Source organism: Granulicella sp. S156, assembly GCF_009766105.1.
Classification (GTDB): domain Bacteria; phylum Acidobacteriota; class Terriglobia; order Terriglobales; family Acidobacteriaceae; genus Granulicella.
Map to the genome: position 1 here is coordinate 376,132 of NZ_LMUH01000009.1, position 114,483 is coordinate 490,614.

106 protein-coding genes and 1 other RNA gene (2 of these 107 cut by a window edge) are annotated in these 114,483 nt (G+C 58.8%); 52 read left to right on the top strand and 55 right to left on the bottom strand.

Annotated elements, in window-relative coordinates; all coding sequences use genetic code 11:
* Positions 1–196, bottom strand: partial view of a radical SAM protein gene (locus GSQ91_RS09130; protein ID WP_254064450.1) — the start only. It extends 884 nt beyond the left edge of the window; the window shows 196 of its 1,080 coding nt (coding positions 1–196); its start codon is at positions 194–196; the stop codon falls past the left edge of the window.
* A gap of 110 nt (positions 197–306) precedes the next feature.
* On the opposite strand from GSQ91_RS09130, the gene iscX reads away from it, so the two are divergent.
* Entirely contained in the window at positions 307–528 is a 222-nt protein-coding gene (gene iscX / locus GSQ91_RS09135) for a Fe-S cluster assembly protein IscX (protein ID WP_158821224.1), read from the top strand.
* A gap of 5 nt (positions 529–533) precedes the next feature.
* Positions 534–941, top strand: a complete 408-nt coding sequence (locus GSQ91_RS09140) for a hypothetical protein (protein ID WP_158821225.1) — start codon at positions 534–536, stop codon at positions 939–941.
* Here the strand turns inward: GSQ91_RS09140 and GSQ91_RS09145 are convergent.
* The 6 genes from GSQ91_RS09145 to tyrS form a co-directional block, all read right to left on the bottom strand.
* Entirely contained in the window at positions 892–2,412 is a 1,521-nt protein-coding gene (locus GSQ91_RS09145; protein ID WP_254064451.1) for a lipid II flippase MurJ, read from the bottom strand. The two genes, GSQ91_RS09140 and GSQ91_RS09145, sit on opposite strands and share 50 nt — an antisense overlap.
* Before the next feature lie 71 nt (positions 2,413–2,483).
* Positions 2,484–3,236, bottom strand: coding sequence for a MerR family transcriptional regulator (locus GSQ91_RS25860; protein WP_254064452.1), 753 nt, complete (start codon positions 3,234–3,236; stop codon positions 2,484–2,486).
* A 124-nt stretch (positions 3,237–3,360) separates the two neighbouring features.
* Positions 3,361–4,692, bottom strand: coding sequence for a hypothetical protein (locus GSQ91_RS09155; RefSeq protein WP_158821227.1), 1,332 nt, complete (start codon positions 4,690–4,692; stop codon positions 3,361–3,363).
* A gap of 144 nt (positions 4,693–4,836) precedes the next feature.
* Positions 4,837–6,252, bottom strand: a complete 1,416-nt coding sequence (locus GSQ91_RS09160) for an NAD(P)/FAD-dependent oxidoreductase (RefSeq protein WP_158821228.1) — start codon at positions 6,250–6,252, stop codon at positions 4,837–4,839.
* A gap of 27 nt (positions 6,253–6,279) precedes the next feature.
* Positions 6,280–6,996, bottom strand: coding sequence for a YoaK family protein (locus GSQ91_RS09165; protein ID WP_158821229.1), 717 nt, complete (start codon positions 6,994–6,996; stop codon positions 6,280–6,282).
* 4 nt (positions 6,997–7,000) lie between these two features.
* On the bottom strand, positions 7,001–8,299 hold the full coding sequence (tyrS, locus tag GSQ91_RS09170; RefSeq protein ID WP_158821230.1) for a tyrosine--tRNA ligase: 1,299 nt from the start codon (positions 8,297–8,299) through the stop codon (positions 7,001–7,003).
* 291 nt (positions 8,300–8,590) lie between these two features.
* Here tyrS and GSQ91_RS09175 point away from each other — a divergent pair, with 291 nt between their 5' ends.
* Entirely contained in the window at positions 8,591–9,043 is a 453-nt protein-coding gene (locus GSQ91_RS09175) for an MmcQ/YjbR family DNA-binding protein (RefSeq protein WP_158821231.1), read from the top strand.
* A gap of 193 nt (positions 9,044–9,236) precedes the next feature.
* Here GSQ91_RS09175 and GSQ91_RS09180 read toward each other — a convergent pair whose 3' ends face one another.
* Positions 9,237–9,635, bottom strand: coding sequence for a DoxX family protein (locus tag GSQ91_RS09180; RefSeq protein WP_158821232.1), 399 nt, complete (start codon positions 9,633–9,635; stop codon positions 9,237–9,239).
* Positions 9,636–9,738: 103 nt separating this feature from the next.
* Here GSQ91_RS09180 and GSQ91_RS09185 point away from each other — a divergent pair, with 103 nt between their 5' ends.
* From GSQ91_RS09185 to GSQ91_RS09220, 8 genes are all read left to right on the top strand, one after another.
* Positions 9,739–10,590 carry an SDR family NAD(P)-dependent oxidoreductase gene (locus GSQ91_RS09185; RefSeq protein ID WP_158821351.1) on the top strand — a complete coding sequence of 284 codons (852 nt, stop codon included), beginning with the start codon at positions 9,739–9,741 and terminating at the stop codon, positions 10,588–10,590.
* A 204-nt stretch (positions 10,591–10,794) separates the two neighbouring features.
* Positions 10,795–11,643, top strand: a complete 849-nt coding sequence (locus tag GSQ91_RS09190; protein ID WP_158821233.1) for a hypothetical protein — start codon at positions 10,795–10,797, stop codon at positions 11,641–11,643.
* A gap of 99 nt (positions 11,644–11,742) precedes the next feature.
* Entirely contained in the window at positions 11,743–12,273 is a 531-nt protein-coding gene (fabZ, locus tag GSQ91_RS09195) for a 3-hydroxyacyl-ACP dehydratase FabZ (RefSeq protein ID WP_158821234.1), read from the top strand.
* Positions 12,270–13,055 (top strand): acyl-ACP--UDP-N-acetylglucosamine O-acyltransferase, encoded by a 786-nt coding sequence (gene lpxA / locus GSQ91_RS09200; protein ID WP_158821235.1) that lies wholly within the window; start codon positions 12,270–12,272, stop codon positions 13,053–13,055. Before fabZ ends, lpxA begins: the two co-directional genes overlap by 4 nt.
* A gap of 28 nt (positions 13,056–13,083) precedes the next feature.
* Positions 13,084–13,410: a type II toxin-antitoxin system RelE/ParE family toxin gene (locus GSQ91_RS09205; RefSeq protein ID WP_158821236.1), complete on the top strand. Its 327-nt coding sequence runs from the start codon at positions 13,084–13,086 to the stop codon at positions 13,408–13,410.
* Between the two features lie 14 nt (positions 13,411–13,424).
* On the top strand, positions 13,425–13,700 hold the full coding sequence (locus tag GSQ91_RS09210; RefSeq protein ID WP_158821237.1) for a helix-turn-helix domain-containing protein: 276 nt from the start codon (positions 13,425–13,427) through the stop codon (positions 13,698–13,700).
* Positions 13,697–14,584 carry an LpxI family protein gene (locus tag GSQ91_RS09215; RefSeq protein ID WP_158821238.1) on the top strand — a complete coding sequence of 296 codons (888 nt, stop codon included), beginning with the start codon at positions 13,697–13,699 and terminating at the stop codon, positions 14,582–14,584. The genes GSQ91_RS09210 and GSQ91_RS09215 overlap by 4 nt, the downstream gene beginning before the upstream one ends.
* 92 nt (positions 14,585–14,676) lie before the next feature.
* On the top strand, positions 14,677–15,222 hold the full coding sequence (locus tag GSQ91_RS09220) for a peroxiredoxin (protein ID WP_158821239.1): 546 nt from the start codon (positions 14,677–14,679) through the stop codon (positions 15,220–15,222).
* Between the two features lie 90 nt (positions 15,223–15,312).
* On the opposite strand, the gene GSQ91_RS09225 is transcribed toward GSQ91_RS09220, so the two are convergent.
* Together GSQ91_RS09225 and GSQ91_RS09230 are read right to left on the bottom strand one after the other, a co-directional pair.
* Positions 15,313–16,095, bottom strand: coding sequence for a hypothetical protein (locus GSQ91_RS09225; RefSeq protein ID WP_216845156.1), 783 nt, complete (start codon positions 16,093–16,095; stop codon positions 15,313–15,315).
* 249 nt (positions 16,096–16,344) lie between these two features.
* Entirely contained in the window at positions 16,345–18,177 is a 1,833-nt protein-coding gene (locus GSQ91_RS09230) for a LysM peptidoglycan-binding domain-containing protein (protein WP_254064454.1), read from the bottom strand.
* Positions 18,178–18,253: 76 nt separating this feature from the next.
* Between GSQ91_RS09230 and GSQ91_RS09235 the strand changes: the two genes are divergently transcribed.
* Both GSQ91_RS09235 and lepA read left to right on the top strand, forming a co-directional pair.
* Positions 18,254–18,640 (top strand): hypothetical protein, encoded by a 387-nt coding sequence (locus GSQ91_RS09235; protein ID WP_158821241.1) that lies wholly within the window; start codon positions 18,254–18,256, stop codon positions 18,638–18,640.
* A gap of 56 nt (positions 18,641–18,696) precedes the next feature.
* Positions 18,697–20,499: a translation elongation factor 4 gene (gene lepA, locus GSQ91_RS09240; protein ID WP_158821242.1), complete on the top strand. Its 1,803-nt coding sequence runs from the start codon at positions 18,697–18,699 to the stop codon at positions 20,497–20,499.
* A 79-nt stretch (positions 20,500–20,578) separates the two neighbouring features.
* Here lepA and GSQ91_RS09245 read toward each other — a convergent pair whose 3' ends face one another.
* Both GSQ91_RS09245 and GSQ91_RS09250 read right to left on the bottom strand, forming a co-directional pair.
* Positions 20,579–21,847, bottom strand: a complete 1,269-nt coding sequence (locus GSQ91_RS09245; protein WP_158821243.1) for an isoaspartyl peptidase/L-asparaginase — start codon at positions 21,845–21,847, stop codon at positions 20,579–20,581.
* 108 nt (positions 21,848–21,955) lie between these two features.
* Positions 21,956–22,615, bottom strand: a complete 660-nt coding sequence (locus tag GSQ91_RS09250; RefSeq protein WP_158821244.1) for an OmpH family outer membrane protein — start codon at positions 22,613–22,615, stop codon at positions 21,956–21,958.
* A gap of 1,328 nt (positions 22,616–23,943) precedes the next feature.
* Here GSQ91_RS09250 and GSQ91_RS09255 point away from each other — a divergent pair.
* Entirely contained in the window at positions 23,944–25,095 is a 1,152-nt protein-coding gene (locus GSQ91_RS09255) for a response regulator (protein ID WP_158821245.1), read from the top strand.
* 224 nt (positions 25,096–25,319) lie between these two features.
* The gene (locus tag GSQ91_RS09260; RefSeq protein WP_158821246.1) at positions 25,320–25,517 is read left to right on the top strand and encodes a hypothetical protein; all 198 of its coding nucleotides are present in this window, start codon (positions 25,320–25,322) and stop codon (positions 25,515–25,517) included.
* 83 nt (positions 25,518–25,600) lie between these two features.
* On the opposite strand, the gene GSQ91_RS09265 is transcribed toward GSQ91_RS09260, so the two are convergent.
* The 4 genes from GSQ91_RS09265 to GSQ91_RS09280 form a co-directional block, all read right to left on the bottom strand.
* Complete coding sequence (locus GSQ91_RS09265; protein WP_158821247.1) at positions 25,601–26,602, bottom strand: SPFH domain-containing protein; 1,002 nt, start codon at positions 26,600–26,602, stop codon at positions 25,601–25,603.
* 172 nt (positions 26,603–26,774) lie between these two features.
* Complete coding sequence (locus GSQ91_RS09270) at positions 26,775–27,734, bottom strand: VWA domain-containing protein (RefSeq protein ID WP_158821248.1); 960 nt, start codon at positions 27,732–27,734, stop codon at positions 26,775–26,777.
* Between the two features lie 327 nt (positions 27,735–28,061).
* On the bottom strand, positions 28,062–30,134 hold the full coding sequence (mnmG, locus tag GSQ91_RS09275; protein ID WP_158821249.1) for a tRNA uridine-5-carboxymethylaminomethyl(34) synthesis enzyme MnmG: 2,073 nt from the start codon (positions 30,132–30,134) through the stop codon (positions 28,062–28,064).
* 77 nt (positions 30,135–30,211) lie between these two features.
* Complete coding sequence (locus GSQ91_RS09280) at positions 30,212–32,209, bottom strand: WG repeat-containing protein (RefSeq protein ID WP_158821250.1); 1,998 nt, start codon at positions 32,207–32,209, stop codon at positions 30,212–30,214.
* A 128-nt stretch (positions 32,210–32,337) separates the two neighbouring features.
* Between GSQ91_RS09280 and GSQ91_RS09285 the strand changes: the two genes are divergently transcribed.
* Together GSQ91_RS09285 and GSQ91_RS09290 are read left to right on the top strand one after the other, a co-directional pair.
* The gene (locus tag GSQ91_RS09285) at positions 32,338–32,970 is read left to right on the top strand and encodes a YceH family protein (RefSeq protein WP_158821251.1); all 633 of its coding nucleotides are present in this window, start codon (positions 32,338–32,340) and stop codon (positions 32,968–32,970) included.
* A gap of 138 nt (positions 32,971–33,108) precedes the next feature.
* Positions 33,109–35,931, top strand: coding sequence for a pitrilysin family protein (locus GSQ91_RS09290; protein WP_254064456.1), 2,823 nt, complete (start codon positions 33,109–33,111; stop codon positions 35,929–35,931).
* 82 nt (positions 35,932–36,013) lie between these two features.
* Here GSQ91_RS09290 and GSQ91_RS09295 read toward each other — a convergent pair whose 3' ends face one another.
* Positions 36,014–37,090 (bottom strand): ACP S-malonyltransferase, encoded by a 1,077-nt coding sequence (locus GSQ91_RS09295; protein WP_174240663.1) that lies wholly within the window; start codon positions 37,088–37,090, stop codon positions 36,014–36,016.
* The gene (locus GSQ91_RS09300; protein ID WP_158821254.1) at positions 37,087–37,560 is read right to left on the bottom strand and encodes a DUF1772 domain-containing protein; all 474 of its coding nucleotides are present in this window, start codon (positions 37,558–37,560) and stop codon (positions 37,087–37,089) included. The genes GSQ91_RS09295 and GSQ91_RS09300 overlap by 4 nt, the downstream gene beginning before the upstream one ends.
* Positions 37,561–37,662: 102 nt before the next feature.
* Here GSQ91_RS09300 and GSQ91_RS09305 point away from each other — a divergent pair, with 102 nt between their 5' ends.
* Positions 37,663–38,001 carry a helix-turn-helix domain-containing protein gene (locus GSQ91_RS09305; protein ID WP_158821255.1) on the top strand — a complete coding sequence of 113 codons (339 nt, stop codon included), beginning with the start codon at positions 37,663–37,665 and terminating at the stop codon, positions 37,999–38,001.
* Here the strand turns inward: GSQ91_RS09305 and GSQ91_RS09310 are convergent.
* A complete protein-coding gene (locus GSQ91_RS09310; protein WP_158821256.1) occupies positions 37,991–39,481 on the bottom strand; it encodes a hypothetical protein in 1,491 nt (496 codons plus the stop codon). The genes GSQ91_RS09305 and GSQ91_RS09310 overlap by 11 nt on opposite strands.
* A 313-nt stretch (positions 39,482–39,794) precedes the next feature.
* Between GSQ91_RS09310 and GSQ91_RS09315 the strand changes: the two genes are divergently transcribed.
* Positions 39,795–40,688 carry a glycerophosphodiester phosphodiesterase family protein gene (locus tag GSQ91_RS09315; RefSeq protein ID WP_254064457.1) on the top strand — a complete coding sequence of 298 codons (894 nt, stop codon included), beginning with the start codon at positions 39,795–39,797 and terminating at the stop codon, positions 40,686–40,688.
* A 350-nt stretch (positions 40,689–41,038) separates the two neighbouring features.
* Here GSQ91_RS09315 and GSQ91_RS09320 read toward each other — a convergent pair whose 3' ends face one another.
* Genes GSQ91_RS09320 through GSQ91_RS09335 form a run of 4 tightly spaced genes read right to left on the bottom strand, consistent with a single transcriptional unit; the run spans position 41,039 to position 50,333 of the window.
* Positions 41,039–42,562, bottom strand: coding sequence for an efflux transporter outer membrane subunit (locus tag GSQ91_RS09320; RefSeq protein ID WP_158821258.1), 1,524 nt, complete (start codon positions 42,560–42,562; stop codon positions 41,039–41,041).
* A gap of 36 nt (positions 42,563–42,598) precedes the next feature.
* The gene (locus GSQ91_RS09325) at positions 42,599–45,745 is read right to left on the bottom strand and encodes an efflux RND transporter permease subunit (protein WP_158821259.1); all 3,147 of its coding nucleotides are present in this window, start codon (positions 45,743–45,745) and stop codon (positions 42,599–42,601) included.
* The gene (locus GSQ91_RS09330) at positions 45,742–49,086 is read right to left on the bottom strand and encodes an efflux RND transporter permease subunit (RefSeq protein WP_158821260.1); all 3,345 of its coding nucleotides are present in this window, start codon (positions 49,084–49,086) and stop codon (positions 45,742–45,744) included. Before GSQ91_RS09330 ends, GSQ91_RS09325 begins: the two co-directional genes overlap by 4 nt.
* Positions 49,083–50,333, bottom strand: a complete 1,251-nt coding sequence (locus tag GSQ91_RS09335) for an efflux RND transporter periplasmic adaptor subunit (RefSeq protein ID WP_158821261.1) — start codon at positions 50,331–50,333, stop codon at positions 49,083–49,085. Before GSQ91_RS09335 ends, GSQ91_RS09330 begins: the two co-directional genes overlap by 4 nt.
* Before the next feature lie 530 nt (positions 50,334–50,863).
* Between GSQ91_RS09335 and GSQ91_RS09340 the strand changes: the two genes are divergently transcribed.
* The 5 genes from GSQ91_RS09340 (at position 50,864) to GSQ91_RS09360 (ending at position 56,680) form a co-directional block, all read left to right on the top strand.
* Positions 50,864–52,408: a UbiA family prenyltransferase gene (locus GSQ91_RS09340; RefSeq protein WP_158821262.1), complete on the top strand. Its 1,545-nt coding sequence runs from the start codon at positions 50,864–50,866 to the stop codon at positions 52,406–52,408.
* Between the two features lie 151 nt (positions 52,409–52,559).
* Complete coding sequence (gene pheS / locus GSQ91_RS09345; RefSeq protein ID WP_158821263.1) at positions 52,560–53,663, top strand: phenylalanine--tRNA ligase subunit alpha; 1,104 nt, start codon at positions 52,560–52,562, stop codon at positions 53,661–53,663.
* A 17-nt stretch (positions 53,664–53,680) separates the two neighbouring features.
* Positions 53,681–55,780: a phenylalanine--tRNA ligase subunit beta gene (gene pheT / locus GSQ91_RS09350; RefSeq protein WP_371417098.1), complete on the top strand. Its 2,100-nt coding sequence runs from the start codon at positions 53,681–53,683 to the stop codon at positions 55,778–55,780.
* A 208-nt stretch (positions 55,781–55,988) separates the two neighbouring features.
* Positions 55,989–56,255, top strand: a complete 267-nt coding sequence (locus tag GSQ91_RS09355; protein ID WP_158821265.1) for a hypothetical protein — start codon at positions 55,989–55,991, stop codon at positions 56,253–56,255.
* Positions 56,256–56,314: 59 nt separating this feature from the next.
* On the top strand, positions 56,315–56,680 hold the full coding sequence (locus GSQ91_RS09360) for a cell division protein ZapA (protein WP_174240664.1): 366 nt from the start codon (positions 56,315–56,317) through the stop codon (positions 56,678–56,680).
* A gap of 63 nt (positions 56,681–56,743) precedes the next feature.
* Here GSQ91_RS09360 and GSQ91_RS09365 read toward each other — a convergent pair whose 3' ends face one another.
* The gene (locus GSQ91_RS09365; RefSeq protein WP_158821267.1) at positions 56,744–58,519 is read right to left on the bottom strand and encodes a VWA domain-containing protein; all 1,776 of its coding nucleotides are present in this window, start codon (positions 58,517–58,519) and stop codon (positions 56,744–56,746) included.
* A 169-nt stretch (positions 58,520–58,688) separates the two neighbouring features.
* On the opposite strand from GSQ91_RS09365, the gene ssrS reads away from it, so the two are divergent.
* The 5 genes from ssrS (at position 58,689) to GSQ91_RS09390 (ending at position 62,811) form a co-directional block, all read left to right on the top strand.
* Positions 58,689–58,875, top strand: a non-coding RNA gene (gene ssrS / locus GSQ91_RS09370) — 6S RNA.
* Between the two features lie 71 nt (positions 58,876–58,946).
* Entirely contained in the window at positions 58,947–59,765 is an 819-nt protein-coding gene (locus GSQ91_RS09375; RefSeq protein ID WP_158821268.1) for a prolipoprotein diacylglyceryl transferase family protein, read from the top strand.
* A complete protein-coding gene (locus GSQ91_RS09380; RefSeq protein WP_158821269.1) occupies positions 59,766–61,097 on the top strand; it encodes an RluA family pseudouridine synthase in 1,332 nt (443 codons plus the stop codon). It begins immediately after the preceding gene.
* Positions 61,098–61,110: 13 nt separating this feature from the next.
* Positions 61,111–62,190, top strand: a complete 1,080-nt coding sequence (locus GSQ91_RS09385) for a VWA domain-containing protein (protein ID WP_254064458.1) — start codon at positions 61,111–61,113, stop codon at positions 62,188–62,190.
* A gap of 45 nt (positions 62,191–62,235) precedes the next feature.
* Positions 62,236–62,811 carry a hypothetical protein gene (locus GSQ91_RS09390; protein WP_158821271.1) on the top strand — a complete coding sequence of 192 codons (576 nt, stop codon included), beginning with the start codon at positions 62,236–62,238 and terminating at the stop codon, positions 62,809–62,811.
* A 15-nt stretch (positions 62,812–62,826) separates the two neighbouring features.
* On the opposite strand, the gene add is transcribed toward GSQ91_RS09390, so the two are convergent.
* The 5 genes from add to GSQ91_RS09415 form a co-directional block, all read right to left on the bottom strand.
* Positions 62,827–63,876, bottom strand: coding sequence for an adenosine deaminase (gene add, locus GSQ91_RS09395; RefSeq protein WP_158821272.1), 1,050 nt, complete (start codon positions 63,874–63,876; stop codon positions 62,827–62,829).
* Positions 63,877–63,974: 98 nt separating this feature from the next.
* Positions 63,975–64,658, bottom strand: coding sequence for a Bax inhibitor-1 family protein (locus tag GSQ91_RS09400; RefSeq protein ID WP_158821273.1), 684 nt, complete (start codon positions 64,656–64,658; stop codon positions 63,975–63,977).
* 65 nt (positions 64,659–64,723) lie between these two features.
* On the bottom strand, positions 64,724–65,446 hold the full coding sequence (locus tag GSQ91_RS09405; protein ID WP_158821274.1) for a YqjF family protein: 723 nt from the start codon (positions 65,444–65,446) through the stop codon (positions 64,724–64,726).
* Between the two features lie 152 nt (positions 65,447–65,598).
* Positions 65,599–66,171 (bottom strand): elongation factor P, encoded by a 573-nt coding sequence (locus tag GSQ91_RS09410; protein WP_158821275.1) that lies wholly within the window; start codon positions 66,169–66,171, stop codon positions 65,599–65,601.
* 131 nt (positions 66,172–66,302) lie between these two features.
* Positions 66,303–67,298 carry an AraC family transcriptional regulator gene (locus GSQ91_RS09415; protein WP_254064459.1) on the bottom strand — a complete coding sequence of 332 codons (996 nt, stop codon included), beginning with the start codon at positions 67,296–67,298 and terminating at the stop codon, positions 66,303–66,305.
* A gap of 106 nt (positions 67,299–67,404) precedes the next feature.
* Between GSQ91_RS09415 and GSQ91_RS09420 the strand changes: the two genes are divergently transcribed.
* Entirely contained in the window at positions 67,405–68,319 is a 915-nt protein-coding gene (locus tag GSQ91_RS09420; RefSeq protein ID WP_158821276.1) for an SDR family oxidoreductase, read from the top strand.
* A 133-nt stretch (positions 68,320–68,452) separates the two neighbouring features.
* Here the strand turns inward: GSQ91_RS09420 and GSQ91_RS09425 are convergent, their stop codons facing one another.
* Complete coding sequence (locus GSQ91_RS09425) at positions 68,453–69,055, bottom strand: TetR/AcrR family transcriptional regulator (protein ID WP_158821277.1); 603 nt, start codon at positions 69,053–69,055, stop codon at positions 68,453–68,455.
* Positions 69,056–69,175: 120 nt separating this feature from the next.
* Here GSQ91_RS09425 and GSQ91_RS09430 point away from each other — a divergent pair, with 120 nt between their 5' ends.
* The gene (locus GSQ91_RS09430; protein ID WP_158821278.1) at positions 69,176–70,048 is read left to right on the top strand and encodes an NmrA/HSCARG family protein; all 873 of its coding nucleotides are present in this window, start codon (positions 69,176–69,178) and stop codon (positions 70,046–70,048) included.
* Here the strand turns inward: GSQ91_RS09430 and GSQ91_RS09435 are convergent.
* Both GSQ91_RS09435 and GSQ91_RS09440 read right to left on the bottom strand, forming a co-directional pair.
* The gene (locus tag GSQ91_RS09435) at positions 70,045–70,320 is read right to left on the bottom strand and encodes a hypothetical protein (protein WP_158821279.1); all 276 of its coding nucleotides are present in this window, start codon (positions 70,318–70,320) and stop codon (positions 70,045–70,047) included. The genes GSQ91_RS09430 and GSQ91_RS09435 overlap by 4 nt on opposite strands.
* Before the next feature lie 152 nt (positions 70,321–70,472).
* On the bottom strand, positions 70,473–71,063 hold the full coding sequence (locus tag GSQ91_RS09440) for a TetR/AcrR family transcriptional regulator (protein ID WP_158821280.1): 591 nt from the start codon (positions 71,061–71,063) through the stop codon (positions 70,473–70,475).
* A gap of 99 nt (positions 71,064–71,162) precedes the next feature.
* On the opposite strand from GSQ91_RS09440, the gene GSQ91_RS09445 reads away from it, so the two are divergent.
* A complete protein-coding gene (locus tag GSQ91_RS09445; protein ID WP_254064461.1) occupies positions 71,163–72,005 on the top strand; it encodes an oxidoreductase in 843 nt (280 codons plus the stop codon).
* A 165-nt stretch (positions 72,006–72,170) separates the two neighbouring features.
* Here the strand turns inward: GSQ91_RS09445 and GSQ91_RS09450 are convergent, their stop codons facing one another.
* Both GSQ91_RS09450 and GSQ91_RS09455 read right to left on the bottom strand, forming a co-directional pair.
* Positions 72,171–73,196 (bottom strand): aldo/keto reductase, encoded by a 1,026-nt coding sequence (locus tag GSQ91_RS09450; RefSeq protein ID WP_158821282.1) that lies wholly within the window; start codon positions 73,194–73,196, stop codon positions 72,171–72,173.
* A gap of 71 nt (positions 73,197–73,267) precedes the next feature.
* The gene (locus GSQ91_RS09455; protein WP_158821283.1) at positions 73,268–74,026 is read right to left on the bottom strand and encodes an SDR family oxidoreductase; all 759 of its coding nucleotides are present in this window, start codon (positions 74,024–74,026) and stop codon (positions 73,268–73,270) included.
* Between the two features lie 54 nt (positions 74,027–74,080).
* Between GSQ91_RS09455 and GSQ91_RS09460 the strand changes: the two genes are divergently transcribed.
* Positions 74,081–75,022 carry a LysR family transcriptional regulator gene (locus GSQ91_RS09460; RefSeq protein WP_158821284.1) on the top strand — a complete coding sequence of 314 codons (942 nt, stop codon included), beginning with the start codon at positions 74,081–74,083 and terminating at the stop codon, positions 75,020–75,022.
* A gap of 283 nt (positions 75,023–75,305) precedes the next feature.
* On the top strand, positions 75,306–76,919 hold the full coding sequence (locus GSQ91_RS09465; protein WP_158821285.1) for a TIGR03435 family protein: 1,614 nt from the start codon (positions 75,306–75,308) through the stop codon (positions 76,917–76,919).
* Positions 76,920–76,994: 75 nt separating this feature from the next.
* On the opposite strand, the gene GSQ91_RS09470 is transcribed toward GSQ91_RS09465, so the two are convergent.
* The 4 genes from GSQ91_RS09470 to GSQ91_RS09480 form a co-directional block, all read right to left on the bottom strand.
* Entirely contained in the window at positions 76,995–77,786 is a 792-nt protein-coding gene (locus tag GSQ91_RS09470; RefSeq protein WP_158821286.1) for a TIGR03435 family protein, read from the bottom strand.
* 259 nt (positions 77,787–78,045) lie between these two features.
* Positions 78,046–79,611, bottom strand: a complete 1,566-nt coding sequence (locus GSQ91_RS09475) for an amino acid permease (RefSeq protein WP_158821287.1) — start codon at positions 79,609–79,611, stop codon at positions 78,046–78,048.
* A 370-nt stretch (positions 79,612–79,981) separates the two neighbouring features.
* Positions 79,982–80,137: a hypothetical protein gene (locus GSQ91_RS25590; protein ID WP_174240665.1), complete on the bottom strand. Its 156-nt coding sequence runs from the start codon at positions 80,135–80,137 to the stop codon at positions 79,982–79,984.
* 81 nt (positions 80,138–80,218) lie between these two features.
* Positions 80,219–83,029 (bottom strand): ATP-dependent helicase, encoded by a 2,811-nt coding sequence (locus tag GSQ91_RS09480; protein ID WP_371417099.1) that lies wholly within the window; start codon positions 83,027–83,029, stop codon positions 80,219–80,221.
* A gap of 343 nt (positions 83,030–83,372) precedes the next feature.
* On the opposite strand from GSQ91_RS09480, the gene GSQ91_RS09485 reads away from it, so the two are divergent.
* A complete protein-coding gene (locus GSQ91_RS09485; RefSeq protein WP_158821288.1) occupies positions 83,373–83,711 on the top strand; it encodes a hypothetical protein in 339 nt (112 codons plus the stop codon).
* Between the two features lie 147 nt (positions 83,712–83,858).
* On the opposite strand, the gene GSQ91_RS09490 is transcribed toward GSQ91_RS09485, so the two are convergent.
* Positions 83,859–84,518, bottom strand: a complete 660-nt coding sequence (locus GSQ91_RS09490; protein ID WP_158821289.1) for a ribonuclease T — start codon at positions 84,516–84,518, stop codon at positions 83,859–83,861.
* Between the two features lie 71 nt (positions 84,519–84,589).
* Between GSQ91_RS09490 and GSQ91_RS09495 the strand changes: the two genes are divergently transcribed.
* On the top strand, positions 84,590–85,144 hold the full coding sequence (locus tag GSQ91_RS09495; protein ID WP_158821290.1) for a TIGR00730 family Rossman fold protein: 555 nt from the start codon (positions 84,590–84,592) through the stop codon (positions 85,142–85,144).
* Between the two features lie 184 nt (positions 85,145–85,328).
* Here GSQ91_RS09495 and GSQ91_RS09500 read toward each other — a convergent pair whose 3' ends face one another.
* Positions 85,329–85,928: an ABATE domain-containing protein gene (locus GSQ91_RS09500; RefSeq protein ID WP_254064464.1), complete on the bottom strand. Its 600-nt coding sequence runs from the start codon at positions 85,926–85,928 to the stop codon at positions 85,329–85,331.
* A gap of 130 nt (positions 85,929–86,058) precedes the next feature.
* Between GSQ91_RS09500 and GSQ91_RS09505 the strand changes: the two genes are divergently transcribed.
* The 5 genes from GSQ91_RS09505 to GSQ91_RS09520 all read left to right on the top strand — a co-directional run bounded on the left by GSQ91_RS09505 (position 86,059) and on the right by GSQ91_RS09520 (position 88,855).
* On the top strand, positions 86,059–87,021 hold the full coding sequence (locus tag GSQ91_RS09505) for an alpha/beta fold hydrolase (RefSeq protein WP_174240666.1): 963 nt from the start codon (positions 86,059–86,061) through the stop codon (positions 87,019–87,021).
* A gap of 48 nt (positions 87,022–87,069) precedes the next feature.
* Complete coding sequence (locus GSQ91_RS09510; protein WP_158821292.1) at positions 87,070–87,855, top strand: sulfite exporter TauE/SafE family protein; 786 nt, start codon at positions 87,070–87,072, stop codon at positions 87,853–87,855.
* Between the two features lie 67 nt (positions 87,856–87,922).
* The gene (locus GSQ91_RS09515) at positions 87,923–88,357 is read left to right on the top strand and encodes a DUF971 domain-containing protein (RefSeq protein WP_158821293.1); all 435 of its coding nucleotides are present in this window, start codon (positions 87,923–87,925) and stop codon (positions 88,355–88,357) included.
* 8 nt (positions 88,358–88,365) lie between these two features.
* Complete coding sequence (locus GSQ91_RS26225) at positions 88,366–88,569, top strand: HXXEE domain-containing protein (protein WP_371417100.1); 204 nt, start codon at positions 88,366–88,368, stop codon at positions 88,567–88,569.
* A 13-nt stretch (positions 88,570–88,582) separates the two neighbouring features.
* Positions 88,583–88,855 carry an HXXEE domain-containing protein gene (locus tag GSQ91_RS09520; protein ID WP_371417103.1) on the top strand — a complete coding sequence of 91 codons (273 nt, stop codon included), beginning with the start codon at positions 88,583–88,585 and terminating at the stop codon, positions 88,853–88,855.
* Here the strand turns inward: GSQ91_RS09520 and GSQ91_RS09525 are convergent.
* Both GSQ91_RS09525 and GSQ91_RS09530 read right to left on the bottom strand, forming a co-directional pair.
* Complete coding sequence (locus tag GSQ91_RS09525; RefSeq protein WP_158821295.1) at positions 88,852–89,673, bottom strand: ATP-binding cassette domain-containing protein; 822 nt, start codon at positions 89,671–89,673, stop codon at positions 88,852–88,854. The two genes, GSQ91_RS09520 and GSQ91_RS09525, sit on opposite strands and share 4 nt — an antisense overlap.
* Positions 89,674–89,702: 29 nt before the next feature.
* The gene (locus tag GSQ91_RS09530; RefSeq protein ID WP_158821296.1) at positions 89,703–90,173 is read right to left on the bottom strand and encodes a DUF4440 domain-containing protein; all 471 of its coding nucleotides are present in this window, start codon (positions 90,171–90,173) and stop codon (positions 89,703–89,705) included.
* 47 nt (positions 90,174–90,220) lie between these two features.
* Here GSQ91_RS09530 and GSQ91_RS09535 point away from each other — a divergent pair, with 47 nt between their 5' ends.
* From GSQ91_RS09535 to GSQ91_RS09550, 4 genes are read left to right on the top strand one after another with little or no spacing between them, the layout of a single operon-like run.
* Positions 90,221–92,425, top strand: a complete 2,205-nt coding sequence (locus GSQ91_RS09535) for a molybdopterin-dependent oxidoreductase (protein WP_158821297.1) — start codon at positions 90,221–90,223, stop codon at positions 92,423–92,425.
* 49 nt (positions 92,426–92,474) lie between these two features.
* Positions 92,475–93,371 carry an SDR family oxidoreductase gene (locus GSQ91_RS09540; RefSeq protein WP_158821298.1) on the top strand — a complete coding sequence of 299 codons (897 nt, stop codon included), beginning with the start codon at positions 92,475–92,477 and terminating at the stop codon, positions 93,369–93,371.
* Between the two features lie 55 nt (positions 93,372–93,426).
* On the top strand, positions 93,427–93,786 hold the full coding sequence (locus GSQ91_RS09545; RefSeq protein ID WP_371417101.1) for an RNA-binding S4 domain-containing protein: 360 nt from the start codon (positions 93,427–93,429) through the stop codon (positions 93,784–93,786).
* The gene (locus tag GSQ91_RS09550) at positions 93,776–94,354 is read left to right on the top strand and encodes a GNAT family N-acetyltransferase (protein WP_216845158.1); all 579 of its coding nucleotides are present in this window, start codon (positions 93,776–93,778) and stop codon (positions 94,352–94,354) included. The genes GSQ91_RS09545 and GSQ91_RS09550 overlap by 11 nt, the downstream gene beginning before the upstream one ends.
* A 94-nt stretch (positions 94,355–94,448) precedes the next feature.
* Here the strand turns inward: GSQ91_RS09550 and GSQ91_RS09555 are convergent, their stop codons facing one another.
* Positions 94,449–95,111, bottom strand: coding sequence for a response regulator transcription factor (locus tag GSQ91_RS09555; protein WP_158821300.1), 663 nt, complete (start codon positions 95,109–95,111; stop codon positions 94,449–94,451).
* On the bottom strand, positions 95,108–96,505 hold the full coding sequence (locus GSQ91_RS09560) for an ATP-binding protein (protein ID WP_158821301.1): 1,398 nt from the start codon (positions 96,503–96,505) through the stop codon (positions 95,108–95,110). The genes GSQ91_RS09555 and GSQ91_RS09560 overlap by 4 nt, the downstream gene beginning before the upstream one ends.
* 222 nt (positions 96,506–96,727) lie before the next feature.
* Here GSQ91_RS09560 and GSQ91_RS09565 point away from each other — a divergent pair, with 222 nt between their 5' ends.
* Genes GSQ91_RS09565 through GSQ91_RS09575 form a run of 3 tightly spaced genes read left to right on the top strand, consistent with a single transcriptional unit; the run spans position 96,728 to position 102,338 of the window.
* Complete coding sequence (locus GSQ91_RS09565) at positions 96,728–98,065, top strand: TolC family protein (RefSeq protein ID WP_158821302.1); 1,338 nt, start codon at positions 96,728–96,730, stop codon at positions 98,063–98,065.
* A complete protein-coding gene (locus GSQ91_RS09570) occupies positions 98,062–99,204 on the top strand; it encodes an efflux RND transporter periplasmic adaptor subunit (protein ID WP_158821303.1) in 1,143 nt (380 codons plus the stop codon). The genes GSQ91_RS09565 and GSQ91_RS09570 overlap by 4 nt, the downstream gene beginning before the upstream one ends.
* Entirely contained in the window at positions 99,201–102,338 is a 3,138-nt protein-coding gene (locus GSQ91_RS09575; protein WP_158821304.1) for an efflux RND transporter permease subunit, read from the top strand. Before GSQ91_RS09570 ends, GSQ91_RS09575 begins: the two co-directional genes overlap by 4 nt.
* Before the next feature lie 17 nt (positions 102,339–102,355).
* On the opposite strand, the gene lipA is transcribed toward GSQ91_RS09575, so the two are convergent.
* The 7 genes from lipA to GSQ91_RS09610 form a co-directional block, all read right to left on the bottom strand.
* A complete protein-coding gene (gene lipA / locus GSQ91_RS09580; protein WP_158821305.1) occupies positions 102,356–103,306 on the bottom strand; it encodes a lipoyl synthase in 951 nt (316 codons plus the stop codon).
* A gap of 76 nt (positions 103,307–103,382) precedes the next feature.
* A complete protein-coding gene (locus GSQ91_RS09585) occupies positions 103,383–103,832 on the bottom strand; it encodes a hypothetical protein (RefSeq protein ID WP_158821306.1) in 450 nt (149 codons plus the stop codon).
* 8 nt (positions 103,833–103,840) lie between these two features.
* A complete protein-coding gene (locus tag GSQ91_RS09590) occupies positions 103,841–104,221 on the bottom strand; it encodes a cytochrome c (protein ID WP_158821307.1) in 381 nt (126 codons plus the stop codon).
* Between the two features lie 35 nt (positions 104,222–104,256).
* Positions 104,257–105,309, bottom strand: a complete 1,053-nt coding sequence (locus GSQ91_RS09595) for a SurA N-terminal domain-containing protein (protein ID WP_158821308.1) — start codon at positions 105,307–105,309, stop codon at positions 104,257–104,259.
* 170 nt (positions 105,310–105,479) lie between these two features.
* Complete coding sequence (gene serA, locus GSQ91_RS09600; RefSeq protein ID WP_158821309.1) at positions 105,480–107,102, bottom strand: phosphoglycerate dehydrogenase; 1,623 nt, start codon at positions 107,100–107,102, stop codon at positions 105,480–105,482.
* Between the two features lie 111 nt (positions 107,103–107,213).
* A complete protein-coding gene (locus GSQ91_RS09605; RefSeq protein WP_158821310.1) occupies positions 107,214–107,846 on the bottom strand; it encodes a hypothetical protein in 633 nt (210 codons plus the stop codon).
* Between the two features lie 24 nt (positions 107,847–107,870).
* Positions 107,871–108,500, bottom strand: coding sequence for a hypothetical protein (locus GSQ91_RS09610; RefSeq protein WP_158821311.1), 630 nt, complete (start codon positions 108,498–108,500; stop codon positions 107,871–107,873).
* 288 nt (positions 108,501–108,788) lie between these two features.
* On the opposite strand from GSQ91_RS09610, the gene GSQ91_RS09615 reads away from it, so the two are divergent.
* The 3 genes from GSQ91_RS09615 (at position 108,789) to GSQ91_RS09625 (ending at position 110,937) form a co-directional block, all read left to right on the top strand.
* The gene (locus GSQ91_RS09615) at positions 108,789–109,517 is read left to right on the top strand and encodes a hypothetical protein (protein ID WP_158821312.1); all 729 of its coding nucleotides are present in this window, start codon (positions 108,789–108,791) and stop codon (positions 109,515–109,517) included.
* 568 nt (positions 109,518–110,085) lie between these two features.
* Entirely contained in the window at positions 110,086–110,433 is a 348-nt protein-coding gene (locus GSQ91_RS09620) for a hypothetical protein (protein ID WP_158821313.1), read from the top strand.
* 333 nt (positions 110,434–110,766) lie between these two features.
* Positions 110,767–110,937 (top strand): hypothetical protein, encoded by a 171-nt coding sequence (locus tag GSQ91_RS09625; protein WP_216845160.1) that lies wholly within the window; start codon positions 110,767–110,769, stop codon positions 110,935–110,937.
* Between the two features lie 312 nt (positions 110,938–111,249).
* Here GSQ91_RS09625 and GSQ91_RS09630 read toward each other — a convergent pair whose 3' ends face one another.
* Complete coding sequence (locus GSQ91_RS09630; RefSeq protein ID WP_158821315.1) at positions 111,250–111,483, bottom strand: hypothetical protein; 234 nt, start codon at positions 111,481–111,483, stop codon at positions 111,250–111,252.
* 376 nt (positions 111,484–111,859) lie between these two features.
* On the opposite strand from GSQ91_RS09630, the gene GSQ91_RS09635 reads away from it, so the two are divergent.
* Positions 111,860–112,135, top strand: a complete 276-nt coding sequence (locus GSQ91_RS09635) for a hypothetical protein (RefSeq protein ID WP_158821316.1) — start codon at positions 111,860–111,862, stop codon at positions 112,133–112,135.
* A gap of 15 nt (positions 112,136–112,150) precedes the next feature.
* Here the strand turns inward: GSQ91_RS09635 and GSQ91_RS09640 are convergent, their stop codons facing one another.
* The 3 genes from GSQ91_RS09640 to galU all read right to left on the bottom strand — a co-directional run.
* Entirely contained in the window at positions 112,151–113,338 is a 1,188-nt protein-coding gene (locus GSQ91_RS09640) for a glutathionylspermidine synthase family protein (RefSeq protein WP_158821317.1), read from the bottom strand.
* Between the two features lie 3 nt (positions 113,339–113,341).
* A complete protein-coding gene (locus GSQ91_RS09645) occupies positions 113,342–113,734 on the bottom strand; it encodes a hypothetical protein (protein ID WP_158821318.1) in 393 nt (130 codons plus the stop codon).
* A gap of 109 nt (positions 113,735–113,843) precedes the next feature.
* On the bottom strand, positions 113,844–114,483 hold the 3' portion of the coding sequence (gene galU / locus GSQ91_RS09650; RefSeq protein ID WP_158821319.1) for a UTP--glucose-1-phosphate uridylyltransferase GalU. The gene runs 239 nt beyond the window's last position; 640 of the gene's 879 nt are visible here — the last part of the coding sequence; its start codon lies beyond the right edge, outside the window — the gene reads right to left on this strand; the stop codon is at positions 113,844–113,846.

The following is a 114,483-nucleotide window of genomic DNA, read 5'->3' on the forward strand; positions in this document are numbered from 1 at the left end:
TGCAGGCCAGGTTGCAGCGGCGCATAGGCACGATGTGCGCCATATAAGGGTGGCTCGTGGAGGCCACAGCGGATGCGATCGACCCCAGTTCGCGCAGCTTGCGAGTGGCGGCGAGCAGGCGACGCCGGGCTGGCATGCGACGGACTGCTGGAGTAGGGTTGGCGGCTACCTTCGTTGCTTGTGGTTCCGTAGACATGAGCTGTCTCTATTCTATCGCGGCAAGGCTGTTTGCCGCCCCGTGATCCTCCGTCGGCGGCTTACGTTGCTCTTCGACTGCCGTTACACTGGAGCTCTGGAGACGACGACATGCCGCGCGAACTCAACTGGACAGACACACTCGAGATCGGAATTCAACTGCAGGAGATGTTTCCGGATACCGATCCCTACTCGGTGCGCTTCACCGACCTGCACAAGTGGGTGACGCAGTTGCCGGGGTTTGTGGGCGATCCGGCGAAGTCCAACGAGGGTATCCTCGAAGCCATCCAGACCGCGTGGCATGAGGAGTACGAGGACGCGAAGGACGCCTAACTGCAATGGCCCTGGAGCTGACACCGGAGGAGATCGCTCGGCGAAAACCTTTGTGGTGCGCGATGTCGGAACTCTACCTCGATACCGAAACTCAACCCTCCACCTTGCGCTATATTGTCAAAGTCATTCGCGAGGCGGGGTATACCGACGAAGAGGCTTACATAATCTTTCGTGATGACGTGACGCCTGTCTTTGGCGGTAATGCCAGGCAGGTCGCAGGAGATTGGGTTCCGTGGGGCGACGAGTACGTTGAAAAGAGCGTGCTCAGGTTCCTGAGTAGACCTGCCTTTTGGAAATCCTTCAGGCGAAGATCTCCAGATCACTTTCTTTCCAAAATGTTCTGGGGCGTGTTGGTTCCGTATCTCAACTCTTCCGGCGACGAAGAATCTGAGCAGGCAGTGCCGATTTTGTAGCGATCAACACAACACCTGCCGTCACGGCCCATGCCGCACTGCCCACGGCAATCACCAGCACATCGCCTGGGTGTGTCGATACCGGTGGCATGAAGTGCACGACGCCTGCCGCCGCTCCAAACGCAATGATTGCCGCCAGCAGTGCGCGGCCGAGTTCGCCGAACTCCAGGTGCAATAGGCTTACCAGCCGCTTCTTGTGCAGCAGGATGGCGAGGCTTACCGTCTGCGCGAGGATGCCGAGATCGGAGGCGACTGCCAGGCCGGTGAGGCCCACGCCATTGAAGAGCGCCCAGTAGAGGGGAATCGAGAGCACGGTGACAAGGGTGCCGATGATGGCGGGGGTTTTGGTGTCGCTGGCGGCGTAGAAGGCCCGGGCGTAGATTCCCTGCACAGCCCAGATGGAGAGTGTGAACGAGAGGATGACGAAGAGATGAGTGGTTGCCGCAGCGTCGGAGTGTTTGAACCTGCCGCCACGGAAGAGGTCCATGAGCCAGGGCGCGAGCGCAATCATCCAGGCGGAGACAAGCATCCCTACCGCGAAGAGCCGCGAGACGGCGCGGCCGACCGAGGAAGAGAAGTCCCAGGCCCGCTTTTGCTGGAAGAGCGAGGCGAAGAACGGAAGCGATGCGGCACCAGCGGCGGGGCCTATAACGTTGAAAGGCGCGTTGAAGAGATCTTTGGCATTGCCGATGAAGGTGATGCCGCCTTCGCGAGTGGAAGCAAAGTAGTTGAGGAACTGTCGATCGAACATGACCAACGAGACGCCAATCATCAATGGCAGCGAGAGCTTGAGCCACTCGAGGAAAGCCGGGTCGCGGAAGCCGACGACGAAGCGGTAGCGCAGGCCCGTACGGAATGCGCCGATAGAGTTGAGCAGACCGTAGCCGATGAGCATACCGCCGAATACGCCAACGGCGAGTGAAGTGACGCCAAGCCAGCGGTGAAACAGAAAAGCACCCAGGATGATGCCCCCGTTATAGATGAGGGGTGCGAATGCCTGGTAGATGAAGATCTTCCGCACCTGCAGGCGAGATCCCATAGCGCTTCCGATAAAGAAGAAGATCTGTGCTGGCAGGATGATGCGCGTCATGGAAGTGCAGAGCGCCGAACGCAGCATGTCGTGACGGAAGCCCTTGTTCGCGAGCCATACATATTGCGGGGCAAAGATTTCGGCAAGCAGAACGCCAACACCGAGGACGACAAGCATCGTGCTGAGAATGACGGATAAAGCGTGATCCGCCCCGTCGTCGTCCGGCTGTCCATTGGGTCCGGCTTCACGGTAGCGGTTAAGAATGGTGATGAGAGAGATGGAGGCCGCGCCACCAATGAGGAAGTAGGCCAGGAGGTCGGGAAGTGCGAAGGCCGCGCGATAAGCATCCTGTTCGGGGCCAGCACCAAACAGGGAGTTGATGTACTTGATGCGCACGAGCCCAAGCAGACCAGACAGTAGCGCGCTCATCATCAACAGCATGGCTGCTGATCCGGCGGTATGACCTTTAGTTGCAGAACTCTTTATGGGGCGAGTATCGCCGGTCGACATCGTCATTCGGAGCGGTCGACAGGTTCAGAAGAATCGTCGCCAAACAGACCACGTTGTTCGAGCCGCAATCGCGGACGTTCGGTAGCTACTGGAATGGGTTTCAGTTCGGGCTTCGGTTCCAGCACCAGGCGCGGACGCATGGCCTTCACCTTGCTCTCGTCACGCTTCTCTACCGCAGGATGCGACGTGGACACAGGCGTACCCAGCAGCGTGAGCAAAGAACGCATCTCATCGCGCAGGGTAACAAACTGTGACATCTGCGACGTAGAGCGGGGTGCTGCAGGTTCTACGGGCTGAGAGGATGGAGCCGCCTGCCGTGTGACGGGCTCGGGGGTCACAGCCGAAGACTCTTTGGGTTTGGTTTCTGCCTTGAAGACCTGCCGTGCACCGGGGATCGTGTAGCCCTGATCGTAGAGCAGGCTTTTGATACGCAACGCCATTTCCACATCACGCTTGCGATAAAGCCGCTGTCCGGTGCCACCCTTGTTGGGTTTTAGTTGTGGGAACTCGGTCTCCCAGAAGCGCAGAACATAGGCTGGAACCTCGCATAGCTGCGCAACGTCGCCGATGCGAAAGTACAGCTTGTCCGGAATCTCCGGTGCGACTGTTTTGCGGATTGGCTGGTGAGAACCCATGTTGTCGGCGTCCGCCCAGGTTGTTGCGTCAGGGTGCGGCGCAACAAAGAGCAGAATCTGAAGTATAGGACGCTGAACCGTGTGAAACCAGTATTTTCTGCGGTACTCCTTTTGATTCACCCACTTCCATTTAGAGTGGAACCCCTATTACTGTCCCCCCGGAAAGAGCTTAGGAGTGGCGCTTTTCTTGGTGAAAAGCGCCGTCCAAACGATTGCCTTTGGGGATACCTATAAAGGTTCCGCTCTAGCGCTCGAAGGGCCACTCATTGACCAGGTGGGAGCCGCGGTCGAGCAGCGGATAGTGCTGTGGCAGAGGGATTTTCCTTAGATGGAGCGTGTAGCCGTTGTTTGCGCCGCCTGCTGCGGGGCTAAGGACAAGATGCGAGGGATCGGACCAATGGACGTCATAAAGAACGTCGCCCTGTCCGGCCCACCCTATCCACAATGTGTGTTTTGCGTCGTTGTAGCGGGTTCTCGCGCGCCACAGAACTCTGTCCGTTGCGCGAAGGTTGGCGCGGCCAGTGGGTTCAAAGAAGATGTCGGTGATGGGCAGGCCGTCGCCCGCAAAGTAGGGCTGGGGGGTACTTGTGCCGTTCACGGCGAGCTCGGCAGCATCGATATGCCATTGCCCGGTGATTGCAGGAGGATTGCGCAGATTCGCCTGCTCCTGGGCATAGATCTCTCCATAGCGAAGTATCAAGCCGCCTACGCCCAGGACCAGGAGTACGGCAATGCAGAGAGCCTCGATACGCCGCCCCAGACGGGTATCTGGAGTCATCGCGATTCGGTGTGGGGATGTCGGGCGATGCAGCAGGAAACTGAGGAGCGGGCCAATGTCGGGAGCGAGCAGGACCAGCGCCATCAGCAGCAGATGAGCGGCGTATTGCTTTACGGATACATCGAAGCAGAAGTTGTAGAGAACCACATTGCTCATGGAGAGCGCCGTGAGCAGCGCACCCAACAGCGCGGTACGGCGGAAGATCAGCAGAAAGCCGCCGCAGACCTCCACTGCGCCGCAGATCATCTCGTAGACCGGGCTGAGACCGATGAGCGTCCAGAGCATGGTCATGGGCGAGGTGTTGCCAACGGGCTCGTTGAGCACGGCCAGCGATGGTGGCGGCATCTGCTGGGGCAGGAGCTTGGGCAGTCCGTAGTACAGCATGGCGTAGGCCAGGGCGAGGCGCAGCGCGAAGCGAAACCAGCGGTGCAGCGTGCGGTACTCTGTGCGCTTGCGATCGAGTGCCGTCCAGATCACCGTGGCAATCACCGATACGGTGAACAGGAGGCCGAGCGCGATCCAGTCGAGAGGACGATCTCCGGAGCCGCTGACATGCAGTCTTGCGCTGATCCCGTGCAGATGGAATAGCCGTGGGCCTAGCCACTGGGCCGTTCGCCAGAAGGGCTTTGCCATCCATATTTCGATGATTCCGCCAATCCGCGGAATCATCTCCCAGACCGTCACGTTGCCGCAGCAGAAGGCGTACAGCATGAAGTAACAGAAGGCAAAGCGAAAGGCGAGACGCGTTAGGGGCGTCCAGCTCGGGAGCTCGGGATCGGAGTTGGGGGAGTTGGACAAGCGTAGTCTCGAGTCGCTTTTGATTCTGGGTGTTGCTCGCCCGAAGGTCAATGGGCGGTGTTGAACATCAGTTTCTGTGGCATTTCGTGGCTGGGAGTGATGCGCGGGCGCCACTGTGCGATTATCGGGCGTATTTTCTAGATTTTACAGACTGTCTGAAAAGGCGGCGCGGGCGGCAAGATGCCCGCACATGCCGTGCACTCCGCCGCAGGGAGGCGTGGAGGAGCTGCATAGGTAGATCTTGGGGTTGCTGGTGCGATAGAGTCTCGCCGTCGGTCGGGTGAGCAGCCCGGAGAGCGTCATGGCGCCCCCTGAGATATCGCCGCCGGCGAGGTTCGGGTTCCAGGCCTCGAGTGCGGAGGAGTTGCTGGCGCGGCGTGCGAGAACGATATCCCGGAAGCCGGGGGCAAACCGCTCCACTTGGCGTTCGATCACGTCCGTGAGGTCGAGATTCGAGCCGTTGGGTACATGGCAATAGGCCCACGCCGTATGCTGACCGGCTGGCGCGCGGGTGGGGTCGAAGAGGCTGGGCTGTACGAGCAGCACGAAGGGCTTATCGCAGGGCTGGCCGTAGAAGGCGTTGCGCTCGGAGAGCGCGATCTCCGCGAGCGAGCCGCCGAGATGCACGGTTGCCGTCCGACGGCAGGCTGGCGCGCGCCAGGGGATCGGCTCGCGGAGCGCCCAGTCAAGCTTGAAGATGCCCGGACCGCTGGGAAAATGTTGCAGCCGAGTGCGGAAGCTGGGTGAGAGGGCAGAGCCGGCGATGCGTTCGAGTGCACTAACGCTGGTGTCGAAGAACGTCGCATCGGCGGGGTCGATCTGGTGGAGGTTCGTAATCTCCGTGTCGAGGAGAATGCGACCGCCGAGCGAGTCCAGATGGCCGGCGAGGGCGTCGGTGAGCGACTGTGCGCCGCCTGCGGCGATGGGCCAGCCCGTAGTATGGGCTGCGGCGACGAATACGACGCCTGCTGCAGAGCTGGAGAGGCGCGTCAACGGTAGTACGGAGTGGGCGGCGCAACCGGCGAAGAGCGCGCGGGCCGACTCGCTGCGGAAGACGGTGCGGGCCAGCATCTGTGCGGGCAGCAGGGCAGCGGGCCCGAAGCTGGCCATTGCGGCAGGGTGCTTTGGAAGGCCGAGCAGCGGATGCATCACGCTCTCGACGATTCCAGGCCAGTCGCGTACGGTCGAGGCAAAGAGTGCCCGCCAGTTGCGAGCGTCACGAGGTTCCAGTTGTGCAGCGGTAGCGTCCAGGGAGTGCTCGAGCGTGAGTGCAGTGCCATCGTCGAAGGGATGAGCCAGCGGAGCGTCGGGTTCGATCCAGCGCAGACCGTGCTTTTCGAGTGGCAGGCTGCGGAAGAACGGCGAGCAGACTCCCAGAGGATAGACGGAGGCGCCGAGATCGTGACGGAAGCCGGGCAGCGTGACCTCGGCGGTCGAGCATGCACCGCCGATCTGCTGGTTGCGTTCGTAGACCGTGACAGCCACGCCGCGCTGGGCCAGGGTGATTGCGGCGGCAAGGCCATTGGGTCCGGAGCCGATGATGTTGGCTGTGCGCAGCATGGCGTTCCAATTCCGATCATACGGCTACTAGGTTGCGGGCGAGAGGTGCAGGTCGGCGGCGATGGGCAGGATCGTTGGAGCAGCCAACAGGACAGCTAGTGGGAGCATCAACAGAAAACCGAAGCGCGGGTAAGCAAAGGCGCCCAGCGTTCCGCCGGTGAAGAAGAGAGTGACCAGCATGATTAGCAGGAGCAATCGGTGGCGCTCGGCGTGAACCGGGATGCGACCGGTTGTCCGGTTCCAGTAGAGGGCTTTGCCAAGTTCGATGCCGATGTCCGTGACCATGCCTGTGATGTGGGTGGTGCGAATCTCAGCATGCGAGACCTTGGTAATGATGGCGTTCTGCAGGCCCATGCTGAACCCGAGTATGCAGAGTGTAAGGAAGACGTGGTGGCCTTCGAGCGGAAGAGCGAGGGAGGCCAGGAGCAGCGCTTCGAGCAGCACGGGAACAGCGAAGAGGCTCTCGCGATTGTGCCGACGCTCCCAGTTGACGAGAACCGCGCAGCTAGCCGCTCCGGCCAGAAAGCAGCCGAGCACGAGCGCGGGCTGAGTGAAGACGCCGAAGCCATGTATGGCGATATCAGCGGACATTGTGGCGACGAGGCCCGACATATGCGAGGTGAACTGATGCAACGCCAGATAACCGCTCACATCGACCGTGCCGGCAGTAAAGGCGAGCAGAGCCGCAAGCTGCCAGTTGGCGGTGGCGGAGCGATCACGGCCTGCGAGTCGGCGGAGAGGCATAAATTTAGTCGATCCACCGCACGCGTACGGATTTCTTGCCGAGGCGAAGTGTCGGGGTTTCGCCGAGCGATTGCTGAGAGAGTGTCTTGCCGTTGAACTTCTCGCCGTTGATCGAGACGGCGTTCTCTGCGAGCTTGCGGGTGGCTTCGCCGGCGGATGCAGCGAGGCCTGCGAGCTGCAGCAATTTGGCGATGCGCAGAGGCTGCTCACTCTGGCCTTCGGCTGGAGGAGCGTGCAGTCCCTCCGCGCTTAGCGATACGGTTACCTCGGGCAGATCCTCGGCGACGCCCTTCTGCTGAAACTGTGTTGCCCAGTTTTCGGCGGCGGCATCGGCTTCGGAGGTGGAGTGGAAGTCGGCGGTGATGGCGTGGGCGAGGTTCTTCTTCGCCTGCATCGGGTGCAGTTCGCCTTTTTCGACAGACACGCGCATGGCATCGATCTGCGATTGGGGCAGGTCGGTGAGGAAGGTCCAGTAGCGCCACATGAGCTCGTCGTTGATGCTCATCAGCTTGCCGTACATGTCGGGTGCGGGGTCCTTGATGCCGATGGCGTTGCCGAGCGACTTGGACATCTTCTGCACGCCGTCCAGGCCTTCGAGGATCGGGGTCATCAGGATGATCTGCGGCTTCTGACCGGCATCGCGCTGCAGGTCGCGTCCGCGCATCAGGTTGAACTTCTGGTCTGTGCCGCCGAGCTCGACATCGCACTCCAGCGCGACCGAGTCGTAGCCTTGAACCATTGGGTAGAGCAGTTCGTGGACGTGGATGGGCTGCTCGTCCTGAAAGCGCTTGTGGAAGTCCTCGCGCTCCAGCATCTGTGAGACCGTGAACTTGGCAGCGAGCTTTACTATTCCCGCATAGCCGAGCTTATCCAGCCACTCCGAGTTGTAGCGGACTTCGGTCTTCTCGCGGTTGAGGATCTTGAAGACCTGGTCTTTGTAGGTCTCGGCGTTGGCGTCGATCTCTTCCCTGGTCAGCGGCTTGCGGGTCTGATTCTTGCCGGTGGGGTCGCCGATGAGCGCGGTGTAATCGCCGATGAGGAAGATGACGGTGTGGCCCAGCTGCTGGAAGTGGCGCAGTTTACGCATGAGCACGGTATGGCCGAGGTGCAGATCGGGGGCGGTGGGGTCGAAGCCGGCCTTGATCCGCAGCGGAATGCCGGTCTTGCGCGATTCTTCCAGCCGCGCGGCAAGAGCGTCGGGCGCGGAGGCGGCGACGGGAGGGATGATCTCGGCTGCGCCCTTGGTGATCAGGTCGAGTTGCTCGGTTACAGGCAGAAAGGCGGTTTGTGTTTCAGTCGGCATGAGGTGGTTTTAAGTATAGAGAATCTGTTCGATGCCTTGTATGGAGAAAGCGCTCTCTGCAAAAGCCTTGACGCAACGGGCGCAACGGTTCGCCAAGGAACGCGACGGCTGTAGTACCAGCCCTAGAGTTGCAAACTTTGCGGTCAACGCAGGTATCTCTGGCAAGGCAGTACAGCGTATCTAGTAGCTTCCTTGGTAATACAAGCACCTGCGAAATGCTGAGGTTTCTCCGCTCCCGTTGGTCGGTCGAAATGACAGCCATGTGGGAGTGGTTGGCTCTATACTCTGCGCATGGATGTCGAACGCGCGCGTACATTTCTGCTGTCTCTGCCACATGCCGCGGAGACGATGCAGTGGGGCGACAATCTTGTGTACTGGGTTGGCGACAAGGCGATCGGCGGCAAGATGTTCGCGTTGATCGATCTCGGTGAAGGTCTGTCGAAAGGCGTGGCAATGTATTCGGCCGGGCCGGAGCGGTATGCCGAGCTTCTGGAGCGCGAAGGCTTGATTCCGGCGCCCTATATGGCGCGCATTCACTGGGTCGCTGCGGAGCACTGGGGCGTGTGGCGCAACGCTGAGTGGGAAGACGAACTGCGCGCGGCGCATGCGATTACCTATGGCAAGATGACGAAGCGTACGCACGATGTACTGGCGTTGCCGGTAAAGCAGCAGGCGAAGCTGATCGCGGAACGCAGGAAGCTGTTGGGGGATCGCGCGAAGCCGGTACGGAAGCGGAAAGAGTAGGGTAGGCAGAATCCGGTTGCCTTATCGTCGCGACAGCTTCTCTGAGACCTGTGGAGCAGGAAAGATGGGCAGGAGCGGTTCGCGCGTACCCGCGCGAATGCCCACCTTATGCGCATAAAGCCGCGCCGAAGATGGGGCACCCAATTGGTGGCTCGCTCTATGTTTTCTGTTCCGCGCTCTCGCTGTTTCAGTGCTACAGCTTACTGGTGTCGGCCTCGGGGTTGGGGGCGAATAGCGGGGCAAAACTGCGGTGGTAGGCGATCAGTAGGATGATCTCCAGAACCGCGCAAATCAGCCCAATGATGACGCCTTTGGGCATGAAGAGAAAGTGAAAGGCCAGGATGTTGACGAGGATCGGAGCCAGGATGGTCAGGCCGAGCGGCACAAAACGACCGACGAGCAGAAGTATGCCAGCGACGAGTTGCAGGACACCCACAAAGGTCATGTAGTGGTGGGCCATCATGAGTACCGACCATGTGCCGGCGTCGCCCGCGGGCAGGGGAGCAGGCAGGAAGTGCAGGATGCCATTGGCACCGAACACCGTGAATACGAGGCCCAGCAGAAGGCGAGAGACGAGAATGACGTACTTCATCGGCGAGCTCCTTGAAAGCAAGATTCTGACGGTTTGAAGACGCAGGGTTGCTCGTGGCAAGGCTGAGATGCAGAACACAGCCCCACCCTGCTACAACTGCCAGATGAGTTTCTCACAGGTAACCGGAGGTGTGTCACTCTCCCTCGCAGGCAAAGTGGCGCTGGTCACAGGCGGGTCGCGCGGTATCGGAGCGGCGACGGTTCGGCTGCTGCGGCAGGCAGGAGCGCGCGTCGTATTCAGCTACCGCTCTGCCGAGGCACAGGCGCAGGATCTGGTGGCCGAGTGTGGAGGCGAGGCTGTTTGCCGGGCGGTGCGGCAGGAGCTTGCGACCGTTGAGGATGGACAGGTCTTGATCGCCGCGGCCAGCGCTGTGTTTGGGAGGCTGGATTGCCTCATCGTGAACCACGGCATCTGGCCGCCACACGATCAGCCGATCGCGACGATGAGTGCGGCGCAGTGGCGCGGAACGCTTGGAGTGAACCTCGACAGCGTCTTCGGTCTGGTGCAGGCCGGAGTCGCGCAGATGCTCGGACAGCAAACAGCAAACAGGAAACAGGAAACAGAAGACGGCAAGCCGGGAACAGGAGGCGAGGGAACTCGGGGGCATGTTGTGCTGGTTGCGAGCACGGCGGCGCAGAGGGGTGAAGCCTTCCATGCGGACTATGCTGCCAGCAAAGGGGCGCTGCTCTCGTTGACCAAGAGCCTTTCGAGCGAGCTCGCGCCGCAGGGAGTTCTGTGCAACTGCGTGGCTCCCGGCTGGGTCAGGACGGAGATGTCGGCTGGAACCCTGAAGGACCCGGTTGCGTCCAAGAAGACATTGGGATTGATTCCACTGGGCCGTGCCGCCGAGCCTGAAGAGATCGCCGGGCCGATCGTGTTTCTGTGTACGCCGTGGGCTGGGTTTGTTTCAGGTGAGGTGTTCAATGTGAACGGCGGGGCTGTGTTGGTTGGGTAGGGTTCGGAAAATATTCTTGTCACATTTTGTGGCAAGGGTGCCGCATTTATGCCACTACAGACGCAAAGCGAGGTACGACCAGTGTTTGTGGTGCGCTTTGGGTCTGTGCCGCTACCAATGCGGGGGTCCTTCGGCTACGCCTCAGGATGACGGCGAAGAACAAACAACGGCGAAGAACAAACAAAGGCCAGGGCTGGGAGCACGATGAGACGTTTTGGAGTTCGATCGGTTGCGGTGGCGATGCTGCTGTTGGGCGGATTGCAGGGGCGTGCTCATGCGCAGGCTTCTACCATCCCCAGTGCGCAATCCGCTCCCGAGGCGCAGGGGGAGAACCGTGGGCGCAAGTTGCTGGAGCAGATGGTGGATGCCCTGGGGGGCGACGCGTGGCTCAACCGCTCAGACTGGATCTCGTATGGCAAGGGCGCAACGTTTTACAAGAGCCAGCCCAATCCGTATGTCTCGGAGTTTGAAGAGTACACACGAGCGCAACCCTTTGGGGTGCGCCTCATCATCGTGTCGAAGCTGGGCGTCTTTATTCCGACCACCAAGCGCGACGTCGCCGTGATATGGACGCTTGATGGCGGTTATGAGGTTACCTTTCGCGGCAAGAAGGATCTGCCGAAGGACGAGGTGGAAGATTACCAGCGGCGGCGGCGGCACACGCTCGATGTCGTCGTGAAGGACTGGCTGCGGCAGCCTGGCGTGATGGTCACGTATGAAGGCACAGGCCTGGTAGGGCGGCGGCTCGCTGACAAGGTGAGCGTACTGACGGCCAGTAACGATGAGGTGACGATCGCGTTGGATGAATCCAATCACCGCCCGCTCAGCCGTACCTTCCAGTGGCGTGACGCGACCTACAAGGACTACGACACGGATGAGGAGCAATACGACAACTATCAGCCGGTGCAAGGCATTATGACGCCGCTGACGATTACGCGGCTGCATAACGGCGACACGGTGTCGCAGCGCTATCTGACCAAGGTGGTCTACAACAGCAAGCTCTCGTCTGACCTGTTCGATCCCGACCGCCCGCTGGAGAAAAAGGCGAAGTAGCGCCCGGGTTGTCAGTCAGGAGTTGTCAGTTTCAGGGAGACGTCTTTCCTGAGAACTAGGAGCTGAAAGTATGGGGTAAATGATATTCTGGGCTGTGCTATGAGTAATTCGTCTGTACTGAGCGCGATTGAGGCGATAGAGCCTGCGCCCGCCGAAAAAACAACTATGGACATCGTCGAGATCATGTCCATCCTCCCGCACCGCTATCCGTTTCTTCTGATCGACCGCGTGATCGAGATAGAGCCCCGGACACGCGTCGTTGCGATCAAGAACGTGACGGTTAACGAACCACATTTTGTGGGGCATTTCCCCGACTACCCGATCATGCCCGGTGTGCTGACGATCGAGGCGATGGCCCAGGCCGGCGGTACGCTGCTGCTGACCGAGATTCCTGACCGTGATGACAAGCTGATGGTTTTCACCGGCATCGAAGAGGCCAAGTTTCGCCGGCCCGTATTGCCGGGCGATCAACTCCGCATTGAAGTTACAGTCCTGAACTGGCGCTCGCGTGCGGTGAAGATGCAGGGCATCTGCACGGTCGACGGCAAGGTTGTGGCGGAGGCGACGATCACTTGCCAGGTTGTGCCGCGCGTGCGCAAGGTCAAGACCAAAGAGGCGACGGGCGAGTGAGCATTCATCCCAGTGCGATCGTTGCTGAGGGTGCCGTGATTCCTGCAAGTTGCCGTGTCGGACCTTATTGCACCATTGGGCCGAACGTGGTGCTGGGTGAGGATTGCGAGCTTGTTTCGCATGTCGTGCTCGACGGGCATACGACGTTTGGACGTGGCAATCGTATCTTTTCCTTTGCATGCCTGGGCATCGCACCGCAGGACTTGAAGTACGCGGGCGAGCCTACGCGCCTGGAGATTGGCGATAACAACTCGATTCGCGAGTATGTGACGATCTCGCGTGGCACGACGGGTGGCGGTGGTGTGACGCGCATTGGTTCAGACTGTCTCATCATGGCGTACGTGCATATCGGACACGATTCGTCGATTGGCAATGGCTGCATCCTGCCCAATGGAGCAACCCTGGCGGGGCATGTCACGGTGGAGGACTACGCCACCCTGAGCGCGAATGCGCCGGTGCACCAGTTCTGCACCATCGGTCGCTACGCCTACATCGGCGGCGGTACGACGATTACGCAGGACGTGCTGCCGTACTCGCTGACCTCGGTCGAGCGCAGTAATCACTGCTATGGCCTGAACAAGGTCGGCTTGCAGCGTCGTGGGTTTACGGCAGAGCAACTGCGCGAGCTTACGTCGGCGATGCGGCTGCTTACCAGCGGCAAGCTCAACACGACGCAGGCGCTCGAAGGCATCAACGACATGCTCGCGCAGGGTGCGGGCGGCGAGCATGTGAAGTATCTCGCGGAGTTTGTAGCGGCGAGCGAGCGTGGCGTGATCAAGTAGCCGATTTATATCAAAACAGATATATTGAATGAAACCACTGCTGTGGCTCGGCGATTCTCGCAAGTCAATTCAGGCATTTCCTGCTTTAGCGCAACGCGAAGCAGGCTTCGAGTTGCGGAACGTACAAAAGGGCCGGCAGCCCAGCGATGCCAAACCGATGCCTAGCATTGGCAAGGGCGTGGAGGAGATTCGAGTATGGGTGGAGTCAGGAACGTATCGAGTGATCTACATCGCGAGGCTGGCCGAGGCGGTGTACGTGCTGCACGCCTTTCAAAAAAAGACGCAGCAGACAAATCAAAGGGACCTCGCACTGGCGCGCACACGACTCGAACAGCTGCTGCGAGAGCGAAAGTAAAGGAAGAGCCTCTCGTGATTGAGGAGTTCGAATCCGTCTGGGATGCGCTGGGATTTTCTCCGCAAGAGGCGGCGAACCTTGAGGCACGTTCTGAACTGATGATGCAACTTCGAAGCATCATCAAAGAAAATGGCTGGACACAGGCAGTAGCGGCGAAGCGTTGCGGCGTCTCGCAGCCGCGCATCAACGATCTATTGCGCGGGAAGATCAATAAGTTTTCGATTGATGCCCTGGTGAATATGGCAACAGCCCTTGGCCGTCGCGTGGACTTCGAACTCAAAGCTGCATGAGCGCCTTACAAGACCAGACACTCGGCCTCATCGCCGGCAACGGACGCTTCCCGTTTCTGCTGCTTGACGCGGCGCGGGCGCATGGTCTGCGCGTCGTTGTTGCTGCGATCAAGGAAGAGACCGATCTCGAGATCAACGAACGTGCCGCGCGTGAGCCGGAGTTTGTGCGCGTGCATTGGCTCTCGCTGGGTGAGCTGTCGAAGCTGATCGAGATGTTTCAGCGCGAGGGCGTAAGCCGTGCTGTGATGGCCGGGCAGGTGAAGCACAAGCAGATCTTTTCGAGTATCCGTCCGGACTGGCGGCTGGCCAAGCTTCTGCTCAATCTGCGCACACGCAATACGGACATGCTGCTCGGGGCGGTGGCGAAGGTGCTCGAGGATGAGGGCATCACGCTGATGTCGTCGACGGCGTTTCTGGAGCCGATGCTGGCGGCGGAGGGAGTCCTCACGGCGCGTGCGCCCGACGAAACAGAGCGTTGCGACATCGACTACGGCTTGCGCGTGGCGCGCGGCATCGCGGGCTTCGACCTGGGACAGACCGTGGTGATCGCTGCAGGGGCCTGCGTGGCTGTAGAGGCCATGGAGGGTACCGATGCGACCATCGCACGCGCTGGGGCCCTGTTCCGGACGCTGGAAGAGCCAGCCAGCACCCTGGAGAGGCGCCTTACGGTGGTGAAGGTCGCCAAGCCGAAGCAGGATATGCGCTTCGACGTGCCGGTCGTGGGGCTGCCGACGATCGAAGCCATGCAGGCGGCGGGTGCGACCTGTCTGTGCGTCGAGGCGGGGCGTACGCTGCTCTTCGATCGCGAGGCGATGGTGAAGGCCGCAGATGGGGCTGGAATCGCGATCGTTGGGGAGCGTGGCCTGCCCATGACAAAGGAATGACATCCGGGGGAAGGCACGGTCTGAAGCTCGGCGAGTAGACTGAACGTGGCTGCGCATTTGGAGTGACGACGCGCGCCCTCAGGAGATTTACTATGTTTCGTTCCAGAAAAGTGACAACGGGATTTGCCATGGGGCTCGCATCGCTGATGGCGTTTGGTTCGGCCACCGCGTTCGCGAAAGACACAGTTTCGGTCGGCACGGCGGCGCCGGCTTTCACTCTGCCTTCGCAGGATGCGTCGCCGGTTTCGCTCTCCGACTACAAGGGCAAGTGGGTGGTCCTGTACTTCTACCCGAAGGACCAGACCAGCGGCTGCTCGAAGGAAGCGCACAACTTCCAGAATGACCTGCCGAAGTATGAGGCGCTGCATGCGGTTGTGCTGGGCGTCTCTCTCGATACCGTGGACAGCCACCGGGTCTGGTGCACGAAGGACTCGTTCACCTTCAAGATGCTCGCCGATCCGGACCACAAGGTCGTTGACGCCTACGGCGTGCCCCTGATGACCCATAACGGCACGAGCTATGCCCAGCGTGACACGTTCCTCATCTCTCCCAAAGGCAAGATCGTGAAGGAGTGGGAAGTGAAGGACATCGATAGCCATAGCGCAGATGTGCTGGCGGCGATCAAAGCCGGCAAGTAACACGCAACCACACAGCAGACGCAAAAACGCCCGGGCCTCGTGAGAGGTTGCCGGGCGCTTTTGCTTGCCTGTATTGCGGTTGGGGACGGCTTACTTCTTAGCAGCCGTCTTCTTGGCAGCCTTCTTTACGGCCTTCTTTGCTGCCTTCTTTGCGGGGGCCTTCTTTACGGCCTTCTTTACGGCCTTCTTTGCGGGGGCCTTCTTTGCTGCCTTCTTTGCGGGTTTTACAATTTTCTTAATCGTTGCCAAGGTCTTACCTCTCATAGTTGATTTTTTGTTGATTGTGCTCTTGTTGCCAACTGCCTTTTTCGAGGCAGCCTTACCGCCGCGCAGAGCACGTGATGACTTCGCGGCAGAACTTGAAATCTTTTTGCCTGCAGTTTTCTTCTTTGCAGGAGCTTTCTTCGCAGCCACTTTCTTGGTGGCTTTCTTAACAGCTTTCTTGATGGCCTTCTTTGCGGGGGCCTTCTTCGCAGCCTTCTTTGCTGGAGCCGCCTTTTTTGCTGGAGCTTTCTTGGCTGCAGCTTTTTTGGCTGGTGCTTTCTTCTCCACTGTCTTTTTGACGACAGCTTTCTTGACGACAGCTTTCTTCGGCGTACTTACCACGGGTGCAACGGGAGCTGGTGTAGGTACGGTGGAGAGATGTGTGGGTGGCTCGTAGGGAGCAACCGGTGTGGGCGGCGGTGCGAAGATGTCTGCCTCTTCGGCGTGTGTGCTGGTTTCGCCGAAGGAGGTTTCGACGGAGGCACTGAACTCCTCTTCCTCTTCTTCGTCATCTTCATCCAGGTCGTCGAAGTCGCGCGCGTCCGCTTCCTCGTCTTCGTCGTAGGCAGCGGCGTAAAGTTTGATCGTTTCCTCTTCCGGCAACATCATCTTTCTCCTCGGCGGATGGCGCATGGTGTGTATCGCTTCTGCCGCTTGACTATAGACATCTTGAACCGTTTGACCTTCTATATCTTACGAGAAGAGCAGGCTGAACTTGCCGCTCCCTTCGCGCGAATCATAGCAACAGGATTACGCCCGGCGTAGCGAAATAGCAAGCACCTTTTTTGGTGCAGGTGATTTTTTTTCAAAGGCGTCATTCAGGATCACTCGCACGGGGTTCGGAAATGAGGTCTCGAATCAGTGGCCACGCTTCTTTTTCGCGCTCGGTTTAGAGCTCGTCGAAGGTACGGGCCTGCTCTGCGAATGTGTGTGCGAAGCCGTGCTGCGAGCGGTTGTATGCGAGACAGCAGATGAGTGTGTTGCGCTGCCGTGTGTTGTGCTGCGACCGCGCCGCGAGCGGACGGAACGTGTAAGGGGAGCAAGACGTACAGGTTCGGCGACGTAGATCGAACGGCCCGGTGAGACGCTGCTCGACGAGAGATTATTCCAGTCGCGGAGCTGCTCGACGGTGACGCCGAAGCGGTCGGCAACGGTGATGAGGGTGTCGCCGCGGCGTACGGTGTAACGCTGCTGCCCGGTTCTGGAGCTGGCGGCGGAGATGGGAATGACGAGTTCGTCGCCGGACTCGATCTGTTTGCCTGGTTTGTCCGGAGCGATGTCGTTGAACTCGGCGATCTCGCTGGCACGGGCGCGTAGTGAGAGGGCAATCTGGTCGAGTGTCTCGCCCTCCTTCACGACATGGAAGCGCCAGCTCGCCCGGTTGTCCTCGGGAATGTCCTTGAGGCGCTCGAGATAGGTGTCGCGCGTTCCGGGAGGGATATGGAGGTCGTACGGAATGTCGCGCGGCGTGGTGAGGCGCAGCATCGCAGGGTTCAGCGCAACGATCGCCGGTACGGTTGAGTCGGTGAGGTCGGCGACGAGCTTCAGGTCGATCGCATAGCTCGTGGTTACCGTGTCGGAGAGCACGGGTGCATCGGGTACGAGATCGGTGAGGCCGTACTGGGCGGGGTTTCTGGCCATGATGATGGCGGCGATGAGGCTCGGTATATAGGCCTTGGTCTCCGCAGGCAGGCCGCCGTGACGATAGATCTCCCAGTAATCCGCGTAGCCGGTGCGGCTGACAACATGTTGTACACGGCCCGGGCCCCAATCATAGGCAGCCATCGCAAGATACCAGTCGCCAAACTGCGCGTACAGGTACTTCATGTACTTCGCGTAGGCGATGGTGGACTTCTCGGGGTCGAAGCGCTCGTCGAAGTAGCCGTTGCGTGTCAGGCCGTAGGTGCCGCTGCCGAAGGGCATGAACTGCCACATGCCGCCCGCACCGGATCCAGGGTTGACCGACTGCGGCTGGAACCCGGTTTCGGTGATGGCCTGATAGATAAGGTCCTGCGGAAGGCCATTGTCGCGCAGGACTTTGGAGATCATGTCCCTGTATTTGCCTGCACGTTCGAGTGAACGTTTCAAGGTCGCGTGGAGTTTCGGATGGTTGCTCCAGGCACTGATCCAACCAGCAACGTAGTCGTTGATGACCAGGGGGAGATCGGAGTTTGTTGTTTTAAGCTCGGCCGTTACCCTGCCGAGGAGTGCTGGATCTGCCGGAGGAAAGGTGACGTCTCCGGCCGCGTCCAGAGGGGTTGCGTCGAGCGTTGGCGAAAATCCATTGCCCTGTTTGAGCGCGACCATCTCCAGCGAGTTGATCTTCGAGAGCAGCTGGTCGAACTCATCGGAGAGCTGGGGGTCGTTCTTGAGGTCCAGGCCGCTTGAGAGCAGGGTATCGACGGCGAAGTCGAAGTCCTGGCGCGCGGCGTCGAGGCGATTGCTGTTGTAGTTGTCTACGCCGGACTGGTAGCTCTTCTCGGCCTGGTCGATGAGACCCTGCGCTTTTTGCGCGCGCAGTTGTGTGGCGGCGAGTTGCTGTGCCTGTGCGATTTGCTGGGCTGTCGGTTGTGCGGCCGGGGTCTGTGCGGCTAGATCGCCAGGGGAGACGACGAACGCAAGCAGCAAGGGCGCGCAGGCCAGAGCGAGTGTCCGTCGCCGCAGAAAAGAGGTGTGTCGCTCGTTCGCCATCAACCTTCTCATTGTACGGGTTGGACGCGGCAACGGTCGTTCTGCCGAACATTGTCGAAAGGTATACTTTTTCCTTATGGGTGCCGAAGAAAGCACGACTCTTTACAGGCCGGTGGGACAAAAAGAGTTCGATCTGATTGCGGCGAGTGGGTTTAGGGAATTTCCGCCGAGGCTTGGTAGCCAGCCAATCTTCTATCCGGTTCTTAGCGAGGAGTATGCCAGCTTCATCGCTCGCGAGTGGAATACGGCGGACGAAGCGTCCGGTTATATCGGCTACGTTCTGCGATTCGCGGTGAAAACAAACTATCTGGCGCAATATGAAGTCCAGAAAGTTGGTTCGGCGACTGCTCTGGAATACTGGATTCCGGCGGGGGATCTGAGTCGTTTTAACGAAAACATCGTCGGAAAGATCGAAAAGATCGTGACCTTCCTGCCGGCTAAGTCGCCGTCTCGTAAGGCCTGAGTACGCGTCGGCAATGGTAGCCTAGAGGTTCGAGGCTTTTTGCCTCTCTGGACAGCATGGACCCCAAGCACATCCGCAACTTCGCGATCATCGCGCATATCGACCACGGCAAATCGACGCTCTCCGACCGGCTGCTGGAGCTTACCGGCTCGCTGACCTCGCGCGAGATGCAGGCGCAGGTGCTCGACGCGATGGATCTCGAGCGCGAGCGCGGCATCACGATCAAAGCCCACACCGTACGCATGATGTACAAAGCGCACGACGGCGAGACCTATCAGCTCAACCTCATCGACACGCCCGGCCACGTGGACTTTAGCTATGAAGTCTCGCGGTCCCTGGCAAGCTGCGAGGGCGCGCTGCTGGTCGTCGACGCGTCGCAGGGTGTCGAGGCGCAGACGCTTGCGAATGCGTATCTAGCCATCGCCGGTGGCCTGGAGATCATTCCGATCATCAACAAGATCGACCTTCCCAGCGCTGACATCGAGCGCACCAAGGCGATGATCGAAAAGTCCGTTGGGCTTCCTGCCAGCGACGCCGTGGCGGTGAGCGCGAAGACGGGCCTCCATGTGGAGGACATCCTCGAAGCCGTGGTTACGCTGCTGCCGCCGCCGCAGGGCGATGCTGAGGCGCCGCTGCAGGCGCTGATCTTCGACTCGTGGTTTGATGCCTATCGTGGCGTGATTGTGCTGGCCCGCATCATCAATGGCCGCTTGCGCAAGGGCGACAAGATCAAGATCATGTCGAACGGCCGCCAGTTTGAGGTCGACTCCATGGGCGTGATGACGCCCAAGCCGGTGGTGCTCGAAGAGCTGAGCGCTGGTGAGGTCGGATTCTTCGTTGCGACTATCAAGAACGTTGCGGACACCAAGGTCGGCGATACCATCACGCACGTCGACAGGCCCTGTGCCGAGGCGCTGCCGGGCTTTGAAGATATCAAGAGCATGGTCTTCGCGGGTCTCTACACGGTCGACTCGCATGAGCACGCGCTACTGCGCGATGCGCTCGAGAAGCTGCGTCTCAACGATGCGAGCTTCAACTTTGAACCAGAGTCATCGGTTGCGCTGGGCTTCGGATTTCGCTGCGGCTTCCTCGGGCTACTGCATCTGGAGATTATCCAGGAGCGTCTGGAGCGCGAGTACAACCTCGACCTCATCACCACCGCGCCGGGCGTGCGCTACAAGATCACCCTGACCGACGGCAGCGTGCTGGAGGTGGACAACCCCTCGCGCTGGCCCGACAGCACGGAGATCGAGCAGATCGAAGAGCCTGTCATCACGGCGAAGATCCTCACCAACGAGGAGTACGTTGGCGGCATCCTGAAGCTCGTCGAAGACAAGCGTGGTCGCCAGCAGAACTTTGAGTATGTCTCGGAGACGCGCGTGATGCTTACCTACGAGCTGCCGCTGAATGAAATCGTTCTGGATTTTTACGACCGGCTCAAGTCTGTCTCGCGTGGATACGCGTCGCTCGACTATCACCTTGCTGGCTCGTGGATCTCACCGATGGTGAAGATGGATATCCTCATCGGCGGCGATCCCGTCGATGCGCTGAGCATCATCGTGCATCGCGATTCGGCCTATGACCGTGGCAAGGCGCTGGTGGCGAAGATGCGCGAGCTCATCCCTCGCCAGATGTTTGAGGTTGCGATTCAGGCCGCGATCGGCTCGAAGATCATCGCACGCGAGACCGTGACGGCTATTCGCAAGAACGTGATTGCCAAGTGCTACGGCGGCGACATCAGCCGTAAGCGCAAGCTGCTCGAAAAGCAGAAGGAAGGCAAGAAGCGCATGAAGCGCATCGGCAAGGTAGATATTCCGCAAGAGGCGTTCCTCGCGGTGCTGAAGGTTGGCGAAGAGTAGAGAGTGTAGCGTGACACGAACCGGAAGGGCACGGTTGCAACCGTGCCCTTCTCTTTCATGCAAATTCTGAGACATCCATTTAAAACGGCGGCCATTCGGTGATCGCTCCCTGGAGCAGTGCCACACACGGTTCCACGCGATAGCTGCCGTCATGCACGACGAAGGATCGCGGCTTGCCGGTGGCGCCTGTGCTCCATAGCGAGACGCCGGCATAGGCTCCATCCTTGCGCAGAATGTAGTACTCCATGTCCAGGTAGCGCAGCTTGGTCATATCGCCGTTGTAGTTGCGTACGATGCGTTTCAGGGTTTCGAGGCCTGCATCTTTCGGGCTCCATCCCTGGCGCATCAGTTCGACGATGGTGTGCGCTCCGGCAACCTTGATGTTCTCTTCCCCGGATCCGGTGGCGCCGGCGGATCCTACGTCCTGATCGGTATAGCTTCCTGCGCCAAGGATGGGCGAGTCGCCGAGCCTTCCTGCCAGCTTCCATGCCAGCCCCGAGGTGGTAGTTGCGCCGGACATCTCGCCCTTGGTGTTGATCACCGATACGTGAATGGTGCCGGTCGTCGGCCACAGAATCTGTTCAGCGGCGAAGAGACGCTTGTCGGGCTCGATGTTGAGGTCGGCCGCCATCTCGGTGAGCCGTTGCATGCGGGCTTGAATAGTTGCGTGCCACTCCGGCGTAGGATGGCGCGGTACGGGGCCGGGACGAAGCTGCGAGAGCCCATGCAGATCGAACGTAGGCTTCGGTGCGGGACGGTCTGCGTAGGGATCTTTCCATGCGGGATCAGCCATGGGGACTCCCCACCAGTCCATCGATGAGTTGTTCTTTTTCCAGAGCATCCAGATTTTGCGGGCATCTTCGGTCAGCAGATTCTCTTCGGCAAAACCGAGGTCGACGGCGAACTTCTCCGCGCCCTGGGCCACCATCATCACGTGCGACGTATGCTCGAAGACCTTGCGCGCCAGCAGGCAGACATTTTTGATGTTGCGCACGCCGCCCACGGAGCCGGCGCGGCGTGAGGGGCCGTGCATGCAACAGGAGTCGAGCTCCACGACGCCGTCCTCGTTCGGCAGACCGCCGAGGCCCACGCTGTGGTCGGTTGGATCATTCTCACGGCCGAGGCAGATGTGGTGGGCGGCGTCCAGCGTATCGCTGCCGTCGAGCAACATCTGATACGCCTGCTGGATGGTCTGGTCGCCGGTCACGCGCGTGATGATGACAGGCTTCGCAGGTGGGTTGAGCTGCTTGACCGGTTCCGCCAGAGCGGCATGGTTCTCGCGTTCAAAGGCACAAAGTCCAGCCGCGCTTAGTGCGCTGAGGGAAAGAAAAGTACGTCGTGTCGTCAAAGATTTGGCTCCAGTTCGTCTCGAAGGTACGAAGAGAGTATCACCAAGGACAAACAGGAACGGAGGCCCGAAGGCCTCCGTTCCTGTTGCTGCGTTGTGTAAATCGAACTACTGCTTTGGTGTCGTCGAGTGTGTTGCCGGAGTCGTGTGGTGAACCGGAGCAGGAGCCGACGGCGGCGGTGCCGTTACGCCTGAGCTGGTGTTGTAGGCGTTGATGACAGCTTGCGTGATGTCGGTGGTCTGCGCGAACCAGAGCACGGGGTTAGCCTGCTGCTGTCCGCCGACGTTGAGCATCAGCGTGAAGCCATTGTCCTGCGCGTACTTCACAGCGGTTGCGCCAACCTTCTGCGCCACCTTTCCGTAGGCTTCCTGCAGGTCGCTCTGGTAAGCATTCTGAGCGTCCTCGGCATCGCGCTGGAGCGCCTTGTCCTTGGTGTCGATGTTCTTGATGAGCGAAGCGCGCTGATCGTCAGGAGCGCTTGCCGGCAAAGCCTGAAGCTGCTTCTTGAGCGAATCGACTTCGGCTCCCTGGCTCTCGATCTGGCTCTTCTTCGGCTCGTACTTCTTCTGAACCTCGGCAACTGAGCGCTGGCCTTCGTTGGTGGCCACGACAGCCTGTTCAAAGGCGACGATGGCGACCTTGGCGGGAATGGCCTGAGGAGCAACGGCGGCGGCGGGTGCTGCAGCAGCTGCGGGAGCCTGTGCAATGAGGTTGGTGGTGGCCAGGCCTGCAGCCAGCGCGGTAGCGAAAACAAGGGTACGGTTCATGCGGTGTTTGAGACTCCTTACAGGATGGAGAGATTGGTTGGCTTAATCTTAATTTCGAGAGGTCGGTGGGCTCAACGTTTGGAATCGGGGAACGGCAATTCAGTTCAATATCTCTGACTGTTGAAAGGAGAGAGTTACGGGCTCAGAGTGCCGTTGGCTGCCGTCCAAATATTCCAGTTCAGCGCCTCTGATTATAGGAGAGCCATCTGACCCGGTCAATGTCTGGGGGAAGCCAAAGATATCAGGCTGATCGGGCCGATTCTTCCGAAAAACGGAGCACTCGGCAGGGCTTCTCCGGATTTTGGATAACGCAAAACACAATAACTTCAAAAATCGCTGAAAACTGGCGATTTTGGTTTGGCACGCAGATTGCTCTATCTCCAGGTGTTCAAAGCCTGTACTTCGGCATGGAAGGTTTCACCTACCGATACGAAGTGCAAGCCGGATGTTCGGAACCAGGGCATGAAGTCGCACCCAAGAGATGCGCCACCCTCCGAACCGGTTCTGCTCTAAGCGGAATCATTTATGGGAGGCCAGTGACTGGCCATTAAAATCTGAGGGCCATCTTCCGGGGAGGGGAGGTGGCCCAAGGGCTTTAAGCGCCGCTCCCTATCCGTAGGGTGCTTTACTCCTGCGAGATAGGCCCTGGCCTATATGCTGCTTTTCTTCGGAAAAGCAGCATTTTTTGGGGCTTTTCCGGGGTTCAAGAGCAGGGCAAGCGCTCTAAAGGGAACCTGCCTCGCAAAACATGCTTGCGTATCCCTGGCGCTAGGCGTAGTATCGCTATGTTTGGCACGCGGATGGGGCTTTATCCAGAGGGTTGCCGGTTTTCATGCCGGAGGATAAAGCGGAACGCCGGAGGTTGACACCTCGGGTTATGCGGGTAGGCCTTCTGGCAATATCAACCGGAATGAGCTGTGCGCTTGCCGGATTGAGCCGGATACAAAGTCGGTTAAGGACAGGTAAGGACAATAGGGTAAGGGACTTTGAGTCCAGGCAGGATTTTGCCGGACTCCTCTCGATGCCGCATGGCCCTGATGAGACAGGGCAGAGAAGCAGCGATGCAATGCACAAAACCGTTCGCCAGGGCTGGCGAATGGGCCGAGTGAGAACAGTGTCCGGGGTATTCCGACGCTAGGGACCACAGATCGGCAACGATGTTCAGGCCTTTATTCGAGTCAACGCTTGAGACCGTCTCCTAAGAACCACCCACGGGCTGTCCGCCGTCCGCTCCCTCACCGGGATGCCGGGTACGCGGAGTTGTACGCGGGTTGCTCCTCCGGAGAGAACGTTCCAAGCACCCAATTGCAAGGGGAACCAACAGCACCATGTCAGAGCAGAATGTAATGGACGCTCCATCGCACAGTGCGACGGACGATTTCGACGGTGGCGATTTCGCCAACGACTTCGACAGCAACGACAACAGCGAGAGCGGCAACGGGGGTCCTATATCTCCGGGCATGGGCTTGAGTAAGAGCAGCCGACGCCGACGCCGCAAGCGGAAGAATAAGGTCGCCGGTGTTGATGGCGTCCCTGTCGCCGACGGCGAAGGGGCGCCGGTGCCGGTTGTTCCCATTGTGATGGAAGGCGAGAGTCTCGCACTGGCGGCAACAGCCGCCCCGCTGCAGCAACCTCAGCCGCGCAAACAAGGCCAGAACGGCCAGGGCAATCCGAATGGCCAGCAGCAGCAGGGACCGGGCGGCAAGCGCTGGAAGAAGAAGTTCCGCGACCGCGAGCGCCGTCCAGGCCGCAACGAGAATCCCGGCAACGACTTCCGTGCCGATGCCAGCTCGCCTAGCAGCAGCGGGCAGAGCAACGGCTATCGTCCGGACAACTTCGGCAACGGTGGCGGCTTCAAGCGCAAAGGCAAGGGCGGTGGAGGACAGCAGCAACGCAAGGAGCGCGGCTTTGTCGGCCCCATGGACCACAGCTATCGCGAGGTAAACGGCAACTTCGTCGATGCCGCGGCCTCGACCATCCAGCTGCACGGTGGTCGTCGTGGGGGGCATCGCCATCAAGGCGATTCGCAGCCCATCGACCACTCGATGCCGAGGGCGATTCCGATCCCCGAGGACGCGCAGACGCACATCTACTTCTTTATTGAAGAGCTCTTCTTTATCGCAAAGATTCAGGAGACGGCGCGCAAGCAGGGTGTCAAGGTGGCGTTCCTCAAGAACGACAAAGAGGCGATTGCTGAACTGACCAAAGGCGGCGATGAGAACAAACCCGCGCTGATCGTCTTCGACCTGAACAACGCAAACGCCAAACCGCTGACGCTGATTCCGAAGCTCAAGACCAAGCTGAAGCGCTCGGTCTCGATCGTAGGGTTCCTCTCGCATCTGCAGGGAGACCTCAAGGCCAAGGCTGTTGAGGCAGGCTGCGACACAGTAATGCCGCGCGCGGCGTTCTCACAAAACCTGCCGAACCTGCTTCGGAGATACAGCGTCGAAGAGGGCGAAGAGGTTAATTACAACTACTAGGAAACAGGAAACAGGAAACAGGAAACAGAGAAGAGAGAACAGAGAACAGGAAACAGCGCTTCATTCTTGGCAGAGATGCCGAGGATGAAGCGCTGTTGTTTTGCTTTTCTGGTTGTCATTGGCCCTGAGCGCAGTCGAATGGGAGGGAACCTGCTTCCTTCTCACTGTGGCAAAAACGCCGCTCTCCGGAACGGCATCCAAGCAGGGGAAGGAGAATTATTCCGATGCCAACGACTCAACACTCTGCCGCTGCCGAGCGCCACATGCAGGCCGCGCATGCGCACGAGGCCGCTGCGGCTTCGCACAACCAGAACGATCATCTCGCCGCGCATGAGCAGTCCAGGCTTGCGCAAGAACGCTCGCGCGAGGCGCATCAGCATTCCGAGCAGATCGCGAAAGAGAAGGCTGCAGAGACGAAGTAAAGGGGTGAAAGCCCGACCTATCGATTGCGTAACCGATAGGTCGAGCCTTCACCCCTTTGTCTTGTTGAGCCGGACGCCGATGGTTACTGGCCGGTGTAGGGATTAGGCGTTCCAGGAGTGCCTACGGGTGGGGCCGGCGGATTCTCGGGACGTGGTGGGAGGACGGCGCGGGCGGCGTCGATGCCTGGTGAGGGTGCGTGACCGCCGCGTAGACCTGCCAGAATCTGTGTTTGGAAATCGCTTGCTGCACCGGGGCTGTTGGGGAGAAAGAGTGTGTTGGTGCCGCCACGGGTACCGATATCGCGGAGAGTATCAAAGTATTGCGTAAGCAGGACGAGAGCCATGACGTCTTCGGAGGTGGCTCCTGGAACGCCCTTCTGGAAGTGTTCGATGGACGCTGAGAGTCCGTCGATGATGGCCTGACGTTCTGCGGCGATACCCTGGCCCTGGAGCGCCTTCGATTGGGCTTCGGCCTCGGCCTGTTTCACCTTGAGGATCTTTTCGGCTTCGCCACGAGCCTGCGCGGCGACTTGCGCGCGCTGGGCGGCGTTGATGTCGTTCATCGCGGCCTTCACCTTGATGTCGGGGATGATGTCGGTGACCAGCGCGGTAAGGATGTTGAAGCCGAAGCCGGACATAATGGCGTCGAGTTCGATCTTGACGGCGACCGAGATACCGGACTGCTGCTCGAAGGTCTCATCGAGGGTGAGTTTGGGAACGTGGCCGAGGATCGAGTTGAAGACGAAGCTCTCGATCTGCTTCTGCGGCATGCTGAGCCTGTAGAACGCGTCATAGATCTTGTCGTCGAGCACCACATACTGCACGCTGACGGGGATCTGCACGAAGACGTTGTCGCGCGTCTTGGTCTCGACGGAAAACTGTGCCTGTTTGACCTGCAGATCGACGAAGTAGACGCGCTCGGCGAACGGGAAGAGAAAGTGCAGCCCCGGTCGGGTGATGCGGTTGAACTTGCCGAAGCGCTCGACGACGCCGGCCGTCGCGGTGCGGACGGTGTAGAGGGTCTTGAGAATGGTGACCAGCAGGAAGAGCAGGATGATGGCGACGAAAACATAGAGCACAGGCATTGAAAACCCTTTCAGGTACGAGCCCAAGCATATACCCGGTAAGGCAGGAAACAGGAAACAGGAAACAGGGATTAGGGAACAGGAGACGGGGTGGGGCACGGGGTGAACCAAGGTAGTTAACCCCGCCCTCAAGGGTTACTAGAGGTGTTACTGGGAAGTAACAGGGGGAGCCTTATTCGGGACTGTAGTAGCCGGTGCGTGCCTGGACGGAGATCAGCTGGTCGCGGGCCTTCAGCTCGATCTTGTGAAACTGGTGGGGTGGGGAGTCCGGGGGCGTGTAGCCGATGCGGTATTGGGTGCGCATGTCGGCTTCGATCTCGGCATAGATGCGCTCGATGGGTGTGCCCGTGGTCACGATGAAGAGGCGGCCTCCGGTGGCATTTGAGATCTGCCGCATGATGTCGACTCCGGAGGTGTGTCCATGGATGGACCCGCCGAAGGCTTCGGGAGTGTAGAGCACGCTATAGACCGCAACATCGGCTAGCTGCGCCTCGTGAATGGCGGACGCAAGATTGTTGGTGCTGCCGTCGTCGTCACCATCGGTGAGGATGACGATGGCGCGGCGGCCGGGTTCTTTGCTGACGACCTTTTGGGCTGTGATACAGATGGCGTCGAAGAGCAGCGTCCCGACTTTCGGGTTCTGAGGGATGGGGGCGGTGAGGAGTTTCAGGCTGCTTTGCAGCTTCGCGACGTCGGAGGTCATCGGCTGCAGGAGGACCGCGAGGGTGTCGAAGCGTTCGACGAAGGCCCTGTCGTTGGGTTTGGTGAGCATCGCCTGGAGGAAGGTGGCGCTGGCGCGGCGCTCCTCTTCGGCGTAGTCACGCTGACTGCCGCTGGTGTCGACCATGAGGCCGATGGTGATAGGGAGGTTGCTGTCGCGGTCAAAGTAGCGGATCGTTTGCGGCTTGCCATCCTCGGTGAGGAGGAAGTCGTCCTTGCTGAGGCCGCCGACCAGACGGCCCCAGGTGTCGTAGGCAAGCGCTGTGATGGCTACGACCCTAACCTTAACCGCGAGGGTGTTTTCACCGTTGATTTTAGTGATCGGAGGCGGAGAGTTGGGCTGTTGCGAGGACGCAGCGGAGACCGGCAACACCATCAGGGCGAACGATGCGATGTGACGGCGGTAACTCACAGCTGCGCTTAGTGTGTCACAAATGCTGTAGGGAGTTGTGTTCTAGTACTGCAGATGTACTTATGAGCCCGCGCTAAAGCCTGTCATTTCGACCGACCAACGGGAGTGGAGAAACCCCTGTATTGCGCGATGTCCACAAGGACACGGCTTGCCTGCAGCAAGAACATGCTTTGTGGTAGCGGCAGGCATCCTTGGTAAAGGAGCAGAGCGTGTTCCTTTAGCTTCTTCGGTGGTACAAGCATCTGCGAAATACAGGGGTTTCTCCGCTCCCGTTGGTCGGTCGAAATGACAGGCTTTGGGGGCAGGTTTGTAAGTACAGCTGTAGTTCTAGGCGATTTGGCCGCGAAGCTGGATCTCGAGAAGGCACTGGATGAGGGTGACGGCGGCCGGTGTGACTCCGGCCATACGGCTGGCCTGTCCCAGGGTGCTGGGCCGGACGCGGCTGAGTTTTTCGACCATCTCGCGGGAGAGGCCGCTGCAGGCGCGGTAATCGAACCAGTCAGGGATGGGACGTGCCTCGTCCTTGCGTAGGCGCTCCATGGAACGCTGCTGTTGCGCGAGGTAGCCCGCGAACTTGATGCCGGTCTCGACGGTCTTCATCTCGTTGCGAACCCACGCGGGGAGCGTCTCTGGGTAGCTGGCTGCAGCGAGGGCCGAGAGCCACGGTGCGAACTCGGGAGCGGTCATGCGCGCAAGCAGCGAGGGGAGAAGCTGCTCGATGGTGATCGCGGGGCGCTTGAGGAGCTGGCTAAAGAGATCGCCCCTGGTAAACGACTGTGCAGGTGTGGGTTCTGCAGAGCTATTAGCGGCGAGCGTTTGAGCTTCAAGGATCTGTAGATCGGTGTCGGTCAGGCGTGCGGTTTCGAGCAGGCGCGTAAAGGCGATGGCGCGGACTTGCTTGGCTTCGAAGGCGGCCCAGGCGGTGTCGTCGATGAGGCCGAGGCTGCGGCCGTGCGGGGTGAGGCGGGTGTCGGCATTGTCGATGCGCAGGTGCAGGCGGAACTCGGCGCGTGAGGTGAACATGCGGTAGGGCTCGTCGGTGCCCTTGGAGATGAGGTCGTCGATGAGAATGCCGGTGTAGGCTTCGGTGCGGTCGAGAGTAAAGGCCTCTTCCGTTCTCCGAGCAAATAACCCAGCGTTGATGCCGGCCATCAGGCCCTGGCAGGCGGCCTCTTCGTAGCCGGACGTTCCGTTGATCTGTCCGGCGAGGTAGAGGCCATCGAACTTCTTGACGCGCAGCGTACGGTCGAGCTCGGTGGGATCGATGGCATCGTACTCGATGGCGTAACCGGGGCGCAGCATCTCGGCGTTCTCGAGGCCGGGGATGCTGTGCACCATGGCGGACTGGACTTCCATCGGGAGCGAGGTGCTCATGCCGTTGATGTAGACCTCGTGTGTGTTGAGGCCTTCGGGTTCCAGGAAGAACTGGTGTGAGGTCTTGTCAGGGAAGCGGACGATCTTGTCTTCGATCGACGGGCAATAGCGTGGGCCGATGCCTTCGATCTGGCCGGTGAACATCGGCGAACGATGAACGTTGTCGCGGATGAGCTGCAGTGTCTCGGGTGTGGTCGTTGCGATGTGGCAGGAGATCTGGCGCAGCGGCGGAGTCCACGTGGGTTCGCCGTCCGTGGGTGCGGAGCGGAAGCTGAAGGGCGTGGGATCTGTGTCGCCGGGCTGCTCCTCGAACTTGTCCCAATCGATGGTGCGGCCGTCGAGGCGTGGTGGTGTGCCGGTCTTCAGGCGGGTCTCACGCAGGCCAAGCTTCTTGAGCGACTCACCGAGGAGCACGCTGGCGGGCTCGCCAGAGCGGCCGGCGGTGTACTGCTGCTCGCCGCAGTGGATGAGGCCGTTGAGGAAGGTGCCGGTGGTGACGATGACGGCGCGGGCGGAGATGGTACGACCATCGCGCAGGCGCACACCGGTGACCGCTGGGCGCGGGGCCACACGCGCTTCGCGCAAAGACGCTGTATCCGCGGATTCCTCGATCACCAGGTCCACCACCTCAGCCTGCTTGATAAAGAGGTTGGGGATGCTTTCGAGCTTCTCGCGCATTTTTACGCGGTAGAGGGCTTTGTCGCACTGGGCGCGGGGACTCCAGACGGCGGGGCCGCGGGAGGTGTTGAGCAGGCGGAACTGGATGCCGCAGGAATCAGCGACTTCGCCCATGATGCCGCCGAGGGCGTCGACCTCGCGTACCAGGTGTCCCTTGGCGACGCCGCCGATGGCCGGGTTGCAGGACATCTGCGCGATCAGGTCGAGGTTCAGGGTGAAGAGCGCTGTACGCAGGCCCATGCGTGCAGCAGCAGCAGCAGCCTCGCAGCCGGCATGTCCGGCGCCGACCACAAGCACATCAAACTTTTCGGAAAAGCCTGATACCCCGAATTGAGAGGTAGAACTCACAATACCCTCTATTTTAGTGGACGGGGCTATTACAGGTGCCGTTTTGTTGAACAGCAGCCTAAAAGCCTTGTTTCGACTCACTTTGGGCGGACCCAGGTATCGGGGATTGCGAGCGATGTGCACTCTTCGCAGTGCAGGGTATCGGGTCCGGTGCGCCTGAAGGTGAAGCGACGAAGAGCTTTATTCTGGCATGCTTCCTGATTGGCCTTCATTGGAGCATCGACGAGTGCAAATCCATCGGTAGCAGGGCAGCGCATAAAGGTATTGGGCAGGAGAGGAGTTTGGGTTTTGGCAAACTCCCCGAAGAAGATGAATCCTTGCGTGTCGGACAGTTGTAGGCCGGGCCATACGGCCTCTCGTAGATCTCCATTGCGAAAGCCGTCGAGGACCTGCTTTTCTGTGGAGTAGTTCTCGGGTAGGTAACGTTCTGTGATGGCAGCTTTCACTATCTTCGCTATAGGGTTGTCATCGCTGGGAGCGTCGAGCACTGAGCCACTGGCTGGTTGAGCGGTCCAACTGCCATCGGGGTTGCGATGCAGCTGCAGCTTAACCGTCTTTTCGCCGAGAGAAAGCAGCACATCGTTATCCATGCCGGAGGAATCGACATACTTGTCATAGAGAAAGGGAACGAGAGGAGTTCCTGTCTCCGTCAAAATTCCAACCTTGCCGTTTTTGACGGCGAAGATCAATTCGAAGCCACTGAGCAACGAGAGATGGTCATAGATGGGAGGTAGCAGCACCTTGCCGGTCCAGCCATCGATCAGTTCGTCATGGCCATCTTTGGTAGCAACGAGGCGCGGATCATCGCGGTCAATAGCAGTGATCGCGTCGAACTCCGCAGGCATCCAGACTGCGCCAGCAGGTGAGAGCAGCCCGGACTTATCGTTTTTGGAGACGAGAAAGTAGGCAGGAACCTCCGGCCGGGTTTCGTCGCCAGGTGTCGATGCTGGTGGACGAAGGTTGGTGAGGTCCAGGTTGTCCCATACGAGGGGAACAAGAACCTTGCCGTCGCCATCTATGACCCCAAATTGATTCGCACCCTTTGTGTCGGTGATATGCGGGACGAATAAGGTGTTGGGTCCGGCAGTGATTTTGCCGATTCCTGCATATTGCAACGGCACCTTGATCTGGAGCTGCGAGTCGAGGAGGCCCCCTTTGTGGTCTTTGTAGGCAGCGAGACGAGTGCCAAGAGGGTCCAGGGTATCGAAGCGATGTTGTGGGATCACTTCGTGGAGTTGAGTGTCCAGGGCGTAGCTAGTGTCCGAAGTATTGACGATGAGCAACTTGCCTTCGGGCCACCAGGAGACACGCTGGTCCGTGGTGACAGGGAGGACGGGCTTGCCCTGGCTATCGAAAGCTCCCTGGGCATCGTCTTGTTCTTGTTCGGCAAGGATGAAAGGGCCGTGGTTACGAAGATTCCAACTCCCGAGTGGGATGACGAGGCGCCCGCTGGTTGGATCCATAGCGCCGTGCTGATCGCCTTGTCGCACTGTCCAGAGAAGGGAACTGTCGGCTTTGTCGGAGAAGCGGGGATCGTCGATGTCGTCGTAAGTGGTGCCCTTGATCGGCTGGCCGTGGTTGTCTAATAGCGATTCCTTGCCGTGCTGCTTGATGACAAAGCGTTGGACCTTGGGGATATAGCGGATGCCTTCGTATTCGAGAGGAATCAGAATGCGGCCTGTGGCATCGCAGATCCCTTCAAGTATCGGAGAGGATTCACTGCTTTTGTCGTTCTGAGATAGCCGGAAGAGTGGTGGGCCATCGCCTTCAAAAGGGCTGATGTCGTAATACGTGGCGGGCAAGATCATGTGGCCAGTCGTATCCATGAGGCCTGTGCGTTCGTGGATGCTGACGATGGCGATGCTGCCATGGGGGTGAATGCCGTTTAGTCCATCGATGACAACACTGCCGTCACCGTCCGCAGTACAGCGGACGGTGGGGCCAGTGCGGGTGCAGGTAAGATGCGCCTCCGGCCAGTGCAATTGACGAGGCGATTCTACTTTCTCCGTTTGTGCGTGAACTGCGGAGAAGACAGCGAAGAGAGCGAGCGCGGAATAAAGAGGTAAGCGGGACACAAAATATCATCTCTAAAAAATCAAAGTCTCGCAAAGTTCTTCCTGCTGTATGCAAGGCGACAAAAGTACGTGTTGTTTCTCAAACAGAAAATGCGCCCGAGGAAGGGCGGCTTCGATAGCATGAAGTTATGGTCGAACTGAATGTAGTAGAAGCGCGTGTGCTCGGGTCTCTAATGGAAAAAGAGATTACGACACCGGAATACTATCCGTTATCCCTGAATGCCCTGGTGAATGCATGCAATCAGAAGAGCAGCCGTGATCCGGTGATGGAGCTCGGCGAGGCGGATGTGCGCACGGCTTTGTTCGATCTTGAGGGCTTGGGATTGGCCAGGACCATTGCGGATACGCGCGTCTCGAAGTTCGAGCACCGCACGCGCGATGTGCTGAATCTGCGCCGTGATGAAGTGGCTGTGATCTGTCTGCTGCTGTTGCGGGGACCGCAGACCTCTGCGGAACTCCGTGCGCGGACAGAACGGCTGTATTCGTTTGACGACAACAATGCGGTACTTTCGACGCTGGAACGGCTGGCTGGGCGCGAAGAACCATTTACCGCTGTTTTGCCGCGGCAGTCCGGTGCACGTGAGGTGCGGTGGGTGCATCTGCTGTCTGGAGCCGTCAGTGAGGCTATGAGCGCTCCGCCCCGCGAGGAGGCTCCAGCTACAGGTCTTGCGCAGCGTGTCGAAGAGCTGGAGAAGCTGGTACGCTCGCTGGAGGAGCGGCTGGCAGCACTGGAGGGCTCCGGTGCTACAGTGCAGGAATAATCGTTTTCCTGCATAACCTGTTGTGTTGCGAATCGTCTATTCGCTAATCAGCTTATTCTGAAGAGCGCGCACTCCACTGGTTTGCTGCGCTTGTGCTTTTGGGTTCTGTTCTTTCCGAGGAGAATGATCGTGACGTCAATGAGCTTAAGGAAGTGCCTGGCAGCGGCGATGGCCGTATGCTTTGCAGTGAGCGGATCTGCGATAGCGCAGACGGACGGCAAGCTGAAGCTGCCGGAGATCAAATACGAAACCTATACTCTACCCAACGGGCTGAAGGTCATCACGCATGAGGATCATCGGCTGCCGCTGGTCGCGGTCGACCTGTGGTATCACGTAGGGCCGCTGAATGAGCGCGCTGGACGCACGGGGTTCGCGCACCTGTTCGAGCACATGATGTTCGAAGGCTCCGAGCATGTGGGCGAGAAGGCGCACATCAAGTTTGTGCAGGGCGCGGGCGCGACGGACGTCAATGGGACGACTGACTTCGACCGTACCAACTACTTTGAGACACTGCCAGCCAATCAGCTAGAACTCGGATTGTGGCTGGAGAGCGACCGCATGGGCTTCCTGATGGAGGGTCTGGATCGCAAGCTGCTGCAGAACCAGCGCGACGTGGTGCGCAACGAGCGCCGGCAGGGAGAAGGACGGCCCTATAGCGTTGCCGATGAAGCGTCTTTCCACTTGCTGTTTCCTCAGGGGCACCCCTACTACGGCAGCGTGATGGGTAGCCATGCTGACATCGAAGCTGCACGCATCGCCGATATCCGTGACTTCCACCAGCAGTTCTATACACCCAATAACGCGTCGATCGCGATTGCCGGCGACTTCGATCCGAAACAGCTCAAGGAGCTGCTGACGAAGTACTTTGGGCCGATCCCCCAGGGGCCGAAGGTTGAACCTCTGAATGTGGTGACGCCCCCGATTACTTCGCAGAAGCGCCAGACCATTACCGATACGGTGAAGCTGCCACGGTTGCAGATTGGGTGGCTCACACCTGCGGCCTATACGCCGGGCTCTTATGACATCGCCGCAGCGATGTTTGCGCTCGGAAGCGCGAAGGTCAGCCGCCTGGATAACGCGCTGGTCTACAAGGCGCAGGTCGCGCAGAGCGTCGAGTGCGACGTGGATTCGCTGAAGCTGACCGGGATGGCCGGCTGCAGTGTAACGGCCAAGCCTGGCGTGAAGCTCGAAGACCTGGAGGCCACGGTCTGGAGCGAGATTGCAAAGCTACAGAAAGAAGGGCCGACTGCTGAGGAGATCGAGGCCTACAAGACCACGAATCTCTCAGGGAAGATCGAGGGCTTGCAGCGCTTGGGCGGCTTCGGTGGCGTGGCGGACACGTTGGACAGCTACAACCAGTACACCGGCGACCCGGGCTATCTGCCCAAGGATATCGCGGCGATTGAGGCTGTGACTCCCGCCAGTGCAAAGGCTGCAGCGGCGAAGTACTTCACCAAGGACTCCTCTGTCGTGGTGTACTGCGTTCCCGGCGAAAAGGTGTTGCACGATGTTCCGCGAAGCCCCGACAACACCGATGCAGAGGTGAAGATCACCAACCCATACACGCCGGAGTTTGAGAAGTCGCAGGATTGGCGCAAGACGCCGCCTGCGGCTGGCCCTCCGGTAGCGGTGCATCTGCCGGTTCCACAGACCTTCACCCTGGCCAATGGCTTGAAGGTGTTCGTGGTGGAAGACAGGTCATTGCCGATTCTGGCGGCGTCACTGGTAGCGCGTGCCGGCAGTGAAAACAACCCTCAAGATAAAGCCGGGCTTGCATCACTGACGGCACAGACCATGGGCGAGGCGACTACCTCGCGCGATCTGAAACAACTGGCCGACGCGCAGGAGCGCATTGGAACGCGTGTGTTTGTGAGCACCTCCATGGATGGCGCGACGGCCGGCATGACGGTGCTGACCAACCATGAGCATGCCGGGATGGACCTGTTCGCGGATGTGATTCAGCATCCCGCCTTCAAGGCCGAGGATCTGGATCGGCTGCGCAAACAGCGGCTGGTGGGTATCGCGCAGGAGGGCGATTCGGTTTCGGCCATGGTCTTCCGCGTCGGGCCTAAGTTGCTCTATGGCGACCAGCCTTATGGAAACTCGGAGACGGGTACGACCGAGAGTGTCACTGCGCTGACGCGCGACGACGTGTCGAGCTTCTACGCCAGCCACTATGGCCCTGCGGACTCGGCGCTGGTACTGGTCGGCGATGTGGACCAGGTTGAGGCGAAGAAGCTGGCAGAGCAGTACTTCGGCGGCTGGACGGGCAACGCCTCAGCGGCGATTACTCTGCCTCCTGCCCCAGAGTTGCAGCCGACGCATGTGGTCATCATCGACAAGCCCGGAGCCCCGCAGACAGCATTGTTTGCATTCGGTACAGGTGTTCCTGCGAACTCGCCTGACCTACCGGCGGTCCAGGTGATGAACTACACACTGGGCGGCAGCTTTGCCAGCCGCATCAACATGAACCTGCGCGAGGTGCACGGCTATACCTATGGTGCAAGCTCACGCTACGCGTCTTATCGCGGCATCGGACCGTTTCAGGCGGGGGGCCTGGTTCGTACCGACGTGACTGGTGCGGCTGCCAAGGAGTTGATGGGTGAGATCAAACGCTTCCCCTCCACACCACCAACCGACGCCGAGTTGAACGAGGCAAAGGTCGCTCGCATCCAGTCGCTGCCGGGTCAGTTTGAGACGAGTTACTCGATTGCCGGTTCGATCGGCTCGATCTTCCTCTACGAACGCCCGCTCGACTACTACGCCGCGCTTCCCGCGAAGTATCGCGCGGTAACTTCGGCTGACGTCGCGCGTGTTGCGAAAGAGGACGTGCATCCTGATGAACTCATCATCGTGGCGGCGGGCGATCGTGCCAAGATTGAGCCGCAGTTGAAGGATGCGGGTCTCGGGCCGGTCGAGGTGCGGGATATCCATGGAACGCTAGTGACGGACGCGAAGTAAACGGACGTTGCGGCAAAACAAAGAGAGGCGCGGCCCATGGGCCGCGCCTCTCTGCATGAATTCGGGAACAGCACAGCGCTGCTCAGGCAAAAGCGGCGAGCGTCTTCTCCAGGCTCGCGGGATCTTCGATGTTTGTTGTCGCGAGAGCGCGGTCGATCTGACGATTGAGGCCGCTGAGCACCTTGCCGGGGCCGACTTCGATGTAGTGCGTTGCGCCGCTCTGCTGTAGCAGCTTGATGCACTCCACCCAGCGAACAGCGCCGGTTACCTGCCGTATGAGCGCGTCGCGGACTTCGGAGCCACGGGTCATCAGGCGGGCGTCGACATTTGCTGCGACGGGGAAGGCTGGATCGGCGAAGGCGATGGATTCCAGGCGGCTGGTGAGTTCATCCTGCGCGGGCTGCATGAGCGCGGAGTGGAAGGGGCCGCTGACCGGAAGCATGACGGTGCGCTTGGCTCCTGCCTCTTTGCAGAGGGCTGCGGCACGCTCGACGGCGGCAGCGGTGCCGGAGATGACGATCTGGTCGGGCGAGTTGATGTTGGCGGGTGCTACGACGGCGCCGACGCGTGATGCGGCCTCGACGGGAGTGCTGGCCGGGTTATTAGGGTCGGCGAGAGCCTCCACTGCGGCGGAGGCCTGAGAGCTGGGGTTGCCGGGGTCCTGAGGAGGCGCCTGGGTCAACTCGTCGGCGACACGTGCGCAGATGTCGTTGATCTGCTCTACAGGTAGGCCAAGGATCGCTGCCATGGCTCCTTGGCCTGCGGGCACGGCTGACTGCATGAACTGGCCACGCAGGCGTACGGTACGCACCGCGTCGGCGAAGCTGAAGGTGCCTGCGGCAACATGCGCGGAGTACTCCCCGAGCGAGTGCCCTGCGGCCAAGGCGATGGACAAGCCGCGCGACTTCAACTCCGGCTCCAGCACGCGCAGGGCTGCTGTCGATACCGTGAGGATCGCCGGCTGCGTATGCTCGGTGCGTTTGAGCTCTTCCTCAGGGCCTTCAAAGATGACCTTTGACAGGGCAAAACCGAGAGCGTCGTCGGCCTCTTCAAAGACCGCGCGGGCGGCGGGAAACGTGTCGTATAGCGCGCGACCCATGCCGACGGTTTGGGAACCCTGGCCAGGGAAGAGAAGGGCGATCTGTGGCAAAATGCTCATCTGCATAGTGTAGCGAGTTGGTGCGCGGTGAGCATAGCGTACACAGCGCAGGCGAAGGCGAAGGTGAGCACGCCAACGCGCCAGCGGTGGAGGATGTCCCAGCGGCGGTGTTCCTTCTGCCAGCTCGAGGGCGAAGCCTCGGGCGGCAGCGCGGCGATCCGATTATTGATCGGAACAAGCGTGGTGACGGTAAAGACGATGACTGCCGCCCACAGACTGGAAGCGATGATCAGGAAGGGGAATACTGTCTCGTGGCGATAGAGAGCTGTTTCCGCGAGAAGAAGCAGTAGGCAGAGCGCGTACCAGAATGGCATCGCCTTGCCTAGAAGCCGCGCAAAGAGACTGAGAGCCTGGGTTCGCGGACGGGGATCCAGTTGCTGCATGACGGGGTTGATGAAGAGGGAGACGGTAAGCTCGTTGCCGATCAGCAGGCCAAGGCAGAGGATAGTGAACAGGTTGAAGAAGATCATGACGGCAGACTCCTGGTTTGCGTACAGGCTTCTGATTCGCTGCAGGGCATTGCCGTTTCAGAGAGGTGTGCTGACAAATTTGTCAGGCACGGAGGTGGGCAGATGGCAGTTTCGAAGAAGGAGAGATCACCGTGCCCCATCGACGCGATGCTATCGGTGATCGACGGGCGATGGAAGGGAACGATCCTGTGGCATCTTGTGTCGACGCCGTTGCGCCCGAGTGAACTGCGTCGCCAGATTCCGGAGATTACCGAGAGAATGTTGATCCGTCATCTGCAGGAGCTGGTGAGCGACGGGATTTTGTTGCGGCAGGAGGAAGAGGGTAGGCCGCGGTCTGTACGGTATTGCGTGTCGGAGTACGGGATGACTCTGGTACCGGTGTTGGAGAGCATCTGCGGGTGGGGCAGGAATCACCTGGCGCGGGTTGCCTCTATTCAATGACACCGGAGACGAAGATTTGCTCGGCTGTGGCGGAGGTCAGGCGGTAGAGCGCGAACTGGCGTGTCGATTGCGCACGCAGCTCGAAGAGCAGGCTGGCCCGGTGCCCGGCGTCCGGGTCGACGGCATCGACCAGCCGCATCCAGGGCGTGCGATCGAGGTGTGTGGCATCAGTGATCGAACTGAGGGAGACCTGTAGGTCTCCCGAGGGAAGGTGTTGCGCGACCAGCGTGAGATAGACAGGGCCGCCTGTTGTGACGGCTACCTCTGCCGTGTACACGAACGTTGGCAGGCCGTCGTAGCTCAAGGTATAGGGCGTGAGCTGCTCGTTGGAGAGTACAACCGGCGGCGGAGTTTGGGGTATGGGCGCGGCCTTCGCGGCGGTGCTCCGATGGGTACTCTTCCTGGCTGTTGTTTTAGGCGTTTGGTTCGCAGCAGGTGTTGTAGCGGTTGGCGGAAGGGTGAGGTGATTGATCGTGATGTAGTTGGCGACACGGGGTTGGGCAAGTGTCTGGAACTGGATCAGTGTCGCGGCGCGCTCCGTGGGAGTGGCCCACTCCCGCGCGAAGAGATGAGGTTCACGGTTCGCGGCGTCGGAGACGGCAGCGACCTGATGCAGATTGGGCGGCAGACTCTTGAGCTCTGCTGTAGGAGTGAGGCCCGCCGGCTTGCCTCGGCGCATGGTTGGACGGCTGGGGTCATCGTTCAACGATGTGCTCATACCGGTAACTGCTGATCCGCTGTCTTGCTTGCGACGCTGGGCGTCCTGCTTGGGATCGCGATGGCGCAGGGTGGGGCGATCTGGATCGTCGGCTGGCACGTCGCCGGTCGAGGTCGTTGTGGAAGTGCTCCCGGAAGTGCTTCCAGAATCGCTGTTGTCCCGGCGCGTCATGTGAGGTCTGTCGGGATCGTCGTCCGTTGGCTTTGTCGAGTCCGAAGTCGCGGGAGTGGTTTTGTCGGGTGAGGTAGTAGAGGTCGTAGTGCTCGGTGCGGACCTTCCGGCGAAGTGTGGTCTGTCGGGGTCGGAGCTCGCAACGATAGCCGCGGGGTGCGCGGAGGCGTGCAGGGCGGGAGCCTTCGGTTCGGCGGGTGTTGGCTTGAAGTTGCCATAGCCGAACCAGGCGGTTACAGGGTTGTCATCCGTGGCCGAGCGGTGTGTGACGACGTTGCGTGCATACTCGAGGTCCACTGTGCCTTCCGAGCGTCCTGCCTCTTCAATGGAGTACACGTTGCCGGTCTGCAGCGCGAAGGGGATGGGCTGCGTGAGGTATACCCCGGCATCTTCGAGGTGGCCGTTGATGAAGAGCGACACGGGAACAAGTCGTGCGGCGGTAGGCTTTGCGAGATCGCCTGTCCACTCATAGATGGCGACGGCTCGTGTCACGTGCTCGGGGGCCGCGACGCGATGTGTCTGTGCGCACACAGGCGCAGCGAGGAGTGCCGCCAGCAGAACCGGACCGCCAAAGGAAGAGCACTTGAGCATGCTTTTATTAGACGCCAAGAGACGGAACAGCGTTTCGAGGGGCATAGCCCAAGTGACATCAAACTGCGATGAGATGATCGATTTGCCGAGTATCACTGCCACCCACAATTCTAGAGATCATGCGAGCCACATCTCTAGAATTCTCTGATTACCCCGTACCCACTAAGGGCGCATTTATGTCATTCGCACCCGATACAAGGAGAACCCCTTTCCGCTGCCACCGCCTCTACGGACGGTTTATCATCCTGTAACTGAAAGAGTTGAAGCTGTCCGAATGTACAAAAAGCTTGCAGCCTCTTTGCTTCTCGGAGTTATGCCTTTGGCCGCCCAGACGATCCTGGTTCATGCGCATCGCGGAGGACGTGCGGCGCGACCGGAGAACTCCATCCCGTCGTTTGAGTTCGGGATCCAGCACGGAGCCGATGTTCTCGAGCTTGATCTGGCTGTGACCAAGGACAATGTCCTGGTCGTGTCGCATTCGCCGTACCTGACGCAGATGCACTCAGACGATCCGCGCATGGCTGCGGCTCTGGCGAATGAGCGGCAGTGCGTAGGACCGGCACTCCCTCCGGGAACGTTGATCCATTCGCTCACGCTGGCGGAGTTGAAGCAGTACGACTGCGGGTCGAAGACCCTGCCGGCCTTTCCGCACCAGGTAGCGGTTCCGCACACTACGATCCCGACCTTTGAAGAAGTACTGAACCTGGCTCCGCAGGGCACATTTGAGTACAACGTCGAGACCAAGATCTTCCCGAATCACCCGGAGATCACGCCAACACCGGAGGTGTTCGTGCAGATGATCGACGAGGCAGTGCGGCGGCACCATCTGGAGTCGCGCGTGATTCTGCAGAGCTTCGACTTCAGGACGTTGTTGGCGATGAGGAAGCTGGACCCGAAGATCCGTCTGTCGGCACTCTTCGGGCAGGCGAAGTATGACAGCTTCATGGGCCTCACTGACCCGGATAAAAGCTTCGCTCATATCGCGAAGATCACCGGGGCGGACATTCTGAGCCCGGACCAGAGCCTGGTAACGCCGGAAGAGGTTGCGACGGCTCACGCGGCAGGGGTGCAGGTCGCTCCCTATACGGTGAACACAGAAGAAGGCTGGAAGAAGATGGCTGATGCGCATGTCGATGCCATCATCACGGATGATCCGGTCGGGCTTCTGCAATGGCTGCGTGCACAGACCCCGCCTTTGCATCCGTAAGGGAGCATTGCCCACTGGCCGGATATTCAGATTCCAAGGCCTGAGGTCACGCTCGCGTTCGATACCGATCGCAGGCAGACTGCCGAGACACGCACGCGGCTCCTCGATAAGGTGGCAACCGACAATCTCCTGATAGGCGGCATGCACTTGAACTTTCCTGGGTTCATCCGCATTCATCGTGACGGCAATACGTATGCCATTCATGAGGAACGCTGGTTGCCAGATCTCAGATAATGGATGTTTTCGGTGCTATCCCAAATCTGCCATCTCGACCAAAAGCGCCCTTGGTCGAGATGACAGATTTGGTGTGATCTATTTCTGCATTACATTAGCGGTGCAATCGCTTTAGATCACTTCTGAATCGTCGTTTCGCCCTTGCTCAGTCTCTTCGAGACCTGTTCCGGTGTGGGTAGCTGGGTGCGATCCCATCCTCCGCCGAGAGCCTCGATCAACTGCACGGAAGCCGTCATCACGTTGGTATGAAGGGTGACGAGCGTCTGCTGATCCGTAAGCAAGGTGGTTTGCGCCGTAACTACATCGACGTAAGGGTCGATGCCTGTGGTGTAGCGCCCCATCTCCAAATCGAGATATTCCTTCGCGGACTGCTCGGCCTGTTGCTGTTGTTGAATCTGCGTGGACTGGATGCGTGTCGAGGAGAGGTAGTCTTCTACCTGCTGGAATGCAGTCAGGACGGCCTGCCGATAGCTAGCAACATCGGCGTTGTAGGTAAAGATGTATTGGTTCACGGTGGCACGGCGAAGGCCTGCGTCGTAGATAGTCTCGGACACAGATGGCCCGACCGACCAGAAACGGCTCGCTATGTCGAATAGGTGTTTCCAGCTCGAGCTCTCCAGGCCGCCTGATGCGCTCAGCGTAAGGGTGGGATAGAAGGCGGCATAGGCCACCCCAATCTGCGCGTTTGCTGAGGCCATATTTCGTTCAGCCGCGGCGATGTCGGGTCTGCGCTCCAGCAACTGCGACGGAACTCCGATTGGAATGGGCGGCGGAACTGCATCCAGTACTCTTATTGGGATAGAGAAGCCTGAGGCGTTCGTCCCGATCAGAACGGCGATGGCATGCTCATACTGGGCGCGCGCTACGCCGAGGTTTGTAGCGGCTGCCTGGGCATTCTGCAGTGTGTTCTGTGCTTCGACCACCGAGATCCGATCGCCAACGCCGGTGTCGTACTGAGCCTGCGTATAGTCCAAGGCCTTCTTGTCGGCTTCAATGGTTTGGTTGTAGAGGTCCTGCAGCGCGTCCTGACCGCGAATTTCGAAGAAGGTGATGGCCAGATCAGCCTGCTCGGTGAGGCGCTCATTCTCCAGATCGGCGGCGCTGAGCTGTGCGGCATACTGCTGCTCGTGGATCGTATTGCGAACCTTACCCCAGAGATCCGGCTCCCACGAAACATCTAGGGGGAGAGTCGTCAGGTTGGTCGTCAGGTTTTGGCCGGTCGTTGCGCTTGTAGTGCCTGAATTGTTTACGGTGTTCGCCGAGGTTCCCGCACGCGTATATCCAGGAGATGTGCCCACTGTGGGGTAGAGCTGGGAGCGGGCCTGTGCGATCAGGGTGCGCGCTTCCATGAAGTTCTCGAAGAATTGCTTGATGTTCTGGTTGTTGATGTTCAGCTGGTCTTCGAGTGCGTTCAATTCGGGATCGTTGTAGATCTCCCACCATTTGCCATGCAGCATGGCATCCTGTGGTTGCGCGACCTTCCAGGCATCGGAGTTGGGCGCCGGTGCTTCTTTATAGGCGACCGGCGGAGCCTGTGCCATGGCAGGCGGCACCTGATATTTGGGGCCGACCCTGCAGCCTGTCAGCAGCAGAGCCGCAACAGCAGAAGTAAGTGCAGCAGATTGACGGAAGGTAGTCATAGTTTTATGTCCATGCTTCTTCAAAATTAGTCCAGATTAATCTGGGGTGGAGGGCACAAGGCCATCCGTGGCACGAAAGTCGTCGTGGTGCTTGCCGGCTATGCGGAGGCGCAGCTTGTCGAACATGAGATAGACGACCGGAGTTGTAAAGAGCGTAAGCATCTGGCTGACGATCAGGCCGCCAACAATGGTAATGCCCAGCGGCCGGCGAAGCTCGGATCCCGTGCCTGTTCCAAAGGCCAGGGGGAGAGCGCCGAAGAGTGCCGCCATCGTGGTCATCAGAATGGGACGAAAGCGCAGCATGCAGGCCTCGAAGATGGCGTCTTCCGTATTCATGCCGCCCTCGCGTTCTGCCTGGAGGGCGAAGTCGATCATCATGATGGCGTTCTTTTTTACGATGCCGATCAGAAGAACGATGCCGATGATCGAGATGACGTTCAGGTCCTCCTTGAAGACCATCAACGCCAGCATGGCGCCCACGCTGGCTGACGGCAGGGTGGACAGGATCGTGATGGGGTGCACCAGGCTTTCGTACAGTACCCCGAGCACGATGTAGACCGCCAGAATGGCCGTCAAAATCAGATAGGGCTCGGTGCCGAGCGACTGCTGATACGCCTGCAGCGTTCCGGCGAATTGACCCTGAATCGACGTGGGGGTGCCGAGCTTCTGCTTCATCTGCTCGATTTCAAGCGTGGCATCACTGAGCGAAACGCCCGGCGCAAGATTGAAGGACACCGTAACGGAAGGAAAGAGCCCGGTGTGGTTGAGTGCCAGTGGGGTTGTATTGGCGCTGCTCTTCGTCATGGCAGCGAGTGGCGTATTCCCGCTGGCAGTCGTGCTGCTGCTCGAGGCGCCGTGGAAGTACACACTCTTCAAGCCCTCTGGGCTTGCCCAGTATTGGGGAGCGACTTCGAGCACAACGTAGTACTGGTTCAACTGCGTATAGATAAGCGAGACTTCAGATTGGCCGAAGGCTGCGTACAGCGCGGAATCGAGCGAACTGGCCGTCTGTCCAAGTTTTGCCGCAGTGACGCGGTCGTAGGTGAGAAGTTGGTCGAGGCCGCCGTTCTGTTGATCGGAGCTTACGTCCTGGAATCCGCGCAGATGCGTCATCGATTCCAACAGCTTCGGCCCCCAGGTCTGGAGGTCGTTCACATTGTCGGCCTGGATGGTGTACTGATAGAGCGCGTTGCTGGAGCGTCCCCCGATGCGCAGGTCCTGCGATGCCTGCAGGAAGGTCGAGGCTCCGGTCAGCTTATTCAGTGGGTTGCGAAGTTCATTGATGATCTGCGGAGCGCCATCCTTACGCTGCTTGGGCGCATGACTGCCCAATGGCTTGAGGATGACAAAGATATTTCCTGTGTTCGTCGCGCCGCCGCCGCCTGTGAAGCCGATCACGTTTTGTACTGATGGATTTTTCTTGATTACGTCCTCAGCCTGCAGCAGAGAGGAGTTCATCACTGGATAGGACGCGTCCTGGGGGCCGCGAATAGCTCCAGACAGCGAGCCAGTGTCCTGTTGCGGGAAGAATCCCTTCGGGATTTTGATGATGATGACCACATTGAGAGCGATGGTCAAAAGCAGAACCGTAAGCATGAGCCCTGGGTTTTCCAGCACCCAGTGGAGACTCCTTCGATACAGATTCAAAACCCAGTCGAAGGCGCTCTCTGTCGCCATGTATATCCGGCCATGCTTCTTGCCGTGGTCGTGCTTCAGCAGATAAGCACACATCATGGGCGTGGTGGTCAGGGAGATGGCCATCGACACCACGATGGCGGTAGAGAGAGTAACAGCAAACTCGCGGAAGAGGCGGCCTACGATTCCGCCCATCAGGAGCAGCGGGATAAAGACCGCGATCAGCGAGATGCTGATGGACACCACGGTAAAGCCGATCTCTTGTGCCCCCTTCAATGCAGCTTCAAAGGGGTCCATTCCATTTTCGGTATGGCGCGTGATGTTTTCCATCACGACGATGGCGTCGTCCACCACGAAGCCGGTCGAGATGGTCAGGGCCATCAAAGACAGGTTGTCGAGGCTGTAGCCGAAGATGTACATGATCGCAAAGGTACCGATCAATGAAACCGGAACGGCGACAGCGGGAATGAGTGTGGCCCGGCCGTTGCGCAGGAAGACAAACACGACAAGGACGACCAGGCATACGGAAAGAATGAGCGTACTTTCGACATCGTCAACCGATGCGCGGATCGTCGTCGTACGGTCCAGAACCTTTGTTACCTTGATGCCCTGCGGGATGGACGCTTCGAGCGAAGGCATCTGCGCATCGATACGATCGACCGTGTCGATGATGTTGGCTCCCGGCTGGCGGAAGACGACAAGCACGATGGAGCGTTTGCCGTTCAGATAGCCGCCGGCCCGTACGTTCTGCACGGAGTCGACCACATCGGCCACATCCGACAGCCGTATCGCCGCGCCCTTGCTGTAACCGACGATGAGCGGCTTATAGTCTTCGGCATGCGAGATCTGACCATTCACCACGATGTCGGCGCTGACATCGCCATTCGTGATTTGTCCGCGTGCCAGGTTGGTGTTCTGCAGGCTCAGGACAGACTGCAGATTCGACATCGCCAACCCATAGCTGGCAAGCTTGGTTGGATTTACCTCCACACGCACGGACGGCAGTGCACCGCCACCGGCACTCACCTGGCCCACGCCTTGAATCTGTGAAAGCTTCTGCACCATCACGGTGGAAGCTTCGTCGTAGAGCTTGTCCGGGCCATAGACGTCGGAGGTAAGGCCGAGGAGCATGATCGGCGAATCGGCCGGATTCACCTTGCGATAGGTGGGGTCGCTGGGCAGGTTGGCGGGGAGATAGGTTCGAGCGGCGTTAATGGCCGCTTCTACGTCGCGCGCCGCGCCATCGATGTCACGACTCAGATCGAACTGAATGGTGACCGAAGTTGAGCTTAGGCTGCTGGAAGAGGTCATCTCCGTAACGCCGGCGATGTGGCCGAACTGCCGCTCAAGAGGCGTTGCGACGGACGACGCCATGATGTCCGCACTGGCGCCGGGAAGGCTAGCGCTGACGGAGATAGTAGGAAAATCCACCTGTGGCAGCGGCGAAACGGGAAGCACCGTAAACGCGATGGCCCCAGCGATGGCAATGGCAACCGTAAGCAGCGTTGTCGCTACCGGACGGTGGATGAATGGGGCGGAGAGACTCATGACTGCCCTGCCGGTTGCGGGGCTTCACCATTGTGCGGCGGGACTGGAGAGTGCTTCGGCTTGCGCGAGAAACGGCTCGCCAGATTGTCGAAGAAGATATAGATGACCGGAGTCGTGTACAGCGTAAGTACCTGGCTGAGCAGCAAGCCGCCGACCATGGCAATACCCAGCGGCCGACGCAACTCGGAACCGATGCCATGCCCGAACGCCAGTGGCAGACCGCCCAGCAGCGCAGCCATGGTGGTCATCATGATCGGGCGGAAGCGCAGCAGGCAGGCCTCATAGATGGCTTCAGTCGAGCTTTTGCCGTGCTGTCGCTCAGCCTCCAGGGCGAAGTCCACCATCATAATGCCGTTTTTCTTAACGATACCGATGAGTAGAACGATGCCTATGATGGCCACGACGCTCAGATCCTGATGGAAGAGGATGAGCGAAAGAAAGGCTCCGACGCCAGCAGACGGCAGCGTCGACAAGATCGTAATGGGGTGAATGAAGCTCTCATACAGAACGCCCAGAACGATATAGACCGTGACCAGGGCGGCGAGAATCAGCAGGGGCTCGTTGGACAGCGAGTTTCTGAACGAGGCCGCGGTGCCCTGGAAGTCGGCCTGCAGGCTGGCCGGCATATGCATGTCCTTCTGCACCTTGGTGATCGCCGTAATGGCGCCGCCGAGCGCAGCATTCGGGGCCAGGTTGAAGGAGACCGTAATCGATGGAAACTGTCCTTGATGCGTGATGGAGAGAGGTTCCGTCGTGGTGTTGAAGTGCGAGAACGCACTCAGAGGAACAGGGCTGCCGTAACTGGAGCTTGTAGTGCCGGCCGAGGTTGCCCCTCCGCTGGAGGCTGCCGTGCTCGACGTGAGCGCGTTGACCGGTGCGGAGATCGTGCTGGCTGAAGGCGTGTAGAGCGCGGAGCCGGTCAGTGCGTTCGAGCCGGCTGAAGTAGAACCATTTCCCGAAGAGGTAGAAGCACCGGCGCCGGTCGCGCCGGACGAGGCATTGGACTGGATGAAAATGTGATCCAGCTTATTGGGATCAAGTTGGAACTGCGGCTGGGCCTCGAGAATCACGTGATACTGATTCAGCTGCGTGTACATCGTGTTGATCTGCCGCTGTCCGAAGGCGTCGTACAGGGTGTTGTCGACTGTTGTCGGAGCGATGCCCAGCCGGGAAGCCGTTACGCGGTCAAGCGCCAGGGATACGGCGAGCCCGCCCAGCTGCTGATCGGTGGCAACGTCCTCCAGTTCGGGCAACTTCTTTAGTTGCGTCACGAAACGGTTTGTCCAGTCGTTCAGCTCGTTCTGGTCGGGATCTTCAAGCGTGTACTGATATTGCGTGCGGCTGACCCGGTCATCAATAGTGATGTTCTGCACCGGCTGCATGAAGAGCTGAATACCCTGCACCTGGTCGTTGAGCTTTTGTTGCAGCCTGCGAATGACGTCGGAGGCGTTTATGTCGCGTTCGCCTGACCCTGAACCGAGAGGCTTGAGATTGATCGAAAGTCTGCCGCTATTGGTCGTGGTATTGGTGCCGTCCGCGCCAATAAAGGAAGACAGGCTCTCTACGGCGGGGTCCTTGAGAATGACATCCGCCAACTCCTTCTGTTTCTCCGCCATGGCTTTTGTGCCGATGGTCGGCGGCGCCTGCGAAATCCCTTGGATCACGCCGGTATCCTGCACCGGGAAGAATCCCTTGGGGATGATGATGTACAGAAAGACCGTGAGCATCAGCGTCGCAAGAGCAACGAAGAGTGTGATCGTCTGGAACCGCAGAACGAACTTCAGAGTGCGTCCATAGAACGCGATCATACTTTCGAAGACGTGTTCCGACATCTTGTAGAAACGTTTCTGTTCGGCTTCGGGATCGTGCTTCAGGATGCGTGAAGCCATCATCGGCGTTAGCGTCAGCGAAACTACCGCCGAGATCACGATGGTGACAGCGAGGGTGACGGCGAACTCGCGGAAGAGGCGGCCGACGACGTCGCCCATGAAGAGCAGTGGAATCAGCACTGCGATCAGCGATACCGTCAACGAAAGAATGGTGAAACCGATCTGCTCCGCGCCTTTCAATGCCGCCTGTAGCGGAGGGTCTCCTTCCTCCAGGTAGCGCGAGATGTTTTCCACCATGACGATCGCGTCGTCGACGACGAAGCCCGTCGAGATGGTCAATGCCATCAGCGAGAGGTTGTCGAGGCTGTATCCCAGAGCGTACATAGCCCCGAAGGTGCCGACCAGCGAGAGCGGTACGGCCACACTGGGAATAATGGTGGCGTAGAGATTGCGCAGGAAGAGAAAGATGACGAGGACGACCAGCCCGACCGTCAGCATGAGTTCAAACTCGACATCGTCGACGGACGCCTGAATGGAGGTCGTCAGGTCGGTGAGCGTTGTGACCTCAATACCCTTGGGCAGGTTCGCTTCCAGCTGTGGCAACAGGCTCTTGATGCTCTTGACGACACTGATGGTATTGCCGCCCGGCTGCCGTTGCACGTTCAGGATGATGGCCGGCGTCTGGTTCATCCAGGCTGCCTGCGTGGTGTTCTCCACACCATCAATGATGTTGGCAACATCGGGCAACATGACCGGCGCGCCATTGCGATACGCGACTACGACCTTTTTGTAGTCATCGCTGGTGACGAGCTGGTCGTTCGCGTCGATCTGATAGTCCTGCCGAGGGCCATCGAAGTTACCCTTCGCGGCGTTGACGCTGGCGTTGCTGACCGCAGTGCGAAGATCTTCGAGGTTAATTCCATAGGAAGACAGCGCGGTGGGGTTCACCTGGATGCGCACAGCCGGCTTCTGGCCGCCGCTGATACTTACCAGGCCTACGCCATTGAGCTGCGAGATCTTAGGTGCGAGGCGGGTGTCGACGAGGTCTTCCACCTGCGAGAGCGGAATTGTGCTCGATGTGACCGCCAGCGTCAGCACAGGAGCGTCGGCGGGATTCGTCTTGCTGTAGATCGGCGGGGCAGGCAAATTCGCAGGCAGAAAGCTCTGCGCGGCATTGATCGCCGATTGCACCTCTTCTTCCGCGATATCGATATTCAGGCTCAGGTTGAACTGCAGCACAATAACCGAGTTCCCGCCGGAGCTCGTGGAGGTCATCTGGCTCAGACCCTGCATCTCGCCAAACTGCCGTTCAAGTGGCGCGGTGACGGTGGTGGCCATGACATCCGGGCTGGAGCCCGGATAGAACGTGAGCACCTGAATGGTCGGATAATCGACCTCCGGCAACGCGGAAACGGGGAGCTGCGTATAAGCAACAATGCCAATCAGCAGAATTGCCGCCATAAGCAGCGCCGTCGCAACAGGACGGAGGATAAATGGACGCGAAGGACTCAAGGAGCAGTACTCCCACTGGTGGTGCTGACGGGAACCGGTTTGTTGGAGATGGAGACCTTCGCTCCATCCTGGAGCTTGTCGAAGCTGCTATCGGCGAGAACATCTCCCGGATCAATACCAGTGACTTGCGTCGTGTCTCCGTCGGTCACGCCTGCCTGGATGTTTTTCAGGTGGGCGACATTGTTCTGGATCACGTACACAAACGCTATCTGGCCGTTATGCTGAATCGCCGAAGTGGGAATCAGTGTGGCGTCGTGCAGGGTATTCACCAGCAGGCGGGTATTTACGAACTCGTTGGGGTAGAGCGAAGAGTCCTTGTTGACGAAGGTGGCGCGGCCCTTTACGGTTCCGGTCGTCGTATCGATCTGGTTGTCCAGGCTCGATAGTGTGCCGGTTGCAATCTGTTTCAGCGCTGCCCGGTCATAGGCATCCACGGCCAGCTTAGAGCCCTTGTGCATCGGGGCCACAACCTGTCCAAGACTATCTTCGGCAATGGTGAAGATGACGGTGATCGGTTGAATCTGCGTGATCACTGCGAGGGTTGTGCCTCCGGTGGACTGAACCACGTTACCCGGATCCACGAGACGCAGGCCGACACGGCCTGTAATGGGAGAGGTGATGTGGCAGTAATCGAGCTGAACCCGGTCGAACGCCACGGTGCCCTGGTCGTTCTTTACGGTGCCTTGATCCTGCAGAACAATCTTTTCCTGGTCGTCCAGCGTCTGCTTGGGAATGGCGTTCTTGGCCCAGGCAGCTTGGTAGCGCTCCAGGTCCATCTGTGCCTGTGCCAGTACGGCCTCGTCCTTCTCCAGAGTGCCCCGCGCTTCCAGGAGAGTCGCCTCGTACGGCTTCGGATCGATGTCGATCAGTGGATCGCCCTTACGCAGCAACTGGCCTTCTTTGTAGTGCACTGACAGGATGATCCCGTTCACCTGGCTGGTGATGGAGGAGGTGTAGACCGGCGTGACGGTGCCAATGGAATCGAGATAGACCCCGATGTCACCCTTGCGCGCTGTAACGGTATTGATCGTCGCGGTTCCGCCGGCAGCGCCATGACGCCCGGTCGCGGGCTTCGCCGTGTCGTCGTGGTGATGCAATACCAGGTAGAATCCCACCGCGAAGATAAGCAGTAAAAGGACCCATACGATAATCCGTACCGTTCCACTGTGTTTGGGTTTCCCCGCAGTAGAGGCAGGCAGTTGATGATCGGGGCCGATCAGTGGGCGCTCATTCGAATCAGATTGCAACGGTGTCTCCTGACCAAGGACGAAGGATCATAATCGTACTACGCAGCTTTGGCTCTCTTATGAAAGACGAACCAGCTCCTTCAGCAGTTGCAACCCTGAAGTACGCCAGCCTCAAGGCTAGAGCAGTTTTACAGTGGGTGTAGAGCGGAGCGGAAGATTTTTGCGTGGTTTTCTCCAAGAAAACCACACTGCAATCCTTTTCCGAGGCCACGGTAACTGTGAAACTGCTCTAGATCGCCAGACACAGATGTACTTACTAAGATGCAACTTATTTTTTATAACCGATATAAATATTAGGGTTGAGTTGAGCTGCAAGGCCGAGGGACGTCATTCGGTAGATAGCCAGCCACGGAAGCGGGGCATCTTGTCAGGATGCGGGTGGAAGATCATCCTTACCGCTCCATGCCCGAACCTTTGGGTGTGACCTGCTTCAGGGGCTAGCCTGCAACATGTTAACCATACTGGCAGGTATAGTGACGCAAAGGGGTCGGTGAAGGTTTCCAACGTCAATTTGCGGGAGAGCGATAATCGTGCTGCAGACGGAGTCAGCGAGTGGCCGTGAGGAGCTTAGACGGGACGGCATAGGGCCGCACCTTGTTCTGCCCGCTGGTTTGCCGGTGTGTGTGGATCTGGATGGCACCCTCATCAAATCTGACTCGCTGGTCGATTCGGTGCTGGTCATGGCGCGGCAATCTCCTCTTGAGCTGTTGGGCATTCCCGGTTGGATCGCGCAGGGCAAGGCAGCCTTTAAACGGCATGTGGCCTCCGCGATTGAACTGGATGTGGAGCATCTGCCCTACAACCGCCCTTTGCTGGAATGGCTTCGTCAGCAGGCGGCCGAAGGCCAGGAGATCTATCTGGCGACGGCGGCTGATCGCGCTCTGGCTGACCGCGTCGCAGCATATCTTGGGATCTTCCGTGGGGTTTTGGCTTCCGACGGCGCAACAAACCTGGCCGGAGGCAACAAGCTTGCAGCGTTCCGCGAGCGCTTCGGCGACAACTTTTGTTACATCGGTAACGCCAGGCCCGACGCCGAGGTGCTGGCCGTCTGCCAATCGCCCATGGTCGCTAATCCGGATCGTGCGCTGCGGACAGCGATGCAACATGCGGGAACGTCTCCAGTTGCAGTCTTCAACGACAGCTCTCCCAAGCTCAAGAGCTGGCTGAAGGCTGTGCGGCTGCACCAATGGGCCAAGAACACTTTGATCTTCGTTCCTCTGCTGCTCGCCCATGCCTGGAACTCAGATACGTTTACGGACACTTTTGCAGGAGCCGTTGCCGCTTTTCTCAGCTTCGGCCTCTGCGCCTCTGCGACTTACATCATCAATGATTTGTTGGATATAGAAGCAGACCGCAGACACCCTCGCAAACGAAACCGTCCTTTTGCGGCAGGTGATCTGTCGGCAATCTCGGGCGTAGTGGTGGTCGTGCTGCTGATGATCGCAGCCGTAGTCCTGGCGGTTGCGCTTCCCCGGATCGTCGCGGCCGCGCCGGGTCCCTATGAGCTGGCACGGCCCTATAAGTTCCTGTCCTGGCTCGCAATCTACACGGCGACGACCTTGACCTACTCCTTATATCTGAAGCGCAAACTGCTCTGGGACGTTTTTGTCTTGAGCGGGCTGTACACCATTCGCATTCTTGCCGGCAGCGGGGCCACAGGCATCGTGGTCTCGGCCTGGCTGGCGGGTTTCAGTGTCTTCTTCTTCCTTTCCCTGGCCTTCGTCAAGCGATTTAGCGAGTTGGAAGGCCTGCAGGCCAGCGGGAAAGTAGTCACCAATGGGCGAGGTTACTTCGTCAGTGACCTGGAGCAGCTGCGTGCCTTGGGAACCGGTGCGGCCTATGCGGCGGTCGTCGTAATGACGCTGTATATCAATAATCCTGAGAGTAAGCTGCTCTACCACCATCCTGTCCGCCTGTGGTTGGTGGTTCCGGTGCTTTTGCTATGGCTGAGCCAGATATGGATGCTGGCTAGTCGTGGCGAAATGCACGACGACCCCGTGGTCTTTGCCATTACGGACAAGCGCAGCCTGCTGCTGGGCGCGCTGATGGCGGTGGTCATCTGGTGGGCGCTGTAAGCATTTCCCCTATTACTGTGAATCGGATGAGTTCTGCGAGTGCCGTTTTTCTTGGGAAAAAACCGCGCACAAGTCTTTCCTTTCGGCCTGCACCCATAGGGGAAATGCTGTAGGGGCGGTTTAGAATAAAAAGGCGACCTAGGGAAAACCGTTGAATATTCCGCAACTTATAGATTTCACAGAGGCGTCACTCGATGCCGCCTTCGCTTCCGTTCGCAATGAAGCAGAAGCCGCCGTTGCCGCGCCCGGCTTTGAGGCCGAGCAGTTCCGGCTGGAGTGGCTGGGGCGTAAGCAGGGTCACCTGAAGGCGATCTCCGATGCATGGCTCAAAGCCGCGCCGCCAGAGGCGAAGAAGCTGATCGGCCAGCGCTTCAATGCGCTGAAGGAACAGGTTGAAGGCTTTCTGATCGCAGCCAGCGCGGGTGCGGTGGTCAAGCCTGCTTCAGCGGGGCTGGATGTAACGCTCCCTGGCAGCTCCCAGCGCGTCGGCGTCGAGCATCCGTTGGTCAAGACGATGGCCGAGATCGTCGGCGTGTTCCAGCGTATGGGCTATTCCGTTGGCCTGGGACCTGAGGTCGAGAGCGATTTTTACAACTTCGAGGCATTGAACTTTCCGCCCAACCACCCCGCCCGCGATACGCAGGACACGCTGGTCGTCGCCGAGCAGGAGGGCAAACCGCTGCGCGAGCGTCTGCTGATGCGTACGCATACGTCACCGGTGCAGATCCGCTCCATGCTGGAGCAGGCCCCGCCACTGCGGCTCGTGATTCCCGGCAAGGTGCATCGCAATGATGCTGCCGACGCCACGCACTCGCCGGTCTTCCACCAGGTCGAGGGGCTGTGCGTGGACACAAACATTACCTTCTCGGACCTCAAGGGCACGCTCGACCATGCCATGAAGGCGTTCTTCGGTTCGGCGGTCAAGACGCGTTTCTTCCCGTCGTTCTTTCCCTTCACCGAACCGAGTGCGGATGTGCAGATCTCCTGCATCTTCTGCGGCGGCAAGGGCTGCCGCAAGTGCAAGTACTCGGGCTGGATCGAGCTGCTGGGCTGCGGTATGGTCGACCCCGCGGTCTTCGAGGCCGTGAACCAGCGCCGCATCGAACTGGGTCACGACCCGGTCTATGACACCCGCCGCATCAGTGGTTTCGCTTTCGGCATGGGCGTGGATCGTATTGCGATGATGAAATACGGAATTAGCGACATCGGATTGCTTTATTCCGGTGATATGAGATTTTTGGAGCAGTTCGCTTGAATATTCTGACGAAATGGTTGAGATCCTATCTCCCTGAACTGTCGGTCGACGATCGCCAGCTTGCCGAAGATCTAACCTTGCGTGGTATCGCGGTTGAAGGTGAGTTTGACGCTTCATGTGGCGGTTCGCGCTTTGAGATGGACATCACGACCAACCGTGTCGACGCCATGAACCACTACGGTGTTGCACGCGAGACAGCGGCGATCTATGACGTGCCGCTTGCTTCGTTGGCGGAAGGTATTGCCGCACCGGTTGCTGAGACGGCAAAGGGCGAAGGTTTCCCGGTGCGCATCGAAGCGCGCGATCTATGCGGGCGGTTTACAGCGCGAGTGATTCGCGGCGTTACGGTTGGACCTGCAAAGGGCCTTGTGGCCGGGTACTTTGCCGCGCTGGGACAAAAGCCGATCTCCGCCCCGGTAGATGTAACGAACTTTGGATGGCTCGCAATGGGTCAGCCCACGCATGTGTTCGACCTCGACACCCTTGAGGGCGGCATCGTTGTGCGCCGTGCGAAGGCGGGCGAGAAGCTGCGGCTGCTCGATGGCACCGAGCGCACGCTGGTGGCGGATGATTTGGTCGTCGCCGACGAGAAGAAGGCTCTGGGGTTGGCCGGAGTGATGGGCGGATGGGACTCGCGTGTGACCGAGACCACGAAGAACATCCTTGTCGAGGCCGCATGGTTCGACCCGTCGGCGATTCGCGCGAGTTCGCGCCGTCATGGACTGCACACGGATGCCAGTCACCGCTTCGAGCGCGGAGCAGACTTCAATGCCGCACCGCTAGGAAATAATCTCGTTACCCGTCTGGTCGTCGAGCAGGCGGGCGGCGAAGTGGTGGGACCGCTGGTCGATGTCATCGTTCCTGAAATCCAGGCAAAGACCGCCGATCGTACGCCGATCGTGTTGCGCGTCCGTGAGGTGCAGCGGCACCTGGGCACGACGCTTGAAGACGCTGCGTGGCAGGGCGGCGAGCGGACATCCGGATTGAGTGAGGCTATTGTCGAGCAGTATCTCGGGGCTCTGGGTTGTGGGCTCACGGCGACCGGTGCGGTTGCAGGCGAGTATGGCGTCAAGCTGCCGAGCTGGCGGCTCGATCTGGAACGCGAGATCGACCTCATCGAAGAGGTGGCGCGCGTCTACGGCTACAACAAGTTTGCCGACACGCTCCCCGCATTTGCGGGTGCGGTCGTCGAACAACCGCATGCTGAGCAGGAGAGGGCGATTCGTGAGACCCTGTGCTCGCTGGGCTTCAGCGAGGCGATCTCCAGCACCTTTACTTCTGCTGAAGAAGCCGCGATGTTTGGTGGCGCGGCAGCAGGTGCTGTGGCGATGGGCAATCCGCTGAGTGAAGAGGCCGGCATGCTGCGGCCATCGCTGGTGCCGGGTATGGCGACGATGCTCGCGCATAATCTGCATCGCGATGTAAACGAGGTGCGGTTGTTTGAGCTGGGCACGGTCTTCACCGGATCGACAGCCGAGGTGAAGGAACATACGGGACTCGCGCTGGGCGCAACCGGAGCGGCTATCGCAACCTCGCTGTATGGGGCGCAGGACGCATTGTTCTACGAGACGAAGGGCGCTATTGAGCGGCTGCTCGCAAAGTTCGAAGGGACGGCGCGGTTCGATGCCGGGCCTCTTCCAGCGTGGATCGAGCCGGGCCGCGGTGCGCGCGCTTTGCTCGATGGCGAGGTGGTTGCGGTATTCGGGGAATTGAGTGCGTCCGAGTCGCAGCGCCGCAAGCTGCGCCAGACCTGCGTCCTTGCTGAAGTTGGAGCGAACCTCTTGCTGCGTCGCGCACTGCGGCAGCCGGTCTCCCGGGACATCTCGCGCTATCAGGCCGTCGAGCGCGATTTTTCGTTCGTCTTCCCGGACGCCGTGCGGTGGCAGCAGATCGATGAGGCATTGCGCGGGCTGGGTATCGCAGAAACGCAGCGCATTACGCCCGTCGAGATCTTCCGCGATGCGAAGGGCAAGGCAGTCGCTGCCGGGCATTACTCAGCGCTGGTGCGCGTAGTGTTTCAGTCGAACGAACGCACTTTGACCGAAGAGGACCTCGGTAGCTGGTCGGATAAGACTGTTACTGCGCTGGTTGGTCTGGGTGGGGTACATCGGGCATAGTGCAGTGAGATGAGAAGTGACAAGTGGTAAGTGACAAGTGATCTCCCTTCCACTTGTCACTTACCACTTCTCACTGCACTTCCCCAGAGACCTTGCCGGGCGTAGGGAGAATTCAGAAAGGTTCCATTTCGAATTCCGCACCTCAAATCCACTACGCGAATCGCTATACTTCAGCCTGATTTACTGTGCGCGGAGGCAACGGCAAAAGATGAGTTCATCGACCATCAGTGTGGACGAGTTCCAGGCGCTGGAACAGAAGGTACTGCAGACCGTCGAGCTCATCAAAAAAGAGCGCGAGGCACGCGCTGTGGCCGAGTCTGAACGCGATGCGGCGCGTACCGAAGCCGCCTCGCTCCGCGAGAAACTGTCGGCAGCCAGCGGGGCACAGGCTGAAGTGGAGAGCCTGAACCGTGAGCGCGAAGCCGTGAAGTCGCGCGTGGAGAAGATGCTCGCGCAGATGGATGAGCTTCTTTAGGAAACAGGAAACAGGAAACAGGAAACAGGGTTAAGGGGCTAGGAGAAGCGTTGGCGGAGATGCAACAGAGAAGTGCGGCGGAGGTTTCACGGTCCGAGCTCGCGGCGCAGGCTGCGGGTGCGGTCGTCGTCGAGATTTACGATCAGGTCTATCAACTGCGGGGCACAGACCCTGCTTACATCGAAAAGCTCGCGGGCATTGTCGACGGCAAGATGCGCGCCGTCTCCGCCCATGGTGCGACGGTCGATTCGTTGCGCGTGGCCGTGCTGGCCGCGCTGAATATCGCCGACGAACTGGTAGCGTTGCGCGCGCGCTATGACACACTGAATGGCAGCCTGAATCAAGCACAGACATCAGCGAGAACCCGTGCAGGCTCCCTGATGGGCATGCTGGACGAAGTGCTTGCCGAACGCAAAGCTGGCTAGGTTTCAATCAGCGCCGACGGAGAAAATCTCTTCTCTCCAGATCACTTCTTCCGCGAACCCACCCTAAGGGGTGGGTTTTGCTGTGAAGGCGGCAACGCCCAATTGCACGTTATCTACCGGAACCTCCACGGCGCCGGCTCGGTCTCCGATGGTGTCATGGACACCTAGACGAAAGAAGAAATTGCCTTTCTCGGGAACTGCGATCGTCTGTCGCAGGCCGATGCCGAACTGCATCAACTGCCGATAGGCTGCGTTGTCGAGTTCCAGGGGACTCGTGGTGATGATCGAGTTCACGGTCTCACCCTCGTTGTTATAGACCACCGCCACAAATTCGAGCCGTCCGTGGTGCATTCCATTGGGTGTACGGGTGAAGCTGATCTTGTGGGGATCTACCGCGTACAGGACGTGATAGTTGCGGAAAGGCTTTCTCTGGAAGTCCGCGCGAAGATAGTTGTTGGGTGGCAGGGGCTCGTTCTTCTGGAGTTTCTGAACTTCGGAGTCCGCCGCAATATTGGTATTGAAGATCAGTTCGGTCGGAGGGATGGCGCCGAGGGCCATCGAGACTTCGAACCCCTGCTTCATGCCCGGATGTGACAAGGCGCTCTGCGGGTCGTAGGCCCCTGTAAGTTTGTTGGATGTCGTTGGTGTCACCCTGTGGGCCGCGCCCGCACGTGCAAAGTAGCCGTGCCGGTACAGCAATTGCCCACCGCCGTCGGCGAGCGTCACCTTGATCTTCCGAAATTGTCCGTTCCAGTTTTTGTTCGTTGGGGTGTAGGCGATGGTGTAGTAGTTGGAGCCACCGTCGACAATCTGGCCGATAACGTTCTTGAGGCCATTGGTGTTGTAGTAGGCTTTGCCGCCGGTGGCGTCTGCCGCGTCGTCCATATCCGCGTGCAGGAAGAAGTGCGTAGGGGCCATCGCACCCAGCGGCGGCGGGCCTCTGCGTGCCGCGCTGAAGGCTGGGTTGGTTTCGAGGCCCCGGGTGTCGACGGGATAGACCGCGACTCTGCTCAGGGCGAGCACGTCGGTGGCCTGGGTCAGGATACTGTTGAAATCGCTGAAGAGGTCGAAGTCCGGGAAGGGATCGCCTATTCCATCGCCATAGGCGGCAAAGGGGATCGAGCCGGTAAACCAGATCAGGTTCTTGCGCCCCGGAAAACCCTCCAGATAGCGTCCCATCATCTGCAAGCCGTTGATGAGAATCTCTTGCCGCGACCGTTGGTAAACATAGTTGCGTCCCATCAGCGGTGGGATCGTCGGCATATCCCGCTTGCTCTCCACGGCTGCAAGCAGCACCTTAGGGTCGGCAGAAAAACCCTGGATGAGGTGCATCTCGGTGTCCAGTTGAAAGACTGCGATCGAGGTCCCAGGCTGCACGGTCTTCATGTAGTCGATCACTTGCTGGCGGAGATACATCTGCGCACTGAGGGGGCTGTCCAGGGCGTCCAGCAGGATTACCGTATTGGAGCCCCTGTTGGGCACCGGCGTGAAGTTGGTAAAGGTATTGGGCGGTAGCTTGGGCAGGGCTTGCTGTCTGGCGGCGCTGGCATCGACCGTCGCGTCGTGCTCTTCAAAGCTGTCGAGCGTCTGCGGAGCGCCATCCTCCTGCACGACGAGGTCGCTCCGTTTGAGTCCCTTGATCGGATTGCCTTTGGCGTCCGTTACAACCACATCGAGCACGACGGCACGCGCGGTCGCGGTGAGGGTGGCGACGTTTGGGTCGCGCCGCTGCAGCGGAGGAGCTGGAGTGTCATCGGAAGTTTGAGGGGTTTGTGCCTGCGCCGCGATACCCAGGAGAACGGCGCTACAAACGGCAGCGGTCCAAAGAGCCTTGTTCATTCCAAACTCCAGTCACTGGGTATACGGAAGGCGAACGGGGAAGGACTCCCGTCAGCTATTCATTGTTAACTCCAAAGGCCGCCTCTAGTTCCTAAAGGATTGAAAATAGGCCTCTCAGGAGTCCGGAGGTTGCACATTGGGGCGATGACCGTTAGCATCCATTTCAGAGACCGGCCTACAAAGCAGGTACACGAACAACGCAGGTTGAACCAATAATCATTGAACAGGGGTCCAGCTCGTATACATGGCTCGGTGTGCTAGGTCCGCCAGTCCGGAAAGCCTAAAGAGCCACGGCAGGGTCCCACCGTCTTAGACGGGTTCACCTGCGCTTCGCTGTACGGCCCAGTGGGTCGGTCTTTGCTTCTCTCCGCGCCCTTCCCGGGCTGATCTGTTGAGCGTTGATCTCGGGCGCGTATCCTCAAGAGTGATGATGTCTTTGCTGCATGCGACGGCGATGTTCGTGCCGGGATTTCTGCGTCTCGGACGCCTGCACCTGCCCGTGTACGGCCTCTTTGCCGCAGCAGGGCTGGTTGCGGCGTTGGGATTGAGCCAGCGCACCGCCCGTTTTGTAGGAATTCCTGCGGAAAAGCTGTGGGATGCCGGCTTGTTTGCGATGATTGCGGCGTTTTTGGCCTCCCGTGCGCTGCTGGTGGTCATGGATCCGCAGGCGTTCCTGAGGTATCCGCTGCTGGTGCTGTCCCTGCCGTCGCTGACCTACGGGGGCATGGCGCTTACCGGACTGCTGGTAGCGGTGTATCTGCGCCGGAAACAGCTGCCGCTGCTTGATGTGCTGGATGCCTGGGCCCCTTGCGCGGCATTGCTGGGGGCGGTGTTGAGCCTGGGGCACTACTTCGAGGGCACAGACGCCGGGATGCCTACCCATTTGCCGTGGGGTATCGTGACGCCGGGAGACACGGTGCTGGGCCGGGTGCATCCGGTGCAGATCTATGCAATGGCCGCCTATCTGGTGCTGTGCGTGGTTCTGTTGCGGAGGCTTGCAGGCCGCCTTCGTGCAGGTGAAGTTGCCGGGTACGGTTTGCTGGCTGGAGGGGCGATTTCGTTCGCCCTCGATATGTTGCGGCAGCCCATCGACAGCGTCGGCGATGGCTGGCTCGATCCTCCGCAGTGGATCGCGCTGGGGTCGATACTCGCGGGTGCGATGCTCTTCACGAGAACGCAGTCAATACAGAAAAAGAAGATTGTCCTGACCACCGATTCGGGCACACAAATGAAGGAGTTGGTCTAAATGCCATCGCAAAACATGCTGCCCAAGGGGCAGAGACGGCGCACGGTAAAGCATGAGTATCGGGCACAGCGCACGCTGGCCCAGGAGCGCGAGGCCGCGCTTCGTGCCTCCGGCGAGGTCGACGAGGATGCCCCGGTCCAGTCCTACGACACGGCGGAGTTCAGTTCGCCGAGCTTGCCAACCTCGCCCTTCGCCTTCACTCCCGGGCTGGTTACGACCGGGCCGAGTGGCGGCAAGCATCCCCAGGAGGAGCAATCCCCCCGGCGTTACCCCGCACCCTATGTGTTTCCGGACGACGCGCCCGAGATTCAGGTACTCGACGACCTGGAGGCGCAGGACGGCGTGCGCAGCTTTACGGCGGATTCCGCTGCCTCCGGCATGCGGCTCGATGCCTACCTGGCCAAGGCCCTGCCGGACATCAGCCGCGCGCGTGTGGTGCTGCTTATTGAAAAGGGCCAGGTGACGGTCGATGACAAGCCGGGCAAGGGCAAGCAGAAGCTGAAGGGTGGCGAGTTGGTCGAGATTGAAGGCGAGCCCCGCCCCGAGCCGCTGCATGCCGAACCGGAAGATATCCCGCTGGACATCGTGTATGAAGACGACGATCTGGCGGTGGTCAATAAAGCGGCCGGCATGATGGTTCATGCGGGCGCAGGCGACTCTGAGCGCAACCGCGGCACGCTGGTCAATGCGCTGTTGTTCCACATGGGTAAATCGCTGTCGCAGGTCAGTGGAGATCTGCGGCCGGGCATTGTGCATCGGTTGGACAAGCAGACTAGCGGGCTGATCGTCGTCGCGAAGAACGACTCGACGCATCGCAAGCTGAGTGAGATGTTCAGCGAGCGGCGGATGCGCAAGGTGTACGTGGCGTTGGTGCATGGCTGGATCAAGCCCGCTTCCGGGCCGCAGGACTCGGGCACGATTCAGTTGCCGATCAGCCGCGACCTCGTCCGCCGCATCCGCATGACGACGCGGCGGCCTGGTGGGCGCAGCGCGGTTTCGCACTGGAGCGTGCTGGAGAAGATCGATGGCCCGTATGGAAAATTTACCGTGGTCGAAGTGCGTATTGAGACCGGCCGTACCCACCAGATCCGTGTCCACATGCAGGCGATCGGGCATCCAGTGGTGGGCGATTTCCTCTACGGAGCGCCGCACCGCATCAACCCCATTGGGGGCCCGCAGGCGGTAGAAGAAGGATTCGAACTGGATCGCAATTTCCTGCACGCCGCCGAGTTGGAGTTCGCACACCCTCGAACGGGCGAAAAATTAGCGCTGCACGCAGAACTTCCTGAGGAGCTAGTGCAGGTTCTGGAGCGTGTAAGGGGCGCAAGTTGATACGATGGTTGGCATGATCATAAGCAGCAGAGCACGCTGGGTCCTCCTGGCCCTGGCGTGCGTTACAGGCCCGCAGGCCGCAATCTCGCAGACGGCAACCCCGCAACCCGCGGTCACACCCGCCACACCTCCCGCAGCCACCCAGCAGCCGACGGCGACCCCTGCAGCTCCGCCAGCGACGACGCAGCAGCCGGCGTCTCCTGCGCAGCAGACCGCCCCTACTACGCTGCAGCAACGTGATGATGCGCCGCGCGAGCAGACAGGCACGATCAAAATCAACGTCAACGAAGTCGATCTGATCTTTACCGTAACGGGTAAGGACGGCCATTTCGTTGCTGGCCTGCAACAGCAGAACTTCGGTCTGCTCGACGACGGCAGACCTCCGGTGCGCGTACGCCGCTTCGTTCAGCAGACGAACCTTCCGCTGCGCGTGGGCATCATGCTCGATACCAGCAGCTCCATCCGGCAGCGCTTCGAGTTCGAACAGCAGGCGGCCACCGACTTTTTACTGCAGGTGCTGCATCCGGCCGATCGTGCGTTTGTGGAGGGTTTTGACGTCCAGCTCAACCTCGCGCAGGACTTTACCAACCGTGTCGATATGCTGGACACCGGTATCCGCCGGTTGCGACCCGGCGGTGGCACAGCGCTCTTCGACTCGCTTTATAGGACGTGCAAGGACCAGATGCTGACGCTGCAGCAGGACACCGCTGTGCGCAAGGCGATCGTGCTGGTCTCGGACGGCGACGACGACTATAGCCGTGTTCTCGAGACTGAAGCCATCAAGATGTGTCAGCGCGCGGAGACGATCATTTACACCATCAGCACGAACGTCGGCCCCAGCAGGGACAAGGGTGACGACGTGCTGCAGCAGATCGCGGACGCCACGGGCGGTCAGACCTTCTACCCCAAGCGTATTGACGATGTGGCTGTTGGCTTCCACAATATCGAAGAAGAGCTGCGCAGCCAGTATCTGCTGGTCTATGAGCCGGCGGACTTCAAGCATGACGGCTCGTTCCGCACGATTTACCTGCATTCGATCGATACGCGTTACTCGGTCCGGGCAAAGAAAGGCTACTTCGCGCCGCACGAGTAAACTTTTTACCTCGAATACGGGTCTATCAGAATAGCGAGGTCCGTGATGAAGCTGAGTCTATCCCCTGTCCTTCTGACCGTTGCGCTCTGTGCAGCGGTCGGCTTTACCCTTAACGCCCAGCAGCCGCAGGGGGTTATGGAGGCGCTGCGGGGCATTTCCTCGCAGCCGGCGAACCATACGGCGTTTACCTTCGACCACAACATGCTGCAGGCGGCCGAAGGCTACATGGACGACAGCGCTTCTGGAAAGCGTGCGTTCGCTGCGCTGAACAGCATTACCGTGGAGAACTATCACTACCACGAGCCGGTGTTTTACCTGCCTGAGAGTATGTCTGCGCTGGTAGCTGCGTACAACGCCGCAGGCTGGAAACACCTGGTCAACCAGAATGCTTCACCGCATGACTCAGCCTCACCGCATGCGCCGATCACCGATCTGTGGCTGCACTTCCACAGCGGCGAGATCGAAGATGTGACAGTGCTGGTGCGGGGTCAGCGCGAGATGAACCTGATCGAGGTCTCAGGTGTGTTGAGCCCTCTGGACCTTGTGCATCTGAGTGGGCACTTCGGCATTCCGAAGATCGACCCCGGTGCGGTGATGGTGCCCGCGCCTCCGGGTAAGTAGCTGCTGGGTAAGTAACTACCAGCCGTAACGCTCAACCTCGCCGAGCAGTGCGAGCTTACGCTCGGGCTTGAGGAAGCTGGCTTCGATAGAGTTGGCTGCGATCTCACGAAGCTGGTCCAGCGAAAGCTCGAACTCCGTGTGTGCAAGCAGATATTCGTCGAGCAGGGTTGCCCCAAAGAACGGCGGGTCGTCGGAGTTGAGCGTGACCATCAGGCCTTCTTCGAAGTAGCGCCGCGCCGGGTGCTCCAGGAGTGCCGGACAACAGCCGGTGCGGAGGTTGCTCGTGATGTTGAGCTCGAGCGGGATCTGCCGCTGGGCCAGCACTTCGATGAGATCCAGGTCCTGCTGCGCGGTGAGCGCGTGGCCGATGCGTTCGGCTCCGATATTCAGCGCCGCCCAGATGCTCTGTGGCCCGGTCGACTCGCCCGCATGACAGGTCAGGTGCAGGCCTGCGGCTTTGGCCTCCGCATAGAGCTCTCGGAAGTCCTGCGCAGGGCCGCGAGCTTCGTCGCCGCCGATGCCTATGCCGACGACGCTGGGATACTGGTGCTGCAACTCCGCTGCCTTGCGGAAGACTCGCGCGCACTCCTCGATCCCGAAGTGGCGTACTGCGTCGATGATCCACAGCAGCGAGATACCGAAGTCTTTTTCGCCACGCAGGCGGCCGCGCTCGATGGCGGCCATGACCTCGTCCACGTCGAGCCGCGCAAAGTGATAGAGAATGCCGATGGAGATGTAGGCCTCGGCGTGGCGCACGCCCTGTGCGGCAAGATCGCGCAGCATGGCGTAGGTGATGGTCTCGTAGTCGGCAGCCGAGTGCAGCCTTTGGGTGACGGCCTTGAAGCTCATCAGGAAGCTGGGGAAGTCGCTGTAGCTGTAGACCTGCTTGGCGGCTTCGAGCGTCAGTGGGATGGCGTCGTTGGCTTGCGAAAGCTCGACGAGAGTTTCAGGGGTGATCGAGCCCTCGAGGTGCAGATGTAACTCGGCCTTGGGCAGGCCACGAAGCCAGGTGAGCGGATCGGGTTGGGTGGGCGAATCTTGCGCTGGGCCGGTACGACGTGCCATTCAAGTAGTGTAGTCAACTCCCCTGTTGACTACATAAAGGCTTGTTCCTGGACGGCGCGATCCTGACGATTCGATGCCAGGGATCGCGCGGCCATGAGCTAGCTCCATTTGCTGTCGCGGCGACCGCCGCCATTGCCGAAGATCTGTAGCAGGAAGATGAAGATATTGAGGGCGTCGAGATAGATGCTGAGAGCGAGCATTACCGGCGAAGTGCCGGCGGGGCTGTCGCGGAGCCGCATGAAGTCGACCAGTAGAAGGACACTGAAGATCGCCAGGCCCATCCAGGCGTAGACGCCGGGGCTGATGAAGTGAAAGAACATCGAGAGGAAGCCAATAATGACCAGCCCAATCAATGCGGCAAAGGCGTAAGAGGCCAGCTTGCGGTAGTCGAAGCGCGCGATCTGCGCGATCATGGCCATTACCGCCATGCCCATGGCTGTCGTCACGGCGGCCTCAAAGACGATGGTCTGGCCACCGGCCATATGCAGATAGACCTTGAGCAGCGGGCCGATCTCCACGCCCATCAGCACGGTGAAAGCGTAGAAGAGCACCAGGCCGAGGCCTGTGGAGCGGCGTGTGGCGGCCCGGATTCCGAAGATCAGCGCGAAGTTGAGCAGCACTACAAACAGAAAGCTGATTCCCGGCAGATCCGGTGCGATGTAGGCGCCGAAGGCGGTAAAGAGGAATCCGGCAGTGGTAACCCAAAGCACCTTGCTGAGCAGGCTCGCGGTGGAGCGGCTGTCGAGGATGCGAATGCCCTGTGATGCGTCGATGGTTCTCATGATGACAATCTTAAACCTCTGCAGGATTAGACGCTATGGGAGCTCCGGGGTCGCAAGGGGCGCGGTTAGGCGATGCGTTCGCCAGTGTCCGACTGCACGCTGACGGAGGAACCCTCAGATAGCAGAACACTTGCCGGTTCCTGCCGGTTGAGCACTGCGAAGGCCTCGCTGTAGAGGGCAGCGAAGTCGACGTCGATGGCGTGGCGGAGGATGGGGTAGGTCTCCCAGCGGGGATGCTGGACCTCGTAGGCGGAGGTGCTGTCGTCGCGACGTTTGGTATAGCCCCAGTAGTGCTCGGTAATGAACTCTTCTTCGCTGCCGGCGGCAATGGGCTGCGGGTTGGGTGAGGCTTCGACTCCCAGGCTGTGCCACCTACCACTGTGCTTCCACGAGTACTGCACGTCGAGCGATTGAGGGGTACTGGCGATGCTGGAGTGCGTCGGCAGGGTTGCGTAGCGCTCCTGGTAGAAGGTGTTGGCGACGAAGGTAATCGCGGCACGGGGAACGAACTCGCGGATAAAGACGACCCCGCGCCGGGGTGGGCCGTCGGATGGGGTGCGTTTGACATAAAAGCGCAGGTTCACTTCTTCAAACCGGGTGTGGAAGGGAATCGGCAGGCCTTTGAGGCGGACGCGGTCGAAAAGGAAGCCGACGAGCGAGACGTAGCAGCGGCCGTGGAAGAGATCGAGCTCAAGGCCTCGTGGGAGCCATGGCGTTATCGTTAACGGCTCGACCTCGTACTGCGCCATGATGAGCTTGCGCCACTCGGCGGTGAGGAAGGTGGACATGGGTTGTTGGTGAAGGTCTGCAGCGAAAGGGGGCGAGTTTTGAGCAGAATCCCTATTGCTATCCCTTGGAAAGAGCTTAGGAGTGGCACTTTTCTTGGGGAAAAGTGCCGTTCAAATAATCGCCCCCCGCGCACAGCTATAGGGATTCTGCTCTAAGCTCGCCCTGCAAATTCGCGGTTTTCGGTGGATACCTTGACCTTTTCGCCTTCCTTGATGAAGAGAGGAACCTTGATCTCGAGGCCGGTCTGGAGGCGGGCGATCTTGGTGGCGCCGCTGGAGGTGTCGCCGCGGACGGCCGGCTCGGTGTAGGTGATGTCGAGCTCGACGAAGATGGGAAGCTGCAGGCCGATGGGGCTGCCGTTGTACTTGTGGAGCTGGAGGAGGAGGCCGTCGAGGAGGAAGTCGGCGGCGTTGCCGACGGTGTCGTCGGAGAGAGTGTGGGTCTCGAAGCTCTCCTGATCGAGGAAGTGGAAGCCGTCGCCATCGTGGTAGAGGAAGGATGCCGGGACGAGTTCCAGGTCGGGCTCTTTGAACTTGTCCTGGGCCTTAAAGGTCTTATCAAAGACGGCGCTGGTGAGGAGGTTGCGCATCTTGAGGCGCACTAGCGTCTGGCCGCCACGAGCGGTGGGGGTGGAGATGTCGGAGTCGAGACAGACGTAGGGTTCGTTCTCGAACTCGAAGAGATGCTTGCGTTTGACGTGGATTGCTTCGATCAGTGCGGCCATGAATCCTCTTTCCCGTTAAGTATAAGGCGCATCGTTTTGTGTGGTTTTGGCGTAGGGGCGCAGAAAGGCTGGACTCCGATAAATCATGGGGTACGAGCTTCCCGAGCCAGCTGCGCAGGATATGTTTCTTCCTACGGCTGTACGTACTGTCTGGGAGAACAACCCATCACTCGGCGGAACGCTTTACCGAAGGCGCTCTCAGATCCATAGCCCAACGACTTCGCGATACTACACAGCCCCTCAGCAGAGTTTTCGAGCTGATCTGCAGCCAGCAACATGCGCCAGCGGGTAAGGTACTCGAGAGGCCCAGTACCGACGACGTCACGAAAACGCCGTGCGAAGCCGGCGCGTGACATGCCGACGCTCTCCGCCAGCGAAAGCACTGTCCAAGGATGTCCGGGCTTCTCGTGCATGTTGGCGATCACCACACTGAGGTGCTTGTCGGCCAATGCAGCAAGCCATCCGTGATTAGCTTCAGTTGGATCTGCCAGATGCAAACGTAGTGCTTGGATCAACATCATGGACGCGAGATGCTGTGTCACCAGTGAACCGCCCGGTTGCGCTTGAGAGAGCTCTTCGGTCATCCGCTCGATTGACCATCGCATGACGGCTTTCCCCGTCTCGCTGCGGATATGTACTACCAGCGGCAATGCACTCAAGAGTAGCTGCGTGTGACCACCCTTGAGCGCGAAATGGCCACCTGCAATATAGCCCGGCGCATCCGTCGCGCCCAGTGCTTCGCCTCCGTTGCGTCTCCGGGCTGCGACCTCGGAGCGATCCATCGGCTTTAGCGAAAGTTCTGCTGCGAATCGAAAGGGGCGTCCATGAGGAAGCACCACGCAGTCTCCGGTGTTCAGCCTGACAGGCTCAGAAACACCCTCGACGATCAGCCAGCAGGCGCCTGCAAGCATTGCATAGCACTTGATTCCGAGGTGTGTCGGGTATTGGATCGCTACGTCGGCCGGAATTGCGTAACCGCCGGCGATATAGGGCTGCGGTTTCAGGAGGGCGAGAACCTCGGAGAGCGGGTCCATACGGCGGTCCATCGCCAAGGCAGGAGAATCCGGTGCAGGTTGTAGTTTTTCCGAGTTCAACTCACGCGGCGATGAGACGATTGAACCAATCATTTGGACTAAAAGTATAAATCGTCTAATTCTCGCGGCCATCTACTGGTCTAGGCATCGAGAATGCTGCACTCTCGCGAGGCAGTTTCTACGTCCAGGAGGCGTCATCATGCGAGTGTTTGTGACAGGTGCAGCCGGCTTCATGGGTTCCTTTCTTGTTCCACAACTGATCCAAGCTGGTCATCATGTTGTTGGGCTGTGCCGCTCAGATGCAGGCGCTGAAGCGCTCGTTCGCGCTGGCGCAGAGGTGGTCCGGGGTGATGTCAACGACTTGTACCATCTGCGCACTGCCGCGCAGTCGAGCGACGGTATCATCCATACGGCTTTCCATCACGACTTCGCCAACATAAAGCAGAGTAGTGAGAACGACCGCAAAGTAATTGAGACGCTTGGGGCGGTTGTGAAGGGGTCGGACCGTCCACTCGTCGTGACTTCGGGCACGGGCCTGGTTCGCTCGAAGAGCGGTGGCATCGCACTCGAGACCGATCCCCATCTCACATCGGACGAGTTTCCGCGCGGAGCTACTGAGGAGGCATCGGATGCTCTTATCGACAGCGGAGCGCATGTCGTTGTCGTTCGCCTTCCGCAGGTACACGACGATCAAAAGCAAGGAAGAATCTCGCTGCACGTAGACTTGGCGCTAAAGAAAGGTTGGGTCGCGTACGTCGCCGACGGAGCAAATCGGGTGCCTGCTGTTCATGTTTCCGATGCCGCGCAACTCTTCCGTCTTGCGCTTGAACGGGGTGAGGCAGGGGCGCATTACCATGCCGTCGCCGAGGAAGGCATCGCGATGCGCGAGGTAGCTGAGGCCATCGGTGACGGCTTGCGGCTCCCGGTAAAATCGATCCCGCCGGACGCGGCACTCGAATACTTCGGAGCGATAGCGCAACTCGCGACTATCGATCTCGCTGCATCGGGGGCATTCACGCGTCAAAAGCTTGCCTGGATCCCCAGCGGCCCGGGCTTGCTCACTGATTTACGCAACATGCGGCATCGCGAGAACTCAAGATCAGATCGGACCTAGAGAGGACTACCTTTAAATTGACCTCAGCTTAGTAACGCGAAGTCGTCTTCTCGTCAGTAGCCAGCGTGGAGAGGGAACAGACTGCTCCCAAGGGTGTGCGGGAAGGTAGCTGGAGCCGCAGCAAGCAACAGCATCAGCAACCCAGATGCCGAAGGGCCATCTCCGCGGTTCGCTTGAGTTCCGCCTTTGTCGAACCATTCGCTGACTGGATGGATAGACCTGCGAGGATCGAGGAGAGATACCGGGTATAGTCGTCCACGTTGACATCCTTAGACAACTCTCCGCTCTTTCGCGCTTGTAGAAAGCGTTCCTTCATGGCGACTTCGTTCTGTCGCCGTATTTCCGTCATGAGATCTCTCGCCGGGGCAGCCTCTACACTGCCGCCCATCGCGCCCGCCAGCGTCATACAAGTCGGCGGATGGCCGGGCGTGGTGAGGAACGCAACCGTATTGTCGAAGAGCGCACGAACAACCTTTTCGAGAGTCGGTTCCTCCAGCGCCACCGTTGCGTATTGTGCCCGGGTTCCCATATAGCGCTTTACCGCGAGTTGGAACAAGGCGTGCTTGTCTCCGAAGGCCGCATAGATGCTTGAGGGATTCAGGCCCATCGCCTGCGTAAGGGAGGTCATGCAAGTACCTTCAAAGCCCCTCTCCCAGAAGAGCAACATCGCAGCCTCAAGCGCTGCGTCTTTATCGAAGCTGATCGGTCGTCCCGTCTTTCCGTTTCCGGTTTTCATAACCTTGCTCGCCACTCTTGATATTAGAGTGCAAAATCGTGAATCCGGTGCACGGTTCACTACATCTGTAACGTACGTTCCGTATGTGTGCGGACTACAGAAAGTCAAAGGAGATAAAAATTGGGCGAGTCGAAGAACAGCGAACGAATCATTTTGGTGACAGGCGCCACCGGTAGGCAGGGAGGCGCCGTGTACCGGCAGCTGCAGAAGAAAGGATTCAAGTTGCGCGCGCTGGTGCGGGATCCCAATAGCAACCAAGCACGTCAACTGATGGGGTCCGAGGAGGAAGTGTTTCAGGGAAGCCTCGATGATCCCGACAGCTTGATGCGTGCGATGGAGGGTGTGTACGGCGTATTCTCCGTGCAACCCCACTCGGCCAATGAGATCCAGCAGGGAGTGGCGGTCATCGAGGCGGCGAAGCGGCAGGGCGTCAGCCATTTCGTTTACAGTTCAGTAGGTTCGGCCGACGAAGAGACAGGTATCCCTCACTTCGAAAGCAAAGTCAAAGTGGAAGAGCATCTGCGATCGAGCGGCTTACTGTATACGATTGTGCGGCCCGTCTTCTTCATGGAGAACTGGCACAGAGGGTTCGGCGCGTCGATCCGGAACGGGCAACTCCAGCAGCCGTTAAGCCCGACGGCAACCTTGCAGATGATAGCGGTGGATGACATTGGCGCGTTTGCAGTCCTTGCGTTTGAGCATCCCGGCAAATGGAAGAACAGGACATTTTCGCTGGCGGGTGATGAATTATCGATGCAACAGATTGCCGACGTATTCAGCCGCGTGACTGCGCGAGAGGTGAAGTACGTTCAGGTTTCCTGGGATCAGTTCGAGAAGAACATGGGACGGGAGCTGACGGTGATGTACCACTGGTTCGAAGAAAAGGGCTTTCACTTCAATATTGAAGAGGTGCGGCGCGAATATCCAGTGACCCACACTTTCGATCGATGGCTGGAGGCGTACTGGAACACGACTGACGTTGCGGCGCGTTAGGCCCTCTGCCTTTCGGTCATGGTGTTGCTGGTGATACAGAACAGTGTGAACAGCGGACAGTTAAAGGAGAAATCGATGGGCGCACTTGAAGGCAGGTAGCCCGGTCTGCCAGTATCGGCAGGCTGCGCCCGTTCGAAGCCAAGCTTGTCCATGGCGAGTTGCTCAACCAACGCATCCACCGCCCGGCACATAGGATCGGCAGGAATAAGGTCATCCAGCATCACAGGAAATAGGGTGCCCTGACTACGGCCTTCGCCTCGGATATAAGCCATAAACGACGATGTCCTCGCACGTGCGAGGACATCGTCTCACCATGAGCTGTTTAAATCACACGAACCACGAAGACCGTAACCTTTCGAGTACGCATATCAAATGACGAGAAGCGCGTTTCGGGGGACTGATCAAAACTCTCTAGTCTCAAGCTTTATCTCCGAACAGACTGCCTTGCTTTATGCCCGGTTAGAAATTGTTGATACGTATCCTCGATGAACTGTTCATCGATAGCCCCTGAACCGAGTAGCAGCCGGTAGTAGAGCGATCCGTAGAGCTGATCGATTGCGGTGTCGATATTGAAGTCAGCTCGTAAAGAACCTTCCGAGATCGCGGCCTGTATGTTTTGGCGAACACCTTCCCGTCGTGGATTGAGCCAGCGGTCACGGAAAGCTGTCGCAAGCTCAGGGTCGGACTGGGCTTCAGACACCAGGGAACGGATTAGATTGCCTCGGGAGCTGCGAAAGAAGGCAGCTTGCAGATAGAGCTGCCGCCGAAGGCTTTCGAGTGCGCTGTCCGCCTCGGGGAAGGCTGTTTCAGCTCCGATCAACTCAAGCAGCGCATCCATCACAACAGTTGCCTTGTTGGGCCAGTGCCGGTAAAGCGTCATCTTTCCGACACCGGCCTCGGCTGCAATCTCATTCACGCTCACGGCACGGAAGCCGCGCTTCGCTACCAGGCGGAGAGCGGCCTTAAGGATGGCAGCATGGGCTGCCTGGCTCCGCGGTCGCCCTGTTGTCCCCATATCTCCCTCACGCTCCGTATACAAAATGCATCTTTAACGATACCGTCAGTATCATATTCTATAGAAACGATACCCTCGGTATCGTTATGGGAGGAAGAAGTGAATAAGGTCGTCATCATTACCGGCACAAGCAGCGGACTGGGCAGGGCATTTGCTCAAGCCCTGCTTGAGGCTGGCTTCAAAGTCGTAGGCACTGTGCGGAAGCCGGACGCAGCGCTGGAATTCGAGCAACTGAAACCTGGAGCCGCATTCGCACGAGTTCTCGATGTGACCGAAGCTCCCGAGCGGTTGGCCTCGGTGGTCGAAGAGATTGAGCAAAATGTCGGCCCGGTTTATGCGCTCATCAATAACGCGGGGTACGGCCACGAGGGCACGCTGGAAGAAAGCTCCATGGAGGAGTTGCGCCAGCAGTTCGAGGTGAACGTCTTTGGTGCCGTCGCCATGATGAAAGCGGTCTTGCCCAATATGCGTGCGCGACGCGAAGGCCGCATCCTCAACGTGACCTCGATGGGAGGCCTGATGACGATGCCGGGGCTCTCGTACTACCACGGAAGCAAGTTTGCCCTCGAAGGGATTTCGTCGTCGCTGGCCAAGGAGGTACGACCGCTCGGCATCTACGTCACGGCTGTGGAGCCTGGCATGTTTCGGACAGACTGGGCGGGCCGTTCCATGGTGCGCTCAGAACGCACCCTCTCTGATTACGACGCTGTATTCAACCCTATTCGGGAAGCACGTAAAGCGAGAAGTGGACAGCAGCCAGGAGATCCGGCCAGGGCCGGTAAAGCGATCGCAGATTTTCTAACGGTTACGGAGCCGCCTCTGCATCTTCTGCTCGGCCCCGATGCCTTCGAGTATGTGCAGAAGGAATTTGAGGCACTTCGGTCGGAGTTTACTGCGTGGGAAGCTGTGACCCGGTCAACGAACTTCGGGCAAAACGACTGAGGAGCCTTTACAACTCAGAAGGGGAGCCGATCCGCACAACGGTCACTCGTGCGGATCGGTACTTGTAAGTCGTCTTGTGGGAAATAATCAACTGGCTCGATGAGTACATTGGCGATTTTGCGTAAATCGAGGAAGCTTTCGCAATTGCACGTTCGAGTGCTTCGGTCAAACTGCAACTCGATCTGGACGCCGCCGCAAGCTCGCCTGAGTCACTGCGGGCGGTGTGTAAAGTGCGCCCATCGGTCCCGCGTCGGTTCCCGGCGCAACGACTTCGTCAATGCGGTCCAGGATCTCGTCGGTAAGAGCGACTTCAGCGCCTGCAAGCAGATCGTCTAGCTGCTGCATGGTGCGGGGGCCCAGGATGGCCGAGGTCACGCCGGGGTGGGCCATCACAAAAGCAATCGCCATGTGCGTCAGCGACATCCCAGCCTGTTCCGCAATGGGGATGAGGCGTTCAACTGCGTCCAGATTGCTCTCGTCGGACATCTGTTTGAGAAAAACCTTGACGCGCAGGCTTTCGGGTAGCGACTGGCCTTTGCGATAGCGACCGGTGAGCATACCCTTGGCCAGCGGGCTCCAGACAAGTGCCCCCATCCCGTACTTCTGGCACACGGGCAGAACCTCCTGTTCGATATTGCGGTTGAGAATCGAATAAGGCGGCTGCTCGACGCGGAAGCGGGCAAGACCTCGGCGCTCCGCTACCCACTGAGCCTCTACGATCTCGGAAGCAGGGAAGGTCGATGACCCGATGGCGCGCACCTTGCCTTCGCGGATCAGGTCGGTAAGCACTGAGAGCGTCTCCTCAATGTCGGTGTCGGGCGAAGGCCGGTGGATCTGGTAAAGGTCTATGTGGTCGGTCTGCAGACGGCGCAGCGACGCCTCCACTGCCTGCGTAATCCAACGGCGCGAATTTCCCTGCTGGTTCGGGTCCTCGCCCATGGAGCCGTTCACCTTGGTGGCGAGCACTACATTTTGGCGACGTCCCTTCAGCGCTTTCCCGACGATCTCCTCGGACTCGCCGCTGCTATACCGATCAGCGGTGTCGACGAAGTTGATGCCCGAATCTAAGGCCTTGTGGATGATACGAATACATTCGTCGTGATCGGAGTTGGCGATGCCGCCGAACATCATAGCGCCCAAACAATATGGGCTGACTTTGATGCCGGTGCCGCCTAATGTGCGGTGATTCATGGCGTGTGTCCTTTCGTCCGTCTATGTGCAGCCAAAGCGCCTATCCACGGTTCAATTGTCGACGTATCCCGTTACCACGGGATGGTTTCATTTTCCCAGCGCGTGAAGGTACCCGTCGGGCCGTCGGGTCCGAGCAGAGCGAGACGCACCGGCTCGAGCGCACCCTCTTCGACCGATCCCGTGCCCTCATAGGCGTTCAGGTTGGTTTTGATGAACCCAGGCGAGCAGGCATTCACCTTGATGCCCGTTGACTCCAGCTCGATTGCCATGGTCAGCGTCATAGCATTCATGGCTGTCTTGGACGCGGAGTAACCAGGCCCGAAGATATGGCGATAGGGGAAGGACGGGTCCGCCACCCTCGCCAACGAACCTGCACCGCTTGAGACGTTGACGATTCGCCCCGCCGGGGCCTCGCGGAGCAGAGGCAGCATCGCTTGATACACGGCCAATGTGCCGAATACATTGGTCTCCCATATGGTGCGCACTTCGTCGATCGACACGGTGCTCGGGCGGTTCAGTTTGGAGTACTCTTCGACCGACTGTCCGGGCTGTTTACTCGTGTTTGAGATCGCGGCATTGTTCACGAGCACATCGAGGCGACCAAACTCAATACGAATGCGCACCGCCGCCGCGCTGATCGACTCCCGATCCGTTACGTCGAGCTGAACGGCGTGGGCGTCCGGACCGATCGCCTTAGCAGCGGCGCCTCCGCGCTCGAAGTTGCGCGAGCCAACCAGCACTGTGAAGCCGTGCTTGACGAGATCTTTTGCGATGTGGAAACCAATCCCCTGGTTAGCACCAGTGACGAGAGCGACGGGTTTGTCCTGCATGGGCAGTTCTCCTTTTGCGATTGGAGTATTCTGGGGATGTAGTCGCACCATGCATTGTTGGAATGGAAGGTATGCACCTTAGGCATGAGTAAAGTCCAGTTCCGAAACGTCGACCTCAACCTACTCGTCCCTCTCAAGGCTTTACTTCATGAGCGCAATGTCACCCGGGCCGCGGAACGCATCCATCTCAGTCAATCCGCCATGAGCCGCGCGCTGGATCGCCTACGATCGGAACTGGGAGACGAGTTGCTGGTGCGAACGGGACGCAACTATGAGTTAACGCCACGCGGTAGCGAATTGCTCGACGAACTGGCGCAAGTCATGCCTCGATTGGCAAGGATCTGGGCGGGAGAGACCTTCTCTCCTGCGCAAAGCGAAGGACATATCCGCTTGGCGATGAACGACTATGCAAGCAGTGTCGTGTTGGCGCCGCTTGCGGAGATCTGTGGACGTCTCGCGCCTGGGATTACGCTCGAGGCGGTTCCGTGGCACGAGCGGATCCACGAAGAGACCGGGTTGGTTACAACGCACCTGATCTTGAGTCCATTGTCCGCGCCGTCGACGTTTCGGTCGGAGCCATTGTTCGACGATGTGTTTTTCTGCGTTCTAGGGCGCAAGCTGAAACATTCCCGGGCTTTTCTGACGACGAAAGATTATCTGACCTTCCGGCATGTCTCAGTAGAGATGCAACCGAACCTGCAGAGCCTTATTGACCGGCCACTTGGAGAAGCTGGTTTCCAGCGCCGTCTGGCAGTTCATGTCCCCTTTCTCCTTGCGGCACTTCGTATGCTGGAAACCACAGACCTGGCATTAACGATGCCTGCTCGCCTCGCAGAGCCTGTGGCAGCGCTTCATGATTTGAGAAGTCTGAAAGCACCGAAAGAGATCCCGCCGATCCGGTACTTCATGGTCTGGCACCCACGCTTTGAAAGCGATCCGTTGCATATGTGGCTCCGAGAGACAGTGCGTCAGATTTTTCATCCCGCTCTTCGCTAGCAGCTGAGGGTTCGTATGTGGCTACTGTCCAAGAATGTGGCGGGGCGCTGGGTTCTCAACTGTCGCTAACAGCCAATGCACTCGCTGAGCCACACCGCGGCTTTGCTGGATTACTTCCGCCAAGCGTTTTTCTCAAGACGAATCCGGTCCCGCGGCGTCTATCACCACGTACAGTTGCCGAAAACACGGCTTACTGTTTCCCGGGCCAATCTTAATCCAGCCACACTTGCACGTTCGGGCCTATAACCTTCAGTCTTATATTTGCGTCACCTCTGAGGTTCCCATGCGAGCAGCCTTCGCCCTTTTCGCGCTTCTCTCCGTCTCGTCGCTGGCCCAGACCGCCGCCGTCCCCAAATCCTTCGTCATCGCCGACGTCCACACGAGCTCGTTCACGTCGAATCCGTTCATGCATGGCAACTCCATCCAGGGTGACCGCTATTTTCTCTACCAGGCCACCATGGTCGATCTCATCGCCACCGCTTATGGGGTCGATGCCGTCAACGTGAATGGAGGTCCCTCCTGGCTGGAGCGCGACCGCTACGATATCCGCGCCACAGTGCCTCCCAAGACTACGCAGGACGATGTCAAGCTCATGCTTCGTTCTCTGCTCGCCGACCGTTTTCATCTCGTCGTCAAAAGCGGCACTGCTCCTATGCCGACTTACATCCTCTCTGCTATCCCTGGAAAGCCGAAGATGACCGAGTCGGAAGGGAACGGCGAAGGTTCCTGCGCTCCTGTCCCTCCGCCGCAAAACGCTCCTCCCGGCGCTCCGTCCTATAACGCCGTCAACTGCAAGGGCCTGACCATGGCGGCTCTCGCCGACACCCTCCATAACTTCGCAGGCGACTATCTCGATCAACCTGTTATTGATGAGACCAACCTCGCCGGGAGCTGGGACTTTACCCTCAAGTGGACGAGGCACGGACAGCTTGATAAGCAGGGTGCCGACGGCATCTCCATCTTCGCCGCTGTAGAAAAGCAACTCGGCCTCAAGCTCGAACTCAAAACGGCGCCCCGCCCTGTCTTCCAGGTTGCGAGCGTTGACGAAACTCCTACTCCCAACGCCGCCAATATAGCCGAAGCCCTTCCCGAGCCGCCTGCGTCACCCTTCGAAGTCGCCGTGATCAAACCCAGCGCGCCCGATGAGAGGGGCTATGGTCGCATCACCGGCAACCAGATCGAGACCCGCGCGATCCCCCTCATGTTTCTCATGACCTTCGGCTGGGACCTCAATCCGAACAACAAAGAGAGCATTGCCAACGCTCCCAAATGGCTCGACAGCGCTAAGTTCGACTTCCTCGCCAAAGCCGGAGACAACGTTCGCGTCGACAAATTCTCCTCCGGCAACCTGATCAACTATGAAGACCTCCGCAGCATGCTTCGGGCCTTGATCGCCGAACGTTTTCAGATGAAATGGCATATGGAGGATCGCCCGGTCACCGCCTACACTCTGGTAGCAGTTAAGCCCAGACTCAAGCCGACCCTCGACCCGACCGAGCGTACCAGATGTAAGGAAGGACCAGGTCCTGATGGCAAAGACCCTCGGACGGATAGTCCTGTCCTCAACCGACTCATCACCTGCCAGAATATGACGATCGCTCAGATTGGCGATGAGCTCCAACACGTAGCTAACGGGTACATCTACAATCCCGTCGTCGACGGTACTGGCATCAAGGGCTCTTACGACTTCACTCTCAGCTTCAGCTCCGCCGATAAGATCCTTCCCAATACCGGCGGCGGTACCGGCAACTCCGACTCCAACAGCGCCGATCCCAATGGCGCTCTCTCGGTCTTCGACGCGATTAGCAGACAGCTGGGCCTGAAATTAGAAAAGACCAAGCGCCCCTACCCCGTCCTAGTGATTGACCACATGGAGGAGACTCCTACCGCGAACTAGAACAGTCCCCCTGGCTTGCGTGGCTCCAACATATGGCTTTCGCGCAGGCCAGCGCCGGAGTTAACTTTGATGCGTTTAGTTTTCCGTAGGCTGTTCCACGTGATCGATCACCAGCGTCTCTACCGGACCCTTCGCTGGCTGGAGCTTCAGTCCAAGCTGCTCCTGGATCGCCGTAAAGAGATTCGGTAGAGCATCAGCCGCACCGTTATCGGCGGCACTGTTCGCAACGTTATCTGCTGTCCATTGCAAACGAAAATCGTATCGACCTGTGAGGCCCGTCTTGTCGATTACGGTGCGATCCAGTGGAAAGGATAGGTTTCCCGCCAGGTCCGATAGCGTCACTCCCGAGGCAGTCATATCCGTATTGTGCACATTCATGTTGCCGGGGCCTGTCGCATCCGGCGCAACTGCACTCACCTTAAGCTTCGGGCCGTTTTTTGCGACGACCAGTTCGTACACAGGAAGCGTCTTGGGCTCGGTATGTACCTTTAGATGAAAGCGATCTACAAGGATGGCGGCGAGCATTGCCTGCTGCTGTTCGCGCGAAAGACTGCTCAAGGCCTTCATGTCCGGATCTGTCACCTTGGCGTAGACGTCGAACCGCAACGAATCGGCCCATCCGGGCAGACCAAACATCTGGCCTTCGCGAATTCCATACGCATTCACGAGCAGATGTTTGAGCGGCACATTCGTCGCTCGAAACCAGGCGTCGTCCCTGTCCACGTGCGTGCCTCGTGAAAGGCTATGGTTCAGCTTGATCACAACGGCGTCATAGACCGGCAATGAAGGAGCGGGTTGCTGGGCGACACCGTTCCGGCAGTAACCCAGAGACGCTGCGAACACGAGCGAAAGCAGAAACTTCGACATGCCAACCTTACGCGGCAGAGAATCAGAAAGTTCCCGCTAGTGTGGTGAGTCATTCGTTCGATAGTGCCGATGCGAGCAAATTGCAGGTCTCTCCGCTACGCATGACATAAAACCGTCATGCTTGCACCCCAGCGAACAAAGAACGCGTTCGCCGGGGACCCCGCACTTCGGTCGAGATGACAGATTTGGGGTGGTACGAACGAAAAACATCCATAGAGATTGAGATGTGGCCCAGAGGGATATCTGTCATGAAACTGTTCTAGCCCTTGTAGAACTCGCTGCGCTTGCGGCTATAGAAGAAGTAGACGACCAGGCCGATGACCAGCCAGAGGAAGAAGCGTACCCAGGTGATGGCGGGCAGGCCGGCCATCAGGAGGACGCAGAAGAAGGTGCTCAGGATGGGGATGACCGGGCCGAAGGGGACGCGGAAGCCGCGGTGACGGGTGGGGTCTTTGGCGCGCAGGACGATGACGCCGATGGAGACCAGAACGAAGGCGAAGAGTGTGCCGATGTTCGACATCTCGGCGAAGGTGCCGACGTCGAAGAGACCTGAGGGGATCGCGACCAGGATGCCGGCGACCCAGGTGGCGAAGGCCGGGGTGCGGAACTTGGGGTGGACGCGGCTGAAGACGTCGGGAAGGAGCTTGTCGCGGCTCATGGCGAACCACACGCGGGCCTGGCCGAGCTGGAAGACGAGGATTGAGGAGATCATGCCGACGATGGCGCCCAGCAGCACGAAGAGCCTTACCCAGTGCAGGCGGTGGCCGCCGGGGGTGAGCGAGACGCGTTTGAGGGCGTCGACTACCGGTGCCCCGTCGCCGGCGATAGAGAGCCACGGAACCATGCCGGTGAGGACGACGGCGACTCCGATGTAAAGGATGGTGCAGACGACCAGCGTGGCGATGATGCCGATGGGCACGTCGCGGCGGGGGTTCTTGCACTCTTCGCTGGCGGTGGAGACGGAGTCGAAGCCAATGTAGGTGAAGAAGATGATCGATCCGCCCGCGAGCACGCCCGAGAAGCCGTTGGGGGAGAACGGGTGGTAGTTGTCGGGGTGGATAAACGACAGGCCGAAGAAGATGAAGATTAGGATGGCCGCGAGCTTGATCAGCACCATGATGTTGTTGGTGCGGGCGGACTCCCGGATGCCACGGACGAGGACCACCGTGAGCAGAAGAACGATGATGAAGGCGGGAATGTCGAAGCCGAAGTGCCAGCCGGGGGGGAAGATGTCGACCTTGCCGGAGAGGTCCTGCAGGCCCAGGGGCAGGTAGGCCGGGGAGAGCCATTTGGGGTTGAGGTGGATGCCGAGCCAGTCGAGCAGATCGACGATGTGCGCGGCGAAGCCGACACTGACGCTCATGTTGGAGAAGGCGTACTCAAGGATGAGATCCCAGCCGATGATCCAGGCGATGAGTTCGCCGAGGGTGGCGTAGGTGTAGGTGTAGGCCGAGCCGGCGATGGGAATCATCGATGCCAATTCGGCATAACAGAGGCCCGTAAGGCCGCAGACGATGGCCACCAGTACAAGTGACAATGCGAGTGCCGGGCCTGCTCCGGGGCGGCCGGCGACGGCTCCATGGTGCAGGATGAGATCGATGATGGGCGAGCCCTTCCAGTCTGCAAGCTTGGAAGGGTTGCCGCCGATGGCCGTGCCGATGACGGTGAAGATACCCGATCCGATGACCGCGCCGATACCCAGCGCGGTGAGCGAGACGGGACCAAGCGTTTTCTTGAGCGCACTCTCGGGACGCTCAGATTCGTGGATCAGCTTGTCGATGGACTTTGTGGCAAAGATTTGGCGGGCCAGGTGCACATTCCTCATCGGCGGGGGATTGTAAACGTAGAGTGATTTTATGCGGAGCGGAGCTATGGTGGTCAATATTGGCGAAGAAGGGACTAAGAAACATGGCCTTTGGGGTCTTTGTTTTTCTGGTTTGTCATTCCGAGCGCAGCGAGAGAACCTGCTTTCTCCCGCTTTTCGCCTATGCCACTACAAACTCCTATGTGTAAGCACCAGCTATGCGTTCTTCTCTTTCCTGCACGCTATCTGGGAGGTGCAAGCAAAGAACGGGAGACAAGCAGGTTCGCTCGCTGCGCTCGGAATGACAACCAGAAAAGCAAAAGAGAGAAGCCACAAACAAAACGACGGGCGGAGCCTAAGCTCTGCCCGCCGTCGTTGAATCTGGTGCTGTTTAGCGCTTGGAGGCGCCGCGTGCTGCCTTCTTGACCTTGGCCTTGTTCTCGCCGCGGGCTCCGGTGCGTGGGGCCTTGGGGGCGGCTTTCTTGCGGGCGGCGCGCTTGACCTTCTTGCGCTCAATCTTGTCGGTGATGGATGAGGTGTTTGCCATGATGAATGTCTTCTCTCTGAACTTTCTGGAATTTCTGGATACTTTGCCGGCGTGAGCGCTCAAAATAGGGATTTCGCTCTTTTACAGTCGCTCGAGCTGGGCGAACTTCTCGACCAGCTTCTTCATGCCGTGACCACTAAATTGTACTGTAAGCTTGGCATCTTCCCCATCTCCTTCGCGCGCAAAGACTACGCCCTCGCCATATTTGGGGTGGCGGACACGAGCGCCTTTGCCCATGCCAGTGCGGCCGGTGGGGGCGTCGGACTCCGCCTTGGAGCGCGTTCCAAACTTCAAACCGCTAGGTTTAAAGCCCGCTCCGCCCTTGCCGAAGAAGGCTGCGGTGTTGTCGAGCGGGCCGCTGCCGGTGCCTCGCTTGATGCCGCCAAAGCGCTGCTCGGCATAAGACTTTGCTCCTGAACTGCCGCGTCCACCCGATTGGTCTTCGTCCTCGTAGCTGTAGTGCTGTTCGCCACCGAAGTCGTCGCCAGCCCCAAAGCGCTTGCCCCGTTGGGGATAGGCGGTCGAATAAGCTCCGCCGTAGGAGGCTGGGGAGAGGTCTTCGACGAGCTTCGACGGGACTTCTTCGAGGAAGCGTGAGGGCATCGACGACTCCGGTGAGTCGTTGCCATAGCGGCGGCGATAGCGTGCCCGTGTCATGACCAGCGTATCCATCGCGCGGGTCATGCCGACGTAGCAGAGACGGCGCTCCTCTTCCATCTGGGTGGGGTCGACCAGTGTGCGCGAGTGCGGGAAGAGGCCCTCCTCCATGCCCGTGAGGAAGACTAGGGGGAACTCCAGCCCCTTGGCAGCATGCAGGGTCATCAGGGTTACGCGTGCTTCGGCGGAGTACTGGTCGGCGTCGGAGACCAGTGCGGCGTGGTCCAGGAACTCGCCAAGCGTCTCTCCGCGAGAGGTTGCGTCCTGCGCGGCATTGGCGAGTTCCTTCAGGTTCTCGATGCGAGAGAAGCTCTCGGGTGTGGCCTCGTCTTCGAGGGCGCGGATGTAGCCAGAACGCTCGTTGAGGAACTTGATGAGTTCGGGTAGTGTGGCCGGGTCGCCGGCCTTGCGGAACGGAGCGGGCGCGTCCTGGGCCTGCGGGGTCTCGGCGTTCTGCTGGCGGAGGCGTTCCTTGATCACGTCGCTCGCAGAGAGTTTGAGTGGAACCGGAGCGAAGGGGTTGAAGCTGCTGGCGTTCTCGGGGGCAACGGTGCTGATCTCTTCGCTGGGACCGAAGTCAAAGTCGAAGTTGAAGCTCGTGTCGAAGCTGGTGTTCGCGTCGTTGGCCACGATGGTGGGTTGTGCTTCTTCTTCTGTGGCAAAGCCGAAGTCGAAGTTGGTGTCGTTATCCGCAGAAGAGGTGGAGGCTGGATCGAAGGATGTGTCTTCGGATGCCAGTTGCGAGTCTGGAGTTTCGAGTTGCGAGTCTGCGGTGAGCGCGGCGAGGAAGTCCGGGCCGAGCATCGCTCTGGCGTCTTCGATGAGACGGCGAAAGCTGTTGAGAGCGGTGAGAGCACGCGCGGGTAATAGCTTGTCTTCTGAGGCGCGGGCGATGGCGTCCCAGGAACTCATGCCGGTGGTTAACGCCATGCGTTCGAGCGTGTCCATCGTGGTCTTGCCGATGCCGCGCGGCGGTGAGTTCACTACGCGGCCAAGTGCGATGGAGTCGTGCGGGTTCTGTACCAGCTTCAGATAGCTGAGAATGTCCTTTACTTCGGCACGGTCGTAGAAGCTGAAGCCTCCGACCATGTGGTACTGGATCTGATAGCGGCGCAGGGCCTCTTCCACCAGTCGCGACTGCGAGTTGGTTCTGTAGAGAACGGCGCAACGCGGCAGCTCTTCGCTTTCGCCGGCTTCTTTTAAATACTTGTTGATGCGATCGGCGATGAACAGCGCTTCGTTTTCGCCATCGGGTGCTTCGTAGTAGCCGATGAGCGAGCCGCCTTCGCGCGAGGTCCAGAGGTTCTTGCCCTTGCGCTGTGTGTTCTGCGCGACGACGGCGCTGGCACCTTCGAGGATGACCTGCGTTGATCTGTAGTTCTGCTCCAGGCGAATGGTCTGGACGTTGGGGAAGTCTTTTTCGAATTCGAGGATGTTGCGGATGTCCGCGCCGCGCCACGAGTAGATCGACTGGTCTTCATCGCCGACGACGCACACGTTGCCGTGGCGGCCGAGCAGCTTCATCAGTTCATACTGCGGGCGGTTGGTGTCCTGGTACTCGTCGATCAGTAGGTACTTGTACTTGCGGTTGTAGCGTTCACGCACTTCGCTCGAGGACTTGAGCAGACGCACGGTTTCGAGCAGCAGATCGTCGAAGTCGAGCGCGTTGGCCTTGGCGAGTTCTTTTTTGTAGATCTCGAAGATGTGCGCAATCTTCTCCTCCAACGGGTTGGTGGAGGCCAGGAAGTACTCCTGGGGGTCGATCATGTGGTTTTTCGCCCATGAAATTCGACCCAGGGCGACGCGCGGCTTCAAGGATTTGTCGTCGATGCCGAGCCGTTTGAGCGCTTGCTTCACGACAGCTTGCTGATCGTTCTCATCGTAGATGGCGAAGGAACGCGTGAGGCCAACGTTGCCAACGCGCAGGGCTTCGATGTCGCGGCGCAGAACGCGCACGCAGAAGCTGTGGAAGGTTGCGAGTGTGGGACTGGCGAGAGTCGAGTGGCCGAGAATCTTTTCGACGCGCTCGGCCATCTCCTTCGCGGCCTTGTTGGTGAAGGTGACTGCGAGGATGCTGTCCGGCGAGACGCCGCGCTCCTTGATTAGATAGGCAATGCGGTGAGTGATGACTCTGGTCTTACCTGAACCTGCGCCTGCGAGCAGCAGGACGGGCCCATCGACCGAGGTAATCCCTTCGCGCTGCTGCGGGTTCATATTGGCGAGAAGGTCGGACACAACCTCCATTTTATCTGTGTTGGAGATTGAAGTTTTGCAGGGGGTGTCTCTGCGTGTGAATTGGTGTGCGTTTATGGACGCATGTGCGTTTGTGGACACAATGAGTGTGCGTTTATGGACGCGGCTAGTAAGTGTGTATGGACGTAGCGTGTGTGGAAACGAAAGCAACATTTGTTGCGCGGAAACTCTTTAGTTACGGGCAAATGTTGCAGTGGCATAAATCTTAAATTTATCTGCAACAACTCGGAACCAATGCGTGAACCGCTGCGTACTGACCTTTGCGACCGGTTCCCTGATGAAGAGAGCGCGGTCTAAATCAAAAGCGTTTTATCAAGGAGTAGTTATGAATCGTCGTTCTGTTGTTGGAGTCATGGTAATGGCGGCCTCGCTGGTATCGGCACAGGCCATGTATGCAGCACCCGCTGCAATCCACGCACCTGTGAATGCGATCTTCGCGAAGGTCAAGTTTGTGAAGTTCACGCTGCGTAACGACTCGGCTGCGCCCCTGAAGTTGAAGGCTGGCGACACTGAGGTAACTCTGCAGCCCGGTAAGACAGTGGATGTGAAGCTCACAGAAGGACAGCAGATCGTCGCCGTCGAGACTTCGCCGAACTATGCTGCTGGAGCTGTGATCACAACGGTTTCGGACCAGTTGAACGGCACCACACTCGCCCTTCGCTAGAGCCGGGCCTGAACTGTAGTCGTTGTAAGAGCGGTGCGCTGTTTGAAGCGCCGCTCTTCGAGGGCCCGGGGCATGTTTGAGCAAGTTTGCTCATCGCCCCGGACAAGTTCAACAGTTGTCGCTTTTCGTCTGCAGTAAAAAAATGCGCTATTCCTGAGCTGTAGCTCCAGGCGGCGTGATCTTCACAGAGTTGGCATGGCAGGTACGAAGTCCCTGGCACACGAGCGGTTTCAGATCTTTGCTGAGGCAGGCTTCGATGGCTGTCAGGTGATTGCGACCACAACTCAACAGAATGCTGCCCTGTGGAAACGTTGGGTTGGCCTCATAGAACAATCCAAGAATCTTGTCGGGCGTCAGACTGATCTCATGGTCTACGTGTGTAAACTCCGCCGGAATCTTCAGGGAGTGATAGGCCTCGCGCTCCATTGCGAAGAAGCGTTGCGGCCCAGCGGCTGAGCAGGTGCCGTGCTTGGCCCACTCGTGATCGAGCAGAGAGAGGTCAGGTGTGAGGTCAAGGTTCTCCGACGGCTTGGCGGGACCGTGCTCTTCACTGCAGAAGACGGGATAGCTGCCATCGTTGTTCTGCGCCCATAGACCATGCAGGATGAAGCCAGGCTTGGCCGCACACTGCGGGGAGACGCCCTGTATTGCGCAGAACTCCGGCGACCAGGAGAGGTTCATCAGATAGAAGTCGAACTTGCCGGGCTCGCCCTTGTTCTGCGCGGTGGCGCTGGTTGTGGACAACAGGATGCTTAGAGCGAACGCCGTGGCGATGGATAGAAAGCGGCAGGATAACCAGGTACGCATGAACTGACTCCAGTCTCGTAGTTGGGTGAGAAGGCCATGATACTCGACCGCAAAAACGGTATTCTGTGTCGATGACAGAGTCTGTTTCGAAGAAGAGTATTGCGGTATTCTGTGCGGCGGCTGAAGGCACGCGGCCGGAGTATCGCGCGAGTGCGGAAGAGCTGGGCCGGGCGCTCGCCGCGCATGACCTGGGGCTGATCTACGGCGGAGCGAAGATCGGACTGATGGGCGCGGTTGCCGATGCTGCGCTGGCTGGAGGAGGCCATGTGGTTGGCGTGATTCCGCATGTGCTGGTCGATCACGAGATTGCGCACCAGGGAATTACAGAACTGCATGTCGTGGACACGATGCATACGCGCAAGGCGCTGATGGGCGAGAAGGCGGATGCCTTTCTTATACTGCCTGGCGGCTTTGGGACGTTCGAGGAGCTGTTCGAGGTGCTCGCATGGCAGTCGCTCAAGCTGCATTCGAAGCCGGTTGTGCTGCTGAATGTGGTGGGCTTCTATGACACGCTGCTGGAGTTTCTCGATGTGTGCGAACGCGAAGGGATGCTGAGGGGGAATCGGGAGAGGTTACTGGTGGCGGGGACGGTGGATGAGGCGTTGAGGCTGACGGGGCTGGTTTAGAGACCGCACAACGAATCAAGGGCTGAAAGCTCGGTATATCTCGCTAGTGCAGACGAGATATACCGGGCTTTCAGCCCTTGATTCGTTGTGGAGTCTCGTACCTGGGGCTTGCGCCCCAGGTTGGGATATATCACCCCTTTGGGGCTTGATTCTGTGTCAGGTCGCTATCCAATGGGTTGCGCTTTTATGCTGTGCTCTGCTGGCGTTTGCGGAAGGCGGCTACCTTGTGGCGGTTGCCGCAGGTAGCCATGCTGCACCATCTGCGCCGATGAGATTTTGTCTGGTCGTAGAACCAGAGGACGCAGTCCTCGCTTTCGCAGGGGCGGACCAGATCGAAGTTGGCTGTGACGAGGAAATCCGCGGCGGCTTCGGCCAGAGGCGCTAGAACTTCTTCGGGTGTGCGGCGTTTCCAGCGACGTGTCAGGTGTGTGCTGCCGCTCTTGTCGGTGGCGAGCTCGAGATAGCTTCGGGATTCGGAGAGAAACTCGTTGAGCGTGGAGACATCCAGACGCTTTTCCGCTTTGCGCCTCTCGACCAGCGTGCGGATCATCTCGCGCAACTTGCGCGCGGCGTTGAGCAGGGTAGATGGCCGCAGGTTGGAGGACTCTTTTGCAACGGGCCAGCCAGCCTGGGCCAGCCATTGCAGTACGTCGCTGTCGCTCTGCAGCGAGTCCACCAGTTCTCCATCGACAAGCGGAACCGTATTGAGAATCTGCAGTGTGGGCGGCTCGGTAAAGGTGTTGGGCTGATCGTGCAAAGCGGATTCCTGTCCAGAGATACTCACGACTTCCCTCCTCGCAATCTCTCCTCTTAATTGTAACCCATAATAATTATGTTGACAGGTTACATTTATCGGAGTAACCATTAAAGGCGAAGATAGACAGTGTCAAGCATCGACTACAGGAGGAAGTGAGATGACGCGAAGAGATTTTGTGATGCAGGGTGGTAGCGTGATGGCAGCAGCAGGTACAGCTTCTGCTGCGACGGAGAAACCGATGGCAAAGAAGACTCTGGTGCCTGTGACGTCGATTCACCGGGTTGAGGCGGATGGCGTTACGGTGTTCTATCGTGAGGCCGGTGCGCCGGATGCGCCGGTGGTGGTGCTGCTGCATGGCTTTCCAACCTCGTCGTTTCAGTACCGCGAGCTGATTCCGCGGCTGGCGGACAAGTATCGGGTGATTGCGCCTGATCTGCCGGGGTTCGGATTTACAGAGGTTCCCGAGAGCCGGCAGTACAAGTACACCTTTGATGCGCTGGCGAAGACGATTCTGGCGTTCACCGATGCGTTGCATTTGAAGCACTATGCGCTGTATGTCTTCGACTACGGCGCACCCACTGGATTCCGTCTAGCGATGGCGCATCCGGAGCGAGTGACGGCGATTGTGTCGCAGAACGGCAATGCGTATGAGGAGGGCCTGGGCGATGCGTGGGCTCCTATACGGCGTTACTGGAGTGAGCCTACGGCGGCGAATCGCGAGGTGGTTCACGAGGCGTTGAGCCCGGAGGGACTCCGTTCGCAGTACACAGAGGGTGTGCCGCACCCCGAGAGGATTGCTCCGGAAGGCTATACGCTGGATGCGGCGATGATTGCGCGGCCGGGCAACATGGATATCCAACTCGACCTGTTTCTCGACTATGCCAACAATGTGAAGTTGTATCCAAAGTTTCAGGAGTACTTCAGAACGTCGAAGCCGCCGCTGCTTGCGATCTGGGGTAAGCATGATCCGTTCTTTATCCCACCGGGAGCGGAGGCCTTCCGGCGCGACAACCCAAATGCCAGCGTCCAGTTTTTGGATACGGGACACTTTGCGCTGGAGACGCATGTGGAGGAGATTGCAGAGGCCATCCGTCCGCTTTTCGCCCGCACCGCAGTCTGAGCGGGTATCGAATAGTGCCAGAAGACCGGCGCTTACAATGAAGTGAGAATGATTTTCGAACATATCCCTCACCTGCACTACATCTGGCTGGTGGTAGCGTCCACGATTGCGGGTGTAATGAACGCGATGGCAGGTGGGGGATCGTTCGTTTCTTTTCCGGCGATGCTAGGCGTGGGGGTTCCGCCGGTGCAGGCCAATGCGACGAACACCGTCGCGCTGTGGCCAGGGCAGCTTACCTCCGTAGCGGCACTGTGGGGTGATGTTCGCCGCGACCTGTTGCCGACGGTCGCGGTAACCTGCGTCATCGGTGGCGTGGCCGGCGCTGAGGTGCTGTTGAATACGCCGCAGGGTACCTTCTTCAGGCTGGTTCCGTGGTTGCTCCTGGGCGGGACGCTGCTCTTCGGGATCAGCGGACCTGTCTCGCGCTGGCTGCGGTCGCGCGCTACGCATCCGCATGAGGGGCACGCGATACCGAAGCTCGGCATGGCCGCGGCGTTGTTTCCGGTGTGCTTCTACATCGGTTACTTCGGCGCAGGCGGAGGCTTTCTCGCGATGACGGTCCTCGCGCTCTTCGGGGTGGAGAACATGCACGAGCTGAACGCGATGAAGGTGGTCGCGGCGCTGCTGTCGAATCTGGTTGCGATCGTCACGTTCATCCTGAAGGGCGCAGTGGTTTGGCACTATTGCGCTATCTCAATGGTCTTTGCGGGAATCGGTGGCTACGTTGGAGCGCGGTTCGCGAAACGGACAAACCCTGCGGTGCTGCGTTTTGTGGTTGTTGCCACTGGCTGCATCATTGCGGCCTACTTTTTCTGGAAGCAGGCCCAAGCATGATGATTTCGCCCGAGGGAATTGGTCGGATCGGCTATGCGGCAGTTGCTATTGTTATGAGGAGATTGGTATGAGCCACGAAGGCATTCGCTTTGTCAGTCCTGAAGAAGCACAGCGTGAGGAGGCTACTCCCAAGCTGACGGGAGACGCGATCTCTCCTGCCAAGGTGCGCGTGGACAAAAGCGGCGGTACAGGCATGACGATCGAGTGGCGCGACGGCCATACCAGTTCATGGAACTTTGCGTGGCTGCGTGCGGCGTGTCCGTGCGCGACTTGCCATGAGGAACGCGATGCCGTTGGCCGTGCTCCGGGTGTGGCGAAGCCCAAACCCGCGTCGTTGTTGCCGATGTTCGAGGCTCCGCCGCGTCCGGTCGATGTGACGCCGGTGGGGAAGTACGCTCTGCGCTTCAAGTGGAACGATGGCCATGAGGCTGGGTTGTACTCGTGGGACTATCTGCGCAATGTGTGCGATGTTGAGTTTCGGAAGCAGTCGCAGAAGGGCTAACGCTGCGTATGCCATCTATCACCATAGGGTGGGTCTTCACGCTCGGTGTGCTGGTTCATAACCTCGAGGAGGCGTTGTATCTTCCTGCCTGGTCGGCAGATGCAGGTAGGTGGTATAGACCTATTGGCGCGAGGGAATTTCGCTTTGCCATTGGTGTGTTTTCGGCCGCGATCCTTGTTTTGACGGCTGCTGCATCGATTTTCGGCTCGTAGCCTTGGGGCGTATCTGATGGCGGGTTACGTGCTGGCTATGGTTCTGAATGTCTTCGCCCCGCATCTTTTCGCCACTGTTTTAATGCGCAGGTATATGCCGGGGACTGCTACTGCGGTGCTATTGAATCTTCCGCTGGGTTGGCTGTATCTGCGTCAGATATTGATGGAACACCGCATCGAACTTCGGGTGTTTTTCTGGGCGGGGCCTTTGGCAGTGCTGGCTATTCTGGCCTTGATACTGGTGCTGTTGGCGCTGGGCCGCCGAGTTACTTCGACTTCGGCCTAAGCCACGGGCAATTCTGGTGTCGCCGCCAGCAGTTGTTGCGTGTAGGATTCGCGTGGTGTCTCGCAGACCTCGCTCCAGGTGCCTGTTTCGACGAGGCGGCCGTGCTGCATGACCGCGACGCGATGACAGAGATAGCGCACCAGCGGCATGGAGTGCGAGATGAACAGGCAGGTGAGGCCGTAACGCTGTTGCAGGTCGCGCAGCAGGTTGATGACCTGCGCTCCCACCGACACATCGAGCGCGCTGACGGGTTCGTCAAGTACCAGGAGGTCGGGACGCAGGGCGAGGGCGCGAGCGATGTTGATGCGCTGCCGCTGGCCGCCGGAGAATTCATGCGGGTACCGCTGCAGCGCGGAGCGGTCGAGGCCGACTTCGTTCAGCAACTCATCGAGCCGGGCCTCCAGGCCCTGGGGTGGGCGCTCTTCGTGGATGGCGAAGGGCTCGGCGAGGGTCTGCTGCACGGTCATGCGCGGATCGAGTGCGGCGTAGGGGTCCTGGAAGACGATGGCGAGCCTGCGGCGCAGGCGGCGCATCTCGCGCGGCGATAAGTGCAGCAGGTCGAGTTCACGCGGCCGCCCCTCCTCGTCTGTGGAGTGATAGAGGATTCGGCCTGCACTGGGTTCGATGAGCCGCAGCAGCATGCGCGCGACGGTGCTCTTGCCGGAGCCCGATTCGCCGACGAGGCCCAGGGTCTCACCGCGGAAGATTTGTAATGACACACCGTCGACGACGCGCGCGGCACCGTAATCCTTGATGAGGTTGTGGGCCTCGATAAGGGGCGTTGTGGCTTCGCTGCTGTCGGTTGGCTGAACACTCATGTCGTCATCAATGATGATACGAGGTTGCGCTACTTCGAGGCAGCGATGTCGGTGCTGGTCGTATCGTCGCGCACGATCTTCCAGCCGGCTGGGGTCTTTTCCATGACGAGCAGGAAGTAGCCATTCGCGTTGCCGACAGTCGCCGTGCGTTCGAGGTGGAAGTGGCCGGTTACTGTTGCGAAATGCTCGTCCAGCGGCTGTACCTCAAGCCCCAGGAACGAGAGCGTCCCCATCTTTTCGCGCGTGGAGTAGCCGGTGCGATAGGCCTCGAGCATCTGCGCATAGCCTCGACGGACTGTGCGGCCGATGAAGAGGATGTCCGGAGAGTTCTTGTAGGACGCGGCAAAGGCGTCGAGATCGCCGTTGTTCCAGTCGACTACGGACTTGTTCAGCACGGCGAGGATGGCTGCATCTCCTTTTGGCGAAGGGCTTTGCGCGGTGAGGGGAAGGGCGAGTACGCCGAATAGAAACGGCACGGCGAGGAGGCGAATTAAGCGCATGGTGAGGCTCCTTTTGATCGAGTCCATGAGATGACTAGAATAGTCCCATGAGCACAGCACCTGCAGGAACGAGGGTTGTCCATACGGTGTGTTCGCACGACTGCCCGGACTCCTGCGGCGTTTTGGTGACGGTCGACTCGCTCACCGGCCGTGCGACGAAGGTGCAGGGAGATCCGTCGCATCCGGTTACACGTGGATTTTTGTGCGGCAAGGTGGCGCGGTATCTCGATCGTGTGTACTCGCCCGAGCGGTTGTTGTATCCCATGCGCCGCAAGGTCGGTGTGGCTAAAGGGCCGCTGCCCAAAGGCCGCGAGGCTGAGTCGTTTGAGCGCATCTCGTGGGATGAAGCGCTGGAGTTGGTTGCGGCGAAGCTGAAGACGATCGCCGCTGAGCATGGTTCCGAAAGTATTCTGCCGTACAGTTATGCAGGCACGATTGGGCAGTTGGGATATGGTTCGATGGACCGCCGGTTCTTCTATCGGTTGGGAGCCTCGCAGTTGGACCGCACGATCTGCTCAACCGCCGGCGGCGATGCGCTGGTAAGCGTCAACGGGATCAAGCTCGGAACATCGCCGCAGGACTTCACGCACGCAGGTCTGATCCTTGCGTGGGGCGCGAACATTCACGGCAATAATATTCATCTCTGGCCTTTTATTGAAGAGGCTCGCCGCAACGGTGCGCGGCTGGTGGTGATCGACCCCTATCGCACACGCACGGCGGCATTGGCCGATGAGCACCTTGCCATTCGCCCTGGCACCGATGTGATGCTGGTGCTGGCGATGATGCATGTGATCTTTCGCGAGGGGCTTGAAGACCGCGAGTACCTCGCCGAGTGCACGACCGGCGCGGAGGAACTGCGCGCTCATGCGCTGCGTGCGGAGTACTCTCCCGCGCGGGCGGCTGAGATCACAGGGCTCGATGCGGACAAGATTGAGCAGCTGGCGCGATCGTATGCCACCGCGGGGCGTGGAGGCCGGGCGCCGGCGGCGATCCGCCTGAACTACGGCATTCAGCGCGGCGAGTATGGGGGCACAGCTGCACGCGCGGTTACGATGCTGCCGCTCATTACCGGGAGCTGGAAGCAGCATGGCGGAGGACTCCAACTGTCGACGAGCGGCTCGTTTCCGTTCAACTCCAAAAGGTTGCAGATGCCGGAGCTGATGCAGTCCAGCCCGCTCGGCCGTGCATCGCGCGTGGTGAATATGTCCCAGCTTGGCCATGCGCTCACGGAGTTGGGGGAGAAGCAGATTACGGGCCAGGGCATAGGCATCGAGGCGGCGTGTGTGGAGGGGCCGCCGGTGAAGGCGCTCTTCGTCTACAACTGCAATGCCGCAGCGGTGGCACCGGATTCCTCGCGAGTGCTCGCCGGGCTTAGGCGCGATGATCTTTTCACTGTCGTGCACGAGCAGTTCTTCACCGATACGACGGACTACGCCGACATCGTGCTGCCAGCAACGACGTTTCTGGAGCACAAGGATGTGCAGGGCGCGTATGGGCATCTGTTCGTGCAGATCTCGCAGCCGGCGATTGCGCCGCTTGGCGAGGCGCGTTCGAACGTGCTGCTTTTCAGCGAGCTTGGCCGCCGCATGGGATTTGAGGAAGCTGCCTTTAGTGACAGCGAAGAAGAGTTGATCGCGCAGGCGCTGGAGACGGAGCATCCGTGGTTTGCAGGTGTGACGAAAGAACGTCTCGAGCGGGAGGGCCATGTGCCGTTGGCGCTGCCGCAAAACGAGCACGGAGAGGTACTGCCCTTCAGCACGCGAGAGTGGTTTCGTACACCGAGCGGTCGCGGCGAATTGACGCCTGTGCCGCGGTGGCATGCGCCGCATGAGTCGCGCTCCGGCGTTGCCGCCAGTGAAGGGAAGTATCCGCTGGAGTTTCTGCCGCGCAAAGCGGACAACTACATGAACTCGACGTTTGCGAACCTGCCTGGGCATCAGCAGATGGAGCGGCGCACGGCGGGCGTGCTGGAGATGCATCCGGTCGATGCGACGGCACGTGGCATTGTGAGTGGTGATGCTGTCAATGTTTGGAACGGCCGTGGGCAGATCGCGCTGACGGCGCGTGTCGGTGTGGCCATTGCTGCGGGAGTTGTCGCGGCAAGGCTCGATTGGCACAAGCTCTCCGAAGACGGTGCGAACGTAAACGCACTGACCAGCGAGCGGCTCACCGACATCGGTGGCGGAGCAACCTTTTATTCGACGCTGGTGGAAGTGGCAAAGGTTGCGGAGATAGCTGCCGATTGGTCATAGATGGCATCTCAAGTTCCTGCAGGCCCGCAACGCGGGAGCTGGAGGATGTATGGCCAAAGATCTTTACACGTTGCAGGATCCGACGAAACAATATCCCTTGCCGAAGTTTAAGCACCAGCCCCAGCGTGTGCCGGGAATCGATGCGAAGATGACGCCGAAGCCCGACCACGGCGAGACGAGCTATCGCGGCAGTGGACGGTTGCCGAACCGCAAAGCACTGGTGACGGGCGGCGACAGCGGCATCGGACGAGCCGCAGCCATTGCGTTTGCGCGCGAGGGTGCGGATGTCGCGATTAACTATCTGCCGAGCGAAGAGCGCGATGCGAAAGAGGTGATTGCGCTGATCGAAGCTGGGGGACGCAAGGCTTTTGCGCTACCGGGCGATATCAGTAATGAGAAGTTTGCCCGCAAATTAGTAAAGGACGCGCACAAGAAGCTGGGCGGACTCGATGTGCTGGCGTGTGTCGCGGGTAAGCAGCATGCGGTGGATAAGATCGCCGATGTGACGACGAAACAGGTGGAAGAGACCTATCGCGTCAATGTTTTCGCGCTCTTCTGGATGTGCCAGGAGGCGTTGGCGTTGATGCCGCCGGGAGGATCGATCATTACAACAGCATCGATTCAGGCCACGCATCCGAGCCCCAGCCTGCTGGACTATGCTCCAACGAAGGCTGCGATTCTCGCCTTCACACGTGCACTTGCACGGCAGGTGGCGGAGGACGGCATTCGCGTGAACTGCGTGGCGCCGGGGCCGGTATGGACGCCTCTGCAAACCAGTGGCGGACAGCCAGATAAGAAGATTCCGGCGTTCGGATCGGAGACGCCGATGAAGCGGCCAGGTCAGCCGGTGGAGATGGCCCCGCTGTATGTATTGCTGGCGAGTCAAGAGTCGAGCTATGTGACCGGCGAGGTGTATGGCGCGACCGGAGGGCTTGAGGTTGGATAGCGGTTGTATTTCACACCTATGGCCGTAGAGAATCGAAGTCATGGATAGCGTACGGATGGACAAGTGGCTTTGGGCCGCAAGGTTTTTCAAGACCCGCGCTCTGGCTGCGCAAAGTTGCGAGCTCGGCAGAATTCAATCGAACACGATACAAGCCAAGCCGGCTCGTGATGTTCGTGTGGGCGACAAGCTGCGCGTTAAGAACGACAGCGGCGAGTTTGAGATTGAAGTTCTGCTGTTGAGCGAGGTGCGTGGTCCGGCCGCTGTCGCGCAGACTCTCTATCGTGAGACGGACGCGAGTAAGGAAGCCCGCGCGAAGGTCGAAGCGGATCGGAAGATCATGGCGCAGTTCGAGGTGCCCGTGGTGCGGCCTTCTAAGAAGGATCGCCGGCTTATCAATAAGTTTCGTGGCCGTTGAAATTTCGCTGTCGCTGAGGATAACGGCGTTACGCTATTGCATGGTTTTAATTCGCGCAGCGACACAGGACGATGCAGGCTCGATCTCTCGAGTGCATATCGAAAGTTGGCGAACCACCTATCGAGGGATCGTGCCGGACCAGTTCCTGGCTGATCTCAACGCAGAGGAAAGAACCGTTCGATGGCGTGAAGTCATAGATTCCGATCCGTATGTTCTTATAGCGGAGAGAGACGGCCAGATCGTTGGATTTATCAGCGGTGGGGCCATCCGTGAGCCCTTGGAAAAATATGATGCGGAGTTATTCGCGATCTATTTGCTGGCCGAAGTACAGGGCAACGGTATTGGTACATCGCTTTTGATGGAACTGGCAAAGCGTCTGGATGAAGGCGGCTTTCAGAGCATGGCCGTATGGGTGCTCGAAGCCAACGAGTCGCGCGGCTTCTATGAGAAGTCGGGAGCCGTTCGCGTTACCGCGAAGGAGATCGAAATCGGAGGAGTTCTGCTTCCGGTGGTTGCTTATGCATGGCCTAGTCTTAAGACGGTTGTTGCTTTAGAGCATTTTCAATAATAGTTTGATGCGTGGATGACAGCTTTTGAGTGATGTGAGCATGCCTCACACTATCGATGAAAGTTGTTCTAACGTTCAGTTGGTAAGTTACTCTTCACGCTTCGTCCTGGAGCCACTCGGAGGAGTATTTTTCAATGGCTATTCTGACGAGCTGGCTGCGGGTTCTTACGCCAGCCTTCGCAAATAGCTCTTGAATGGTGGCCTTGATGGCCGTCTCCGAGGATTGCATTCGCGCAGCGATCTCTTTATTCGTGAGCCCATCCAGGATGCTGCGGAGCACCTGATGTTGCCTGTTGGTCAGAGATCTGACTCTGCTCGCCGCAGATGGGAGATCGTCGCTGCCGGCACTGAGAGACTGTACGATCCCGACATCCCACCACGTTTCACCCGAGGCTACTCTGCGGAGTGCTTCTATAAGGCGGCGTGGGTCGCTGTGTTTGAGGATGATTCCAGCGACGCCGTCATTCAGGGCATTGAATATGGCGCTGGCTCTCATGCCGGCCGTGACCATCAACACTCTCGCTCGGCTGTTTTCAGAACGCAGATGCTTGAGCAGATCCGTACCGACTTCGGCGCCTAGATCATAGTCGAGTAAGACAATGTCGATAGGGCTGCTGGCCAATATCTGTTTTGCATCGGCCAGTGTTGCACAGTGAGCGACTACCTGTAGTTCGGATTCGCTGTTGAGCAGGCGAACCAGGCTTTCGCGAAAGAGGGTGTGGTCGTCGACCAGGAGAATGCGGACGTGTTTGTTCATGATTTCGACTCGAATTCACTTGCTGCCGCAAGATCGACGATAAAGCATGCGCTGCCGGGTAATGGTGTGTAGCGGAGGTCGCCGCCAAACGACCGTGCGAAGGCGCGCGCAAGATAAAGACCCAGTCCCGTGTTCTGAGCTCCTGCCTGAAAGGGGCGGAAGAGATCGTCTGGACGAGTCACACCGCCGCCATTGTCGATCACTTCCACGATGACCCGCGAGCCTTCGCTTCTGGATGTGATGGATAGCTGTCTGTCTGAACTTTTCTGTGAGAGAGAACGAATGCTGTTCGTCGTCAGGTTCAGGAATACCTGCATGAGATTGCTGCTATCGGCCCATACCAGGGGCAGACCGGAACATGCGGTCCAGATGCAGGTAATCTCTTTGTCGCGCAGCGACGGGGCAATCACAATGCGCAGATCTTCCAGAACAGCCTGCAGGTCGATCTCCGAGGCTCTGTCCGGATAAGGACGCAGGTCGATGGATGCAATTCGTTCCAGCGCAATCACGAGATTGCCGAGCGCTTCAAAATCTTTGCTGTTGGTCAGCAGATGACTGCTTTCAAGGTTCTGGTGGACGACTGCGATGGCTCCGCAGACGTTACGAATCTCATGCGAGACGGCGCTAACCGCGATACGTGACCCGGCAAGCATCTGGTGAAGGCTGGACTCCTCTCGGGTCCGCAGCTCTTCGGAAGAATCAAGAATCATGGCTGCAAGACGCGATCCCGAATCGGTGCGATACGTCGAGAAGCAGATCTCTGCCATGAACGACTCACCGTCGTCACGCAGGCCATGGGATTGCATGACGGTGCGGAACAGGTGTTGGCTCGTGTCCTGATGTGAGACGTTCAGGAACGATGGAAAGTAGCGATATATCGAACGGCCGGGCAGCGTCTGCGCTTCGACTTCCAGGATGCGATGTGCAGCCTCGTTGGCCATCAGCACAATGCCCTTGGAATCCGCGGTGATGATCGCTGCAGGACTGCTTTCAATCAGCACCATCAACTGTTGTTCGGCGTCGCGCCGGGCATCGCTTTGCCGCTCGATCTCATGGAGATGTTCCATGATGATCTGCCGGTTCCGGTTTACCTCATGGACGAATACGCCGATGGAGAAGAAGGCCATAAAGTAGAGGACATCGCGAGGCAAGCCGGTGCGCAGATTCCATGCGAACTGATCGAACTCTTCCGTAAGGTACGTGCAAAGCCCTGCCGCAACCGCCATTTGCCACGGCTTAAGTACTCTGCCCAGCATGAGCATCGGCAAGAGGTAGAGAAAGCCAAGGGGCACTTCGTCGACGACCTGGTAATCGATCAACGCTATGAGCGCGATGAGGATGCAGGCCCAGATGAGAGTGAATCGTCTACTGCCACGAAAGATGGATAGGAACATGGCTCTCCGTTGACGCGGCCTTCGCGTTGGCAAGGTGCGGGAATCAAGGTCGCGGGTGACCAGCTTCAAGAAGGCGCGATGCAACACGTTGAGAGACGATCTGCTCCAGATACCATGATGCCGCCTGGATAGCCTCACGCCTGCCGGATTGACCGAAAGATAGCCTGCTCGTACCCGCAAGATAGGGACTATTTGGCCCTAAATACCCCTAGCCTTGATTCAATGATATCTCCCCGATCTCCAAGAGCACTATGGCTGGCACGCCGGGCGGGCGCTGGCAGGCGCTCGATTCGCGCGCTCGTAAAGTGGTCTGCTCTATGCGTCGTCCTGATAGCGTCGAGCGAAATCGCGAGTGCTCAATCCGGTTACACCTGGGACCAGGTCAAAGCGAAGTTCGAAGCCGCGAACCCTGTGCTGAAGTCCGATCAACTGAATGTGGATGAGATGAAGGCAGAAGAGATTACGGCCTACCTGCGGCCGAATCCACAGTTCACGATGACTGAGGATGGCGTGCAGCTAGCGCGTCACAATGGTGTCTGGCAACCGCTCTCAGGCGTGCAGCTCCAACCCAATTTCAGTTATCTGCATGAACGCGAGCACAAGAGAGCGTTGCGCCGGGACAGCGCCAAAGAGGGCACGCAGATTGCGGCTTCGCAGCACGAGGACCTGGAGCGCAATATGCTTTTCAGCCTGCGCTCGGCTTTTGTGCAGACTCTGGAGGCCAAGGCTGTGCTGGACCTGGCGAAGGCCGACCTCGAATACTACGACCAAATCATTGAGATCAGCCGTTCCCGCTTCAAAGCCGGAGATCTTGCGCAGATCGACCTGGACCGGATTGAGTTGCTGCGAGTGCAGTACGAGTCGGAGATCCAGATGGCGATCGTCAACCTGCGCTCGCAGAAGATTGCTCTGCTGCAACTGCTGGACGATCGCACGCCGGTGGATCAGTTCGATGTAACAGGATTCTACGGATTCACCGGCGATCTGAAGCCGCTCAACAACTTTGAACAGCAGGCACTCGATGCGCGTCCCGACCTGCGAGCCGCGGTGGAGTCCATCGAGCAATCGAAGACGAACCACAAACTTGCAATATCGAATGGCTCGACCGATCCCACCTTCGGTGCATGGTATACCTACAACCCATCCTTCAATAACCCTAACGATCAGCAGACGCTTGGGCTGAGTGTGAACATTCCTCTGCGCATCTTCGATAAGAACCAGGGAGAGAAGCAGCGCACCCTGATCGACATTGACCGCAATCAGCAGTTGACGGAGGCGGCGCGTGCGCAGGTGTTCAGCGATGTGGATTCGGGGTATGAGCAGGTGCGGAGCAACATCGCCCTGCTGATTCCATACCGTGACAAATACAAGGACCAGGCCATACGCGTGCGCGACACGGTGACGTATGCCTACCAGCACGGCGGCGCATCGCTGATGGATTTTCTCAATGCGCAGAGCGACTACCGGGTAGTGCAGTTGGCCTATCTGCAACTGATTGGTTCCTATATGACAGCGGCGAGCCAGTTGAATCTTGCTGTCGGACGAGAGGTGATTCAATGACCCGAAAGATTGTGTTGAAGAGTGTGGCCTCGTTGGCCACATGCCTGCTCTTTGTTGGCTGCGAGAAGAAGTTCAATCCGAGCGATGGTGCGCCTCCCAAAACCAACGTCACCACTACGGGAGATATGAGCAAGGTCACGGTGGATAAGCCAAATCTGTTTCTTCTGGTGGCGGCGGAGCAGATAGAGGCAGCCGATGAGCTGACGGCTACCGGTTCGGTCAATCCCGATATTTCCATGGAGCAGCCCGTTATCTCGCTGGCCAACGGCCGCGTGGTCGATATTCTGGCGCGCATCGGCGATCAGGTCAGGAAGGGGCAGCTGCTGCTAAAGGTGCAGAGCCCGGATGCAACGGCGGCTTTTGATACCTATATCAAGGCTGATGCCGATGAGGTTCTGGCGCGCAAGACACTGGTCCGCACGAAGGATCTTTATGAACACGGCGCCGTTCCGCTCAGCGCCGTGGAACAGGCGGAGGATACGGAGAGAGATGCGAAGGCTGACCTCATCGCCGCGGAAGAGCAGCTCAGGACGTTAGGCATCGATAAAGCGCATCCCTCCAGCATCGTCGATGTAAAGTCGCCGATCTCCGGTGTCATCGTCGCACAGAACGTCACCAATGCTGCGGCAACGGGTATTAGCTATGCGGGCAATACGGGCGCATTCACCGTCGCGGATCTTTCGCATGTGTGGGTCATTTGCGATGTGTTTGAAAACGATATTCCCAAGCTCGCAATTGGGCAGGAAGCAAAGATCGCATTGGTCGCGTATCCCGGCAAGGTTCTAACCGGGCGCATCAGTGAGATCGATGCCATATTGGATCCCAACATCCGCACAGCAAAAGTGCGTATTCAGGTGCCGAATCCCGGCATGTTGCGCCTGGGTATGTTTGTGAATACAACCTTTGAGAGCAAGGACCTGAAGGCGCATCCCGTGGTGCCTGCTCCGGCTGTGTTGCATCTGCATGATCGCGAGTGGGTCTTTGTTCCCGCTGGTGGAAATACCTTCAAGCGCGTCGAAGTCCATGGCGGCCGCATGTTGGATGGCAATCGGCAGGAGCTTCTGTCGGGCATAGATCCCGGACAGCAGGTTGTTTCCAACGTTCTGCAGCTCGAAGCAACGTTGGAGGCTCAGCAATGATCAAGAATCTTGTAGATTTCGCGCTGCGAAGTCGCTTTCTGATCCTGGCCATTGCGATTTTGCTATTCGTCTGGGGTGCGATCGCCTTTCATAATCTTCCGGTCGATGCCTATCCCGATGTTGCGGACAACTATGTCAACGTGATTACGCAATGGCCGGGGCATTCGGCCGAAGACATCGAAAAACAGATCACGATTCCCACTGAGATTTCGATGGCCGGAATTCCCGGCCTGATGAACCTGCGTTCGTTCAGCCTGGCAGGCATCTCGAGTATCATGCTGAATTTCAATGATACGACCCTGAATGACTGGAACCGCGAACATGTCGTGGAGCGGCTCACGCAGGTTACGTTGCCGAACGGGCTTGTGCCGCAACTGCAGACCGATTGGAGTCCCGCGGGACAGATCTACTGGTACACGATTGAGAGCAAGAATCCGAACATCGATGTTATGGAGCAGAAGGCAATCGAAGATTGGACGCTCCAGAAGCAGTTCAAGAGTGTGCCTGGAATCGTCGACGTCTCCGACATGGGTGGCATGACGAAGGAGTACCAGATTCGTCTCGATCCGGATAAGCTCGTCAGCTATGGCTTGAGCATCGGACAGATTGAGCAGCAGCTCCAGAACAACAACACCAACGCGGGTGGAAGCTTTATCGTTGCCGGCGCGCAACAGATCAACGTTCAGGCGCAAGGCCTGTATGAGAACGTACAGCAGATTGAAGACACACTGGTCAAAACTTCGAATGGGTCGCCCGTACGCATCAAGGACATTGCGGTGGTCGACCAGGGTGCGAAGATCCGGCTGGGGCAAATTTCAAAGACCTACAAAGACGTCAATGGAACGCTGATCGACAATCCCGATGTTGTCGAAGGTACAGTCCTGCTGAAGAAGGGTGAGGATGCCGACCCAGCACTGAAGGGGATTGAGGCCAAAGTTAAGCAGTTGAATGAGCAGATCCTGCCCAAGGGCGTGAAGGTTGTGCCGTTCCTGGACCGCAGTGAGTTGATCCATCTGACGACGCATACGGTGCTGCACAATCTGACCGAAGGCATCGTTCTGGTCGTCATCATCCTGATGCTGTTCCTGGGCAATGTGCGTGGCGCGATCATTGTTGCGTTGACGATTCCATTCGCGCTGCTGTTCGCCTCGATCTGTTTGGGTCTCCAGCATATTCCGGCGAATCTGCTGTCGCTTGGCGCGCTGGACTTTGGCATGGTCGTCGACGGCTCGGTTGTGATGATTGAAAATATCGTCCGCCATCTGAACCGTCACACGGAGGGAGCTCAAAGCACGCAGGACAAGATTCGCGAAGCGGCGCACGAGGTGCAGCGGCCCGTGTTTTACGCGATCGGCATCATTATCACCGCGTATCTTCCCATCTTTACGCTGCAGGCGGTAGAAGGCCGTTTGTTCAGACCGATGGCGTGGACGGTTGCATTCGCCCTTTTGGGCGCTCTGATCTTTTCGATGATCATTGCCCCGGTGCTGGCTAGCTTCATGTTCCGCAAAGGCGCCAGAGAATGGCATAACCCGGTGATGGAATATCTGACGAACACGTACCGGAAGAGGGTTGCCGAGGCGATTCATCACCGCAGCATCACTGTCGGTATTGGCATTGCGGGACTTGCCCTGGCCATCTTCCTCTTGTACAGCGGTGTCATCGGCTCCGAGTTCCTGCCGCATCTCGATGAAGGGTCGATCTGGGCGCGTGGCTCGCTCGCTCCCTCCACAGGCCCTGACGAAGCCCAGGCCATTGCCACCAAAGCTCGTCTCATCATGGCCAGCTTTCCAGAGGTCACGAACGTTGTCGATCAGATTGGCCGTCCTGATGACGGTACCGACTGGACTGGATTCTTCAACACTGAATACAACATCAACCTTAAGCCCAAGGAGGAGTGGCGTCCGGTCTTTCATCAGGACAAAGACTCTTTGATCGCATCGCTCAACCAGCAGCTCCAAACGATTCCCGGTGTGATCTGGGGTTTCTCTCAACCGATCGAAGACAACATGGAAGAGGCTGTCAGCGGCGTAAAGGGTGAGCTGTCGCTCAAGATCTATGGCGACGACTTCAAAACGCTGGAAGCAAAGGGCAATGCGGCGGTCAGTGTGATGAGCAAGATTCCTGGTGTGGCGGATCTTGGTCTGTTCCGCATTATCGGCCAACCGAATCTCACCTTTACGGTCGATCGTCTTGCGTGCGCGCGCTTTGGCATCAATGTTGCCGATGTGCAGGATGCGATCCAGACGGCAGTAGGCGGCAGTGTGTTGAGCGAGGTTCTAAAAGGGGAGGCGCAGTATGATCTTGTGCTGCGCTATCAGAAACCCTATCGCGATACAAAAGAAGCCATCGAAAACGTGCGGTTGCTGTCGCCCTCCGGCGAGCGTGTTTCCCTGGCGCAGTTGACCAAGATCGGTACGACCGATGGGGCGGAAGAGATCTATCGCGAGGGCGAGCAGCGGTATATCGCTGTGAAGTACAGCGTGCGTGGCCGCGATCTGGGAAGCACGGTCGAGGAAGCCATCAAGAAAGTGGAGAAGGAAGTTCCTCTGGACAAGGGCTATCACTTTATGTGGGCCGGCGAGTATGAAAGCAAGCAGCGTGCGGATAAACGGCTGGCACTTATCGTACCGATCACGATCCTGTTGATCTTCATCATTCTGTACATGATGTTCAAGTCGTTCAAGTGGGCGGCCTTGATCCTGGTGACAGTGGCTCTGGCGCGCGTGGGTGGTTTGCTGGCGCTGCTGATAACGCATACCAACATCAGTGTTTCGTCCAGCGTGGGTTTCCTTGCGTTGTTTGGGGTGTCGGTTCAGACCGGAGTCATCATGCTGGAGTACATCAATCAGCTTCGAGCCCGCGGTCACTCCATTGAAGAGGCTGCAATCAATGGTGCGGTGCTGAGACTGCGACCCATCATGATGACCATGCTGGTGGCTACGCTTGGTTTGATTCCTGCAGCCTTATCTCATGGCATCGGCTCCGATTCACAGCGGCCCTTTGCGATTGTGATTGTAGGCGGGTTGATCTCTGATCTGGCTATGAGCATCTTCCTGCTGCCAACACTCTACGTCTGGATCGCACGGGACCATGATGTTTTGCCGGTTCCCGATCCGGAGTTTGAGAACTAGGATGTCGGTGATTCGGACTATGCCAGACCGGTGCTCTGTGCCTGCTCATGCGCGTGGTAGCTGGAGCGCACTAGCGGACCACTCTCAACATGGCGGAAGCCCATCTGCATCGCTTCGTGCTTGAGGAAGGCAAACTCGTCCGGCGTGTAGAAGCGCGACATCGGCAGGTGGTCGCGCGAGGGGCGCAGGTACTGGCCGACGGTGAGGATGTCGACCTTGCGATCGGCGAGGTCGCGAAAGACCGCGAGCAGCTCGTGCATCTCTTCGCCCATGCCTACGATGATGCCGGTTTTGGTGACGATGGGGCCATCAGCGTGCATGGAGGACTCGCGCTTGGCGTTGTCGAGGAAGGCCAGCGAGCGCTCATAGCGGCCGCCGGATTTGGCGACGCGGTAGAGCCGAGGGACGGTCTCGATGTTGTGGTTCAGGATCTCGGGGCGGGCGTCGACGACGAGACGGCGTGCCTCTTCGACTCCCTGGAAGTCGGGAGTGAGCACTTCCACCTGGCAGCCGGGGGCCTGCTTACGGATCTCATGGATGACGTTGACGAAGGCCTGTGCTGCGCCGAGGTTGTCGTCGTCGCGGTTCACGCTGGTGATGACGGCATGCTTCAGGCCAAGCTGTGCGACGGCATAGGCTACGCGCTCGGGTTCCTGATGGTCGATCGGTTCCGGCTTGCCCTTGGGCACGGCGCAGAAGCCGCAGCGCCGCGTGCAGAGGTTGCCGAGCATCATGAAGGTCGCGGTCTTGTGGTTCCAGCACTCGCCGATATTGGGGCAGTGTGCGGATTCGCAGACGGTGTGCAGATTGAGTTCGCGAGCCAGCTTCTTCAGGTTGTGGAAGGTCTCGCCCATCGGCGCGCGTGCCTTGAGCCACTCGGGCTTGGGGGCTGGTTTGCGCGGAGTCAGGTCGATCTGGACTAACGTCTCAGTCTGCAAGTGCGTTTCGGTCTGGAGCAGCGGGGCCATGAGCTTATTCGATTGTAGCCTTTCCAGAAAGAAGCGAGGAGCGGGCGTTTATCGGGCTTGAGCGGTGAAAAATGCTCTAGCGCAGGCGCTCGCGTACTTCGGTGCGGCTGAGGTAGAGGAAGAAGACCATCGCGAAGAGACCCTGGATGACATAGGGCGCGATGTGTGTGCGGTGGAAGCCGTAGAAGTATCCGGCGGCCATTGCCAGGCAGCCAGCCGTGACCAGAGCCCATCCCCAGCGGCGCAGGCGAAACAGGCCGAAGACACCAACGACCAGCAGTGTGCACACACCTAGGATGCTGTACTTCGCCGTGCTCAGGCCGAACGTGCCGCGTATGGCGGCAAAGGCGTTGAGCATGGCTATCAGCAGCAGGTACATGCCGATCAGCGCCATGCCGGGCAAGATGCCCTTGGCCTCTCCGGCAGGGGTTCCGGGAAGGTGCCGCGAGCGGAAGCCGAGATCCTGCGCGGGCGGAGGCACTGGTGGGGTGTCGGTTGTGTGTGGGTTTTCAGGGGTGTTGGGCATGATGTCGGTTACAGCGTATGCAGATACGCCAGCAGATCTTCGAGGTCCTGCGGGTCGGTGTTGGGCTGCGCGGGCATCAGGTTGCGCCCATGCAGCACGGTCGCGGTTACGCGCTCGTCATTCGCTGGAGCGCCACTGGGCAGGTAGGTTTTCTTGAAGACCCCAAGCAACGGCGGGCCATGCAGCGGGTCGGAGACGCGATCGTAGTGGCACTGGGCGCAATGGGCCTGAAAGACCTGATGCCCATGCACCTGTTGCGCGTTGAGCTGATCGAGCGGCATCGGCGGAGGCGTAGAGTGGCAGCCGGTGATGCAGAGGATGGAGGCTAGAGTGTAGAGGATAGAGAGGGCGGGAATCCGCCGAAGTGCCCTGTCAGAATCGTTGTTCACTATCCTCTATCCTCTATTCCCTACACTCTGCATTTTTACTTGGCTACGCTCTTGAAGATCTGTTCTGCGAAATAGTTATCGATCTTGGCCTGATCGTGCAGCATCTCGAAGTAGGCGGCCTGGAGCAACTGCAAGCGGCTGTCGTGGAGCTGCTGGCGGATGGCTTGCTGCACGCGCGTATCGCTCAGGTCGCGCTGCCCTGCGGCCTCCTTGGCGATGAGCTTGTAGATGGAGTAACCCGCAGGCTTGTGGGTAGTGGCATCGAGCAGGGGAAGAATATCGGTGATCTGCCCGGCTTTGAGCTTCATGATTGCGGCATAGGCCGTGGGATCGCCCTTCATCTGCGACTCGGGAACGAAGCCCATGTCGCCACCGTTGGGTGCCGTGTCCTGCCGCTCGGAGAAGTTGGAGGCGATAGTGCCGAAGTCTTCACCAGAGTCGAGGCGGCTCTTGAGTGCCAGGATCTTCTTGTGGGCCTCGTCGTCGTTGGTGGCCTTGGAGCCCTGCAGGTTGCCGGCCTGCTGCGCAGGCTGGTTGGTTACCTGGATCTGCGCCAGATGGTACTGGTTATCTGCCAGGTTGTACTCGGCTTTGTGTGAATTGTAGTAGTTGCTGACATCGGCGTCGGTGACCGTGATCTTGGAGTTGATCTCCTTGTTGATCAGCTTCTTCTGGGTGAGATCGCGGCGGAAATCGCGCCTGACTTCGTCGAGGGTGAGTTTGTTGGCCTTGAGGCGTGCCTGGAACTGGTCCTCCGTGTAGGGGGCTTTCACCTCTGCCAGCCTGGCGTCGACCTCGGCGTCCGTCGCGGTCAGGCCTTCCTTGGCCGCTCGCTGCTCAATCATCTCTTCAGTAATCAGGTTTTGGAGAATCTGAAGGTGCGCGGCGTCGGCCATGTCCTGTGAGGGAGTCTGCTGCTGCGGATTGCTGGCGAGTTGCGCGTCATAGGCCTTGTCCAGATCGGCGCGCTGGATGGGGCGGCCGTTGACGGTGGCGACGACGCCATCCTGTGGGCCCTTATGGCAACCGGCGAGGAGGAAGAGCGTGGAAGCAAATAAAGCGGCGGACGAGCGAAAGATCTTTGACATTTGGGGAGGGTTCCTGGGCTGCACGGCTGGTATGGCGCGGCTTCCTTCAGTTTACAGGAGGAGCAGGCTTCTGGGGCCATTATGGTGGGTTTGAAGCCATGCCATAGCGGCTCCTGCAACGCTGGGAGGCAGGAACCGTTATGGCATGGGACTGAGGTGTTTTGGGGAGGTTAAAGCTTCTCCAACGCCACAATGCGCACGCTGGAAATAGCCTGAACCTTACGCAGTTCTGCAAGTGCTTGCTGCAGCGCCGGTTGCGACTCTGCGGGTACGTCGAGCTGGACGACAGCCAGGGCCGGGCTCTCTGGAACACGTGAACTGCGCCCCAGCGCGAAGTTGGCGATATTCAGCTTCGCCTCGCCGAGGATGGTGCCGATACGCCCGATGACGCCCGGTACATCCTGGTTGCGGATGACTACCAGCGTGCCGGCGAGTTCGGCTTCGATGTCGATGCCGTCGTAGCTGAGCAGGCGCGGTGAGTGGCCGTGCAGCACCGTGGCCGTTGCGGTGGAGTCGCCCTTGGCCGAGTGCAGCGCCAGCCGCAGCACCGCGCCGGTGCCGCCGGAGACGTGCTCACGCTTGTCTTCCTGCAGGCGGATGCCCCGGTCCGTGGCGGCAGATGCGGCGTTGATGCGGTTGATGCCGTCGGAGCCCTCCAGAATGCCGGCGATGGCAGCGTTGCGGATCAGGTCGGTCTTGAGCTGAGCCAGCCGGCCGTTGTAGGTGAGCGCGAGGCTCTCGATGTTGCCGCCAGCTTCGGAGGACCCAATCGCATGGGAGAGGAACTGGCCCAGCCGCGCCGCCATCTCGATGTACGGTGAGACTTCGGCGTACTCCTCTTCGGAGAGCGAGGCGACATTCACTGCATTCTGTACAACACCGAGCTTCAGGTAGTCGCGGACTTGATTCGCGAGCTGGATGCCGATGGCCTCTTGGGCCTCGTCGGTCGAACCGGCGATATGCGGCGAGAGCAGCACGTTGTCGAGCTCGAAATAGGGAGACTCCTTGAGCGGCTCGGTGCGAAAGACATCGAGCGCGGCGCCGGCTACGTGTCCGGATTTGATCGCCTCGGCCAGTGCTTCATCGACGATGAGTTCGCCGCGCGCGCAGTTCACGATGCGGATGCCCTTCTTCATGATCGCGAGCGAGGTCTTGTTGATGAGGCCCTCGGTCTGCTGGGTCAGGCCCACATGCAGGGAGAGAAAGTCGGAGTTGGAGAAGATCTCGTCGATGGGCACCAGGGTGACGCCGTTTTCGCGCGCAATCACCGGGGCAACAAAGGGGTCATAGCCGAGCAGGTTCATGCCGAAGGCCTTGGCGCGGCGTGCAACCTCAAGCCCGATGCGGCCGAGCCCGACGATGCCCAGCGTCTTGCCACGCAGCTCGGAACCCTGCAGCGACTTCTTCTCCCACTTGCCTGCATGCAGTGCGGCGTTCGCGCGGGGAATGGAGCGGGACATGGAGATCATTAGCCCGAGCGTGAGTTCGGCGACGGCGACAGCGTTCGCGCCCGGCGTGTTCATCACAACGATGCCCCGGCGCGTGGCTTCGGCGGCATCGATGTTATCCACGCCAACCCCGGCGCGGCCGATGATGCGGAGCTTGGGGGCCGATGCCAGCAACGCTGCATCAGCCTGGACGGCCGAGCGTACGATGAGCGCGTCGGCATCGGCGAGCTCGGCAGGCAGGCCGCCGGGAGCGATCTTATCGGCGGTGACAACGTTCCAGCCTGGTTCTTTTTGGAAGATGGCAAGGGTGGCGGGCGAGACTTTTTCAGCGAGAACGATCTTCAAGAGAACTCCATCGAGGCAAAGTGGCAACTCTTCTATTGTAGTGGGTCGAAATGGAAGGAAGTTTTAGTCGGAATATAGGGAAAGCAGGGAAGACGCACAAAAAACAAGCCCTTACTGTTTCTTCAGCGCCTCAATATAGAGCGTATTGAGCTGTTGCACGATCTGCTGCAATGTCGTCACATCGATCAAAGTGGCGGCGGTGTCATGCAGCAGGCTCTCCGTCTGGTTCGTGCTGATTGTTGTGAAATTGTTTTCCATGTAGATCGGCGTCATGGCCAGCGTCTGGCGATGAATTACCTCGATGACTTGATCGTCTACCAACTTCTGATGTTGATAGAGATCGGCGTATCCCTGCACCTCTTTGTAGGGCATGAATCCGAGCGCTCCTGTGTCGCGCGCGCTGTTCCACGCCGCATCGTGTAGCGAGTTGAACGACATGGTGAAGGTGAGCGTGCCTTTGAACGTCTTAGGATTGGCGCGCATCCTGCGAATGGTGTCGAGGTTGCTGTTTGTCCGGTCGAGGTCCTGCTGCAACAGCGTGATGTCTTCCTGCGCGGCCTTGTGGTTGTCTTCGATCTCCTGCCGGATGTTCTCGCGGGCCTCGTGCACGAGATGGCGATGGTGCACGTACTCGACAAAGGCTTCGAGCGATAACGCGATGAAAAGGCCGATGGTCACGATGGTCAGATGGGTGAAGAAATCGCGCCAGGTGTGAACGGGTTCGTGCGGTGCGTGGACGTCCATCAGGTTCTCCGGGGAAGGTGCGTTCTAGGGCTTTCCGTTCGCGTGATCGTAGATCAGATCGAGACTGTGGCAGAGGTCGCGGAGATAATCGAGTTCTATCAATGCTTGCTGGGAGTTTGAGATCATCGTATCGATCTCTGCCGGCTGCAGATCGGCGAGCTTGCGTCCGCCCTTCAGGGGCTCGGTAATTTTGTAGATGGAGCGCTCGTAGTTAATGGCTTGATCGTTGACTACTCCCTGCTGACCGTAGATGACGAAGTATCCTTGGGCGTATTCGTAGGGCATCAGGGCGATGGCTCCGGTATCGCGTGCCGTGTTCCAGGCGGCGGAACCCATACCGTCCCACCCCCAACCCGATATGAGCTGTACGGAAGTCGGTTGATGTGCCTTTACGGCGGAGAGAAGTCCTAGATCGGATTCTATCCGCTGTTCGTTGCGGTCAAGTAGTTTCTCGTCATCCGCCAGCTTCTGCCGGTTGTCGGTCATCTCGGCACGGAGGTTCGTCTCGGCCTGATGCAGCAGGTGGCGATGGTGTGCGGCCTCAACCAGGCCTTCAAGTCCAAGTGCGATCAACAGGCCGATGGTGATGGTGGCCAGGTGAAGGAGAAAGTCCTTCCAGGTGTGGATAGGTTCGTGCGGTGCGTGGACATCCATGCTTCTGCCGGCTCCGTGCGGTGAAAAGGGTTGTCCGCAGTTTACCGGAAGAAGTGCGGCACAAAGCTGCTGAGGGTACAGGTGATAGGCCTCGCATCGATCATCCGGAGGTCTGGCGATGGCTAATCTCTCACCGGCGCCTCTAGAAACACTCAGGATGGCGATGGAACCAACCATATCCTCACCCTCACGCTGCAGCCGGAACTCGACGCCAAGCAGGCCGTTAAGATCCAGCTAGGCAACTAGCATCCTGCAATCGGTTCTCCTCCACTGCTTCGGAGCTACAGCATGAGCTACGGTCCTTACCGGTATCAAAACGGAAACAAATACGTCTTCGGCTCAGACGGCCGATGGTGGATGGTTACGAATAGCCATGGTGGCGACGATTACGGCTATCCGGTTGGCGGCCATACGCATCGCGGACATCATCCACGACACCATGCATTCGCTCCGCCTGCTCTTCCAACCCACCCTCATTCGCATCACAGTGCAAACGGTCCGATGCGTCGTGTGGGAACCGCCGGATTCGAAAATCCAGACAATGTTCGCATCCGGCAATTGGCCATGGCTATCAATCATCAGGCTGGCTGGATTGCGACGTGGCAAGGGATTGGTGGCTTCTATGGAGCCAGCCTAGCGGGTGCGGCCATTATTGTAGGGACGCCTTTGGTGGCGATGGAAGTGAACGAAGCTCTTCTGGGGCCATCGGAAGGCCGCATATTCTACGAGAGTTACAATTTAACCAAGCAGGCTATGGCTAGTTTCATCGAAAGCAATGGAGGTCGGATTATCACTTCTACACCTCTCGGCGCTTGGGTAGTCCGAAATATTGGATTCGAAGGAAGGATCGCGTCTTGGGTGTGGGCTCGCTCATCTATGATGTGGGCCTGGGGTGCAGGCGGATCTATCAATATTTTTCTATCCGAAAATCCAAATGATATTTCGTTTCTCTTCAAGCATGAGTTGCCGTGGTTATTTTCGAATAGCTATGCATTTCAACCCTTTATCTATCATTGAAGTTTGACCTTGACCGGATCGCAAAACATGAACGTCACAGATTTCGACGAGCAGCAGTTTGCACTCATTAGGGGACATACGTACCTTCGCGATGACTACAAAGTGGAGATCTTTCTTCCGCTCGCTGTTCGATATCGCGAAGCAAATTGTTCTGTAACGGCTTTTACCGATATGTTGTCGGATGAACCTTCGTGGGCAAGGTATGTGCCAAATTTATTGCGTCCGTTCTTCGCGCATCTATACTTTCAGGTTTGGATTGAAGAACCTATGGTCTGCGATAACACAGACTGCCATCCGGAGACCTCTCCTGATCTTATAGAACGTAGAATAGCGGAGGCGCTACAAGCGAATCGAATTAAGTATGTTTTCGTAAGAAAGCAACTCGTTAGGGTGGCACTTGCTCAATACTTTGGTGTAGCGGAATTGCAGTTAGCTCACAATTTCCATGTTTCGTGCCGTGATAGCTAAGAGCGGTCTTTTTTGAGGCCTTGTACTGTTTGCAGGCAGCTTCCAAAATATTCTATTAAAAATCAAATCCAGATTTATCTAATCATGAGAGATGGTAAGAATGGGGAAAGATACTATCTGGAGTGCTCTTTCCTCCATCATGAAAGGGGTGGTGGGCAGGCGTTTCCGTTTGTATAAAGGGCCGAATTTCATTTTGCGTCGCGGAAGATCGCTGAGCCACAGTATTGTCTCTTTGCGCTATCAGGAAGGTGCTCAGGAACTAGACATTCTTGCGGAAGAGGGTGTGGATGGAGGATTTTCGATGGATGTAAATGAGATGGCAGCATCGAGCATCGGTTACCAAAACCTTTCTGCAGCGGAGAGGTTTCGTATCGCAAGGAATATCCGCGACGCTCTCGTTTCCCAGGGCTTTGCCTGTCAAGTGATTGCTGACAACCGATTAATCTGATTATGAATTTCGATAACTCTGTTTTGTGGAAATGGTGAAGCGATGAGCGGCTCTCTCGATAAGGGGTGGGACCTTGTCCTCCACATCGTGGGAAAAGTTCTTTCCAAGGGGATATCCCTGTTTAGCGCTGGATCGGATGCGGCTCTATCGCAGAAGCTTTATCGTTCTTTATGTCGTAACGTTGAGCTGAGTTGGGCTGCTCTGCTTATCAGGCATTCGGGGGTAATTCGTCTTCAAACTCCTCCCGCTCGCACACACTTTAATTACGCATTGTGTCTTGTGGACTTTAAGGACTTTACCGTGCAAGTTTCGGAAGGTAGAGCTGAAACCAGCGTGCAAGTCAAACCCTCCAGTGGCGGCGAATGGCAGGAGATTCAAGAGGCTCTGCGGGTCGCAACCGGTAGCCCTTCCACCCTGCGGCCACAGGACAGCCTTGCCACCTTTGCCGACGCCATGATGAATAATTGGGAGGCCTTAGCCAGTTTGCTTGCGCCGAAACTTTAGCGGCAAAGCTTCATTCGTGGGCCGGAGAAGGCTCTATGCGACTCTTCCTTTCCGGCTACACAGATTCCCTCACTCTTGGTGACCATAATGGCAACGATTGGACCGGGCTTCAAAGCATTACTCGATCGAAGCCGCCCAAGACCGGTCGTGGGTACAGGCTATCTGGTAGAGGTGCGCTCACGCGATGCCGTGCGCTATATCGAGGAGGATCGATCCATCACGATGTTTAGCGATCTGATCCATCGTACCGACGAGCCGTATCGGGGAAACAAGCTTTCCAGGTTTCTAAGCAGGATATTAGGAGACTGGTGTTTAGGGGTGTACATCGAGGATCCTCTTGTCTGGGATGACGATGACCTGACAGTAATATCCTTGGATCACCAGCACCTCATCTTGCAGCGTGTCGAGGCTGCTCTCAAGCAGAAGTGTCGCTGCTTTCGTATTGACCGAGGTCCCAACCAGCAGCACAATTCCCGATGAACATCCGCTGCGATTGAAGAAATGAGTGGCAAAGGTATGCGAGTGGCCGCGATCTATGAGGAACATGTTCGATCTGTAAGGAAAGGTATTTACCACGGTGCTGGATTTACCGTGATACCAGCCTTGCCCATCATGATTCGCTACTCCGAGGATGGCAGGAATGTCACTATGGTTGCAGAGCCACGCGTGGAGCGTAAAAATCGATGGTGAATAAATATCCTGCCCGACTTTTTTGATGTGCTATTCGCAGATTACTGGCTCGAAGTTTATGCCGAGCATCCGTTGGTCTGGGATAACACGACCGAAATACCATCCACCTCTGAAGAAGTAATCCTGGATCGAATGAAGGAAGCACTAGTGGCCTCGGGTTGGAAATTTGTAATACGGCAAGTTCCTCTAAAGGAGTAACTGTCACAAAGTCTTAATTCATAGGTGGCCTTACTTGTTTCACTCTCCATTATTTCGACCTGGCACGATCGTCTCCGACGAGGGATTTCGCGTCCGGCTGCTCTCGCGCTACTTTCTCCTTTATGAGGAAGAGGGTCTTTCTGTGAAGCTGCAATTCGAAGGGGACACACAGAAGGACCTCTTCTACGGCTCGATGGAATCGCCATCGACAGACATGCCGCTGAACCTGAGCCCGGAGACGGAAGAGCGAATCTACGGCAATGTCCAACAAGCTCTTGAGTGGAAGGGATTCTCGGTGCGTCTCGTTTAGATGAGGTCGAATTCTCTACCGGAAGAAGTGCGGCACAAAGCTGCTGAGGTTCCCGGTGATAGGCCCCGCATCTTCGCGAATGCCCATGCCGCAGCACTCCTGGTCGATCATCCACAGGCCGAGCACAGGCCAGCGGCCCGAATGAGGACCGTCCGGAAATACAGTTGCCGGGCCTAAGCGCTGGTCGATCAGCAGGCGGTTGTCATACGGCCCATCGGTGGCGATGTGCTGCCCCTGTTCGCCGGTAATCACGATGTTCGAACCCTCGCGCGAGTGCATGGGTTTTCTCACCCATCCAGCGGCCGGTTGCCATCCGCTGGAGCCGGTGACGAAGTGGGCTTCGAGCAGAAGCTCGTGGTTGGGATACAGCTCCCACAGCACCGGAAGAATTCCCTTGTTGGAGAGCAGCATCTTCCAGATGGGTTCGATCCAGCGCATGTCCTGATAGGTTTTGAGCGCCTGGGTCGCAAAGGCCTCTTCGAGCATGGTCTCCCACGGATAGAGCTTGAAGAGAGACTGGATCGGGTTCTCCTCTGGCTCGGTGTCGACGAAGCACTGCCGAGGCTCGCTCCAGCCGATATCCTGCATCAGAAGCTGGCTCGTAGGCAGCCCCGCCTGCTCGGCGGTGTCACGGATGTAGGCGACCGTGAGCATGTCTTCGGGGTTGTCGGCGCTGGCGAAGTAGATAGGTTTGGAAAGATAGCTCGCAACGTCCTGCCATTTGGCGATCAGCTTTTCATGCAGCGAGTTGAACTGATCGGCGTGGGGATAGACATCCTGCAGCCAATACCACTGGATCACCGCGGCTTCCAGCAGCGAGGTCGGAGTGTCGGCGTTGTACTCGAGCAGCTTGGGAGCGCCCTGACCATTCCACAGGATGTCGAAGCGTCCGTAGAGCGCGGGAGGCTCTTCGTTCCAGGCCCACTCGATCATCGGCACGGCCTCGGCGGGGATCTCGAGTTCGTCGTAGCGCCGGTTATCGATGACGTTCTGTGCAGCCGCGAGACACATCTCCTGCAGCTCATTGCCGGCTGCTTCAAGGCGGTCGACTTCAGCCGAAGTGAACTCGTAGCAGGCGCTTTCATCCCAGTAAGGGCGAGCGTTTGGCGCCGCAGGATCGGGTTCAGGCGTATGGAAGGTGAGGCCCTGCTGTTCGACGGTCTGCTGCCAGTTGGGGCGAGGTGTGAGAGTGTGCCGTTGCATAATTTATTCGCCTCCGCTGCTGCCGTGTGAAGAGAAGCTGCTGCCGAAGCCTCCACGACTGGTTCCGCTGGAGAAGGAGTAGCTGTGTCCAGCGGCCGGCGCGTAGCTGCCACCGCTTGCAATACTGCCTATGCCCCAGCCTCCGCCGCCACCGTAGTAGTAGCGATAGGAATGGGCAAGAAAGAGGTTGTTATTGCTGTAGGGAACTCCGTTGTTCTGAGGGGTCCCTGCGACTGGTTGCTGTGCGCCGGGAGGCAGATTCTTGCAGAAGCTGGGATCCACGACGTGATTGGACTCGTCGACGCAACGCTCCATCTCTTGATGGCGGCAGCCGGCGAGTAGAGTCATGGCCGAGGCGGCCAGCAAGGGGGCAATAACATGAGTAGAGCGACGCATGCTTCGAGTCCTTCAGGGGTTCGAAACATGGTATCGCATGGGTCTGGAAATAATCCGGGTGCCCCATCTTCGGGCACCCGCCTTTGTGGAGTGACGAACAGAAGATTGCTTAAAACTGCTGCGTCTTCAGCCATTCGCGGAACTTCGGTCCAAGTTCATTGTGCTTGAGCGCGAACTCGACAGTTGCCTTCAAAAAGCCGAACTTATCGCCCGCATCGTGGCGCTTGCCTTCGTAGCTGAAGCCATAGACCTTCTCATACTGCAGCAGCGCCTTGATGGCGTCGGTAAGCTGCAATTCGCCGCCCGCACCGGGCTTCGTCTTCTCGATCATTTCGAAGATGCGCGGTGTAAGAATGTAGCGGCCGATGATGGCGTTCAAGCTCGGGGCATCTTCGGGCTTCGGCTTTTCGACCATGTCGCTGACGTCGAGCAGTCGCGGATTCTTCGGGTCGGTGGTGCAGTCCAGGCAACCGTAGTGGCTGATCGCTTCGCGGTCCACAACCTCTGAGCCCAGGATGGAGGACTGAGTTTCGTGGAAAGCCTCCACCATCTGTTTCATGCACGGAACCCTGGAGTCCACGATGTCATCGGGAAGGATGACGGCAAAGGGCTCATCGCCGACAAGGTACTTGGCCTGCAGTACGGCATGGCCCAGGCCTAGCGGCTCGCACTGCCGCGTGTAGACAACGCGGGCCAGCTTCGTCACCGACTGGGCGATCTCCAGCAGTGCCGGCCGGTGGCGCGCGATC

Coding starts and splice junctions, on each gene's coding strand:
- GSQ91_RS09250 (WP_158821244.1), bottom strand. CDS start 22,615: ATGAACCGTACCCTTGTTTTCGCTACCGCGCTGGCTGCAGGCCTGGCC.
- GSQ91_RS09180 (WP_158821232.1), bottom strand. CDS start 9,635: ATGAAGTACGTCATTCTCGTCTCTCGCCTTCTGCTGGGCCTCGTATTC.
- GSQ91_RS09615 (WP_158821312.1), top strand. CDS start 108,789: ATGAGCTACGGTCCTTACCGGTATCAAAACGGAAACAAATACGTCTTC.
- GSQ91_RS09530 (WP_158821296.1), bottom strand. CDS start 90,173: ATGCGCTTAATTCGCCTCCTCGCCGTGCCGTTTCTATTCGGCGTACTC.
- GSQ91_RS09410 (WP_158821275.1), bottom strand. CDS start 66,171: ATGGCCGCACTGATCGAAGCAATCCACGTCAAACGCAAGCATCTCTTC.
- GSQ91_RS09535 (WP_158821297.1), top strand. CDS start 90,221: ATGAGCACAGCACCTGCAGGAACGAGGGTTGTCCATACGGTGTGTTCG.
- GSQ91_RS09420 (WP_158821276.1), top strand. CDS start 67,405: ATGCGAGTGTTTGTGACAGGTGCAGCCGGCTTCATGGGTTCCTTTCTT.
- GSQ91_RS09355 (WP_158821265.1), top strand. CDS start 55,989: ATGAGTTCATCGACCATCAGTGTGGACGAGTTCCAGGCGCTGGAACAG.
- GSQ91_RS09300 (WP_158821254.1), bottom strand. CDS start 37,560: ATGATCTTCTTCAACCTGTTCACTATCCTCTGCCTTGGCCTGCTGATC.
- GSQ91_RS09290 (WP_254064456.1), top strand. CDS start 33,109: ATGAGCTTAAGGAAGTGCCTGGCAGCGGCGATGGCCGTATGCTTTGCA.
- lipA (WP_158821305.1), bottom strand. CDS start 103,306: ATGGCCCCGCTGCTCCAGACCGAAACGCACTTGCAGACTGAGACGTTA.
- GSQ91_RS09225 (WP_216845156.1), bottom strand. CDS start 16,095: ATGATGTTGCCGGAAGAGGAAACGATCAAACTTTACGCCGCTGCCTAC.
- GSQ91_RS09255 (WP_158821245.1), top strand. CDS start 23,944: ATGTCAGAGCAGAATGTAATGGACGCTCCATCGCACAGTGCGACGGAC.
- GSQ91_RS09475 (WP_158821287.1), bottom strand. CDS start 79,611: ATGAGGAATGTGCACCTGGCCCGCCAAATCTTTGCCACAAAGTCCATC.
- GSQ91_RS09390 (WP_158821271.1), top strand. CDS start 62,236: ATGAAGCTGAGTCTATCCCCTGTCCTTCTGACCGTTGCGCTCTGTGCA.
- GSQ91_RS09610 (WP_158821311.1), bottom strand. CDS start 108,500: ATGGATGTCCACGCACCGCACGAACCTATCCACACCTGGAAGGACTTT.
- add (WP_158821272.1), bottom strand. CDS start 63,876: ATGGCACGTCGTACCGGCCCAGCGCAAGATTCGCCCACCCAACCCGAT.
- GSQ91_RS09595 (WP_158821308.1), bottom strand. CDS start 105,309: ATGTCAAAGATCTTTCGCTCGTCCGCCGCTTTATTTGCTTCCACGCTC.
- GSQ91_RS09640 (WP_158821317.1), bottom strand. CDS start 113,338: ATGCAACGGCACACTCTCACACCTCGCCCCAACTGGCAGCAGACCGTC.
- GSQ91_RS09235 (WP_158821241.1), top strand. CDS start 18,254: ATGGGTGCCGAAGAAAGCACGACTCTTTACAGGCCGGTGGGACAAAAA.
- GSQ91_RS09585 (WP_158821306.1), bottom strand. CDS start 103,832: ATGCCCAACACCCCTGAAAACCCACACACAACCGACACCCCACCAGTG.
- lepA (WP_158821242.1), top strand. CDS start 18,697: ATGGACCCCAAGCACATCCGCAACTTCGCGATCATCGCGCATATCGAC.
- GSQ91_RS09315 (WP_254064457.1), top strand. CDS start 39,795: ATGCCTTTGGCCGCCCAGACGATCCTGGTTCATGCGCATCGCGGAGGA.
- GSQ91_RS09485 (WP_158821288.1), top strand. CDS start 83,373: ATGAATCGTCGTTCTGTTGTTGGAGTCATGGTAATGGCGGCCTCGCTG.
- GSQ91_RS09510 (WP_158821292.1), top strand. CDS start 87,070: ATGATTTTCGAACATATCCCTCACCTGCACTACATCTGGCTGGTGGTA.
- GSQ91_RS09285 (WP_158821251.1), top strand. CDS start 32,338: ATGGTCGAACTGAATGTAGTAGAAGCGCGTGTGCTCGGGTCTCTAATG.
- GSQ91_RS09605 (WP_158821310.1), bottom strand. CDS start 107,846: ATGGACGTCCACGCACCGCACGAACCCGTTCACACCTGGCGCGATTTC.
- GSQ91_RS09570 (WP_158821303.1), top strand. CDS start 98,062: ATGACCCGAAAGATTGTGTTGAAGAGTGTGGCCTCGTTGGCCACATGC.
- GSQ91_RS09630 (WP_158821315.1), bottom strand. CDS start 111,483: ATGTTCCTCATAGATCGCGGCCACTCGCATACCTTTGCCACTCATTTC.
- GSQ91_RS09205 (WP_158821236.1), top strand. CDS start 13,084: ATGAAACCACTGCTGTGGCTCGGCGATTCTCGCAAGTCAATTCAGGCA.
- GSQ91_RS09185 (WP_158821351.1), top strand. CDS start 9,739: ATGAGTTTCTCACAGGTAACCGGAGGTGTGTCACTCTCCCTCGCAGGC.
- GSQ91_RS09505 (WP_174240666.1), top strand. CDS start 86,059: ATGACGCGAAGAGATTTTGTGATGCAGGGTGGTAGCGTGATGGCAGCA.
- GSQ91_RS09620 (WP_158821313.1), top strand. CDS start 110,086: ATGGGGAAAGATACTATCTGGAGTGCTCTTTCCTCCATCATGAAAGGG.
- tyrS (WP_158821230.1), bottom strand. CDS start 8,299: ATGCCGACTGAAACACAAACCGCCTTTCTGCCTGTAACCGAGCAACTC.
- iscX (WP_158821224.1), top strand. CDS start 307: ATGCCGCGCGAACTCAACTGGACAGACACACTCGAGATCGGAATTCAA.
- GSQ91_RS09265 (WP_158821247.1), bottom strand. CDS start 26,602: ATGCCTGTGCTCTATGTTTTCGTCGCCATCATCCTGCTCTTCCTGCTG.
- GSQ91_RS09565 (WP_158821302.1), top strand. CDS start 96,728: ATGATATCTCCCCGATCTCCAAGAGCACTATGGCTGGCACGCCGGGCG.
- GSQ91_RS09415 (WP_254064459.1), bottom strand. CDS start 67,298: ATGATTGGTTCAATCGTCTCATCGCCGCGTGAGTTGAACTCGGAAAAA.
- GSQ91_RS09495 (WP_158821290.1), top strand. CDS start 84,590: ATGACAGAGTCTGTTTCGAAGAAGAGTATTGCGGTATTCTGTGCGGCG.
- GSQ91_RS26225 (WP_371417100.1), top strand. CDS start 88,366: ATGCCATCTATCACCATAGGGTGGGTCTTCACGCTCGGTGTGCTGGTT.
- GSQ91_RS09295 (WP_174240663.1), bottom strand. CDS start 37,090: ATGAGCATTTTGCCACAGATCGCCCTTCTCTTCCCTGGCCAGGGTTCC.
- GSQ91_RS09515 (WP_158821293.1), top strand. CDS start 87,923: ATGAGCCACGAAGGCATTCGCTTTGTCAGTCCTGAAGAAGCACAGCGT.
- GSQ91_RS25590 (WP_174240665.1), bottom strand. CDS start 80,137: ATGGCAAACACCTCATCCATCACCGACAAGATTGAGCGCAAGAAGGTC.
- GSQ91_RS09145 (WP_254064451.1), bottom strand. CDS start 2,412: ATGCTGTTGATGATGAGCGCGCTACTGTCTGGTCTGCTTGGGCTCGTG.
- GSQ91_RS09380 (WP_158821269.1), top strand. CDS start 59,766: ATGCCATCGCAAAACATGCTGCCCAAGGGGCAGAGACGGCGCACGGTA.
- GSQ91_RS09450 (WP_158821282.1), bottom strand. CDS start 73,196: ATGAATCACCGCACATTAGGCGGCACCGGCATCAAAGTCAGCCCATAT.
- GSQ91_RS09540 (WP_158821298.1), top strand. CDS start 92,475: ATGGCCAAAGATCTTTACACGTTGCAGGATCCGACGAAACAATATCCC.
- GSQ91_RS09405 (WP_158821274.1), bottom strand. CDS start 65,446: ATGTCCACCTTCCTCACCGCCGAGTGGCGCAAGCTCATCATGGCGCAG.
- GSQ91_RS09190 (WP_158821233.1), top strand. CDS start 10,795: ATGAGACGTTTTGGAGTTCGATCGGTTGCGGTGGCGATGCTGCTGTTG.
- GSQ91_RS09435 (WP_158821279.1), bottom strand. CDS start 70,320: ATGGCTTATATCCGAGGCGAAGGCCGTAGTCAGGGCACCCTATTTCCT.
- GSQ91_RS09215 (WP_158821238.1), top strand. CDS start 13,697: ATGAGCGCCTTACAAGACCAGACACTCGGCCTCATCGCCGGCAACGGA.
- GSQ91_RS09545 (WP_371417101.1), top strand. CDS start 93,427: ATGGACAAGTGGCTTTGGGCCGCAAGGTTTTTCAAGACCCGCGCTCTG.
- GSQ91_RS09165 (WP_158821229.1), bottom strand. CDS start 6,996: ATGCCTCTCCGCCGACTCGCAGGCCGTGATCGCTCCGCCACCGCCAAC.
- GSQ91_RS09555 (WP_158821300.1), bottom strand. CDS start 95,111: ATGAACAAACACGTCCGCATTCTCCTGGTCGACGACCACACCCTCTTT.
- fabZ (WP_158821234.1), top strand. CDS start 11,743: ATGAGTAATTCGTCTGTACTGAGCGCGATTGAGGCGATAGAGCCTGCG.
- GSQ91_RS09575 (WP_158821304.1), top strand. CDS start 99,201: ATGATCAAGAATCTTGTAGATTTCGCGCTGCGAAGTCGCTTTCTGATC.
- GSQ91_RS09375 (WP_158821268.1), top strand. CDS start 58,947: ATGATGTCTTTGCTGCATGCGACGGCGATGTTCGTGCCGGGATTTCTG.
- GSQ91_RS09440 (WP_158821280.1), bottom strand. CDS start 71,063: ATGGGGACAACAGGGCGACCGCGGAGCCAGGCAGCCCATGCTGCCATC.
- GSQ91_RS09470 (WP_158821286.1), bottom strand. CDS start 77,786: ATGTCGAAGTTTCTGCTTTCGCTCGTGTTCGCAGCGTCTCTGGGTTAC.
- GSQ91_RS09645 (WP_158821318.1), bottom strand. CDS start 113,734: ATGCGTCGCTCTACTCATGTTATTGCCCCCTTGCTGGCCGCCTCGGCC.
- GSQ91_RS09220 (WP_158821239.1), top strand. CDS start 14,677: ATGTTTCGTTCCAGAAAAGTGACAACGGGATTTGCCATGGGGCTCGCA.
- GSQ91_RS09465 (WP_158821285.1), top strand. CDS start 75,306: ATGCGAGCAGCCTTCGCCCTTTTCGCGCTTCTCTCCGTCTCGTCGCTG.
- GSQ91_RS09260 (WP_158821246.1), top strand. CDS start 25,320: ATGCCAACGACTCAACACTCTGCCGCTGCCGAGCGCCACATGCAGGCC.
- GSQ91_RS09320 (WP_158821258.1), bottom strand. CDS start 42,562: ATGACTACCTTCCGTCAATCTGCTGCACTTACTTCTGCTGTTGCGGCT.
- GSQ91_RS09400 (WP_158821273.1), bottom strand. CDS start 64,658: ATGAGAACCATCGACGCATCACAGGGCATTCGCATCCTCGACAGCCGC.
- GSQ91_RS09385 (WP_254064458.1), top strand. CDS start 61,111: ATGATCATAAGCAGCAGAGCACGCTGGGTCCTCCTGGCCCTGGCGTGC.
- GSQ91_RS09310 (WP_158821256.1), bottom strand. CDS start 39,481: ATGCTCAAGTGCTCTTCCTTTGGCGGTCCGGTTCTGCTGGCGGCACTC.
- GSQ91_RS09455 (WP_158821283.1), bottom strand. CDS start 74,026: ATGCAGGACAAACCCGTCGCTCTCGTCACTGGTGCTAACCAGGGGATT.
- GSQ91_RS09160 (WP_158821228.1), bottom strand. CDS start 6,252: ATGCTGCGCACAGCCAACATCATCGGCTCCGGACCCAATGGCCTTGCC.
- GSQ91_RS09230 (WP_254064454.1), bottom strand. CDS start 18,177: ATGGCGAACGAGCGACACACCTCTTTTCTGCGGCGACGGACACTCGCT.
- GSQ91_RS09425 (WP_158821277.1), bottom strand. CDS start 69,055: ATGAAAACCGGAAACGGAAAGACGGGACGACCGATCAGCTTCGATAAA.
- GSQ91_RS09175 (WP_158821231.1), top strand. CDS start 8,591: ATGGATGTCGAACGCGCGCGTACATTTCTGCTGTCTCTGCCACATGCC.
- GSQ91_RS09140 (WP_158821225.1), top strand. CDS start 534: ATGGCCCTGGAGCTGACACCGGAGGAGATCGCTCGGCGAAAACCTTTG.
- GSQ91_RS09325 (WP_158821259.1), bottom strand. CDS start 45,745: ATGAGTCTCTCCGCCCCATTCATCCACCGTCCGGTAGCGACAACGCTG.
- GSQ91_RS09525 (WP_158821295.1), bottom strand. CDS start 89,673: ATGAGTGTTCAGCCAACCGACAGCAGCGAAGCCACAACGCCCCTTATC.
- GSQ91_RS09560 (WP_158821301.1), bottom strand. CDS start 96,505: ATGTTCCTATCCATCTTTCGTGGCAGTAGACGATTCACTCTCATCTGG.
- GSQ91_RS09365 (WP_158821267.1), bottom strand. CDS start 58,519: ATGAACAAGGCTCTTTGGACCGCTGCCGTTTGTAGCGCCGTTCTCCTG.
- GSQ91_RS09305 (WP_158821255.1), top strand. CDS start 37,663: ATGGCAGTTTCGAAGAAGGAGAGATCACCGTGCCCCATCGACGCGATG.
- GSQ91_RS09360 (WP_174240664.1), top strand. CDS start 56,315: ATGCAACAGAGAAGTGCGGCGGAGGTTTCACGGTCCGAGCTCGCGGCG.
- GSQ91_RS09490 (WP_158821289.1), bottom strand. CDS start 84,518: ATGCGTACCTGGTTATCCTGCCGCTTTCTATCCATCGCCACGGCGTTC.